The following is a 115,343-nucleotide window of genomic DNA, read 5'->3' as shown; positions in this document are numbered from 1 at the left end:
GCCATACTGCTGCATAATGGAGGCGTAGAGACCGCCGTTCGTCATATCCATAGCCGAGATCAGCGCCAGCACCGACAAACCTGCAAATAGCCCACTTTCTACGCCGCCAACAGGCAGCAATCTAGACGCAATGATCGCCACGACCCAAGCGACCGCGATTTTAGTCAATACGAGCGTTCCTGATTTACGCAATACGGTGCCTGTCGCTCGCACATCTATGGAAGCACCCATACAAAAAAACCACACTGCCAAAATGGACACCGTACCGGTCATCAATCCCTTGGTAAAAGATCCAAAATAGTCGCCTGCCCATGGAGTAAATGTATGAAAAAGTGCGCCGATAAACAGCGGCACCAGCATAATGCCCCCTGGAATTTTATCGATGTTTTGTTTGATTTTCATAACTTCATTCAACCCTTTCGTTTTTGCCAATGCAAAAACAAGGCCGTTTTACTTGCGGCTTAAGCCGAGCTCAGGAATCAGTTTTGCGAAAGTATCATGACTATCCTTCAGTAGACGCGCGAATGCCTCTGCATCCTGGACACGCAATCCCAATCCATGTTTTCGCATTTCCTCCCTAAATTCCTCGTCTTTCGTCCCCTTGATCAGTGCATCCGCCAACGTTTGAGCCACCTCATTCGGTGTATCCTTAGGTACAGCCAGCCCTCTCCAAGTGCCTATAAAATGGACACGTAGCCCTGTCGCCTGCTGAAGTGTTGGCACTTTTGGAAACGCTTCCGAAATGATGTCTGCCTGGATCGCCAGTATGCGAAGTTTCCCATCGTCCACGTATTTCTTCACCTCTGCGGGACTGACAGGTACAGCGTCCACGAATCCGCTCATTAAAGCAGAAACTGCTGGGCCTGCTCCCTCATAAGGGATATGGGTGAAGCGGACTCCGCTTTTCTGCTCCAGCATCGCGGCAGCTAGGTGCCATATACTACCTGTGCCTGCGTTCCCCATTTTCAGCTTGCCTGGATGGGCCCTAGCATCCTCCAGAAATGCCTCCGCTGTCTTCCACGGCGCATCCGCCCGAACCGTAATGGCAGAAGGGTCCATATTGGTTTGAAGCAGCGGCTTAAAACGATCATAGGTGATGGGTAGCAGTCCCAAATGTGGTAATGTAGTCAGTTCAGCGACCAGATACGTTACGGTGTAACCGTCTGCCTGCGCCTCAGCTCCCTCCATCAGGCCGACAGAACCGCCGCCACCTGTTCGATTAACGACGATGATCGGCTGCCCGAGATGCTTTTCGGCGGCTTTTGCCAACGCTCTTGCGGTAATATCTGTACCGCCCCCCGCCGCATATGGAACGACAAGCGTTACTGGCTTCGCAGGAAATATACGACTGTGATCCTGCAGGGCGCGGTGATCCACATATTCACTGATACTCAAGGCAGAAAGCATAGCCACTCCTGCCGCAACCAGCACATATTTTTGCCATGGCTTTTTCTTCATTACGCTTCCTCTTCTCCACAAATAAACTGGGCCTATTACGCCCGCCGTCACCTCCAACGTTTTCGGTCATTTGTTCGCGCTTACATGAAGTCAATGTACCGCAACGTAGAGGCCCACATCTATCGTCTAATCTTCGTGTTTATCTTCTATTCCACCAAAGCGCCGATCTTTTGACCGATTTGCATATTCATTAGAAGATTTGTTGATTTGTCTGAATTTCCCTGGGGTCACTTGCTTATACTTGCGGAATACACGAATAAAACTGTTCTCGTTTCGGTACCCGACCTGCTCTGCAATTTCACCAATTTTCAAATGCGTTTCACACAGCAATATGCATGCCTTTTTGACACGTAATCCAGTCAAATAATCATATACGGTAGTCCCCGTTTCCTCTTTGAACATACTACTCACCGAGGACACGCTCATGTGAACATGATCCGCAATTTCCTGAAGCCCGATGTTCAAATGCAAGTGACGTTCCATATAGTCGATCATCTCTTGTACACGTACAAAATCTTTGGACTGTTGGCGTCCATGCCATTTCTCTTCTATATCAGTCAACATGATGGCCAGCAGCGCCTCAATGTCTTGAAGGTCTAGCGTCAGAATCTGATTCCAATGATAATCAGCGAGCAGATCTGGCGGAGTCACGCTTTGAGTGGTACACCATTTTAGCAAATCTTCCAGTAGTTCATGAACAAATAGGTAGACCTGGTTTGGAGATGTCCTAAAGAGTCGAAGTTCTTCTACCCACTGGCTGACTAGCTTTGCACTTGCACCAGGTTCCTGCGACTCCACAGCACGAATCAGATCCACACGCCGATGGTCCAGTAATCTTGCATCCTGAGCCTGATCCTGTGACTGCACATCCACTATGCAATCCCGTTTCACATTTGTGCTGCTGTTCATATTCATATGTGAACGTCCATATCCCTCATACAAACGTAAATTAAGCGCCTCTTTTCCTTTTATAAAAGACGCCCGTGCCTCTTGAATATCTGTGACCCTATGGCCAATCCCTACCGAAATCGTCAAAGGAAGATGCTCAGCAACAACCTGAATTAGCCTGTCAACGCTGTTGCGAAGCCATGCTCTCTCTTTAGCAGCCCCCTCCGCTTCAACTTCATATGTGCTTTCCCTAAACTGCAGCAGTACAACCAAACCACTCTCTTCCTCTGGCGCACTAACTGCTTTCCAATGAGGCTCAAGCATCTCCAGCAAAATATTGTTCAGCGCATATTTAAGTAGCATTTTATCCTCTTCCGGAAAGCTTGCGCTCCACGTAGAATACCGATCAATCGACACGATCATAACAACCAAAGAATTATGGTCCCAATCGGAAAAATACTGTTCCCATTTCGTACGCATTTCCTGTACACCCATTCTACGCTGGAAGACATCTTCTATATATTTGGAACGCAGCTCCGGCAAGCTTCGCTCTACCACCAATGATTTGCGGTGAAATTCTCCAACCAACTTGCTAATCACGGGTTCCAGATCATACAATCCTCCCTGACGCGTTCCCTTGTTGCCTGAATTCAAGAGACTATTAATTTTTTTCATAGGGCGAAAAGCGGCATAACTGTAATAGTATACCGCCGAGCACCCAGCCAGGATAGAGATCAAGGCCAGCCACAACATCATATTGCGCGCAAGTTTTACATTTTTCAGTAGCTTGTCCATCGGTACGAGGGAGACTAGACGCCAGCCTGTAACATCGGAGAAGGTCTGGTTCGCCATATATTCCATATCTCCAATTTCTACATAAGCATAAGGATTCACATCCAACTCTTTCAAAACCCTGCCCATATCATTTAAGGGTATGGACGATCTCAGTTTGGGATAGATCAGCTCGCCCTCCAGATCATAGACGTATTGCGAGTTGGATAAATGAATATACAGTTTGGAGAAAAAACGGTCGTAATCCAGATTGATTAACACCGCACCCCTGACCTGTCCATTCTCTACTATAGGTCTAGCCAGCGAGAGCAGCTCTATCGTGCCATGCTGTTGATCAGTACCATACCATCTCCGCTTAATCAATAGCGGCTTTTTTTGAATGTCCTGAATCCAGGGAACCCAGGTTGTATCCGGTGCTTGATTCCAATCGGGCAAATAACCATAATTGCTGGACACGAGAGCATGATTATCCAAAGAAATGACTTCAATCGAATAAATTTCTTCGTGTGAAGAAAGGGTTTTCAAATATTTCTGAAGTCGTTCGATAACGGAGGCTTTGTTGGATACCGATTTTCCATCCGCATAAATACGTATAAAAGACTCTACATCCGGATAATAAGCCGCATCCAGTGCCTTGTTATCCGACTCACGAAAAGCCCGATTAGTCACATCCAGATTGATTTGCAACAATTCTATATTAGGTGTATTCAGCTCGGTATCCAAACCTTCACGGTATCTTGAATACGATAGCAAGCCGATCACGCTGATCACGAGCGACACGCACAGCGTGAGCAGCAGAATCAGTCTTGTCTGCTTATTTTTCAGTATCAATCGAAGCTTAAGTCGCAACATTCCTGTAACTTCATCCTTCCGGACTACGTTGTCCATCTTCCTCTTACTCAATATTAGATGACATATTACCTTTACATCTATTTGACACATGAAGTGGAATTTCCTGCCTTTACAAATCAAACTTAACAGGAGTCATATCATTAATAATAAAAAAAGAAGAAGTCTCCCTGTACAAGGTAGAACTTCTTCTTACGTGCTGCTTGCATCCATTGTTCAGCAGCATAGATATTCGTATTACAGTGTTTGGCTCGTCTTTTCCACCTGAAAACGATTCAGTTCCCGCTGCATCTCCTCGCGAATCTGGCGAAGCTCCTTTACCTTCTCAGCCGATTCCTCGAAGGAACGCTTCTGCTCCACCGTGGAAGCCGTAATCTCTTCACTGCCTGCGGCGGACTGCTGAGTGATTGCGCTAATATTCTCAATAGCTTGCTGCACCTGTACACTCAGTTCTCGTGATACATTCATGTCTATGGATAATTTGCTGACTTGGCCGGCAATTTGCTGCACTTTGCCACTAATCTCTCTAAACGATTCTCCGGTGGAGGAGGTTGCCTTCTCCTGCTCGCGGAACAACTCCTGACTTTGCGCCACAGAAGTCTTCACCTTATCCATAGCCTGCGTGATCCCCTCAACAGCGGTATAAATTTTCTTTACAGCAGATTCAGATTGACTCGCCAGCTTTTTCACTTCATTGGCAACAACAGCAAAGCCTTTTCCCGCTTCACCCGCACGTGCAGCCTCAATCGAGGCATTCAAGGACAATAGCGACGTTTGGCTGGCAATTTCAGATACATAACCGGTCATAGTTGTGATCTCAGCTGCATTAGATTCCAGCTCTCTAACGGTTTGTTCCACTTCAGACATTGCCGAACGGTTCTCTGCAACAATTCGCATTTGATCACTCATGACACGCGCACCCTGCTCAATGACACGCAAAGCATCCTCACTATACGTGGTTGATTGCGTAGTCTCCAGCAAATTAGATTCAAACTTCTGCTGCATATCATCCACCACGCTAACTGTCGATGACAGGTCCTCAGCAATTTTCTGACTGCCTATCGCAAGTTCCTCTGTTGATGTGCTGACTTGTGTCACAATTTCCTTCATGGCCTCATTGTGCTGATCAATATCCCGAGCCATCAGATCGACACGATTACCCGCCTGATCAATGGAGAGTACAATGCTGCGCAAGTTCCCGATCATAACACGGAAAGATTCATTGAGCTCGTCCAGCTCGTCTCGGCCCTTTGTTTGAGGAAGTTGAACAGTTAAATTCCCCTCGGCAATTTGCTTCGCTGCATCCGTTAACTTGCGGGTTCTAAGGGCAAGCTGCCTGGAGGTATATGTATTATATAGCCCAACCGCCACCAGAAGTAGAACTGCACCTGCCAAGGCTAATTGCCAAGTAAAACGAATACTTTTGGTCAGGTCTTCTGTGTATTGGTCGTAGCGCGCCTTGGTCAGCAGATCCAGCATAAATACATCGTTCTGAATCCCCTGGGCACGCATGGCCTCTCGTTTGGATTCTGGGCTGTTCTGAGCACTCATCGCTTTTTCCGTTGCTACTTTCAATTGGCTGAATTTTATTTTAATCGAATCCAGTCGCTTTTGCTGTGCTTCGGTCTGCATCATGCCCTGTGAAAGCAAAGTAATCGTTTTTTCAGACTGAGTTAGCTGATTTTGCACATCGGCTTTGTTGCTCTCCGTCATGGAAGTAGAATAATTTTGCAGTGCCTGCCCCGACTGAATCAAATAGGCATTAAGCTGCTGTACATTCAACATAGCTGGAACAAGATTACTACTTTGAGCGTTAATACGTAACAATTCAAAAATGATATAAGCTACTAAAGCCAGGCAAGCGATCAGGGAAATCATCGCGTTAAGCACCAGTTTACCTTGCAGTTTCATCAGCATTCATCCTCCGTTTGCGAAAATTTATTGGGTGGGTACAGTAAGTGTGCCGGATTTGATTTTTTCCATTAAATCATCCATTACCTTTTGCTGATCCGGATTCAGTGTCACGACACGAATAGGCGCCAAACCTATACCTTCTTCCGCAAGTCCAAACACCATATCCTTCTCCGTAAATTTTCTTTGATGGTCTGCAAAGCCTTTGACTACTGTATAAATTGCACTGTCTACGTTTTTAATCATTGAGGTCACCACCGCTTTTTCTGCAATAAAAAACTGGTCGCTATCGACCCCGATGGCGAATTTGTGCTGCTTCTGCGCTTCCTGTAGCGCACCTACACCGGTTAGCCCTGCTGCTGCAAAAATGACATCAATCTGGTCCTGATTGATCATGTCATCCGCAATTTTCGTACCCAGCTCCGGTTTGCCAAAATCTCCTGCATACGTTGCCGTAACTTTGGCATTAGGCTTGACTGATTGCACCCCTGCACGATACCCAATTTCAAACTTTTTCAACAGAGGAGATTCCGCACCTCCGAGAAAACCCACCTGTTCCGTACGACTCGTCAAACCGGCAACAACCCCGGCCATAAAACTGCCCTCTTCTGCTTTGAAGGTAATGGAGGCCACATTCGGCAATTCTGATGTTTCATCCACGATTAAAAATTTACGGTCTGGATTCTTTTTGGCAACGGCCTCCAAACTGTCCTTCACCATGTAACCCAATCCAATGATTAAATCCGCTTTTTCTTGAACAAGCTGATTAAAAGCAGCATCATACGTCTTGGTCTCAGTTATTTCCCGGTATTCAAAAACAATCTTCCCCTCATCCCGTGCCTTGACCAAACCTCGAAAAGCCGCGTCGCTGTAAGATTGATCACCCAGACCAATATCTGACAGCACGATTCCCACCTTAATGGGTTCGGCCTTGGTTTGTACGTCTGATTGCCCACATGCACTTAGCAATAATGCAAAGATCGTGACAATGGGAATCCACCTAAAAGTTAATAATACAGCTCGTTTCTTCATGACATATCACCTCAACATAAAATGCAAATCCCCAACATCTTTATATCGGTTATAGAGGTGAATTTGTTCATAAATTTTTCTGTAAATTCATTGTAAATGGATAATGACAATGGGTTCATCTTCTTCTACATGTAATAAGCGTCTCTTTTCGTACTGCTTTTATTGTACGAACTGTCTAAAATTATTTATTTCGTTTATCCGGAAAGAATAAAGTGTAATTTTTATGGTAAACGTAGGAACCCCCTTCAACCATCACTCTATGTTGAAACTGAAAGGAGCTACATTTAGAATGACTTCAACAAATTCAATTCCCCAGCCTAAAACATACGGTCCCTTAGGAAATCTGCCCTTGATCGATACCCATGCCCCTGTCCAGTCGCTGGTTAAGCTTGCCAATGAGTACGGTCCCATATTTCGCATGGATCTGCCTGAAGGAACGAACATTTATATTTCGGGTCATAAGCTGGTGGCAGATGCTTGTGATGAAACTCGTTTCGATAAACAGGTATGGGCTCCCTTACAAAAAGTACGAGCTTTTGCCGGAGACGGACTATTCACAAGCTGGACTGAGGAACCGAACTGGCGCAAGGCCCATCAAATATTGCTGCCTAGCTTTAGTCAGCGGGCCATGAAGGGTTACCACAATATGATGCTTGATCTTGCTGTTCAGCTGGTGCAAAAATGGTCTCGGCTCAATCCAGATGAAAGTGTAGAGGTACCGGAGGATATGACCCGCCTGACTTTGGATACTATCGGGTTATGCGGCTTTAATTATCGTTTTAACAGCTTTTACCGCGACCAGCCCCATCCGTTCGTGACCAGTATGACACGCGCTCTGGATGAAGCAATGGGTCAGTTGCAACGTCTCAATTTGCAAAACAAGCTGATGTTATCGAAGAAAAAACAGTTTAAACACGACATCGAAACGATGTTCTCTCTGGTGGACAGCATTATTCAAGAACGCAAAACCACGGGCAACCAAGGTGAAGAGGATTTACTGGCACGTATGCTGGAAGGCAAGGACCCGGAAACAGGTGAAACGCTGGATGATGAAAATATCCGCTATCAGATCATTACCTTTCTCATCGCCGGTCATGAAACGACCAGTGGGCTTTTATCCTTTGCCATTTACTATTTGCTTAAAAATCCACGAACACTAACCAAAGCCTATGAAGAAGTAGATCGCGTGCTCACCGATTCGCTGCCTTCCTATACTCAGGTGCGTGAACTCAAGTACATAAGGATGATACTGAATGAAGCCCTGCGGCTATGGCCGACAGCGCCCGCCTTCTCTCTCTTCGCCAAAGAAGATACGCTGCTCAACGGAACCTATCCGCTTAAAAAAGGCGACAGTGTCAATGTACTCATCCCGAAATTGCACCGTGATACCGAGGCTTGGGGTGAAGATGTTGAGGAATTTAGACCCGAACGCTTTGAGGACCCATCCGCCATTCCGCAAGATGCCTACAAACCGTTTGGCAACGGTCAACGTGCTTGTATCGGACAACAGTTTGCCTTACAGGAGGCCACTCTTGTGCTGGGTATGGTACTGAAACATTTTGAGCTGATTGACCATACTCATTATGAGTTGAAAGTCAAAGAAACGCTCACGCTCAAGCCGGAAGGCTTCACCATTCAAGTACGGCCACGCAGTACACAGACTGCCGTCATGCTGCCAGGTGCCGCTCAAGAACTTCATGAAAAAGAGGAACAAAAAGTTGCAGCCCCCCATGCCGAAAAGCATGATACATCTTTGCTATCTTTGTACGGCTCGAATCTGGGTACAGCTGAGGGACTTGCAGGTGAACTAGCCGATTTAGGCCGGAATTGGGGTTTCAACAGTAGCATTGCAACTCTAAATGATCGTGTGGACCATTTGCCTAAAGAAGGCGTGGTACTTATTACGACCGCATCTTATAATGGGCATCCGCCAGATAATGCAGATGCCTTCGTAGAATGGTTGAAGCAGGTAGACGAGGGACAATTGGCAGGCATAAGGTATGCTGTCTTTGGTTGCGGTGACCGGAATTGGGCCAGCACGTATCAGCGCATTCCAAGGATGATTGATGAACTGATGGCTGCCAAAGGGGCAGAGCGACTGTATGATCGGGGTGAGGGCGACGCCAGTGGTGATTTCGAGAAGGATTGGGAAGTCTGGAACCACGGCTTATGGCCGGAATTGCTGAATGCTTTCGGGATAGAGCACAGTGATACAGAACCTCAGGACACCAGCAGTCTGAGCATAGAGTTTGTAAGCGACGTACTAAGCGCTCCGCTGGCGGCCAACTATGAGGCAGCTACTGCCATTGTTACCGCGAATCGTGAACTGCACGCTGCTGAAAGTGAACGCAGTACACGACATCTGGAGATCCAATTACCAACCGGATTGTCCTATCGCGAGGGTGATCATCTTGGTGTTTTGCCGCGTAATCCTGCTTCGCTGGTTAATAGGGTGATGCAACGCTTTAAGTTACAGGATCAGGACTACATCGTATTAAAAGGCAGTGACCGGGATGCGGCGCATCTCCCCTTGGATCGGCCTGTCAGCGTAGGAGATTTGCTCACTCTCAGTGTGGAACTGCAAGAATCGGCAACCAGAGCCCAGCTAAGGCAACTGGCATCCTTTACAGTGTGTCCACCGCATAAGAAAGAAATCGAAGCTTTGCTCGAGGATACTACTTTCGATCAAGAGATACGAAAGAAGCGCGTCACGATGCTGGATATTCTGGAGAAGTATCCAGCCTGCGAGCTGCCATTTGAAAACTTCATCTCGCTGTTACCACCACTCAAGCCTAGATACTACTCCATCTCCAGTTCTCCGCTTGAGTCGGAGAATTCAGCGAGTATAACCGTGAGCGTCGTGCGTGGACCAGCCCGTAGCGGAAAGGGCGAATATCTCGGTATCGCCTCCAATTATTTGGCACAGCTCCAACCAGATGATCCGGTTGTCATTTTTGTGCGAAAGCCTCAGTCTGGCTTCCGTTTGCCGGAAGACCCGACCGTGCCTGTGATCATGGTCGGTCCAGGGACTGGTATTGCTCCATTCCGCGGATTTCTCCAAACACGCCATGTGCTTAAGGAGAGAGGAGAACAGCTCGGCGAGGCGCATCTATACTATGGCTGCCGTGATCCAAAGCTCGATTATCTATACAATCAAGAGCTGGAGGCCTGGGAGCAGGAAGGAATCGTTACGGTTCATACAGCCTTTTCACGTCTGCCTGGTCAACCCAAAAGGTATGTACAGCTTGTCATGAATGAAGATGCAGACACTCTGATTCACTTGCTTGATGAAGGAGCGCATTTGTATGTATGCGGCGACGGTAGCCGGATGGCCCCCGACGTTGAAGACACGCTCTGTGCGGCCTATGCGGATGTACACCATACAAGTAAAGAAGAAGCGCAGCAATGGTTGGAGCAGCTCCAACAGGATAAACGCTATGCCAAGGATGTCTGGACAGGCATCTGATGATAACGGTATATAAAGATAGATCATGTTAAAAATATGAGGGACTGACTACCAGGCATCGATCTCGTCGGCTAGTAGTTCAGTCCCTTTTATGATTTGCTTTTGTTCCACCATTTAGAGGCAACCACGTCTGTTTTACTTTCTATAAGTTCCATGACCTCTTCACGACGTTTGGCTTTGAACAGGTCGATCATATCTATCAAATCATTGCGATCCAATAATTTAACCCCGTTGACAGCAGCAAGTGTTTTACAGGATTCCGTGTAACGTCCGGAGGTGATAACGATGGACTTGTCGGCCGCGTAATAACGCATAGAGGTGTAAATTTCCTGCACCGCGCCCAAGCCGACCGGATGTTGTATAGCATAACGCTTGGCCTGAATTACGACTCTGGCGCCTTCACGATCTGTAAATACCAGGTCGGCTCCAAAATCCCGGCTGCTGGTTGTTTTATAAATGTCCTTATAGCCAAGTGCGGATAACAACCGCTGCAAATAAAACTCAAATTCCGAGCCATCCTCCATACGATCTATATCCTGAATTCCGATTTTACGCGGGTCCAGATCACGTAAAATCCGATTCCGACGACCACGTATCATTCCCCTGATGATGAGCACAAGCAGTAATAGTAATACAATAAGTCCTATTCCTAATTCCTTATATGCCGATAATTGCTCCAGCAGCATTCCTCTTCCCCTTTTCTACAGCAGGCATGCAAGCGGTATATTCCTTAGTAGGGTTACCGTTACTACCTATCACACTGACACGGTTTTACACAAAAGCAACCCCGCCGAATTCGACGGGGCTGCCTTCATTTTATCTCAAAGTTGCCTACATTCTAAACTCCGCAATATTATTCACGATTCAGCAAAGATTCTCCGGCAATACCAGGCTGAGTCATTTGGTACGGGTCCAATATAATGTCCAATTCTTCCTCAGTCAGTACATTATATAACAGACACAGCTCACGTACCGATTTGCCAGTCGTAATTGCTTCGCGGGCAATGCGTGATACGACCTCATATCCGAGGTGCGGATTGAGCGCTGTAATAATACCTACACTGTTCTCCACATATTCACGGCACCGCTCCACATTTGCTTCAATTCCTTCCACACAATGAACACGGAAAACGTGGAAGCCCTGCTTCATAATTTCCAGCGATTGCAGCAAATTGTAGACAAGTACAGGCTCCATCACGTTCAGCTCCAGTTGGCCTGCCTCCGAAGCCAAGCAGATTGTATGATCATTTCCAATGACCTGAAAGGCAATTTGATTAATGACTTCACACATCACTGGATTTACCTTGCCCGGCATAATGGATGATCCTGGCTGACGAGCAGGCAGACTCAGTTCTCCCAGACCAGCGCGTGGTCCAGAAGCCATCAAACGGATGTCATTGGCCACCTTGGACATATTCATCATACAAATTTTCAAGGCAGCGGACACTTCGGTATAGGCATCCGTATTTTGTGTGGCATCTACGAGGTTTTCGTCTGCTTCCACAGGAAAGCCACTAACCTCAGCCAGTACCTCAGCGACACGCTGAATATAACGACGGTCTGCATTCAGGCCGGTACCCACTGCAGTTGCACCCATATTAATGGTTAGCAGGTGATCTTTGGTTGCACGAACGCGTCCGATATCACGGCCCAGCACACGAGCATAAGCCTGAAACTCCTGCCCTAATCGGATCGGCACTGCATCCTGCAAGTGGGTTCTACCCATTTTAATCACACTATCAAACTCAGTGGCCTTGCGGGAAAAAGCTTCCTGAAGCTCACTCATGGTGACTAACAGCTTATCAATCATACTTAATACAGCCAAATGTACGGCCGTAGGAAAAGCATCGTTCGTCGATTGCGCCATATTAACGTGATTATTAGGACTGATCTCCTGATAGTCTCCTCGCTGCTTACCGATCAGCTCCAGCGCCCTGTTTGCAATCACTTCATTTGTATTCATATTAATGGACGTGCCTGCGCCGCCCTGAATCGGATCGACGATAAAATGATCATGCAACTGTCCTTGAATAATCTCGTCAGCAGCCTGAATAATGGCCTCTGCTTTGGGGCGATGTAAACGGGTTAGTTCCATGTTTACCGTCGCTGCTCCCTTTTTTACGATCGCCATGGCTTTAATCAACTCAGGATGCAATCGTTGGCCTGTAATTGGAAAATTTTCTTTTGCTCTTAGAGTTTGTACACCGTAATAAGCATCTGACGGCACTTCCTTGGTTCCTAAAAAATCATGCTCCAGCCTCATATTCTTTGATTCCTCCGCTGTGTTTGCTACGTTCTTCAATTCAGTACAGTCAAATGACATAAAAAGACCTTTTCTGATTTCCTCTTCATTATACGTTCCGATTCCCGTGCTTTACCAGTCGAATAAACGCGGAAAAAGGTTATGTAATCCTATGACAAGTTATGATTTCCCGCAAATACCACGGTTATTCGGCAAATGCTCAGCTATGACTGGAATACGGATTTAATGGCTTATAATAATATCGAGTGGCGTGCAGCTGACCATCGGCTGATTGAGCGTAGTTCGGAATAACACCAGCTTCCACAAACCCGATCGACTCATATAATCTATTAGAAGGATCTCCCACCCGCGTATCCAGCACCAGTAGGGTTCTGTTCTGACGCACTGCCTCTTCTTCGGCTGCCTTCATTAACTGTCGTGCGATCCCAAGCCTGCGTCCGGACGGATGCACCATAAGCTTTGCAATTTCTGCACGATGTGTAGCGTTCGCTTTTTGAGCCAACTGAAGCTGAACCGTCCCAACAGGTATTCCGTCCTTCTCGGCAATCCACAGAACTACACCGTCCTCAAGCACACTGTTCCAATAAGCTGCTGCCTCCTGATACCTCAGTGGCGGTAAGAAACCTATAGATGCACCATCAGCAACCACGTCGATCAACAGTCGGCTTAGTGAATCTGACAATATTTCGCTGAGCACTTGAACAGAGTATATTCTCACTTCGTTAGACATTGTAATTCCTCCTGATGAGTTCAATCACATGCAAGAAAGAAAGTAAACTATCTTTTTAGGATAGATTACTTTCCATGATACTTCGTTTGCTTAATCATCCTTACTTCTATGACTGCTCTGCCATATAAAAGAACTCCCATAGATGACCATCCAAATCCTGAAAACTCCAGCCATACATAAAACCATGATCTTGAGGCTCATTGGAGGGTTTGCCGCCTGCTTTCAAAGCTTTGTGGACGATCTCATCCACCTTTTCTCGGCTCTCCACCGATAGGGCAACAATCGCTTCTGTGCTTTTCGTGGCATCTGAAATTTCCTTTGAAGTGAACGCTTTAAAACGTTCTTCAACCAACAGCATGACAAAAATATGTTCACTAACAACCATGCAGGTTGCATGTTCATCCGTGAACTGAGCGTTGAATCCAAATCCGATGGTAGTGAAAAAATCAATGGAGTGTTGCAGGTTTTTAACTGGTAAATTCACAAAAATTTGTTTAGCTGTTACTCCCACGACATTTCACCTCTTCATTCTACTTTATCATACTACTTCTCCACAAAAGATAACTTAACTATCTCACAAAGTCAATCAAGCTGACATTTATCTAGTTCTGTGATCGTTAAGTCAATTGGCTTTGATCACTCCCCATTTTCCTTATGATTACGCTTACAAACATGCCCTATATTTAAGATACCACAAATTAGCCAATTTAGTACCTGAATTATGTAAAAATGAATTCTTCTTGCCGTAGCAAAATCAGATCATATTATTGTAAACTTGTTCTAATACAGAAAAAGGTGGCATTACACACTATGGAGCATTTGCTTAACGATCAGGTTAAAAATATTCAAATCAGCGGCATCCGCAAAATCGCCAATAAAGTTGCCGCATTACCCGGAACTCTGTCATTAACGATTGGGCAGCCAGATTTCCCCACCCCTGCACATATTATGGAGGCTGCCCATCGGGCGATTGATGAAGGTCGGACCACGTATACACCTAATCCGGGACTACCGGAATTACGCGAAGCCACAGCAGCGTTTGTAGATCGCAAATACGGCCTGAATTACCGAGGACAGGATGAGGTTATCGTGACGAACGGAGCCAGTGAAGCGCTGGATATTACCCTGCGCACGATTTTGTCACCCGGAGACGAAGTCATTCTACCTGTGCCGATCTACCCAGGATATGAGCCATTGATCCGTTTGTCAGGTGGCATTCCAGTGTTGGCTGACACCCGCAACAGCGGCTTCAAGCTAACGGCCGAGGTACTAGAGCCTTATCTGACTGAGCGGACAAAAGCTGTCATTCTCGGGTATCCTTCGAATCCAACCGGACGAGTAATGAGCCGCGAAGAGCTGGAAGCCGTCGCAGATTTGCTCAAGGAACGCGATTTGTTTATCATCTCGGATGAAATATACAGTGAACTGATTTACGATACACCGCACGTATCTATTGCAGTTCTTCCAGGTATGCGGGAGCGTACCATCGTCATTAACGGTCTGTCCAAATCACATTCCATGACAGGATGGCGCATTGGTTTTACACTTGCACCTGCTAAAATCACACAGCACATGGTCAAAGTGCATCAATACAACGTGACCTGTGCTAGCTCAATTAGCCAATATGCAGCACTAGAAGCCCTGACCGCTGGGGTGGATGATGCACTTCCGATGCGCGATGAGTACCGCAAACGTCGTGACTATGTACACGGAAGACTGGCTGATATGGGAATTCCACTGGAGAAGCCCGAAGGAGCCTTCTATCTCTTCCCTTCCATCGCCCATTTTGGATTAAGCTCGATGGACTTCACCTTGAAGCTGCTGGAAGAGCAAGGAGTGGCTGTCGTGCCGGGAGATGCCTTTTCTTCCTATGGCGAAGGTTACATTCGCTTATCTTACGCCTACGGACAGGATGTACTGGAGCAAGGGTTGGATAAAATAGCGAAGTTTGTTAGAGGAATTGTGAGAGGTTAAGGTGGTTAGGGGCGCTACGCAGTCCATTTGATCTTCCGATCGCTGTTGCTGGGGGATTCTTTAATTGTATAAAACATTTAAAGGTAAGAATCCCTCAGCAAAGGCGAACGCTGCCGCTTCTCCAGATTCAATTGGCCCGCTTCGCTCGCTGCCCGCCTTAAAGTCCCACAATTTTCTAAGGTATGTGAAGTGGTAGGGTTAAAGACATTACTTACCGCTTCGCGCGGTGAGTACACAAAAAAGGCCCTTGAACCACCTACGTTGGTGGTTCAAGGGCCTTTTCACTCCTCCCCTACTCCCTCACCGTCGGCGTGGGGGATTCATAGGTACGTGGCTTTAAGTACGGCGTAACGGAGGGGGCGGAATGGTGCTGGACAAGCGAAGCGGTCGCCTTTAAATTCCGATTTTCACCTTTACATATTCAATCATAAAAATCGGAATTTAACAGCGATGGTAAGCACCATCCGCCTCCGCAGCGGCCTCTAAAGCACCATTCCCTGATCCACACGCCACTCCCCTACTTTAAATGCATTTTGAATTGCAGAAACAATTCATTATAGTGAGCGAGCATTCGCTTACCCAGATTGTTGTATACTTCCAGCTTATCTGTAATTTCAGATGGAGGATAGAAACGCTCATCGCCAGAAATATCCTCAGGCAGCAATTTCTTTGCATCCTTGTTTGGCGTGGAGTAACCTACAAACTCGGCATTTTGAGCGGCTACATCGGGCTGCATCATAAAATTGATAAATTTATGAGCCGCGTCCACATGGGTGGCCGTTTTTGGAATAACTATATTATCGAACCACAGGTTGGACCCTTCATCTGGCACGACGTAATCCAGCTTATCATTCTGATCCATGATTTCGGAAGCATCACCGGACCATACAACTCCAGCAGCAGCTTCCTCGTTGGCCAGCAGCATTTTAATCTCATCGCCAACCACTGCCTTGACATTGGGTGCTAGCTTCTCCAGCTTCGTCAAAGCTTGCTGCAAATGCGCCTGGTTCGTATCATTCAAGGAATAGTGGAGACTGTTCAGCGACATGCCCATAATCTCCCTAGCTCCATCAACTAGCAACAGATTATTACGCAGCTTCGGGTCCCATAGGCCATCCCAGCTATGAAAATCAATGCCCTTCGTTAGCTCCGGGTTAAAGACAATCCCGACTGTACCCCAAAAATACGGAACCGAATATTGGTTATTCGGATCAAACGAAAGGTTTAGATAATGAGCATCTACATGCTTCAAATTCGGCAGTTTGCTGTGGTCCAATGGGAGCAACAGATGCTCCTGCTTCATTTTAGCCAACGCATATTCCGAGGGAACCGCTACATCAAATGAAGTTCCCCCCTGCTCGATTTTCGTCAGCATCGCTTCATTGGAATCAAATGTTTGATAAATGACGGTAATGCCCGTCTCCTTCTGAAACCGTTCCAGCAGCTCAGGATCAATGTAGTCTCCCCAGTTGTACACCGTCAGTGTGTTACCACCGGAGTAGCCTTGGCTGGAGTTCAGCCAGGCTGCCACGCCCATCAGACCAAACGAGATAATGAAAATGGACAGAAACACGCGCACAAGCGACTTCATCTAGGCACCCCCATTTCCGCCGCAGGCTCTTTTTTACCATTACGATTCGCCTTGCGCATAATAAAGTAATAGCCCACCACCAGCAGCACAGTAAACAGGAATATGAGCGTGGACAGCGCATTGATGGACAAGGAAACCCCTTGACGGGCACGTGAGTATATTTCCACTGATAAGGTCGAATAGCCACTGCCAGTCACAAAAAAGGTCACCGCAAAATCATCCAGCGAGTACGTTAACGCCATAAAAAAGCCTGCATAAATTCCTGGCTTAATAAAGGGCAAAATCACCTTGGTTAGCACATCCAGCCGGCTGGCACCCAAATCACGCGCGGCATCGACCAGAGATGGACTCATTTCCTGAAGGCGTGGCAAAATCATAATGACCGCAATCGGCACACTAAACGCAATATGGGATAACAAAACAGAGTAAAAACCCAGCTTAATCCCAACCATCGTGAACAAAATGAGGAAGGAAGCGCCGATAATGACGTCCGGGTTCACGATTAATACATTGTTGAGCGACAGCAGCGTATTTTTGACTCGACGGTTCTGCATCTGATGAATAGCCAGTGCCCCCATGATCCCAATTATCGTAGCCAATGCAGACGACAACAAAGCAATCACCAAAGTGTTAATGACAATAATGATCAAACGAGTGTCTGCGAACACCTCTTTGTAATATTGAAGTGTAAAGCCTTCAAACTCGTGCATGGTCCCGCCGCTGTTGAAGGAATAGTACATCAAATACAAGATAGGTGCATACAACACGAGAAAAACAATCACCAAATAAATATTTCCGAATCGGTTTTTATTTGCCATGCCGCACCCTCCGTTTCGTTCGCGAGGTGAGCAGCATAATGATCGCCATCGCCAAAATCAGGAACACAGCAACTGTAGAGCCCATACCCCAGTCCTGAGTAACCAGAAAATGCTGCTCTATCGCCGTTCCCAGCGTAATCACACGGTTACCCGCAATCAGACGGGTAATCATAAACAGCGACAGCGCTGGAATAAACACAGCCATACAGCCGGATCGCACACCCGAAAGTGTTAACGGGAAAATAACCCTGCGAAACGCGGTCCATTTGGAGGCTCCCAAATCACGGGCTGCGTCCAGCAGTGAAGGATTCAAGCCTTCCAACGCGTTATAGATGGGCAAAATCATAAAAGGCACAAAAATATACACAGATACAAACACAAAGCTGGAGCTGGTAAACAATATTTGCTGACCACCCAACCCAACCATTCCTAGCACCGCATTCACCGGACCATAGGTTCCGAAAATCCCAATAAAGGCATACGTTTTGAGCAACAAGTTAATCCAAGTAGGCAAAATAATGAGCAACAGCCACAGCTGCTTATGCTTGGTGCGAGTAAGTAAATATGCCGCTGGATACGCCACGAGCAGTGAACATACCGTAATCAGAAATGCATACCAAAACGAGCTAAGCGTCATGCTTAAATAAACAGGTGTCAGAAACTGAGCGTAGTTGCTGAATGTGAGATGACCATCCACATCAAATAGTGAATAGTAAAATACTAAGACAACTGGCGCCGCCACGAACAGCACAATCCATAAATAGTAAGGCAGCAGATACGCTGCTCTTGTATTACCTGACATGCTGATCTACCTCTTCATAGGCTTCCAGACGCCGATCGAATTCTTCCTCTGTCTCCCCAAAGCGCATGACATGAATGGCTTCCGGGTCAAATTTCAGGCCGATTTCACTTCCCAGCTCCGCCTTTTTGGTAGAATGCACGAGCCATTCCTGTCCTGAATCATCATAGCAGCTTATTTCATAGTGAACCCCACGGAACAATTGAGTATCCACCTTTACCCGCAGCTTGCCTTCAGCAACACTCGTAATCTCCAAATCCTCGGGCCGGATCACAATTTCAATCGGTTCGTTCGGACGTAATCCTCCGTCAACACATTCAAACTGTCGACCGTTAAATTCCACTTGATAATCCGCGATCATACGTCCAGGAACAATATTCGATTCGCCAATAAAGTCAGCCACAAATCGATTAATCGGCTCATCATAGATATCATTTGGCGTGCCGCTCTGCTCAATCTTGCCTTTGTTCATGACAAAAATTTCGTCTGACATGGCCAGCGCTTCCTCCTGATCATGCGTAACGAATATAAAAGTGATTCCCAGGCGTTGCTGCATTTCACGCAAAATATACTGCATTTCTGTCCGCAACTTTAAATCCAGTGCCGACAAAGGTTCATCCAGTAAGAGAACATCAGGCTCATTGACGATAGCCCGTGCAATCGCTACACGCTGACGCTGCCCCCCGGACATCTCGGAAATTTCCCGTTCACCGTAGCCTTCCAGATTGACAAAGGACAACGCCTGTGTCACCTTTTCCTGAATGTCCTTTTTGTTCATCTTCTTGATTCGCAGACCAAAGGCTACATTTTCAAATACGTTCAGATGTGGAAATAGCGCATAATCCTGAAAAACCGTATTGACCTGCCGCTCATTGGCCGGAATACGATTAATGAGTTTATCATTCAAATAAATAGAGCCTTCTGTCGGCTCTGCAAACCCTGCAATCATACGCAGAATCGTCGTTTTACCACAGCCAGAAGGACCCAGCAGTGTATAGAATTTACCACGTTCAATCTCAAAGCTGACATCCGCCAGCACTGGGGGATCGTTGTCATATTGTTTGGTCACCCGCTCAAATCGGATGATGGTTTGCTCTCCCATAACACCCTCCTTCAAAAATTCGACTTCATTCCATTACATTCTCTTCATTAAACATAATTATTCAGACCGTATCATTCACCCTTGAGACTTCCATGTAAAATAGTCTGTCAGCACGCGGATGGCTACCTCAATGGCTTCCTCTGCAGGCTCCAGCTTGGCATGATGCAAGCCATAAGGCGTATCCACGCCAAGCCAGAACATCAGACCGGGTATTCGCTCCAGAAAATATCCGAAGTCCTCTCCCGTCATCGCTTCTCCGCATTCAACGAGCTGCACATCCTGCCGATTACTGACCCATTTCATGAATTCCTCAGTCACCTTGGCTTCATTGTACACTTGCAAATAATTGGAGCCATAATGAATCTCCGCTTGACATTCAAACCCAGCTTCCACACCGCGCACCAGCGCCTCAATCCGTGATTTAACCAGCGTCATCGTATCGGCAGACAGCGTACGGATTGTACCTTCCAAACGAGCGGTTTCCGCAATAATGTTCTGCTTCGTGCCTCCACTAACCTTGCCAACAGTAATGACTGCGGCATCCAGTGGGTTCACGTTACGGGCTACCACCGTCTGTAATTGCCCTACCAGCTGGCAAGCAGCTACTACCATATCATTCGCCTTGTGTGGATAAGCAGCATGTCCGCCCGTACCCTTGAGATCGATGAAAAGCTCTGACGTATTGGCAAACAGGATACCCGGGCGAGTAGCAATTGTGCCTACAGGATATTCTGGTGCAACATGCAATGCGACAATTTCATCCGGCATCCAGTCGGCCAGCTCCGTGCTGTCCCGCATAGGCAAGGCCCCACCAGGTCCTTCCTCCGCAGGTTGAAACAACACAACCAGATCATCCTTCATCGGATGGCTCGCAAAGTGAGTCACAATTCCCAATCCAATCGTCATATGTAAGTCGTGTCCACAAGCATGCATGTAGCCAGGATGGGTCGAACGGAAATCGTAACCCGTCTCTTCCTCAATCGGTAAACCATCCATATCACAACGATATCCATAGCGGCGCTTAGGAGCCGTTCCATGAATGAATACTAACACGCCCGTACGCCATGTACGAATCTCCAGCCGCTCCTGAGGGAGCGTTTCCAAGTAGTTCAGCAAGTATCGTTGTGTTTTATATTCCTCAAACCCCGGTTCAGGAATTTGATGCAGATCCCTTCGTATTTGAACAAAAGAACGATAATCGGCTGTGCTCATTTTGCTGCTACGCCTCCTCTTTATAGCTCATCAGCTCTTATCTGGCAAAAGAATAAAAGGACAAAAGCCCGGCGCAGCCGCCGAGCCTTGTCCGTTGTGCTTCGTCCCTATGTTATGCTGTCAGTGTATCATGCTCCTGACAAGGAATCGTTCACCTTTGGTACATAAAGAACTTTGCCTTCTTACAAAACGCGCAGTTCTTTCAAAATCTCAGTTTTGGATTTGGTCTTGTCATCGACTTGTTTGATTACACGTGCAGGTGTACCCGCTACTACAGAGTATGGAGGCACATCTTCAGTTACAACCGCTCCGGCTGCGACAACTGCACCTTTACCAATGCGTACGCCTTCCAGTACAACCGAGTTCGCACCGATCAATACTTCGTCTTCTACGATAACGGGCTGTGCGGAAGGTGGCTCAATGACACCTGCAAGGACAACGCCTGCACCGATGTGGCACATGTTGCCTACTTTAACACGACCGCCAAGTACAGCATTCATATCAATCATAGTGCCTTCACCAATCGTAACGCCAATGTTAATTACTGCACCCATCATAATGACTGCGTTGTTACCGATGCCTACCATATCACGGATATAGGCGCCTGGCTCAATGCGTGCATTAATGCCTTTCAAATCCAGCATAGGAACAGCGGAGTTACGGCGGTCATTTTCCACCACATAATCTTCTTCTTTAGCGTTTGCGCTATCCAGTACCGGCTTGATATCGGCCCAATCACCAAATACCACACCGCTGTCTCCAGAAATAAAAGCTTGAACGTTCTCGCCAAAAGATGCGGAAGCCAAAGCCCCTTTTACATATACTTTAACAGGCGTCTTTTTCTTGCTGTTTTTAATCACGTTGATGACTTCTTGTGTATTCATTTCGATGGACATATTAAATCTAACAACTCCTTCATCGCTTCATACGACTTCGCAAGCCGGAATGATCTTATTCTCTCATCCTTTATAGCACAAAAGTGCAGGTCTCGCAATTACAGATTAGACCCTCGAAGCGCTAACCTAGTACCTGAAACAACAAATTTCAGCAGTTTAACTGCCTTAAATTCATAATTATAAGCCAGCATCCATCTGACTTTACATCAGGATTATTTATTAGCTTGCAGGCTCTCCAGCGATGTATATATGAAGGATTCGAATCCTTCAGCAGGCTCCCCTTGTGGAATGTTCACTTTGACGCTGAAAGCGCCCGTAGTATTTTCTACAACAATATATTGTCGTGTAATCTTCGAATCGTTCGCTTGCAAGAACAGACGGCTGCTGGTCAGCGCTTTAGGCACGTCTGCTTTGTCCAGCTTTTGCACCTTGCCAATGGAAGTCAAGTCCTTCTCGCCTTCTTTTTGAAGCTCATCTAAATTAAAGTTGGAGGGCAACTTCGTAATTTCGGCATAGTAGTTATCATCCACCGCTAAGGCGACACGGTTTTGATCTGGGAACAGGGACATCGGATCAAACACATACAGCGAATATCCCTCTCCCTTTGCCAAGGTTGCTGTCTGCTTTTCCTTTTTCCCTTCAAGAGTAAGCTCAAAAGTTTGAGTTTTCGCGCGTTCCCCGCCTACTTGCTGACCAGAACTTCCGTTTTGATTACCATCTGTTGCAGCCTCTGTCTTTTGTATTTTCGTTAACGTCAGTTGCTTCGCTGTCGCGTCGCCCTCTACTGCTTGTTCGTTATATTCAAACGCTACTGGATCACCTTCTTTAAGCCCAGCTATTACGGTGTCTAGTCCTTCTCCTAGCTGGAAGGATTGGGCTTCGCCATTGGTTTCAATCTCTACCGTATGCGGGTCAGCAGCTCCGTTGTATACACCTGTGCCTTTTTTAACCTGCGGCTCAGCGACTGGCTCCCGAGTGGCTTGCGGCTGTTGCGTTTGCGGTTGGTCTGCCCCTTGAGGTGCATTGTTATTGGTTTGCGGTTTCGTACCACAAGCTGATAGAGCCAGCGCTGCTACGACAGTCAGTAGTATGATTGAAAATGTGTTATGTTTTTTCATAAAATCCACCTCCACGATGTTATACGAGCTTGTGCAGCAAAAGTTCTATGCAGCATCTCACTTAAAATCCTTCCTCTCGCTCCCGTTGATTATATTCTCAGGATTTTGCAAAATCCTAATACCATGGGGATGCCAGGTACGGTATAATAGGCTACATTAAACCTCATTTTCGAGATACCGTTAGAAGGAATTTAAACGTATTTATTTTCTTTCATACGGATGGAGCTGCCACATGAATCAAGCACACAAACCGTCGTTTTCCTTTGAATTATTGTACATCATAGGTATTATCGCTATTTCGTTCTCCTCAATCTTCGTTAGATGGTCTGAAGCCGAGGTGTCCGTCATCGCTATGTACCGTTTGTACCTGACCAATCTTTTGATGCTGCCATTGGTCTGGAAATACCGCACCGAGCTATTCAGCCTCACTCGTAAGCAGTGGATGCTGATCCTCTGGTCCGGTATCGCGCTAGGGCTGCATTTCTTGCTGTGGATGGGCTCGCTGCGACTGACCACCGTTGCAAGCTCTACTGTTATTATGACATTGGAACCGATCCTTGTCATGCTCGGTTCTCTTTTGTTTTTCCGGACAGGCACAAATCGCGCTATGCTCTTCGGAATGGGTATGGCCTTTGTCGGCTCACTGGCCATCGGCGCAGGGGATTTTCATGTCTCAGGACAAGCTCTGCTCGGAGATGCACTGTCCTTTTTGGGTATGGTCGCCGTGTCCATCCATATGCTGATGGGCAAGCATCTGCGCGAGCATTTGAGCGCTTTTGTCTATAACTTTTGGGTTTTTATCATCGCAGCCACATCGCTTGCGCTGTATAATGTGGTCAATGCTATACCTTTTACTGGATATGCGCCACGGGAATGGGGGCTGTTCCTGCTGCTTGCCATAGTGCCTACGCTGTTCGGACATTACCTGTTTAACTGGCTGCTCAAATACATTAACGCCACCGCGGTGTCGATGGCGGTACTCGGTGAGCCTGTTATTTCTTCCCTGCTGGCATGGGTGCTGCTCGGGGAAAGGCTGTCTACCTTACAATTTGGGGCAGGCTTTTTTATCCTGTTTGGAGTATGGGTTTTCATCCGATACGGAACGGATTTTAAAAAGCAAGTTGTCCACCAAAGTGAAATGCCTGACAATGAGCACCCCCTGAAGGTTAGCTCTTAGCTTATTACCCCATTTTCATAAACCATACTCAATGGATTAAATTTACTATTAAAAAAAGGAAGGCGGAATCCTCTATGAAATCCATCGTATCTAAGCGCTGGCTGTTGGCCCGATTGTATGAACCCGACATAATCATTGCCGACTGCCGTTCCGTGCTCGGACAAGCCGGGGCTGGACGGACCGAATTTAATGAAGACCACATTCCTGGGGCGATTCACTTCGATTTGGAAGAAGACCTTACCGCTCCTCTAGGCAAGCATGGTGGTCGCCATCCACTACCTGATGTAGATACACTTGCTGCACGTCTGAGCCGTGCCGGGATCAATGCAGGTTCACGCATCGTCGCTTATGATGACCAAGGGGGGATGATGGCCTCCCGCTTCTGGTGGCTGCTGCGCTACCTTGGTCATGAGCAGGTATACGTACTGGAAGAAAGCTACAGCGCTTGGAAGGAAGCAAAATTCCCCGTTACGGCAGACCAGCCGATTCGCATTCCCTCGACCTTTGTGGCAAATATTCAGCCACAAATGCTCACAAGTATGAAAGAAGTACAACGTATATCCGAAGCTTCTGTTCCTGTTGGCTCCTATATCGGTTTTTCACCTATATTGATCGACTCCAGAGAGCGGCCGCGCTACCTGGGACTGGAAGAGCCTATAGATCAAGCAGCGGGGCATATCCCCGGTGCGGTGAATTTCTTCTGGAAAGAGGTCTTGGACGAAAAGGGTGCATTTAAAAATGCAGAGCAGTTGAAACAGCATTTCTCTGATCTTGATCAGGACGCTGAGATCATCGTATATTGCGGATCAGGCGTATCCGCCTGCCCGAATGTTCTGGCCTTGAATGAGGCAGGATTTAGTAATGTGAGACTCTATCCAGGAAGCTGGAGCGATTGGATCAGCTATGAGGAAAATCCGGTGGCGACCGGGGAGGAATAATCCGTTTTTAACGGATATAGAGGGTTTTAAAGACAAAGCCCACTGCCTTAAGCGGTTAGGCTCATGGCAGTGGGTTTGCTTTATTTATGTAAAGGATCTCTAGGTTTTTTTCGGAATATAGTTATCATTAGCTTTGCATACTAATTAAAATATAGGGTTTAATTCCAACCACTTTTGAAGCAGTTTAATATCTTCATCTACATTTCTGATGACAGCAGAGTCTCCCCAAGTATTTGGAAGATAAGAAATGTATAGAGTGCCAATATTAAAAATTCTTCTGAAGGGAATAAAGAGGGTAATAGAATCTACTTCACTTTGGCTCATAGCTCTAACCTTGTTATATCCATTTAAGAATTGATATTTTCGTTCTTCTCTCTTTTTTAATTTCGTTTCGTCACATCCCATGCCAAATGGGAAAGCATACATAGATATGTCATATGCTCTCCATCCATTTCCACAGAAATCAAAATCAAAAAGGATAGGATTGCTGTTAGCGTCAACTCGGATATTCCCACTATATATGTCGCCGTGACATATACCATATTGCGGTCTTTCAACAGTTAAATACTCTAGTTTATCGCTCACATTCTTTGCAACTTCCTCTAAAAAATGCAGGTCAAAATCATGAATGGTTGAGAACTGTCTGATAGCATCCATAGAATTATCTATAAATGATGCAGCATCTAGATTCCATCGTTTTTTTCCAAGCTCATATTTGTCCCAAGCATTATGAATTGTAGCGATATAACTACCTAATCTCTCATTTAATTCAGCCGTTTCCTCAATTTGATTAAACTCATGTTTTCCAACAGACGTATATAGCACTCCATACCTTATCCCATTTGCAGTGTTGAACTGTGAAATAAATTTTCCATCATGTCTTGTAACTGGTGTAGTGATTTCAATGTCTGATAATTTTAGGTGATTGAGCAAATCTACCTCTGCTTGTATTTCTTCCATGCTTCTGATCCCTTGACGGTATACCTTAAAGAAATACTCTTTTTCGTCTGCATTAACTCTATATATGTCATGTATGCCTCTATAAAATAACCGGCATTTAAGTAAGCCATAAGAAAAATATTCTCTTGAAATGTACTCACGAAGTGCATCGGCAGATAGTACAGATATCTCCAACGGAAAAAAATCCAAATGAATATCTCCCTTCAATTGTATTTCTCATCGAATTTATCGATCATTTAATCCCTTTCCAGCGAGAATGTCCTGCATACATTTTTCAATCCTCGATTCCCGAGTTTTAGATTGTTTGGGCGCAGCAAAATGCATAATGTATGCTCTTTGTCGTCCCGGCGTCAATGCAGCAAAAGCAGTTTTCAAAGCAGGATTTTCATCTAATTTAGCTTGGAATTCTTCAGGAAAAATAAGTTCTGTATTCTTTTTAAAATCCACTTTTAAACCGGCTTTTTCCACTTCAACGGCTTCAATTATATAGGCTTTCAAGATGGTTTCCATCTCAACAATTTCTTCAACATTCGTGAACCGAATCTGGCGCCCCGCCTGCGTATCCTCCCCAGGTTTGATTAGAATACCATTGGGGTCTTTTAACAAAGCACCTTTGAAAAACATAAGCGCACAGTGTTCTTTAAAGCCTTGTATTATAGCTATGTTACTATTCTGAAACATGTAACAAGGTTTACCCCACTTCAGTTCTTCAGTGAGCTGGCAGTCAAGCATGATTGCTCTCAACTTCTCCATTTCCGCCTTCCATTTGTTCACTTTTCCTAAATACACATCAACCTTAGGATTCATTTCCTCTCTATTTGTCATGTTAGCTCCCCCCTTATGTTTTTGCTCATCATGTTTATGTATAAATATTTACAGAAAATCGATTTTCGATACGAATACAGAAGAGATCACGATATCAAGGGCAAAGCCGAAACGTATATTTTTATTATACGAATTCAGCCCATCGAAAAATAGCCGTCACATTGCTATATTTATAATATGTTCACCTCATCCCATCTATAAATTACATAACCCAAACTTCTTCGTTCACTTCTCTTGTCTTTATTTTCTCACTCCAACTCATTATTCTTGAGCTACCGCACCCAATACTCCCCATAGCAATGGAAAGACTAGAAATATGGCATTTACTAGGGACAATAATATACCCATCCTACATCATCCATTGTTCTTATTGATTTAAAACAAATGTGCACCACTAGTGTCAGACTAAATAATCTCAAGCCTATAATACTTACTATTGGTTTGTCTTGCATTCTCATTTTTTTATTCCCTTCGGTTCCAATTACATATAACGATCTGTATGCACGATGTCCTAGCGTTTAAGGACTAACAGTCCGGCTGCCACTTGCGGCAGTTAAGCGGTAAGGGTGTGTCTGTTGAATTACTTCCCCGAAATGGCTAATCAATATTTTGAACAACTATATATCTTAATTTATATTCTTGTTGTTTTTCTGCATGTGTCAGATATTCTTTTATGGAACCAGTTTCTAATATATTCAATTCATTAAAATGTTCAATTAAATTTTTTTCAGTAAAGAAGTGAGCATATTTCCCTTTCTTGTATTCATATGATCCTTCCTCAACTTTTCTACCCACGCCATTATTTAAATCGCGATCAGAAAAACACGTAAAATACATCACTCCCTGTTCCTCCAAATGCATCACACAATTCTGTATCAGTTTTTTTCGGTCTTCTAACAAAAATAAATGTAATAAATCATAACAATATATGCCGTCATACCTTTTGCTTGTACGAAACTCTAACACCGATTCTCGAATAAAATTCGTTTTTTAATCCCATTCTTTTGCTAGATCTATAGCTGAACTAGATATCTCAATTCCATCAACCTGAAAACAAGAAGAGAGCATCTTAGTATTTCTCCCATATCCAGCACCAGGAACCAATATATGATGTGCATTATTCTTTTTGAACAAATCTATAGCTTGCGTTACAGTTTGACTTGGTTCACAACCCCAAATCATTCCTTCTTCAGCAAACCTTTTGTTCCAATAATCTCTCATATTATTCACCTGCCTATATACTCACATAGCTCTTCTTTTAAGCTCATCAATCTGTCTTATATGATGTTGATCATGCCAGATAAAATCTCTTAGATAAGATATTACAGTAAACTTCCCGTCAGCATATTCTTTAGTAAACTTATCATCTTCCATACTCTCTATACTCTGCAATATCATGTTACGGTACTGAATAGTCATTTCAATTAATTCTTCCTTTGTTTTTGTTTTCCCATATTCAACAGCATCCTGATTAAATTGATTAAAATCAATATGTGTTAATGTCAAAGGCGTATTGTTTAATATCGGATGTATGGCTGCTTCATAAAAGTATTTATCCCACAGCAATATATGACTTACGATATCGTGAACTGACCATTTATCTTCAGCAATCTTTATTTGCCAATCCATTTCACGAATCTCAGAAACAAAACATATCCATTCCTTGAACTCCTCTAGTAACTGCGACTTTTCATTCATGGTTTCACGCCCCTCTTTTCAAATTTGCGTTAGTTAGAATAACGTATTTGTATTCATGAACCCCAAAAATGGGGTTTGCTAAAAATCTTTTTTATGAATTCTATAATGATTATATCTTTCAGCATCTATTTCTATCTCGCCTACAAACTTAAAATCACTTTTTTGAATAACTCTATTGGATGGTCCATTCTCAAGTAATACAATTGCATTTAACTCTTGTTGAAGTTGATATTAATATCCAGTTCACTATAAAGTAATAATTGTTATGATCTTTATTGAACCATCCATTAATGACTACCAAACAAAAAGGAATAATTATGGTTGTTCCCATTGCAGAAAAAAAAGTAACAATCCACAATTCTTCAAAAACATTTATCAACATCCAAATAGGAAACAAAGTTAGATGAAATATAACTATTGGCAATATGTTAATGGTAAAAAGGTTTCTTCGTATTATTGCAACTAGCTTTGTAATTTCTATATCCCTCTTTCTATTGTGTTTTGAGCTAAAGAATTTCTAATTTTTTATAATAGTTTGTAATTTATCTATAACTTCATTCCGATCTTCACCGTTTACTTCACATACTCGAGCCGCTAAAGTTGGTGCCATCCATTCCTCAAGGAATTTTGGATTCATTTCAGATAGCATTAAATACTCTCTTAGATACTCTCTATTAAAAAATTCACGATATTCTCTCTTAATTAGCCAACTGGGAGCATTAGACGGTAGTGCATGTGATTGAATCATCATCGAAGTTCTAGTAACATCTGCCGCTTGATTACCAACCACAACATTCATCCAATCAATAATTATAGGTCCCTTGGATGAAAGGATGATGTTGCCGGGATGAAAATCATAATGACAAAGTGCATTACCTCCAGGCAATGTATTAAGCACATTTATAACTATTTGCTTCGCATATTCTTTAATCACTTCAGCAGTATTAATTTTGTTGGTTAATTCAGTTTTTAGATTTGAGTTCATTTTGATCTCAATGTTATGCAATTCAAAATGAAGTTGCGCCATTAGCTTAGCATAATGAGAAATACTTAATTTCGTTGGATCTATTTGTTTTAGCATTGTTGGCCCATCAATTTTCTCATAAATAAGACACGACGTGCCCTTATACTCCAACAGGCCAGAATAATTAGGTGCTCTAAGATTTAAGTTATTTATAATCTCGGCATTTTTTGCTTCCTTTTTTGCCTCGTGCATTGAGTGGCTCTGATTATGAAAAATCTTTATTACTTCGGTTTTCCCCCATTCATAGACACTTGCAGTATTACCAATACCAAGTAATTCACCTATCATAATTTGCCCCTTTCTTCGAACAACAGGACGTTGCGTTTGCTTTCTCCAATTAACATTCCAACGCTTTGCTTGCTTCTGTTAGTTCATTATTGGCCTCTAAATATTTTAATATTTTTTCGATATCATCGTGGTCCATTGTCTTCGCTATAATTAGATGTTTAATATTAAATCCTGGTATTTTCATTTCTTTTTTAAAGTAATTCACTAATTTTTGAGGGGTTGTCACCAAACTCCATCGTTCACTTCCATCCGAAAAAGTATGGGTCACCTCCACCAAATCAAACTCCTTTGGATCATCATCAACTTCCATCTTTCTAAATAAGGCACTTCTATATCTCCTTCGATAAAATGAGCTTTTGATATCCAAACTGCTTTTCCATGGTTTCCAATAATTCTATACTTGTCCCTATCTTCTTTTTTTACGATGTATTTATTGCCCCTTGTAAGTGCATGAGCATAAACGCCTATACTCATACAAGTTATGATTGTTCCCTCCATCAATTCACTTCCATACCATATTTAATTTAATGAGGTTTCGCATAACGTTTTGTGGGTCAAAAGTTGCAAGGTTTGAAGTGTAAAAACGATGCTCTTGACTTTTTGAATCTAAAAGAGTTTATCTCCCTTATACCAATTAAATTTACTTATTAATTCTTTTGCAGCTTCATGTATTTCATCACCTCTTGAAAACCTTTGCGTAGAGTGTTCAGATTTCTCATTAGAGATACCATGCTCTTTTTTGAATTCCTCCATCACTCTCCATACGTACTCGTCACATGCATCAACTGAATTTCCTACATATAAATCAAAATCGGTTACTTTCAAATGATTCGGATTATAAGCTCCCTTAAATGTAGCCATATAGGCGTTTTTATCTCCAACTAATTTAATGGAAATTGATTTCTTTCCAGTTCCAGTCCGTGTATGAAGTGTAATAGAATATTCATTAGCTGTTCCTCCGACCCAAGTCGACCAGTTATAATCAACAGCTCTATCAACCAGCGTTGTTACCAGATTTTCAAATTCTATTTTTTTGAATTTCCTCCAATTATCCTTTCTAGATTTCGTAAATTTTCTCCAATTATCTTGTGTGATCGCTTCTGTCTCTTCAATGCCAAATATACTTGCTAATTCACCGAATCCTTGTTCATAGTTTGTTCTGAAGTCAGCAAACTTTCTATCTGATAAAAAAAGAGGAATGCTACAATCCCTATGATAGATGGGCAAAACAAATACTTTTCTAAGTTGCATTTGTTTTGCCCATGCAGCACCTAATTCACTTTTCACCCATTCTGAGCTTAGCGCTTCAGGTGATAAAACAATTCCAAGATATTCATTTTCACGAATTCCCTCTTCGATTCGCCATGTAATTGATTCCCCCATCTTTATTTCCCACTTATCAAACCAAACATTGACACCAATTCGTTTTAAATCCCTAGCTAATTTTTCAACAAATGGTTTATCAATACTAGTATGACTCAAAAAAATACTAGACAAATTAACCTTCCTCCTTTTAATAAATTCAATTTTCGTTCCTGTATCTATATATCCCAAGGATTTTTTTGGTAAAATCCCACCTCGAAATCCACCCACAGACCAAGGTATGATGTCTTTGCTTCTTCGAAGCAGTGTACATTATTGTTTTTCTAATATTCCAAAAGTATCATGAATGACTCTTTCATAGTTTGCCCATTCAAAATAAAAGGGACCTATATTTATTGGTTTGTTCTCATGCTCCAATTTGAAATCCTTCCATATTACAATTTCTTCTTCCCTGTCAATTTTCACTGAAATATAACCACACTCTTCATCTCCACACCAAGGACATACAAGTATTGGATATCTATAGTACATATCCTCATGTGGTTTCTTTAGTAAAAAGTATTGAATCATTTCTTTTTGTTGATCTTCGCTTCCCCATCCTAAGGATGGAACAAGATCGTGTTTCTTGAGCATTTGGTAAAGTGATCTTCCATCAATAATTAAATCTGCAAACTTTGTGTTTTTATTTCCATCTTGTTCTGGGTCAAATTCATCATATCGGCTGGAAAGTTTAGTTTGTAGAGTGTTTATCGTTGTCATTGGTTTCTCTCCTTGTTGATTATCTAGATTTCACATAACGTTCTTGTATTCACGAACCCTCACTGGCTTAAGGACCAAAGGACTGGCGTGATGCGCTTAATCAGTGCAGGATTGTTCGGATGCACTTTATCAAGGCCTCGACCGGACCAGGGAATTCATGGTGCCCAGCGATCCCGGGGTAGATAATACCAACGCACTTCTGCGAATTACTTACGAACATCCTTAAGCTCTTGAAACAATACAATCCAGTTGTCAGAGAGATAACCAATTAAGTACTCAAAAATATCTCTATCTATTGAATATATGTACAGTCCATCGGCCAATTCTTTAATTCTTTCAAGCAGCCTCTTATTAATGTCATGTCTCTCTTCAAATGGTGTAACTTGATATTGTTCCAATTTTATTTTTCCATTAAAATTAATACCTTCAATAAGACCCCTTATTCCCTCCATAATAGACGAATCTTCTTCCGCCCTAATTAGCTTTAAAGCAGCAATTGTTTCATTCAAGTACTTTCCAGTAGCATTTTCCAGAAATCCGAAAACTCCATTCATTGATAATTCTGTATCAAAATCTATTAACAAAATAATAGTCCGCAAAGATTCTGGTACCTCATAAATTATGTCTCGTATTGAGCTAGCCTCTTCTCCGTAGATAACACTACCCATGTGTTCCACAAGATCTGTAGCCGAAAAGTTATTATGGGGCGGAATTAATAGCTTTATAACATGATTTAGGGTGCTTATCATATTCACCTTGATTTCATAGTTTTGGTTTTACATGGTTCATGTAACGTTTCTGTATTCATGAACCCCAAAGGGGGCGTCTGCTGAAATCTCTCTTCGAAACCCAACTCGCAGACCTAGGCTCCATTGGAGACGCAGCTTGAATATTACATTTTAAATGTCACTTCCTTCATTGATTTCCTCAACGTTAATTTTTGTTCAACTCCTTTGTCAGTATTATTTCCAGAGGCTCGTTCTCAAGCATTAAACATCCAGCATCTCTATATCCAAGCTTCCTATATAAATGTTGAGCTCCTTCATTCGACTGTGTTGAGGTCATGACCATCTCAAATCCCTTTTGTTTCATTAATTCCTCCCAATACTGGACAACTTTTTTACCAATGCCTGTTCCTCTGTACTCCTCATCTATCCATATCATATTCATAAATGGTGTGTTGTCCCAAAAAAATCCGTATCTCATCCAACCTATTTCTTGATTGGATTCTCTAATTATTAGAATTTCATTTTCTTTTATTTTTGGTCTTATCAGTGTTTTATGTATGTGCTTGTCTCTTAACGAGATATACTCATAATCTGATTCAATTGCAAAATCAATCTTCATTGTAAATCCTCCCTTTCATGCTTTTCATTAAATATCTTCTTGGTAACACTTAGCACTGATGTCTCATAACGTTGTACATTACTTAAGTTTATAAAGTCTTTTCAAAAATGTATAAGTCACCTTCTTCTCTAACTTTGGTAAACCCACACTTTGAATAAAAATGATGATTCTTCACACTATGGGCCCAACGGTTCCGTTAATATTAAAATGCTTTGATTCATCCTCAAAACTGGCCTTTTGTATTTCAACAAGTTTTTGTGCATCATTTTTTCTAGCTTTTTCTAATGTCAGCACCCAACATACCTCCATTATTTTTTGTTTTTTATTTTTTTCTTGCACAGGTTTCGTCTAACCTTCCCATATTCATGGCCCCCAAAGGGGTTGTCTGCTGAAACCCTCCTCGAACTCTCCCAGCAGGTCAAAGCTCTGTGAGAATTCTTAAGCTTGAATATTATGTTATCAGAAGTTACCGAACTTCTTCATTATGTATTCAAAATCAATCTGCAATTTTTTGACTCCAAACTGAAATCAGTGCTTAACGTAAAGGATAAGGATGAAAATGGAATAACTTCGTCAAACACTAACTTTTAAGTCGAGCTTTTTTATTTTAAAACTTTTACATATTGGAATTATCTCAAGAATATAATCCTATCGATTAGAACAATCAAAAGAGTGTAATTATCGCATATATGATTAGATATAGAAATTTTTCCTTTGAAACAGTAGCCTTTCGGTAGCAAAAAATTTAGTCCATGGTCGATTTTTTGGCAGGAAATAAGTCATAAGGAGATGTAGAAATGGCTGTGATGCTTGAAGTAACATTAATCGGAATTTCTTATGGGCACAACTTGGATGGAGGGCCATTAGAAATATCCGGTGATCTTTATGTGAAAACAATAAATCAAAACCAGACGGAAAAAGAATCTTTTGTTATGTTTTCTACAAATACACCTGTGACAATAGGCGTTGGAGAGATGTATAGAATTGGTACAGCGGTGAGAATTGCTATTTCTCATGATCAACCCACAATATTTGCTAGGTATATAAGACTTGGTGGTTTCTTAAGCATCGGAAGTCCTAAGTATATAGATATAGACTATGTTTATTCTGCAGCTACTCAATATTATAGGGTTATTTTCCCTAATCAAGTTGTTAGTAAATCTGCTGTAGCTCAATATTCGATTAGATGGTTACATTATATTTGATACTATTTTCCTAATATTAGTATAAAATGAAAACCTTATTTTTTATTATCTTCATTATAGGTGTCAGTCTCAAACAAGCCTCTACATTAGAGGCTCATCTGGACGATGTTCGTTCGTGTCCCTCGACACCACAGTTCAGCAAATCCCAAAATTGTTCAACCATGACCGCTGCCGGATATGGCATTGAACGGGTAATCCACCATTCCAATACCCCCACTGCTGCTGAAATTAAAAATTGCACCGTAATGTCCCTGTTCATTTCCTGATCGAGGTTGATCGAATCCAGATGCGCGCTCAGACTTTGCCGAAACATTGTCTCCATTTGGTTCCGAAAAACCGTACTTCCCTTGTTCGTCAGCATTCTTGAATAGAATGAAGCATGCTGCTCCAAATATTCAAACGTGCGCAGTAGTGCGGTTTTGGAAGGGACATGAAAGAAATTATCTTCAGACATACAATTGCGTAGTAACTCGTTAATTTGAGCTTCCATACATTGATCGCGCAGATCGTACTTGTCAGTGAAATGCAAATAAACCGTTCCACGATTGACATTCGCTTCCTCCGCAATTTGATTGATCGTAATTCTCTCGAATTCCTTTTCTGACATCAGCCTCATAAAAGCATCAATAATGGCTTGCCTCGATTTTTGAATACGCTTGTCCATATCCTTCTCCCCTTTTTACCATCCGAAAAAATGAACATTTCGAAGTCCTCTGTTGAAAAATCAACACCCACGCTTGTTTTAACCATTGAACCCCATGTATCGCTCTGATACATTCACTTTATAAAATTTATGTTGATGATTCAACATATGTTCAATTTTAAAGAAGCCATAATCATGAAAGCTATTGATTTACAATCTTTAGAATGATTTAAATCACATTGAATTAGGAGGGTTTAAAAATTGAAACTTACAGGAAACACGATTTTTATTACAGGCGGTGGTTCAGGGATTGGACGTGCGTTAGCAATAGCTCTCCACAATCTTGGAAACAAAGTTATTATCTCCGGTCGACGTAAAGAGCGTCTGGAGGAGACGATCAAAGCGAATCCTGGCATGTCCGCAGTGGAATTGAATGTACAAGATCCTGCCAGCATAGAGGCGGCCGCCAAGCAGTTAATCGAAGAATACCCGGATTTGAACGTCTTAATTAACAACGCCGGCATCATACAGTCTGATAACGCGGCGGGCGTGATCGATGAGGATGTTTTGATTTCGACTGTCACTACAAACTTGCTAGGTCCCATTCGGTTGACTTCTGCATTCATTGAGCATTTGAAGTCCAAAGAAGAAGCGGTTGTCATCAACACGACTTCAATACTTGGATTTGTACCATTAGCGACAACTGCTGTATATTCCGCGACGAAGGCAGCACTTCACACCTATACGCTGTCCCAAAGGTACATGCTTAAAGACACATCGGTAAAAGTAATAGAAATTGTACCCCCATGGGTTCAAAGCAACAACGATGAACCACGGGCGATGCCGCTTGCTTCATTCATTGATGCAACAATAAAGATACTCGGCACGGATACAGACGAAATTTTGGTGGATGAAGCGAAAATGTTTCGAAATAACCCTGGCCCGAACGAAGGTGTTTTTGTGACCCAGCTTAACGATACGATGAATTCTGAACCTCCAAAGATTCATTGATCCACCTGTGATTCAATTTGCAAAAATTTAAGCGAACATGAAGTAGGCACTCAGCTCTATCTACTTCATGTTCATTTTATTGCAACTTGCTTGTGAAGTAAGAAAAAGCGCCAAGCAGTCACACCTATGTCTACCACTTAAATAATTTCGTTGATTTCACATAGCATTTAGGTATTCCTGAAGTTAAAACAGCCCTTTGTTAGGTAATATCGGAGTGCGTATGTGTCCGCCTGTCCCTCCCTGGCAATCCTCTTTGCCGGACCGAGGAACCGCCAGGCTCCGATGCGTGGATATGATGTTATCTGATGGATTGGCCATAAAAAAACAGTTCAACTTTCCCTCCATGACATAAGGCAAAGATGAACTGTCTTTAGTTCCTGTTAAAATCTCTATGCGCACAAGTAGCAACTTCTTCTCCCATCAAGCCAACAAAGCCTGAGCGATCTGATCCACAATGCCATTGATACCTGTGGGTCCATAACAGCCGATCCATGTCGCGGCATCGACCGAGTGTATGTGCTGGCGCTCAACGGTATCAAGCATTCCCCAGACACGTTGCTCTGTCGCGGATATTTCCTCCTGCATGAGTTCATGGCTAAGCAAGAAGTAATGGCTAGCATGTACAGCCGGTAGTCTATCAATTGAGATGTGATAGGCCGTGTCGGAGGTATCTGCCACAAATAATGGAACAGGCAGACCTAGATCATGGTACAGCACAGCCCCTGTACGATGAGAGGCAGAATGCACGCGAACCAGAGAATCCAGCGGACGGATCAGTGCCACGCTCTTGCCTGCCAGAACGGGAGCAAGTTCTTCGGACAGCAATGTGGTTCGTCGGTGATAATCCGCTATAATACGCTTTGCCTCTTCTCGTTTACCTGTCAGTTCACTGAACAGAGTCAGAATAATCTGCCAGTTTTCATTGCGCTTAAACATGAGAACTGGAGCGATCCGGCTTAACTGTTCATAGTGCGGCTCATGTACCTCGGTGCAAATAATTAGATCCGGAGACAGTCGTTCCACTGCAAGCAGGTCGGGGTACTCATATGTTCCGAGTAATTCAGTATTCTGAAGTCCTGCCCTGATCATTTGAGGGAAATGTAACACTGCACTTCCTAGTCCTACACTACCTGCTGGAGAGAGCCCCAGCGCAAGCAAATGATCGGCATATTGCACATCGAGTACAGCGATACGCTTCGGAGGTCCGATAACATGGTATTCCCCTCGCATATGGCATATCACCGAGCCTTGGGCCGACTCATATGAAGAAGCTGTGCGGTTCCGCTGCAAGGAATGAGCGTAGTCTGTATCTGTTTTTGAAGGGGCATCAAGCCTATAACGTAGCGGAGGGACGCCATAATATTTCTTAAACGCCCTGCTGAAATAATACATGTCGCGATAGCCCATTCTGTCAGCAATTTCTCCGATGGGAGCATCCGTGTGACGCAGCATCCGCGATGCACTCTCCATGCGCAACTGAATGACATACTCAATCAGTCCGAACTGCTTCTCTTGTTTGAATCGTCGCTGCAGCTGTCTTAAGCTGCATCCAGCAAGGGCTGCCAGCTCTTTAAGCTTCAGATTCTGGCGATAATGCGACGCTATATATGAAGCGACAACATCCACCATGTCAGACGCTTCTCCTCCATGACCACGTTCGTAATCCATGATCAGTTCGTAGATCATACCCTGAAGCAACGCATTGGCATGAAAACGTTCCATCCCTTCGCCACGACGCCATTTGGCAACGATTTTTTCTGCATTCTCAATCCATTCTGCTTGGGTTACCGAATTTTGCACAAATGAAGTGCGCAACGGGTGTTTGCGATATGAGGGCAAAACAAGAGAGGCTCCCTCCATGGAAGAAGCCTTGTACATGATCACGATATAATAAATGTCGTCTGATCTAGCCGTCAGCGTTAAGGATGTCCCCTTAACAACATGACCAACAAAAGAAGCTCCAATGTGGCAAACCTCACCATTCATTGCAAGCTCCCCTTCCCCTCCGTATGCCAGCAACAACACATTAGAAGTTAATTCCGTTTCGCGAAGAACACTGCCTGTCTGCAAAGTACCGCTATACTCGTCAAGCATCTTGATCGTTGTATCACTCCATAGACTTGTCTGTTCTTGTAGCGGCATTTCTCTCATCTCCTGACAATAGCATCCTTTGCTAGAGTGACTCGCATGACTGGGCTTAACCAATTAACTACAACCAGGCCTGTTAGCAAAAGTAAAATTGTTGCTGTTGTCATTTTAATTGAGATTTATTCTCATTGTCAATTTTCGGACATTTTCTGCAATATTCCCCTGACATCTGGTAATAAAAACAACAGGTGGTACGCTTGCTTTTCATGGCTGGAATGCTGTCCTTATTTTTTGTGAACCGAGTGAACGGATTTCTTTTTACACCGAACAAATGCCCGGGCGCTCCTTGCGTCAGATATGAAAAATCTGCCTGGATGTGCTGACTTTCTTGCTCAGCATTGTCTACTTCAGGAGTATATAATGGGACAATGCGTATCATGATATTCTCCCAAAGGATACTCATCGAAAGAGGAGCAATCGCAGCAAGCGTCTTTAACAGCGGTGCAAGGTGTAACGCAAACATCTCCTTTACCACCTTTTCCCGCCATACTTCCCTGTCTCCCGTTAGTGCTTCTGCCCGAAGCCCGTTTATAGCCAGAAAAGGAAAACGCGTCTCCCCCTCATTAGCTGTGAGCGTCGGATGATAGAGAAAGCTGTTGTCTAGCCGAAAAGAAACATACTGATGATGAACGCTCATCGCGGTCAGTAACGGAGCAATCCACAGGTAGCCGATTCGCTTAGCTAACATCGAAGCGGCTACCCTCATGTCAGGCGCACCAATATACTCTTGAAGCCAGCTTAAATACTCTCGGCATGCAGCTTCTTCATGTAGTTGACTCAAAGCAATAATACGGACATTATCTTCAGACGGCTCACCAAGCCGAATCGAGTGTTCATCCGCCGTTTGCTGCCATAAGTCAGTCGATAGATAATGGTCCATTTTAATTCGATCCCAACAGTGCTTCCGATGCCTGATCTACAATAATATTAATTGCAAGTGGGCCATAATAAGCGATCCAAAGTGTAGAATTAACATCATATGCACGGTTATTTTTGACTGCATCAAGGGATTTCCATACTGAGCTGCTATCCAAAGCCTCTGCCTCTGCCGCAAACAACTCATCAGACAGAAAAAAATAATGATCTGCTCCAATCTCAGGAACTTTCTCCATCGAGATTTCAACGGAGGTATCATCTTTGATCTTCTGGACTAATGCAGGCATTTTTAAGCCCAAATCCTCATACAGAATCCCGCCTGTACGATGCTCAAGACCATGAACACGAATGCCTTCTTTTCTCGGTCGAATAAGTGCTACCGTTTCCTCTCCCAACTTCTCCGACAGCTTCTCCTTCAGTCCTGCAATTTTGTCCTCATAAGCCTTACGCACAGTTTCTGCCTCTGCCTGCTTACCTGTGATCGCAGCCACCGTAGCTAACGTATCTCGCCAATCCTCGTAGAAGTCAAGTACGATTGTGGGTGCTATTTTGCTTACACGCTCATACTCTTTCTCTTGAAAATCAGTCATTAAAATAAGATCCGGGTCCAATGCTACAATCGCTTCCAGATTGGGCTTGTCCCGTGTACCTAAAACCAGTACGTCACCCGGCTTATCGCCTAAATATTCTGGAAATGTGGTATTGCCTTCAGCGATAACACTGCCTGCCGGTTGCTCGCCAATGGCTAGCAATTGATCCAGAAATTTGACATCAAGCACAGCAATTTTTTTGGGCTTCTCGTTAAGCGTATACTCACCCTTCTTATGCAAGATCGTAACCGGGAAGGCTCCGGCAGTCTGAGGCGCTTCATTCGAAGGCGTGTCCGTTGGAGTTGTAGCAGACTCATTGCCGCCATTTGTACCTGCTCCGGCACCGCAAGCCGTCAGTACAAGAACAAGGGCCAGCATCCAGCCCATTAAAAATCGTGATTTATGGTCAGCGTGTGCCATGCTTCTGGCAGCTTGCCTCTTTGTTCCTTTATTCATGGTGAATCCTCCTTATGTATGATAATGATTTTCATTATCGAAATATAAGGCGAGTATAATATATCTCCACATCGCGTTACCATATACTTTTGCGACATTTCAGCCGGACTAATGCGACATGTAAACCGCTATATCTTCATTTACAATTCTATCAGTTCTTTTACTAATTACTGCATAATCATCGTCTAATGTATCAAGCCAATAAAACCAAGAATCTCCCCTTTTTTCTTTTCATTGATTTCTACCTCTTGCGTCAATGTACATTCCATATCCATTTATGAGCTTGGGTCTACAGACAATTAGCTCACAATCAAATGAATCATAATAATATTTATATAATGACCCGCCATTTTTGAGTTTATAACTTTGTTCTGGATGATAGAAGTGATCAGAGATTGTGAGTGAAAATTCAATTATTCCAAGTGGAGTATGTATTTGTGGCTGTAAGAGATTGTTTTCTTTAATTAAGACTTGTTCTCCATGAAATAGCTTCATTATTTCCCTCCTCATAGTCTTTCTGATAACGTTCCTGTATGCATGAAACCCAAAGGGGTTGTCTGCTGAAATGCTTCTCCGAATTCCTTCCCGCAGACCCAGGCTCCAACGGAGACGCAGCTTGAATATTATGTTATATGATGTGGATGTCTTCTTTGAATTTCTTACAGTCTATTTTTAGTATTCTCCATTGTATTCAGTAAAACTGGTTTGTTTAAAGAGTCTAATATGATATGGGGTATAAACATACTTTGAATTCGGACTTAAGACTTCAATAAAACTAATTGCTGCATCTATATAGTCATCTGATGAGAAAACATCTTCATCTAGGAATCCACTTAAGAGTGCTGCATCTCCTTTATATTTCAAACAAAGATAGCCATACCCAGGGTCAACTATAACCAAATTTATTATGTCATCTTCTTCTTGTTCTTTGGAGCTATCGAAAAATCTAACTATTATGTCCTTATCTTTGTAATAAATCTCGGTGTCACAGGAGAATTTCTTATGGCTAAACTTCATTGTGCTATCTCTCCCTCTTTTGGATTTTATATCTGTTTTAAAACTAATTCTTGCTTCCCTTTCACATAACGTTCTTGTATCTAGGAATCCGAGAGGCTTAAGGCGCAAAGTGCCGGGGCCAACGGACTTAGGCCTCGCAGGGGTGTGAGTTGATCCCAGCTTCTCTACTTTCCACTTCTAGCGAACCAATGGCAACGCCCGCAGCGTAGATGCGATGTTATATGAGGTCAGTTCTTCTTCAAGTCAACTAATAATTATGCTTCCTTGCTAGTTCCCACTTCATAAATAAATTTATATCACTAATAGCATCTAATATTATTCCTTTATGTTCTATATTATTTTTTAATTCTTTCAAAATGATTGGTTTTACTAGTCTTTTAGCTAACTGTTTTTTAGTTCTTGCTATATGTGCTAACCCCAATACAGAATTCGCTCTTACAATTGGATTATCATGTTGCGCTGATATAAGACATATATCTTGAGCAAACTTCCAATTGTGATGATACATTCCAACTGAAAGTGGTAAATATATAAGTTCTTCTACTTCTTGACGAGTTAAAATATCTTTTATTTCCTGATCTGTGTATTCTTCGATATGCTTGTAAATTCGCTTCATAGTACTTGCTCCTAAATATAATCTTTTTATTCCTAGCTGATTTCACATAACGTTTCGTATATTCACGACGTCCGACGGAGTCGGATGTGTCCGGCTATTCCAACTCCCCTGCCAATTCTTCTGCCGGACCGAGGGCGAATGCCCGATGCTTGAATATGTTGTTATCCGATTCTGCTGGCTTCTTGAATGTTCTACCACATTCATTAATTCAGGTCGCCAAATATAGAATCAGTGAGAAATGCTAATTTAAGTTCAGCGTCCTCTATTTCGGCCTCAGTCATCCCATTTAATATTGCAAAGACTCTAGTCCCCTCATAAAAAGTCATCATTAACGTTTGACATTTAAATCCATCCACCTCACTGAATTGGTATATAAAAATATCAGGATTGCTCCCTTTTATTTCTGTTTTCCAATGTCTTTGTTCTGACTCTAAGAGAGCGGATGATCTTTTGTTAAATTCTGTTCCATTAGGATCATCCTCGTGATCAAATAATGTTGAGACAACAAAGCAGCTACCCTTAAAAACCTCATTATTTTCGTGGAAATATAAAGCTCGTGTAATAGCCTCGAATGAATGTCTTAACTTAATTGTATCAACAGTAATCCAAAGAACCGGAAATTCTTTGTTCTTCAGTTTTAATATTGCACTTTTATCAACCTTAATTATTTTAGGATTACGCATTCTACTACGGCTAACTTTCGTTGCTGTATGAACGTAAGCAACAAAATTATTACCAACTTTACCGCTTAAAGTGGCCATCAGATATTCATCTAAATTTGACTTATTTGTATTATGTTCATTACAAGAAGGGACAGTTATCAAATTATTTCTAAATGATTTTTTTAATACGTCTTTCACGTCCTTTTCTTCTGGAAAAAGGGATTTAGGTGGGACATGCTCCATTGAAGTAGCTTCCGTACCACACCAATAACATATTGCACTACTCATCTTTATCACTCCATTGCATTTTTATAAGTTTATGTATTTGTAGTGTTTTTTCAGCAGTTTCGGATAACGTTCTTGTATTCACGAACCCTCACTGGCTTAAGGAGCGAACGCGCCGGGTCCGACGGACTTAGCCAGTGCAGGGTTGTCCGGCTGCTTCCAATCCCCCAAAATGTCTCTGCCGGACCGAGGGCCGAATGGCCCGATGCGTAAATATTTTGTTATCTGATGCCAATGCCTTCTTGATTAACTTTCAAATGTTGCTTTGACTCGTTTTGAGTTTTTAAAATACAAAATCCATATTGATCCAAAAATAATTGTAGAGATTAAACTTGGGAGTTCATCTATTTTGTTAATTGTGAGAATGAAGTTTAAAAAACCAAATATTATAGTGATTATTTCAATTTGAATTATTATATTTGGTCCTTTCCTTTTCTTCTTCAATATAAGCACTAGAGAAACAATAATTAAGATTTCAGAAAATAAATATATTCCGACAGAAATAGTTCTAGCAAGATTCCAACCAATTGTTCCAACTAACATATAAATATAAAATTCGAAATAAAGACCTATTAAATTACTTATAAGTAGATAAAAAGAATAGATCACAAAGAAAAGCAGCCAGCCTTTAATTCCACTCATACTATTCTGAGATAATTGCATTAGTGGCTCCTTAATTTTTGTCTTTTATTTGCATTGAGCATTGGTTTCAGATAACGTTCCTGTGTTCACGACCCAGCGCATGCTGGGTGCCCGGCGAATGCCGGGCCAAGGACGAATGTCCGCAGCGTGAATATTATGTTATAGGATGTCAGCAGCTTCTTCGAAATCACTTCATTGATCGTATGGCAGGGTATACATCTTCTATTAATTTTCCTCTAATTTGTCCTATAGATGAGTATCTCTGATTTTTATCAGAGGATATTCCTTTTAAAATAAACTCCTTAACAACATCATTCTTTTCTTTATGAAAATTTGTTTGTTTACCCGTTAAAATAAAGTAAATAATTTTGATTAGAGCAAACGTTTCATGACGTACTTCATAGTTCTCAAATCCGACTACAGCAAGATCAGAATAATCGTTAATGGCTCCCTTTATCTCTGTTCCCTGCCGGGTAAGCTTACTATCAGGTCGTTTTACTAAGCCGAAATCTGATATCTTTATCATCGAGGAACTATCCTCGTAAATTTTCACAAGAATATTTTGGTAGCTAATATCCCTATGCAAGTATCCTTTTGAATGTATGTACTCAAAAGCATTCAACAATTGATTTATCAAAATCCTTCTCTTATGTAGAGTTAATTTATTATTGTTCTCATTCATATACTTTTCAAGCGTTTTATTTGCATACTCCATTGTGTACTCGTTTTTTTCTTTGTCATAGTAATAGGCCTTAATAATAAATGGAGAATCTAAGGCCTTTAAATCGTTATACTCATTTTGAAATCTTATTAATTCGTCTTCCCTTAAATCCTGCTTAGCTCTTTTAATTACAAAATCACAATCATAAGACGGATCTTTATATTTAAAGACTTTTGCATACGATCCTTCTCCTATCTGCTTTAAATCTATTGTAGCTGTTGCTTTTAATGTTTTTATTACTGTTGTATCAAGTAATATAAATACGGGTCTATCTTCGATTATCTTTACTCGCTTCAATTCATCTGGAATTGCACTACCTCCACTATCTGATAAAAACGTCTTACAAAAATCCATAATATCTTTATATTCTTGATCTATTTCGAAACTATAATTATCTTTAAGGGAAGCTTGAAGAACTCTTACATTATCAATTATTTCGATCAACGATCTACTTTCATGAGCATTATAATGCCCTCCTGATCCCGGTCTGTTTTTACTATTCATGAATGAAAACAAATCATTCAAGCTACTATGAAGTATCGAAAATATTTCTTTTAACTTCTCGTTAGATATGTTTTTATAAAACTCGTAAAATAGCACAATTTTTTCATTTTTATAAGATGAAAGTTGATTGATTTTCAAATTCAAGAACCCATCTATGTTCTGCATGTATTCACCTCATTAGGTATTTAACTTTTTCTGTACGCTGATTTCCTATAACGTTTCTTTATTCATGAACCCCAAAGGGGTTGTCTGCTGAAATACCTCCCCGAAATCCTTCTCGCAGACCAAGGCTCCAAAGGAGCCGCTGCTTGAATATTATGTTATACGATGGTATCACTTCTTCGATTAACCAACATTCATTCTTGATTCTAATCTGTCATTGTTCTGTTATATGTTCCAATAAATCTCCTGGCTGACAACCTAAAGCCGCACATAATTTATCAATCACTTCTAATGACACATATTCATTCGTATTGAGTTTCGCCATTGTAGCAGACGAAATACCTGTCATTTTCAATAAATCCTGCTTTTTAATCTCCCTGTCGATCAATAATTTTTGAAAAGGTTTATAACTAATCATCTGATATTCCTTTCACACATCAAGTGAATTTTTCTTTAATTATATGAAAGTATATTTTCTTTATCAAAAACATCTTCAACATATATTGACTTAATTATTTCACATGTTAAAATTATATTTAATAAATTAAACTTTTATTCATAAAATCAAATACATTGGATGGTGTTCAATTATGCATAATTCTCTAGAAATCTTACTCGATTCACTGATCCGTAATCGAATTGAATCTTTATATGGCGAGCTTATCAAAAACAACTCCAGCTACAACCAGTTCTCATCCGAACGGAATCTTTACTTCAAGCAGTTACATAAAGGAGTACCAGAGGATATACAAAAGACTCTATTCCTTTATGATGATGCAGACCTTTCTATCAAGCTATTTTAAAACGTGAAATCTACTTACAAGGTTTTAAGGACGCTCTTCACCTACATAACGAATTAAGTGTATCTTTCGACTGAGAGCCTGTTGGCTCTTTTTTTCATTTGATTCTGTCGTATAACGTTCCTGTATTCACGACCCAGCGTACGCTGGGTGTCCGGCGTATGCCGGATCAAGGACGAATGTCCGCCGCGTGAATATTATGTTATACGCTGCCTGCTTTCATCCCTTTAAATTTAGTAATTTAACTTTTCACCAGAATTATTTATATTATTTTCAATCAATATAGTTACCACTGTTCCTACCTATATTTCTCTCAATTAATACATATAAAATTAAATGAGAAGATGGGTGACAAATATGATGTTTTACACTTTATTTAATTGATATTTCAATTTTCATTAGCGATCCAATAATGAATTAACTATCTTTCGTAATTCTGAGTGATCTCCAAAAGGGTTATCTTCACAAACCATCTCGTACAGAAAAGCTGTCATGTTTCTATAGATTTCTTTTGATTCTTTAGTACAAGTTTCTAACTGTTTTATCAAATCTATGTTGTCCTTATTCTGCTCGAAATTTCGAATCAATTCCATTGATTGTAAGTTTAATTCAAACAAACTTGTATGAGTTGACGAAAAACCTTTCTCATACAGACTACCGTTCTTACAGTATGGCTTTGCACAAGGCAAGTAATCTAATTGTGAATATACCTTATACGCTCTTTCTATATTTTCTTTAATATTTTCTATAAGCGCTCCTGCAATTTCTAAATAATTGCTCCTTATTTTATTTGTTTGTTGCAGTAATGTGGTTAATAATTCAAAGGAAGTAGATAAGTCTAAAGAATAGCCATTTTTTATTCCTTTAAGAATGTCATCGGACGTTCTAGAAAGCTGACTAGCACGAATAATAATATATTTTTTAATATGTTTCACAAATTCTGTTGGTAGCTCATTTGAAGAAATATCTATAAGATCTTTGAAATAAATATAAAATGTAACTCTGTCTTGAGATTGAATCTCTTCGATTCTTTCACCTAACTGGGATAAAGGATTACACCAGTAACAATTCGAAGTATTATTATCTACGAGAAATAAAAAAGTAGTTTCATTTTGCATACTCCAAAAGTTCACAGTTGCAACTTCAATTTGTATTTTATATTTATCTGCCTCTCTTGCAATTTGTAACTCATGTGTCCCTTTACATTGAATATTAAAAAATAAATCCTGTGGGATAGTATTAAGTACTACCTGTGCTCTCATATCGATTCCTAAATCAATTGACTCATCGTGAAAATTCACTATACAAAATCTCTGAATAACACTTCTTAAAATGTCCGCAGCAACATTTCCTGTTTGTTTGTTTTTACCATACTTCGGTAATTTCATGTTTTATAATTCTCCTAGTCATTTATTTATTATTACTTCAATAAACTAATTCTCAAAATTTATACCTGTTACAAATTCACTAGAATGGGCCTATTTAAGGTTGCATATAACGTTCCCGTATCCACGACGTCCCACCGACTTAAGGCGACGAAGTCGCTGGGCGCGATGCGCTTAGTCGGTGCGGATGTGTCCGCTGAATCCACTTCACTGCCTACTGCTTCTTGCGGACCGAGGACCGTCAGGCCCGAAGCGTGGATATTATGTTATCTGATGTGCCTACTTCTTGGTTTACTTACAAAAGCTTAAAATATATCTAACAACACTGTTAACTAAATCTCTCGAAAATTTCGCTAAATTTTTTTCAGCATTAGAATCAAAGTGAGAGTCGCTGTTCCGATTACGATAATTAGATAAAGCATTTGTTGTCGTCGTAGTAATTAAATTTATTAATTGTTCTGGAACATTTTCATTATTGGATTTTAAACTTTGTAATATATATGTCTTAACTTCTTTTGCTAATGGATTTAGCTCATCTAATTTTTTTCACTTGGAATATTCAATCTAACGAAAGCTTTAAAAAATCCTTCAAGACATGTATAGCAAAGTGTAATCGCATAATTATAATTCGCTTCTGTTACAGCTTTATCAATTTTCTCAAGGTAATCTTGAAGTTTTTTAGAATTCCATATTTCTTCATTCACCGTAGGCGTAGGTACAGTTATATGTAAATCTGAACCAGTATCCATGAAATTCTCTAATTCTTTTACCTTAGGGTTGTTTGGATTAATCTCTTTGAACAATTCTACGATACATTCGTTCTAGTCACTTCATCGAAATCATTAAGAATATCTTTATAAAAATCTCTCCTTGTTGTACTCTTTCCCTTTCTTTGTCTATCTTTAATAAAATCGTTATAACTTAAGGGGTTATATGAAAACTCCCTGCAAACATTTAAAAATTGTGATCCGCTATAATAAGTTCCTGATTCCTTATCTTCTACTATTTCAAGTAATCTGTTATATGCATTAGTCCAATTAAAACACATAAGATTTCTCCTTTATATATTTGGGCATTTCAGATAACGTTCAGGCATTCACGAATCCTCACTGCCTTAAGCGACCAACGGGAGCGGCCGCGATGCGGTTAGGCAGTGCAGGGTTGTCCGCCTGTTAATCTTCCTTGAAAATCCTCGGGCGGACCAAGGGGTGCGACAGCGACCCGCAGCGTGAATGTTTTGTTATCGGATGTCAATACCTTCCTCGAACCTCTAAAAATCTTGGAGTCAGTTTCGCTTTTGTTTTTATATCTTATAGTTTTCTTGCCTTTATCACAAAAGTTACTGGAAGCATTTTTGCTCTCTTTGCCATATCGCTGTTATCATCCCGCAATTGCATAAACTCATAATCAGATTCCTCAATCATTAGCTCAATTACAAACCCAGCTTTTGCAAGCGCGTTTACATAAGTTGACAGCATACGGTCCGCTAACAATAACTCACCTTCATCAACTGCTACCGGATACCAACCTTCATTAAAGTAACTCTTATTAATTACAAACCTATCATTTTCTGTAGTAACCCATCTGTGTATAGGGTGAGACCAACTGAAAATAAATAGCCCGTCTTTTTGAAGGTAAGAAGATATTCGTCGAAAGGTACCCTCAAGATCGGTGGTCCAACCTATGGCATAAATTGAATAAACATAGTCAAAATAATCCGTCGGGATGCCGCATTCTTCTTCCATGGGAGAACATATCAATTTTGCTGCTATTCCACATGACTTCAAATGTTGCGCTGCCTTTTCAATTTGTCTTTTTGAAATATCCACAGCCCATAGTTCAGATGCGTTTCGTTCCCCTTGATATTGCAAGGATTGACCATTTCCGCAGCCGATCTCCAGCAGTTTTTTTCCTGAGATATCACCAAAGAGCTGGCACTTTTCTTCTGAGATAAATGCTCCATAATAAGGGAGCACGATTGCTTTTAAGAAGTCATTGCCTTTGGTATCCCAATATAGGCTGTTTGTTTTATGAACAACATTCTTTTTTAAGTCTTCCGAGCTGCCGACACCATTTTCCCCATCAACAATAATGCTTCTTCTATTTAATGAATTCTTGTCCATGAAGGCACCTTCTCTTAGTAGATATTTATATTTGAGCATTTCAGATTTGCATTAATTTCTGATAACGTTCTCGTATTCACGACTCGACGTATGTCGAGTGTTCGGCGAATGCCGGACCAAGGGCGTATGCCCGCAGCGTGAATATTATGTTATATGACGGAATCGCTTCTTCACTACTGGTTTTCTTCGGGTACATACTCAATTAAATCTGATAATTTGCAGTTAAATGTATCGCATAGCTTGAATAAAGTTTCCAGCTTTGTTGTTTCTATATTCGTTTCCCTATACAACTTGTTGATTGAATTCCGACTTAAGCCCGATTTCGCCATCAATTCTGTTATATCATCTATTCGATGTTCTGCCATGAGTTCTCGTATATTGCACTTGATTACGTTCATCTTTTCCCCTCCATAATTCTATCTTATCTCCCATACCAGCAATCATCAACGAAAAGCGAGATTTTAACTCTATAAAGTCAAATATTCACCTTGTAATTGACTTTATAAGGTTATATAATAACTCTATAGAGTTAATTAGAGGAGGAATAACATATGATTAATACATTAGAATCATTAACAGAACCACTTATAAGAATACGTTTAGAATTACTCTATACTGAGCTTCTGGAGTGTCATAAGGAGTACACTCAGCTTTCTTCGGAGACAGATCAATATTTTAAAACGCTTCGTGATGCTTTGCCCGATCAACTTCAACATACGGTTTTTCTTTACGAAGACGCCCAAATTTCTCTCCAATCCATCCTAGAAAGAAGTATCTACATACAAGGTTTCAAAGATGCTCTACAACTATTAAGTGAATTGCAAAATTCTAGTATTTAGAGGGTCATATGACCCTCTTTTTCTATTGTTCTTGATTCTGTCGTATAACTTTTCTGTGTTCATGAACCCCAAAGGGGTTGTCTGCTGAAACGCCTCTCCGAAATCCTTCCCGTAGACCAAGCTGCTTGAATATTATGTTATCGGACGGCCTTGTCTTCTTCGAATCTACTGTACACTGCTCTTTGTTCTCCCAATCATTCCTTCATCTTGATCGGTTTTTATGTGTTTTTGGAATCTCATTGTTCTTCGGTTTTTATGTCCTTTGACTTTCATTGGTCTTCGTTCTTCAATTTGTCCTTTGAACTTCAATGTCTTTTGATCTTTTAAATATTACTTGATCTTTATATTTCACTTTGATTTCTAAAAATCGTTTTCGTCCTTCAATGTTATTCGATCTCTTTTTTCATCTGTTTTTTGATCTTTCAATCCTTTTGTCTGATTTATTTAAGGTTTTTAACCCTATTGCAAGTCTGTTCCGATAACGTTTCTGTATTCATGAACCCCAAAGGGGTTGTCTGCTGAAATGCCTCTCCGAAATCCTTCTCACAGACCTAGGCTCCAACAGAGCCGCAGCTTGAATATTATGTTATGTGTAGTTATCACTCCATTGATTGACATTCTAATTTACGCCTTCCAACCCATCTCTTTATACAATCTTTTAATCTGTTTTATAAAACTATCATCTTCTCTTCCCTTATTTATAATCTCTTCATCTGTGGTTACAGCCCATCTAAAAATTTGTTCAATGCTCCCGTAGCTACGTTTAAATCCTTTGGCCAACTTCAGTATGTTTTCTTTAGTTGGTGCAAATGATAATACTACTCTTAACTCTTCATCTGTCCAAGGTCTCCCCTTATTTTCTGTACTATACGCTTGTTTTTTCTCATATTCAAAAATCAATAATTTCGTTTTGTGGATTACCTGGTCTGTTGTTAGTTCTTCAATTCCTTCATTAAGTAATTCAATTAATCTATCTTTATATTCTTTCTTTTTCATAGATTTCCCCTCCATGATCTTTTCAGTAATTACGCATAACGTTTTTTGGATTCACGACGTTCATTTTTCTTAGATAGCTCTTATCTAAGGAAAATGAACGTGTTGGTGAGTTACTTCTTCGCTATCTACTTCCAACCAAGGGCGAATGCCCGCAGCATGAATCTGTTGTTATCCGATGGAGTCGGCTTCTTTGTTTAAACTCTTAAAATCCATTACCATATACTTTACGTTAGTAACAATATTCTCAGTTATTACTACACATTCAATTTTAAATTCTTCTTTGATATTAGTAACTATTCTTTCAATTGAAGTATTTATTTTAATGAAAATACCTTTAAATTCGTTAATTGAGGAAACAACTTGATTTAATTTTATTAGGAAGAAGAACTTTATCTAAATAAATTGTTTTATCTGGATGGGAGGTTTTTTGTGTATAGAACGGTGAATTCAATGGATGATAGTGATGCGTAATTGCATTTCTTATTCTTCTGAGTGATCTAGTTTCTTGATCAATATTAATAAGACTTTCTTTAACAGAAGATAAATTTCTAGTCTCTAAATTCTTTATAATATTAGTAAGAGTTACGCTTTCTTTGCCTATCTTGTCTTTTATAAGTTCCAAATTCCAAACAGTATTAATAAGTTGTAATATTCTTTCAACCAATGAAAAAAATTTATTCAATGCACAATCAAAAAAGAAAAAATAGTCTATCGAGTCAAGCAATCCTACACAATCATTCTCTTTATTCTTTGGAGCATCCACATACATTAAGTAAATTAAACAACTCTGAATACAAGTAAGATCATATTCAATTATTTCTAACCAATATTTAATTTCTGTATATCTTACAAATTGTTCTGTATTCATATTAAGATTACCTATATCATCAGCTTGAACAATAAGTGATAACTCTTTTGTTAATCCCTCCATAAAAAAGGGGATTTGTTTCTTATACTTAGAATACTCTTCTAAGCCTAATACTCGCTTTATTATCTCCATTGAGCATCTCCTTTTTTAAAAAATATATGTGCTGATATAAGTTTTTGACTCTTTTGGATAACGTTCTGGTATTCATGAACCCCGAAGGGGTTTTAGTGAAATCCCTCATCGAAATGTCCCGCAGACCAAGCCTCCCTAGAAGCCGCTGCTTGAATATATTGTTATGTGTTATCGGCCACTTCTTTGAGTATCGGTCAACTGTTTTTGTGTAGATTTACAATTCTATTAAAGCAAGTATAAGAATTTTTATTTAAGTCAAATAAATAAACACTTCTTGGATATTGTTTATTGCTTGGATCATCTGATAAAACTAGTGTTGTAGCATTAAGTGAGTATAATACATAAAGATATCTTTCCTGTATATCCTTTGGTGTCGGAGATAAAACATAGTGCCACTCTCTCTTATTAATCCCTTGCAAATATAAACTAGATTTTAATAGAAAGTAAGATATGGTAAAAAAGAGAACTATGCAATTTACTAGGTTACCTAACCATGGTAAATTGTACGATTCTGTCTGTCCATTTACGAAATACATCTCGTGGAATACAAGCGAGAACATTAAAATGTTTAGAAAAAAGACTGAGAACAAAATATAATCAGCCACTTTTCCTGACAAAACAAACTTATAGCCGTTATTTCTATCTTTTATTTTCTTGTACAAATTGAGTATTCCTGTAATAATTAAACCCAAAAAATAAACAATGATCAATAAGTTTATTACTACGTTTACATACTTAATATCTTTTATTTTTTCAAAAATAAGTGCAAAGAAAACACCATAAGCTACGAAAATAATAAACACAAGGATAGCCAAAAAGGTATTATGTAGGTATTTTTGGTACTTAGGCATAAACAACTTATCAAAATTATTTGAAGTAAAAGTCTTGTAAACAAAGTGAATAGCATACATCAAAGTCGTACTTAACAATACTTTTATTAAAACATCCATGCATTGTCCCCCATTAAATTATTATGACTGTTATCACATAACGTCTTATTTACGAACTTCGTGAATCCCGTACTTTTTCTCCTTATTCCCGCACTTTCTGCGTTTCAATCCTCCTGCCCGCTCATCCGATCCAACGGACTTTGAATCCGCCCAATGTCCCGCCTGCTCACATGTGTTTACCGCTCCGTCGTTCGCACACTCTGATCCCTAGCAGTTCCTGAATATAGCGAAGATCAATCCCATTCTCCAGCAAGTGGGTCCCAAAGGAATGCCTTAGCGAATGGATACTCACCTGTTTGCGAATGTCCGCTTCAACCAGCGCTTTTTCAAACACTTTCTGCGCTGAACGTTCCGTCAGGTGGCGGCCTTCTCTCTGCCCTGGAAATAGTCAGTCTTCTAGTTGTCCAACCCTTATGTACTGCTCAGCCACCGCAAAGGCCACTTTGGAGAGCAGCGTTTGCCGAACCTTCCTGCTTCATCCCGATAGAGTAGGTTTATCTTCATCTCACTTGTCTCCTTAGTATATCAGCCGTTCAAAAATTTGGAAATCTAATTTTGCACAAAAAAAGGGCCTTAAGATGGAAATTTACCTTATTTCCTGATTCTTTCGGATCAAATTATTGATCCTTTAAGTTCAATTTTCATTATCATAATTACTTGGAATGAGACTCCGAAGACAAAAGAATAGTGTAATCGTTAATCTTTTGAATAAGGATATGCGGCTAAAAAGCGTAGTTCCTCGCCATTTTTTTCAGATAAACCGCTTGTATTACAATCATATATAAAGAACAACGAATTATATTTACCATCTACTTTACTTAAGTCATTTAATAGTGGAGATAAAAAAGAATCAACATAGGAAACATCTTTTATACCATCATCGGTCCCGTCAACCAGAAAGACTCCTTCAGCAAAATCTTCGTCAAAATCATCTATTTTATGGTCATTTAAAAACCCGCTAAAAACATCCTCATTCTCATCTTCCGGGTATTTGATCTCAACATATTCAAACAACTCATCTTCAGAGGCAAAGTGACCGTACCAGACGGACACCATATTTTTTTCAAAGCAATTCATATGTCCACCCCGCTAATATTTCAGTTAACACGTATGGCCTATCTGTATCCCCACAACAGCTATTGAAGCTAAAAAGCCCGCTAGACGCGGGCTTTGCTGTATATAAGTCAAAATCATGCCTAGTAGACTTGTTACTCAACCTTAAACTGTTTTAATTCGTCTTGCAGCTTAGTGGACAATTGGTTTAATTGTTTGGATAGTTCAGCAACCTGTTCGAAGCTCTCCAATTGTTCCTGCGTGCTGGCGCTGACCTCTTCGGTTGATGCGGAGTTCTCTTCGGTCGTGGAAGAGATGATCTCCAGCGCCTGCAAAATCTCATCTTTGTGCTTGTGGACTTTGGAGGTGTTGGTGCTGATCTGGATCATTCGTAATTTCAAATCTTCCAAATCCTTGTTAATGCTAAAGAACACTTGCTTCGTGTCCTCCACCGATCTGGCATTTTCTTCTGCAATTTTCAGACCGTGAACGGTATGCTCAACCGATACACTGGTTTTTTCTTCGATGACACGGACCTTCTTGTAGATTTCCTGTGTCGCCAGCGCCGTCTGCTCAGCCAGCTTGCGAACCTCTCCGGCAACCACAGCAAACCCTTTGCCCTGTTCTCCTGCACGTGCAGCTTCAATGGAAGCATTGAGCGCCAGCAGGTTGGTCTGTGTTGCAATTTGGTTAACCGTATCCACGATCCCCGAAATCTCATGACGGCTCAGATCGATATCCTGAATGATGGCCGACATCGCTTGTGTGGAGTTATGATTTTCTTCTGCCCATTTGGATAGCTGATCTACTACTGCAAGCCCTTGTCCGCTTTGTTCGGCCGAGGTTTGCACCATCGTTTCGATGGTTTTGGCATCATTGGCAATTTCGTCAATTTGGCCGGATAATGCTCCGGTTTTTTGTAAAATGTTATCCGTCTCGATGGATTGGTAGTTTGTCGCATTGGCAATTTCATTAATTGCTGTCGCAGTATCGTTCATCGTGATTGCGGTTCTGGAAGAAATGGATTGCAAATCATTTGAAGACTGATTCAAGACTTGAGCTGAGCCGCCTACCATTTGGAGCATGCCTTGAATTTTTTGAACCATATTATGAACCCCTTGAGAAATTTGCCCGATTTCGTTATGGGAATTCGTATCAAACGGAACGGTCAAATCTCCATTTTCAATCAGCTTGATTTTGGCAAGCAATTTCGGAATGGATCTCAACAGGTAACGGAGCGTTATATAACAGATTACCACGAGCAGAATGGTGGCTGCGGCAAAACCGCCAATCGTAATCCAGGTAAAGGTTCTTAATTCTGAGAGCGCCTCTTGTTCAGAAATGGTTAAGCCTACGGACCACCCCGTATCTTTACTGGTTGCATACCCAATGTAGCGACGTTCGCCATTATCATTAATGAGCTGTACTCCAGACTCGCCAGCAATCATTTTCTTACCGATCTCGCCAAGATCACCTGTGCTTTCGGTAATCTTTTCTTTCAGCACTTTATTTTGATCAGGGTGATACAAAATATCACCTGTTTTGGATGCAAGAATCGAATAGCCTGTGCTTCCAAGCGAATAGCTTTGCATAACGGCAGGGATGTCTTTGAAGGCAATATCCACAGCTGCAAAGCCGATTAATTGGTTGCTGCTATCTTTGATCGGATAGAAGATGCCCATGACCACATTCCCTGTATTGACGTCCTTATAGGGTTCTGAGTAGTACACACCGTCTGCTTCAACAGCTGGCTTGAAGTACGGACGCGAATGGATATCGAAATCCGGCTTGGAAGCAGCACCATCATTCTGAAGAAAGAAGCCCTTACCAGATATGCCTGCAATCCAGGCGTCAGCAAAAGATGGCTCTTCCTTGACAATCGCTGCCAGAGTCGCTTGGGTTGCCGCAGCATGTGGAGAAGTTTTCGCCATCTCTGCTGATTCTGTGGTTTCTATATATTGTCTAAACAAAGTGTTGGTTGACATTTGCTTGACTAGCGAGCCCTTTTCCTTAAATAACGCGTCAAATTGACTGACGGTGGCCTGCGTCTTGGTCTGGAGCATGGCCTCTTGCTGCTTGACAAGCATGCTTTGCGTGCTCGCATACATGAACGTCCCCAAGGTTGCAAAGACGACAACGATAATAACTAACAAGACCATGGCCAATGTGTTGGCGATGCTGGATGATCTGATTGCGCGCTTCTTCATATTTTGTGACATGCTGCCATCTCCCCGAGGAATATTGAGCGAAAAGCTCTTAGATAATATGTCGGAAGTTTGCAGCTGTTTGAATAGGTTTTTAGTATACACAATTTAAAGTTTTGCTATCTGATTCCTCATAGATTTCTTCCCAACCTGTTCGGTAACTCTAGCAAAAGATTAGAGCAGCACAAAGAGCCTCCGTCAGACGCAGGCTCTTTACTAAAAAAGCTATGAACACGCGAGGTTTTGCAGACTTAAAGCGTTCGAGCGATCCGTAAGCTCAACCTTTATTCTCTATCGTTAACCCAACTGCATCGTTGTGATGCATGTATCGTCTTTCTCATATGTAGAGAATTCCGTTTGGGCCGTTTTGCCTTCATGATTCACGCTAATGCGGTAGGTTTTATCCCTTGGCAGCCACAGATCAATAAAACCATTGGGTTGTGATTTCATGGCAGCATTCTCCATAATGACATTCCCTTCGGAGTCTTGAACGGTCACATTGAATTCTCCGTTTTTTATTTCGCCTTGGCAGCCGGTTAGACTATGAGTTGCACAAGGGTGGGTCTCTTCTACATATGGCGCTATCGAAACAAAAAACTCGTTGTCAGGCAAATCATAAGTTATGGGTTGTGTATGGTCTTCGTTAACAATTAACTGACTGGAATTAATGGAGGCGGATTGGGCTGTTGCCTTGCCTGCGCTGAAATCATGCACCAATTGCTTGATATCTGTTGTCCCGAGCTTGTCCGCTCCTTCTTTCTGAATATTTCCTGCAATCAGATACGTGCCCAATGCCGCAACAACCAACCCTGAAGCGACCAAAATTCCTTTTTTCATCTGGAGTTCATCTCCTTGTCCGTTTTAAATCATTATAAGGGAGAACGCCCCGTAACGGATAAAATACGGTACTGAAGTCACCAGATATTCACATCTTTGCTTGTTTATTCAGACATATCTGGGGCACAATTCTTTTTAACGATCCCGGTTCACAATATAATTCATCAGATGCTTCAAAAAAGAGATATTGCGTGGCACCTCTTTTAATGCTTCCATGGCAAGACAGTAGTGCTCCCACATCTCTTGACTGGCACCTTCGTAACCAAGGATGGACACAAAATTCGAATTGTTGTTATCCGAATCCTGACCCACAGGTTTTCCAAGTAAGAGCGTATCTCCTTCCACATCAAGCAAATCATCTTTGATCTGGAAAGCAATCCCCATATGATAGGCGAATTTCTGCAAAGCGGCAATCTCTGATTCCTCGGCCTGTGCGAGCATGGCTGGCATAACGAGACAAGCCTCGAACGCCACTCCTGTTTTGTAAAAGCACATCATATTCAGCTGCTCCAAGGTCAAAGCCTTTCCTTTGGAATCCAGATCCATCGCCTGACCCATACACATATCCTCTGCCTTACGGGCCGAGTATTGGATCAAGGCAAGTACAGTCTCAGTATTGAACTGGTTCAGTGATGCTTGTTCCCCGATGGCCTTCTGGATCAGATACAGACCGGTTAATTCCGCAGTAGCGCTATTGTGCACCTGATGTAATGTCTGACGTCCTCTACGGGTAGACGCGTTATCCTGGGAAGGCAAATCATCAAAAATCAGGGAGGCTGTATGCATATATTCCAATGATCTTAGAAGAGGCACGATTGCCAATGCGTCTAAGCCATATTCGTTCACACCCATGACCCAGGTCAATATAGGGCGTATCCTTTTCCCATCCCCCTCAAGACTATAATTGGCAGCCTCAATAAGCTGTTCTTTCATGGCCTCGATCCCAGAAGGCTTGGTAATTTTCAATTGGTTGTTAATCTGGTCCCGGACGGTTTTGACCGTATTCATAAAGTCTTCTTTTTCTCTTGAATCATTTTTCAGTTGAGTAATCATCTGATCCCGAAGCAGCTTATCGAAGAAATCTACATCCTCTGCTTTGCCCACCATCTTCTGGATGAGACGATTAAATTCAGGATTTCCGGATGCAAAAATCCCCATTATTTCATTGTACTTTTCTGCACCTACCCGTTCTTTATAACGTTTGAGTCCATTTATTGCACGATCCAGTATCACCTCGCGAGCCATAGCATCCGTGTCATACACGTTATGAATCAAGTGAGAGATGACCGCCCAGTATAGTTCGAAGGGATTGATCAAATCCGATCTCTGACGATGATATTTTAAATAATAGGTATAGGGTGTTACCGCACCGTCTCTCATATCGTCAGCCATATCTGCAAAATCATCAGCAAGCTGGTTATAGATACCATAATAGAATGTTCGTTGCTCAAACCCTTCATCCTCAGGAGCACTAATGACGGAACGGACAATCAAGCGGGAAGAAGCAGATTTTAAAATAACGGGTATATAAAGTTCTTCATTGGTGTAATTAGCTCGTGTTAGATCCTTATCCCGGTCGATATCTTGAGAATGAAAAAAAACATAGGACTGCTCGAAAAAGGTTTGCTGTGTGTCTGGCCGCTGATGTGCCTTAATATACTCAAAAGCATCCGAGAGCTCCGAATGGATATAGCGAATGAACTTCATATGATCGCCGGTCCAGTCGCCCAGTTCTGGCACAGATCCGGTAAGAAGCGCGGTACGTATCATATGGGAATATTGTTCTTTCTCTTGAACGGTCAACAGCTGAGAATCGAGCAGATCATCAATAAAAGGATAAGTCAACCCATAGGAATACCCAAGCCTAATCGCTTCATCCAGTCTGCGCGAACGTTCAACAGGTGACATGGCTTCGTCCATTTCTTCCATCACATGCAGAATAACCCCAATGATGATTTTAATCAGTTTGCGCTGGGCGTGCTCTGCATCCATTTCCTCGGGAATATGAGAAGATACAGAGTTAAGCTTGTTGATTAGCCAGATTACAGTGGCTTCGATCCCTTCCTTTTGAGACCACCGATACACCCCGGCTATATTCATAAACTCCGGTTGATTTCTTCTATTAGCACGGGTGGGTTGAAGCAAATATCTTTTCACGTCAGCAATAACGCGCTGAATCCGGGTCTGTGTGTTCGCAGAATCTAGAGCCTTGCCTAGATCCCTCATGTAAATATAAGAGACACTTCGCTTCAGATAATCATCCAATTTGCCTGTGTAACTCAGCCATTGAATGTATCTGTCATAATCCCGAGTATCCGGCTTTCTCTTATTCCGCGAAATGAAGGATAACCATGAAGAAGGACGGATATGATTCCTTTTCCATATATGGATATCTTCTGTAAGAGAAGTCACATAAGTCTTATCCTTGACCTGATTATAGAGTGATGCAAAATACTGAAGCGCCTTCTGCTCAGCCAGCTGGTATCCTGTATCGGCTCGAAATTTTTCATTCATATGATGCATTACCTCAACTTCTCATTTTGTTTAAACATGGTTGCATTTCTCCCTGAGGGAACGAATTTGGATCATGTTTTTATCTTTATACGGAAAAAAATCTGTGAAGTTACGAATAGATTATATCCTTCTATATATATGCTACAATTTCAGAGTAGAACAAAAATAATGATAGGGAGGCATAACGTTGAGTATTAGTCTAATTAAAGGGCAGAAGGTAGACCTAACCAAAAATAATCCACATTTATCCGTGCTCAAAGTAGGGCTTGGATGGGACCCTATGAGGGGCAGATCCATGGATATTGATGCATCAGCACTGCTTCTTAATGAGAACGGCAAGCTGACTCAGACGAAAAATCTAGTATATTTCGGAAACAAAAATAGCCCTTGCGGGGCCGTCGTACATAGTGGTGACAACTTGACAGGACATGGTGACGGTGATGATGAAGTCATTACTGTATCCCTTCAACAACTACCACCTGAAGTGCATAGAGTCGTATTTATTGTGAATATATTCCGTTTTTTCAGCTTTGGTAGACGTAAGGATTTCAGTATGGTGAACAATGCTTATATTCGAGTATTGGATGCGTCGCAAGATGAAGAGATTCTCCGATACAATTTGACAGAGGACTATAAAGGGATGTGTAGCATCCGTGTAGGTGAAGTATACCGCTATGGAGGGGAGTGGAAATTTGGTGCTATTGGGGAAGGCAGCACCATTACCTCCCTGAATGAGCTTGTCAAAACGTATGAATAAGTATTTTTGGTGTTAAGGAAAAACCCACGTCTGACGTGGGTTTTTATACTATCTCTTCAACAGCCGCCTGATACAGCAGAGAACCTTCACGGAGCAGCAGGCGGTCTTTTCTGAAATCCTGTTCATGCGGTTGAAGGAACTTTTGATCGTCATTTAAAAAGCGAATGTGTTGTCCTTTGCTCAAGTTGCCTGGCTTCACATTCTTTTTCAAGACATATTGTCCATTCTTGCCATACCCGCCGTCGAACAAAAAGTGATACCCATCTGTAGCCACCCCGGAGCAGCCGGAAATCCTCGGATTCACAAACGTAATATTCGTACGGTCGCTACCGGAAATATACCCTAATGAAAAGTCTGAATAGTAATAAAACCAGATTTCCTGTTCGCTGATCACGTTCAAAGCATAGCAATCATGAATATCTGCCGCTTGGTTCTCATATATTTTGTGTCCCTCTTTATTCCAGGCGACAAGGCCGGAGGACCCCACAGGCTCATTCCAACCATAATTCCCGAATATACCTTCATCAAAATAACTGGTCCAGATCGTACCTTCTTTTGTAACCTGAACACTCTGGATACCGTCTCCAAGCAGTAGTTCATTCACAGTACGACCTTCATAATCAATAATTTTACCATTTAGATCGTATTGATCAGGTCCGTAATAATGGCATCGTGCTCCGACGAGTAACAAATAATCTTGTAGAGGCTGTACATAATGATAGTTGAACTGCTGCCCCTCCAAACACACCTCTTGAATGTGATCGTCTAGAATGAGTACCTTGTAAGTACGTTTCTCTTTAAGAGAGGCAGGCGTGAACATCCCCCGCACTCGTTCTGGGACTTTATCAATGAGCAAAATATACACGCGTCCATCAGGACCAAATTGGGTCGAAACGATCTCAAACCCTTCTATATTATTGGAAATATCGACAAATGAATGAAGCTGTTTATCTAGATGTAACAATGTAGTTCCTCCTCTAAAAGATCAGTAAAGTGAAGTTTTATTTGTATTGGATTTCATTTTGTCATAACGACAAGTAACTGAGGAGGGTGGAAGTATGGCGATATGGGTAGTAATCCCAAGAGATGAGTCATCGGCAAAATATAGCGAACAAAAAAAGCTGGGATCTGCTTCATAAGAAAAGCAACCCAGCTTGATAGATGTTCCCCTTAGAGTGTCTGGCCCTTGTCGGCCTTCTGCCATAAAGCCTCAGTCAGCTCATCAATCGTCTCTTTCATTGCCAGCTTCTCGCGCCAGTGACTCGGGATACTGCTTAGCCCATAATAAGCCCCTGCAATCTGGCCGTACACTGCTCCGGTCGTATCTGCGTCATCTCCCAGATTTACGGCCAGCAGTGCCCCCTCTTCAAATGAAGCCGAATGGTGAAATGCCCACAGCGCAGCCTCAAGGGAACGAATAACATAACCGCTTCCTTGGATTTCAGGCGGCTCCTTATGCTTGTAAGATCCCTGAATGATTTCTTCAATGGCTGCCGAATAAGCTGACTGTTCCTGCCGCCGCCACCTATAGCAGACGTCGGGTGATAACATGGATTCTTTGTCCGCTCCCCGCAGACCTGCCACAAGGATTGAAGCAAGCACGGCACAGGCCTCCACACTTTCGACTGCTCCATGGGTGGTGCGCGAGCTCAGCTCAGCGTACATTACAGCTTCTTCCGGGCGGTTCGCATAGGCCATGGCGACAGGTGCAAGCCTCATAATCGAACCATTACCAGCAGTCATGGGGTCAACGGACCCGCTATATGGATCTCCAGTGGCTTCGAAGCGATGCAGTGCTGCTCTCGTCGCACCACCGATATCAAAGCACGTTCCCGTGCTGCTCATATATCCTAGGTGATACCAATTGGTGTAGCGACGCATTTGGTCTGCTGGATCAAAGCTATCCTTTTGCACCATACTCTGCGCCAAACATAACGCCATAGACGTATCGTCCGTCCACTGTCCTGCCTTCAGCCCAAATACACCACCGCCTACAATATCCGTTACAGGTTCGAATGTGCCTGGACTGCTAAATTCTACTGTGGTTCCCAAAGCATCACCTACGGCCAGTCCAGCGAGACATCCCAAAAAACGATCCTTGTTAAGTGCCATTTTGATGTACACTCCTTTGTAATTGTTATAGCTAATGCATATATTTCCATATCACTAGGAAGGAGAAATATCCGGTACGCCATTTATTCGTCGTAGCTCAAGGCTGTACAACCGCTATCTGGATTTAATTCAATGAAAATTCCTGCCTCTTGATGGTAAATGAGTGGAAATCGCTCCGTATCTATATATTCGCGCACACCGCTTGAAAGCCGCCATACCTGAAGCGGGACTTCTTTTCCCCATAAGAATAATCGGTCGCCGCAAGCGGTCATATCCGCTTGGGGATATGGGTAAATCCCGTATTCATCAGGCTTGCAGTTTAGAGGCGGGATCGCAGAAAGCACACGTCGGTACCCTGGCTGAGTCATATCGAATAGGACAACCGCCGGTTCCACGCCTTCCTCTCCCCAATCTTCCTCCTCCAGTAAATCGGCATCCATCTGTCCCCATACCGCCAATGTATCGGGTCCTGTCCAGCACACTGGCCCATCCCAATCTATGGTTTGCCAAAGATGGCGAACTGACGGACCATTTTCCGATTCCCATGGGTTCAGCAGCCAATCAGATAATGACCAAGTTCGAACCACTCCTAATGGAGCCCATACCCATCCTGTATCCGCCATCCATTTTCCCTCTGGAGAAGCCAGCAGTCTCCCATGAAAGTAATCTAGATAATGCTCATCTTTGCTTTCGTTGTTATAAACAGGGCTAGGTCTTGCTGTCAAAAGCCTGCCTGTTTCTATATCCGTCAGATCCAGCCGGTTCCATTCCGTTCCATGAACAAGGATACACATACCGTCTTGATGTACAAATGCCAGGGGGAACATACTTTTATCATAGTGGTATTCGTCCCGAGATAATTGCATTTTTTCTTGAGCATAGACTAAATCATACACTGCCGCATGCCGGCCAAAACGATTGGATATGGCTACGTACTTGCCGTCAGGACTGGTCACCATTTGGACAGGTTGCATGGGATTAAAATCAGGAATACAAATACATATGCATAATTCTGCACTACCAGAGCGAAGTTCTAGTCTCCACAGTTCTGCTTGTGTGTTTAGTGCTAGCAGGGTTATGCTGCCCTGAGAGCCACCTTTTACAGGATGAATGGCCGTAAGGCGTCCGATAGACGATGGTAAATCAGGTAAAGAAACGTGAGAGAACGGCATTATTTAACCCCTTTTACTCTGGATAAATCATAAGGTATACCCGCATTTGCGAAGATAGTATTATCGACAAAAAATCCGAGTTCAAGCAATGCAGTCAATACTTTCATAAAAACTCCCGGTTTTTTCTTGCAGAATAATTTAAAATATGTAATTTCGCTAGGATTACTTTTGAGAACAAAATAGGAGTAATTCATCAAGATCAAATGGGAGATGAACTGCTCTGTTGGAGATTGATGCTCATTGATACAGTCGATCAGCACCTCTAATGCCCTATTTTTATTAGAGTTATAGGCTTGTATAAATATCTTTGCTTCTGCAAACGACTTGTTGAAATCATCATACGGAAAATCATATACATCATGACTGCCCAAGATGAAGTTGACCAACTGGCCTTGCAAATTTTTTATTTTTCTCAGCGTTGCTCGGGTATCCATATCCATCTTATTTTTGTTAATATGCTCATGCAAAATATCAATTAGAATGTGCAAATCATACTGCTGTCCGTCTTCCATGCTGTACAGTAACTTATTATTCTCAATCGTTAGACGATCATAAATGTCATCACCTAAACCCAGTTCAAATAAAAGCTGGTGAAGGAAAAATAGCCTGTCCTGAGCAAACGTGAATTCATTGCCTCTTTCTGCTAGGTGTGAAACCTGATACTGATAATAGAAACAACATAAGTTTTTTCGGCTATAAGCAACATCTTTATGTATATCAAACATGTTAAAAATAAGCGCAAGCAATCGAATCAGACGTTCAGCATCCGTTACGCTTAGAATGGGATGATCCATTTTGGTAAATAGCGACCTGTCAAATAAATCATGCCATCGCACTAAAGAAATATGATCCTGCTCATTTATATTCAGAGTTAATATTCTTAAATTTTGCTCTTGATCAGGATAGGAATAAAATAGATCTTCATGATTCAAATCAGAAATACGCTCATTAAAATAGGCTTTTAATTTGTAATCGTATATTTTAGAAAATGACATTTCTCTCCTCCTTGCACCTTATTTTCGAACTCCTATATTGTAAAATTAATCAGGATCAACTGGCAAGGCGGCATAAATACAGAAACATATGTTCTTCTTTTCTATATTATGATATCTTTATACTAGAAATGAAACGTTATGTCAGAGACCATAGCCTACGATTAGAAAGGAATACACACCTATGAAACAGTTAAATGAAGCGCTTACCCGGTTTGTACACCAGCAAAACTTGTATAATGAAGCCTACGGGCTGTTCCAAGACCACGATATCCAGCCCCGTTCAGAGAGTATAACAGATTGCTGGGACAGTCGGATTCCTCTATCTCCTGAGCTTGCGTACATGTATAGCCACTATGAAATGATCGATGCCAAGGCAGCGGGAACACACAAATTAAAAAACGCGGCAGTTGAAGTTGGGGATGCCGCAGTTCTCTTTTTTGTCGCACCAGAACATTTATATCGCCAACAGCTAGGCTATCGCTTCATTACGTCTGGTGAGCTTGTCCAAGAGTCTTCTTCTTGGCCCTACCATCATGTTGTAATTGCCACGTTTAATGACGATCCACTCATTGTCGATACTAGCGCACCCGATTCTCCTGTATATGCTGCAATTGAAGGTGGCGCAGCGCAGCAGATTGCTGACTCTCTAGCTAACTTCTTTACTGCTCTTTCCATCCTGATCGAAGGTGCCTGTACCTTTAAGGGAGAATTGGTAGATGAAGATACATACGAAACCAAAGCAGCATATATCGAGCACGTAAAACCATTGCTGCATCACTTACTGGGCGAGAACCAAACCACGTATTTGCTGAAATACCTATCCTTCTGTTAGAAATCCTATTTGTTAAAGAGAGGTGGGGCTTTTTATGATCTATATCGCATTACTGCGGGGCATCAATGTCGGCGGCAACAACAAGATTGAGATGAAGAAGCTCAAGCAAACGTTTGAACATGCAGGTATGGGGCATGTGACGACTTACATCAATTCTGGAAATATCATATTTTCCAGTCAGGAGCGGTCCAACCAGGAGCTATCGCTCGTATTGGAACAGGCGATTCTGGAGGATTTTAGCTTACCCATCCGTGTCATCGTCCGTAATATGAAGGAGATTCAGAGCATTATGGAGGCACTACCGAATGAATGGGCTAATGATACACAGATGAAAAGTGATGTAATGTTTCTGTGGGATGAAATTAACGATATTACCGTTCTGGACAAGCTTCCTTTGAAACCGGGAATCGGGCATGTCATATATACGCCCGGGGCCGTACTGTTTTCTGTCAGCAAGGAACAAGTCACCAAAAGCGGGTTAACGAAATTAGTCGGCACCAAGCTGTATCAGCAAATGACGGTGCGGAATGTGAACACAACCCGGCAGATTTATAAGCTGATGCAAATGGCTGAACAGGAAGAGTTACGAAATACGAGCTCTTGACGGTAGTCGTGATTAAATAGGGATAGGCAAGATAAAAAACATATAGTGATAATACAGCCAACATCTTATTACAAAGGTGCTGGCTGTATAAATAAAAAAACTCATCAAAAATATTGTTCGATGAAATTATCAATCTTAGTTAGATCATCCTTTATCATTTGTTCAACTGAAGAAGTGTTAAGCAATGGAGCTAACTTTTCTGGGTGTGCTATGCAATATTCATAATCAATTGCACATTCTGTCTCGTACTTATTTGTGGCGATCTTTTGGAATAAATCATAAGACAAATCAGAAGTCACTTCATTAAACTCTACTTCCAACATTTCTAAAAACCTAAGTAAAGTCCAATTTTTAATTGTACTCGTTACTTCTTGGTTATCGTTCATCTCTTGAAGTGTGTAGATGGAAGATAAACCAAATGTCAATAGTTCTGTACCATTCAGTTCCTTCATGTGATCAGTAAATGATTGAATGCTTTCCAAAAAAAAATTTTTACTTTCATCCGCAAAAAACTCAACAAGAATACAAAATACGTTATAAATATAAGTATGAAATTCGGACTCGTTTATAATCCAGTCAATCAAGCTCAAAATTTTGACTTTATTATATGAATGATCATTAATATTCTTACATAATAGATAGACCTGAATCTCAGAGGCTATAAAATACAACCATCCATTATTATGCCCCAAGTAGCTGCTCTCTTTGATCAAGTTCCAGTCTTCATTTGATATATTGAGCCAATGTTTCAAATTATCCCGATTAAAGTACATTTCATTATGTTCCTGCGCTGCAACTGCAATCTTGGTAAGAATTTCATATTCAGAACAATCAATTGAACTAAACATGTTGTCAAAGAAATTGCGAATCTGATTCTCTATTCTATTACCTCGTTTATATTCATCAACAATTTTCGCGAGAAAAAGCGGATCATTAGAATAATATGTTCCTTTCCATTTAGATTTTCCCATGAACAAATCTTCTTGAACTCGATCCATGATAGTAATTTCAGAGCCTACTATTCCAGCTAAATTAATTAAAGAATCCCAACTATCTTGATCATCCCAATGTATATAGGGAAGCAACTCCTCCATAAAATCCCTTTCACTTGTTTCTTCCACAAAGATATCATCTCTATGAAATTCGACTTTATTTTTATTAGGATTATGATTTGTAATTTTTTCAAAGTTAGAATGAATTCTATTCCACTTTACTGAATATCCGTCCCAATTTAGAGTTTTCTCCAATATTCTCATGGCCTTAAGGGATTCTTTTTTAACCTGTACGTTATATAATTCGATCGCTTCAGGAGCGTCTCCGAATAACAAATTCTCGATCTCAATTTCCAAATCATCGGATGCATAAAAGTCATAATCATCCCCAATAAGCCAAATAATTTTATCAGAAATTTCATTGTAGTTTTCTTGAAGATAGCAGTCAAAGTCTTGACCATATATATCTCTGAATTCATAAAAGACGATGTAAAATTTCAAAAAATTAATTTTAGAACGATAGCCATCTAATAACTCTTTCATAGCAGGAATTTCGAACCCTTGCTTTAATAACTTATTGACAATCTTAGGAACACCATATTTCTCTTCATCAGAAAGTGCATAACGGTCATCTTTTAACAAACTATTAATAAAAAAAACCTTTAATTTTTCTATTACATCCCTTAATTTTTGAGAGTTATATTGCTCATTCAAATCTAATATTTGTCTTAATTTAAGATTGTAACTGTCAGTATAATCTGAAGAGAAATAAAAGTCTGTAAATCTATCATCATCTGTACAGTATTCCTCTAGTCCATTGGAGTAGATAAAATCTAAACGTTCGTAATCTTTAGCGATTCTATCAATAATTCCTGGAATAATTGTCTGCTCAAACTCCATATTATTATGTTCATCAATTAAATTTAGTAAAAGTAAATTGTGAGCGAAAAACAAAATAGGATTCATTAAATTAATACTCTTAATAAGATTTAGCCCATACAGTGACAAATTTTTTGATATTAAATGCCTCCAAAATTCCATCATGCTATGATTGTTAAATCCTACAATTGTTTTTTTTACTTCAAAGTCAGTCAATACCTGTCAATGTTCTGATAAAATTCATATCTCTAACGAAACAAAAAGAGGCGGACAATTGACCCAAAGCCTCATCAAAACTTTGCCACTCTTGCCAAGGAAGACTTTCTTGTAAGTCCCCATAGCATTTTCTTAAAATATTTAATTCAACCGGATATCCAAAGATCGCCATACATATTCCAAGATAAACTGCACTTTTTGAAGTCTCATGAAGGTGATTATACATTCTCTCATAAATTTCATTGGGATTCTTCAATGTTTCCAACAGTATTTTTCCCGGATACATACCATCATGTTTTATTTTAGAAAGAAGATGGATCGCATCATTAATAAATCGGGGATTATAATTATCGTGATTAATAATTTTGTCAGAAACTATTACAATGCTGTGCAAAAGACTATACTGCAAGTTTGACTTTTTTAGAATACTCCAACATATCCTCATCTTGTCTGAGTTTTCTAAGCTAGTTGAAGATAACTCAACACTCATATTTTGAATTATTACCTTTAACTCTTGTAATAATTTCATACCTTCAAAAAGAATATTTTTTCTCGAAATCAATACAATTTTATGATTATTTCCACTAATAATGCTCTTAAGCATTCGATAAATTTTAGATTCACCATTTTTGATCTGATTATTGACGTAATTTACACCTAAAAAGTCATCTACTACAAATAATTGCTTTTTATCTGAGCGATAAAATTTATACACATCTTCAATGGTATCTGTAAAAAAAAGATCAAGCTCCTCATTTTGCATCAAATAATGGAACGCTATATTAAAACCTAGCATCGTTTTCCCAATTCCCGGTTCACCATATACCAATAAACAATTATGTGAATCCATAATATCAAGTGATTCATGATAAGCTTTCGTTTTTATGTAGTACTCAACGTTATTTTTCATTTCATTTAAGTGAAATTGATTAAAATTATTAGGTCCACGCAAAATAATATTTTCTAAAATATGTTCAAAAACTACTGTACTAGGCGTCCATAAATTATTGTATTTTATTTGAATAAAAGAAAACTTAGGGTCAGTAAGATACTCATTTAGTTCTATTCTACCAATTATATCTTTATCAGAATGAATATAGCCTTTAAATAAATCCATTATTTCCCTTTGTTGTTCTTTATTCAATCCAACTGATGTTACTAAAATATATCGACTCGGCTTCAAATTACGCAACTTTAATACTTCTTTTTTCAAATTTCCTTTCAAAATGTTAAAATCATTTTTATAGCATTTTGCTTGAATAATAGTATTATCACTGTACCTATATCCATCAATGCCTCCATCCCTACCTTTAGGATATCTGCGAAATACATTGGGTTCTAAATTTTCTCGAACTCGAACAATATCTATTGCCAACGCCTCAAATTCAACGTCATCTAATAATGCGTGAAAATCATAATTGTTTTTCATAATCTCCCATCTTTCTAAGACTGATATATTCATCTTTGAATCCTATGAATGTGTTATACTTCATGCTTTTAATTTAATACAGTAATCTGTGATCATTCTCAGTTGCTGTGAATAATTCCTTCATTTTATCTGCTAACAATTTATTTGGAGGATAATTGCAACACACTTTTTCAAGATCCTCCATACTAAGAGGAGGAATTATGTTTCTTCCATTTACAAACTGATGCTCAATTTCTTTTAATGAAATCTGCGTATAACCTGCCATACTAAAAACAATACATGTTTTAATCCCTTTAGAATCCATTACAGGAACCAAATTTCTAACATCTGAAACCTTAATTTTTTCCTTTCTATTTTTACATTCAACAGAGATTAGAGCCCCTAAATTCCAAAGAAACGGATCAAGAGACACGTTACAAAAATAAAGATCAACTTCCTCTCTCTCTTCCTTAATGCGGTGACCCATAAGTTTCAAGCCATACACACTACGTAGAAAATAACTTGCCACCTCTTCAAATAGTAACCCTTTCTCATAACCACTCTTTAAATTTTTAGCTTCATCTAGTAAATCACCAAACTCTTTCATACTAAATTCTAATTTTTCAAACCGTTCATTAACTTCTTTCCAAAAAAATGATTCTAAAAAGTTATAAATGACCGGCAAAAAAGCATATCTATTTTTCATAAGGAAGATAATATTTTTGGAGATTCCTTCTTCTTCGCTACCAGTTAGATAAGATCTTAACTGATCTATTCCTTTCTGCACTACTTTCAAGAATTCAGTTTTATCTGGTAAAATCACTTCAGCTTTATAAAAGTAACATATGTTTTGTTTTACTCTCTCCATAAAACTTTCGTACACTATCTCTAGTTTTTGTATAGGATACTTTTTAATCGGTAATGTTGCCAATCCGTATAATAAAACATACTGCCAATCATAGAATAATTCTGCTGGTTCAAACTGTACTCCATAAGCATATACAGGATTTTTAAGAATCATTTCTACATCTTTAACCGTCCATTGGTTAATATATTGGCTATCTATATAAGATAGGCTCTTGTAGCCATCTTCATTAAGAGGGATAAGTAGTCCTCCTTCGACTAGAAGACTTACATGATCAGATTCTGGATTTCCAATCATCGTTGTTATCCTTCTTCCTTTAATACTTTCTCCCAAGACAAATGAACGGGTAAAACATTGATAGCCTTTTAAAAAGGGCTTTTCTTTTACTATCCATAAATTAATTATGTCATTTACAAAGTCGAATTCATAATTTTCGTATCCCTCAATCCCATAAAAAAATGAAATTAATAAATCGTCTTCTTCTAATTCTTTTATTCCTCCGTAAGGGGCCTTTAAAGCCTCACTGTTAAAAAGCTCATTAACATAAAGGAGAAAGAAGAGATTCTGAGATATCACATTATGCGGCTCCTTTATTTCCCTATCAAGTGAATCTAAGAAGTTCTCGTTTTCTGTAGCTTCTTGAAAAATTTTTTTTATTTTTCTTTTCCATACTTCATTATATAATTCCACTTCTTCTCTGTGCCCAACATTCAGAAATATTGTTGGACCAGGCTCCTTATCCCTCCATTCTTTTGTAGTATTTAATACCCTATCCTTAAAATCAGAAAATGGATGTTTTAAACTATCTGTTATTTCAATCTCATAGCCTAATCCTTCCTCTTCATCCTCAAAAATAATGTAACTCTTTATAACTACCGACAATACACTTACCTCTTCAAAATTAGTTGCCATGCTGTAACTCCTTTTCATTATTATTAACTATGAATAAAAAACTATAAAATTTTATGAACAAATCAGGTTGCAATCTTAGTAAACTCAAAAGGGAGCCTTCTTACCGCTCCCAACTGTTTTTCTTCGTCTTTCATTTAAATACCCATCACCGTATGGTCCTCGTTAAATTTTAAAGCCTGCGACCAGCTCATTCAGTCGAGCTGCACTTTCCTTCACCTGATCAGACTGGTGTGCCACTTCACGAGATTTTTCCGTTGATGACACCATATTCTCAGCAATGTGCTGAGTAGATATAGCAGACTGCTCGCTGGCGGTTGCAATCTCATGGATCGCTCTCACCATGGTTTGGATGGTTTCATTTACCTGCTTAGAGGTGGCGTTCAAATCATTGACTGTGTTCGTATGCTCAACAGCATCAGTGTAATATTGTCCCGCTGTGTCCTCAAGCAGCTGATAATCCTTGCCCACCTGGGTTTGCAGGAAGTGCAGTAATTCTTCGGCATTGGTAGTCAGATTTTCTACAGACTGCACAACCTCTTGAGTAACACTCTGAATTTGGTCTACCGCGTGTTTGGAGCCGTCTGCCAACTTACGAATCTCATTAGCTACAACCGCAAACCCTCGACCTGACTCACCGGCACGAGCCGCTTCAATAGATGCATTTAGGGCCAGCAAATTGGTTTGTGCCGTAATTTCCAAGATAGACTGAGAAAGTATACGAATTTGATCTACTGCCTTGGCTCGTTCTAATGCTTCTGTCATCTTTGCATTAGCCTTCTGGTAAATTTCCTTGGCCGCTTTATTGGATTGACTAGCCGCCTGCTTCAACGTTTCGGCCTTTACACTTGTATCATAGGCAGACTGAGCTCTTTCTTGAGTTTTGACCGAGATGTACTCTGCTGCCCGCTGCATTTCATCCGCAGAATGATTCATATTTTCGGTGTATGCTGAAGTCTCCTCCATAGCTGCTGACAGCTGTTCGACCGTGGCGGATACATCGCGAATCCGTTCATTGAGATCTGTCATATTCAGATTCGTCTGATCGCTAAGCTGGTTAATTTGACGCGACTCATTGATCACTCCCGTAATGACCATTGAGGTTGAATCTGTCATTTGCTGAATAGCACGAGCAATGACAGCGATCTCATTATTTCCTTTGAGCAAGGCAGGATCAAGTGCTGCCGTTAAATTGCCTTGGGTAATTTCTTCACAGTATTTCGTAATGGTGCTCATCCGAGAACGAATGTTTTGAATGGCCACAAAGGAGATTGTGATCAGAACAACCAGCACAAGAGCCAGAACCGTGATCAACACAATTGTGCGCATTTTAATCTCATTTTGTGTATTTTGATATAGGTTGGCGGATTGCTCATTGTTATAATCTGAAATGGTAGTCAGCATCGTAACTATGGCCGTACTAGATTTATTAATCCGACCTCTCTCTTCTGTGTCATAAGTTCCAGTATTTTTTTTGACGGCCATGATCTGTTCAATATCCTGAAAATACGTGTCTATACTGCCTCTTAGTTCCTCATACAATTTCTGTTCCTTTGCATCCAATGTCCTTTGTGAAAATTCATTTAGCCCGGTTGTAACACTATCCTTTCCTTTCTGTACCTGCTTATATTGTTTATCTGTATACTCTTTATTGTCGAGTATTTTTGTATAATTGGCCCGCATATTGTAGAAATCACTTTTGACTTCAAGAATATTGGTTTGGTGTTGAAAGCGATCCACATACAAAATACCTTGACCCTCTTTAGCTTGATACATACCGATAACCCCTACCAACGATACAATGAGCAAACCCACCAAGCTGATCACAATCATGGAGATCATCGTTGTTGTGACCTTTAAATCTCTAAGCCCTTTTCCTTTTTTCGTCCTGTCCGATAGCTTGTTACTCATCCAAACCCCTCCAGCTCGTCTATGGATAATAGTTCACGCTGCTCTCAACTTTCACGAGTACTCCGATCCCCCCTTGATGCTGCCCTCCAAACAACAATATGAAGTAGATTACAAAACGTGATGCTATATATATCGGTAGAAAGCGCTTAAATTTATAAGTCAAATTACAGTACTGCAAAAATAATGAATATTATAACAGGAAAATTTATACATGGACTTGCTACGTAAATCCACAATTTTAGTACTTATAAGCATGGGGAGTTTGGTAAACTAGAGGGGAATGCCTGCATGAAGTGAGGCACATATGCAAATTAAGTTCTAAACACTGGATGATGGGAGAGAACGTATTGTGACAAACATACAAAATCAAAAGCAAGTATATATAATCCATGGATACACCGCTTCGCCAGCAGATCATTGGTTTCCTTGGTTACAAGACAAATTACAGGAAGATGGGGTTTCGGTAGATATACTAGAAATGCCCAACTCGCAAGCGCCCAAGCTTAATGAGTGGATTGAGTATCTATTGCAAAATATTAAAGTTCTACATAAAGACACCTATTTTATTGGTCATAGCTTGGGATGTGTATCCATATTAAGGTACCTGCAGCAAGTAAATATCTCGGAACCGCTGGGAGGCGCCGTGTTCGTTTCCGGTTTTACTGACCCAGTGCCAAGCCTACCATCATTAGATGAGTTTACAATTGACCATTTGGATGATCAGCAAATTATGGATTCACTAAAGGCACGTGCAGCTATAGCTTCAAAGGACGATACGATTGTCCCCTTTGCACTTAGTAAGAAACTAGCGGAAGATATGCAGGCTGATTTTCACGAAGTAGATCATGGGGGGCACTTTTTGCAAAGTGACGGTTTTACCACCTTACCGGTGGTATATCAAGTGTTACTTGAGATGATGAATGCAAATGAATAGCATGTCAGGAGAGCCTTGTGTCAAAAAAGCAACGCGGATTGAATCCGTAAACCTAGCTACTATTTACTTTTAGCAAACGATAACAAGCCCCGATGATAAGCTATTCCATCGGGGCTTGTTAATTTGCTATGGCCTTCTTTACTTTATTGTTAGGTCTTCAATTTAAAACCCAGTGTGATAATTTCATGCGGCTTTACAGACTGAAGCAACTCATTAGAAGAATCCACTACGATGTCTTCTCCTGGTTCTTCGAGGATATTACTTTTATAAAAATCGCACTGGTGCGGCCCGGGCTTGATAATTAATTCGGCTATACTATTGCTCATGTTGTACCAGCGTAGCAGCACATCCCCCGACAGCTCATTCATTTTCATAGAGGAAAAGGCAAGCTCCGTGCTTTGCCAATCAAACGGCGCATAATCTGAAGCAACTGTACCCGCATGAATCCCCGTTTGTTTTACAATCCAAGGAATTTGGTATTGATAGGCTTCTGTATACGCGCCGGACTGAATACCGTCGCCATCATGTGGAATGATTTCCAGACGAGCGGTGTGCTCACCTAGGCACTGCGCTTCCGGCGTCGGGAACCATCCCCAATCCCCCAGCTCGCCAACTGAGCGAAGCAGCGTTATTGCAATCGTGTTACGTCCATCACGCATGATTTCATATTCATTCAACCCGAGATTGGCTACGGTTAGACCCGCCTGTTCCCCGCTTACATCCACAAACGCCTGCTGATGCTGTGTGTTGCTTGGGTTTTCCCACTCAGGTGCGGTTTCATTGTCCCGGATTGCAATTTCAAACATCGAGTCCACCCGATGCTCACCAGAAACTATATCTGTCGGAAACAGAGCGCGAAGACGGTGATCCTTGGCCTGGTTGTTAAAGGTGGTTTCCATGGAAACCCCCCTGCTGTTCCTAGATAAAGAAATGACGGTCCGTATCGTCAGCGGAACGGTCTGCCAGGAGCGCTGAGCCTTGCGGTACGGATAATAAACCAGTTCTCGCTGCTCCTGCTCCAGCGTTTCATCAGCGGAAGCCGGTATTTCCCAATGATGGATAATCTCGATGGATGCCAGAAAAGGTGTATCTTCAAGCATGCGAATATCAGCGATCAAGTCTTTGGTAGTCAGTGCCTGCTCTCCCTCGGGCTGTCTGAACATATACTCGTTGCCGATATCACCCACATTTTCATATACGCCAAGGTCTTTGTAGCTGCGGGCTGTACGCTTATCTGTCAGGGTAAAAGAGCCGTTATCCGCAATTTCGACGTGAAGTAAATCATTTTCCATACTGCGACTGCCATGAAAAAGGGAAGAGGAGTCCGTATCGATACTACTTCTCAGCCAAGCATAGGTTTTTAAGCCTAGCAGGGGCACACGTTCAACCTCAAAGGTAAGGCGAACCCGACGAGACATGTAAGGCTGGCGGAATCGGTCATCCGGCAAATCATAACCGAACTGTAGCCCGAGGTCCTCCATCTTGCATGCCACCGGACTCCCTTCACTGTCCACCAGTATGCGCCCGGAAAGATCCACGTTCTTCGCTTGATGAGCAGCCTCCTCAAGCGTGTATCCTTCGCGGAAGTACAGACGCACCACTTCTAGTTCTGCCGACACTACACCACTGCGTTCCCAGCCTGACGTATTAAAAATCACGAGTGGCAACGCATCTGCTCCAAAGCGATTGAAGTCCGTCGTATCCACGGTTTGCGCAATGACCTCAATGCTTTCATCCACAATGCTCTCGGCTACATGACGGCTCTTATCGAACCGGGTCACCATCTCACGGTGCACCTCGTCCACACTACAACCGCAAATACTGTCATGCGGATGGTTCTGCATCAGTGTTTTCCAGGCATAGGTGAACAAATGGTGAGGATAAGCCTGCCCCAGCAGATGCGCGACGGTCGCAAGCGGCTCTGCCACTTTTTCCAGCATCACTTGTCCCAACTGGTTCATCTGTTTCAAATACACCCGAGCAGAAGCCGTATTCACCAGCGTTCCCCAGCCGTCCGTGCGCTGACTGCGAAGCTCTCCCTTCACTGACGAGAGTTGCCTTTGGGAAGTCCGTTTCAGAGAAGTCAGATAATCGTTGAAATTGGAATGAACAAACTCGATATTTGGATAAAGCTTCTGTGCCGTACGGATTGCTTCCGGTAAATCAAGCTGTAAAGGCTGATGATCGCAACCGTTCATGAACAGCAGTTCACCAGTTGAAGCATATTTTTGCGCATCATCCAGTTTACGCTTCCAATAAATCTTGGCTTCCGCCTCATCTATAGGAACCTCATTGCCGTTGGAATACCAGTTGGCGAATAAAATACCGAGTACCTCTGATCCGTCTGGCCCCGTCCATAACAGTTCCGAAAAGGAAGACTCGTAGCCTCTATCCGACACCGTATTGTTAAACCCTGTCGGCTTTACGCCCCTTCCGAAGAAAACATTCGTTATCCCCGACTGTTGCATGAACTGCGGAGTCTGCCCAACCAGGCCAAACGTATCGGGGAAGTATCCGATCTTGGACGGACTGCCGTAACGTTCGGCATCGCGGTGACCAATCTGCATATTGCGTATATTAGCTTCACCGCTGGTCAGAAAAGCATCCTGCAAAATGTACCAGGGTCCGATAAAAATACGACCATTGCGAACATGCTGCTCCAGCCGTTTCTTATGCTCGGGCCGAACCTGTAGATAATCCTCCAGAATGATCGTCTGCCCGTCCAGATAAAAGCTTTTATAATCCGGGTCCTGCTCCAGCTTATCCAGCAGAGAATCTATCAGGCTAATCAGGCGCATATGGTGCTTCTCATAAGGCAAATACCACTCCCGATCCCAGTGGGTATGCGAAATAATATGTGCTGTCGTCTTGCTGCCCGTGTATGTGTCTACTTCCCTGCTTATCGCTTGATTGTTGATTGATTCATCCCTTTGCTCGCTCATCGCATATCTCCTCACCGTATGTCTTGACCTGCCATTGTTCACTGTATCACTTCAATCGTCACGTCCTCGGGACGATATACTGCTAGCAACTGACCTTCTCGACCCACAGCAAACAAGATAGAGCGGCTCCTTGGCAACAGAAAAGCGTAGGATAATCCAGTCTCCTTATCCCGAACACGCACTTGGGTATCCCGGGAAAACTCCGATACGAAAATATATAGGCCCCCATTCTTGAAATTCAGCTTACGTCCATATAGTCCCGGCTGATCGCCACCGTCTATCCATTCCAGCTCTCGCTCCACCCCGGCAGCAGTGAGGGCGTAGCGATATAGCTCAGCAATCGGCTCATCCCTACCATTCAACTCCAGTGGAAGCGGACTCCAGATCAAGCGCCCCTTGCCAAGCGGCAGGTTCACAACTTCATCCCCCATCCTTCCATCTGCTGTTGGTGATAGTAGTTCCTCTTTAGCGACCTCAGCAATTCGCCGCTGTCCAAATGAGACAGGAAAGGTTTGACCCTCCAGACTCAGTGCTTCCTCCCGTTGGACGTTCCCCAGTGTACGCTGCCCAGTAATGGCATCAACCCGTTCGGTCATTTTCCAGTAAGGATCAAGCCCCAGTGGTCCGGTGACTAGTAGCGTCACACCGAAGGCTCGCACCATGTCCAGAAGATGCTCCAGCGATGTACTATCGAAATTGTGCGCGCTGGGGATCATAATCAGTTTCGGTAACTGCCGCTTGAGCGAGTCCAGATGATACTCGGAGACGGCACGGAACGGCTGCTTAAGATTATAGGACATCACCCGGGTAAGCCGTGTCGTGGCATCAAAGGCAAGTGACCGGTTGGAGAAATCATTGGAATACGGGAATACAACAGCCGTTTCCTCCAGCTTCCGGTCTGTAAACAGATCGCGAATATCACTCATAAAACGCCCAAAATCGTAAGATACCTCTGCTTCTGGCTTCTCGGTCCCATCCGCACGTAACGCACCGATGTGCGATTCATTGGCATTATCCATATAAAAGTTCGTATTCCAGATCCAATGAATCGCACCCGCTCCGCCAGTCGAAAAGGCATACGCATACTTGCGCTCCAGCATGTCGCGCAGCTCCTCCTCCGAACGCTTGGCTCGACCATCCGGTGTCTCAACATACATGATCCCGGTTTCCTGCACGAGATTCGGTTTGTCTGGTGTTTTGGCAAAAATACCGTCCCACACCAAATGATCATTCAGCCACCATGAATGCACCGTCGTATAATCCACCACAGCCTCATAAAAAAACGGAGATGGCCGTTGCGCGCCCAGTGCCTCGTCCTGACCTACAGTTACCAAATGTCCGGGACAAAGCTCCCGAATCGTAGTCGCCAATTGCTCGGCCCACAGATTGTGCATTTCCATCGAAAATAGACAGTAATCCAGCCATTTGGCTCCCTTTTTGGCCTGATGCATATCCTGAACGTCGAAGTTGATCTCCTCCGGCTCGGGGATTGTGGCAGAAGCAAAACAGGAAAGCTGCTGTGGCGTCATATTCCAGGCTTCCTGCAAAGCTTCGATGCTGCCATGGCGTTGCTCCAGCCATGTGCTGAACGCCGCCTGTTCCCATGAGTCCCTCGCAGAACGTGGACCGTCTGCGAAAATACGCGACGGATCAAACATCGAAGGCTCGTTAATTAGATCCCAATCCACATGGGTTGTAGCCGTGTGCCGACTGACAATACTGCGAATGAATCGCTTTTGTGCTTCCACGCTTTGCGGATCAAGATAAGGGTTAACCCCTTCCCACGTTTCCGGCGTAAAAGAAAAGAACGTGAACGTCACCTGCAAGCCATGCCTTTTGGCTGTCAGCAAAAAAGCATCAATCGCACGAAGCACCTCTTCCGAAGCGTGTCCGTCTATCTGCATCATATTGCGATAAGCTGTCCATACCCCTGTGCGAATCCAGTTGATGCCTGCTTTGGCCATCTGGGCCATATCCCGATCCCAAATTGCTGCATTGGGCAAAAACAAAAATTTCCGTGCCACATCTGAGGTCATATAGGTCATACCAACAACAGGCAACGGACGCCCGTCTTTTATAAAATAATCCCGACTGCGCATGATGACGTGTCCTTCAGCCAGCAGTTCGGCATCCTGCCCCCAAAAGCCCTGTCGCAATATACGCACTTCACCATCCGATGATTCAGCTCGGCAAATGACCCGATATAAACCGCTTAGAATGGAAAAACCAAGGGGAATACGTACAAAGTTCTGTTCTTTGCTAACCTCAATCTGCAAGCGATTGCTCCATACCTGCTGTTTGTACTCATCCAATATTTGCTCCACCGTCAGGTCAAAGCTCCATATCTCGTGATTTCTGGGCGTGGCTCCTTCTCGCTGCAATCTCTGGGTTTGAAGTGTCAGTATGGCTCGTTCCCCGGACTCATAAGCAGCATAGTTCGGCTTGATAGATAGCTCCGTCATCCCCTTGGCGCAAAAACGTGCCCATTGGGCAAGCAGCTGCTCACCATCCTGTTCCCAAAAGGAAGCTCTCAACGGCACATGGATAAACATCCAGCGTGCGCCGGCAAACAGACCCCGGGCATGTTCCCACAGCACGACCGGGGCAGCAATATCCCGACCGTCCTTACTTACTCCCTTAAGCAAAGGATAAATTTGCGTATTCATCGGCCCGGCAGAGCCCATCTGGTGTGGCAGATCGCTGCTTTTGGTCGTATGTGGAACGAGATTACACGTATCTGTCACCTCAAACAGCGACTCCTGACCATACAGTACAGGAATATCCTCTGATGCGACCTGTGAAGCTACCTTCGACGCATCCACTCGCAGCACCTCATGAATATGCAGCTCCTGATGATACGCAGTCTGTTCAGTCTCAATTATCCAGTCTCCATGCTCATCAGCAGGATTGCGTACCGGATGCTTAAAGGGTGCTCCCCCGACGTTAAGCAGCCCTCCTCCCCTATGGAGAAATGCCACGATTTCAGTCCAAGCGGATTTGGGGAAGTACGGTGCATGCAGATTGACAAAGCAACCGTTGTCCATATGCTTTAGCGTTTCAGCCAATTCATCCGCTCGTACGACTACCACGTCTGCAACTCCCTGAAATGCCTCATCTGGCAACAGGCTCCCTATAGTGGGAAAGCCTTGCTCACTGAAAACAACGATGGATGGGTTTACTATGATTCCATTCATAACAAGCCATCCTTCATAGCCTTATACACAAGCTGTGCAAACAGACTGTTAGACCAAGCGAACCATTTTCGCGTAAAAACCGTAGGATCATCGGCATGAAAGCCTTCATGCATGTAGCCAGTGTCCCCATCTGTTGCTTCCAGCATCTGGATCTTCTCCAGCTTTTCTTCTGCGGTCCGGGCCGTTAATCCTTGCATAGACAGGGCCATATGCCAGATGTAACCTGGCAGCGTGTGCGGACTTCCGATGCCTTTAGCCGCCTTGCCCTCAAAGTAAAACGGATTCTCCTGACTTAAAGCGAAGCGCCTCGTATTTTGATAGATAGGATCGTCCGCCGTCGTATAGCCCAAATACGGAATGGACATCAATCCCGGTGTACCTGCGTCGTCCATCAGGCAGTAGTTGCCAAATCCGTCCGTTTCATAAGCATATATAGGCCCAAATACCGGATGGCGGTAAATGCCGTACAAGCGGATACCGTGCTCCACCTCAGCCTCCAGCTCCTTCAGCTCGTTCAGAAAGTCCATATCACGGAATACCCACTCCGCAAACTCCTGCATCTGCCGCAAAGCAACCACTGCAAACATATTGCCGGGTATATTGTAGTGAAAATCGCAAGCATCATCACTGGAACGGAAGCCCGACCAAATCATCCCTGTATAATTTACAGGCATACCGAGTCCCTGATTGCGCAAGGAATCTGTGGGAATGCCGTTATTACGCGTAAAACGATACGCAGATTGCTCTTGGTGACGCTGCTCCGTTTTGAACACATCCACTATTTTGCGCAGAGCCGACTTGAATTTTGAATCAAAAATATCGGTAAGCTCCGTTTCCTTCCAGTACATATAAGCTAGCCGAATGACAAAGCACAGCGAGTCGATTTCAAATTTTCTTTCCCACACCCATGGTGACATCTCCGTCTCATCAGTCGCATTCCAGTGCCAGTCATTCGCTGTCTCATTGAACGCATTCGCATACGGGTCTATGAGGACATAATGAATATGGCGCTTGATCAGCCCCCCAATGATGCGCTGTAAATCAGCATCCTCCCTGGCTAACGGCACATAATGAATGACCTGCTCTACAGAATCCCGCAACCAAAGAGCTGGAATATCCCCTGTAATGAGAAACGTTGTCCCATCATCCATTAGCTTGGTCGTCGTCTCGAGTGAATTTGGAAAACAGTTTTTAAACAGCTTCAGCAGCTTCGGCCTGTGAGCCAGTGCTTGCTCCGCTTCCTTGAGTACGTCCTGAACAGCCTGCGGCATGTCAAGTTCGGGCATCGGTATTTGGGGAAGTCTGAATTGTTCCAATAGCTTTTTCGCTCCTTAATCTGACGGGAAACACCCGTGCGGTTATAGTCATTCCAATCCTGCATATCTATTGCAAACGTATCGTTTTAATTTCATAAGGTGTAAAAGATAATGTGAGACAGCTACCTTCCAGCTCAAGCAGCTGCACAGGTTCCTCCAGCGCATTCGACACGTAGGCTGCGTTGAACGTGTAAGGCCAGGTCAGCTTGATCGTTTCCCGTCCCCCGGAAGATTCGTACAAACGAAGAATCGACCCCAGTCCATCTTCGGCCGGCTTGATCGTATCCAGCACAACGTGACGGCTATCAAAGTTAATGAACGATCCACTGCTCGGCAGCACTCCGCTATTGTGCTTTTGCTGCTGCACAACAGGCATATCTTGATTCAGCTCAGCCGCATGACGCAAAGTATGAGCGCTGCGCCAATCTCCAACATGTGGATAAAGCGAATACGTAAAATCGTGCTCGCCCAGATCGGCATCTTTATCCGGCCATTTGGGTGCTCGTAGCAGAGACAGACGGATGGTACTGTCTTGAATGTCGTAGCCATATTTGCAATCATTGAGCAGACTCACGCCATACCCGTGCTCGGAAATATCCGCAAATCGGTGTCCACATACTTCGTACTGCGCCTGCTCCCAGCTCGTATTCCGATGGGTCGGCCGTTCCAAGGCACCGAACGGAATTTCATAAGTCGCCTTGTCCGTAACCACATCTATAGGAAAGCCTACCTTTAGCAGCTTGTGCGCTTCATTCCAGCTCACATGCGTCTTGAAATCAATTCGCCGCTCATGATGATAAAAGATTACATCCTGTGTCATTTCAGATTGATGAATTCGCCATCGGAAGCGCAGCACATCCTTCGTTTTTCCCTGAAGCACTACTTGTTTTTCCAGCAACTCGGCTTCTCCTGCTACCTGTTCCTCATAGCGGTCATCCAAATCCCAGGCATCCCACAGCGTCGGACGGTCATGGAAAAAATAAAAACGGTTTGCCCGTTCTCCTTGCTTCAAAATTTCACGGTTTGCCGCTTTATCCAGCAGGCGAATCATTTCGCCCCGCTCGTTAAATTGCACCTTATAAAATGCCGTCTCCCAGATGTCCCCCAGCGGTCCGGATATCATAGCGATCCCGGGCTTCTCACCTGCTTGGGCCTGTTCTCGCTCCAACCAAATCGTTTTGTAGCCCAGTGCAGGAACATCCGGAATACGCACCGAAATGCCGCCTTCCTCCACATCGGTGTCCAGCCGCTCGGCTTCATCATTAGCGTAGTGGTAGGCATACCATCCCTGTGCCGATTCCGTAGCAATATGAATCACAGCATTACGGCTCCAGCCCAGGCTGTTAAACACCAGATACGGTGTTCCTGCTCTCGATCCTTCCGTGTTCACTTGAGCCGCCAGCGTCGTAATCCCCTGTTGAAGCCCGACATGTCCCCATTCGAAAATTTGCTGATACTCCTTATCCGAAGTGCCGTACACCTCGGTAATCGCCGAGCCAGGGATAATATCGTGGAACTGATTCAACAAAATCAGCTTCCAGCCCTCATGCAATGCCGAACAGATATCCTCCACCTGCTCCGGCTCCAGCTGTGGTAATGCCAGCGTGCTCCACAGTTCTGCCTCGCGGTAGACTCCCTCCGCTTTCCGGTTATTGCGTTTGTTGCGGGCGTGGGTCGTGTAGGTTCCTCGGTGCAACTCAAGGTACAAATCACCATGCCATTTGGGAAGCTTCGGATGTGCCTGATCTATGCCTGCGAAAAACTGTCCCGCCGTGCTGAACCGACTCGCAGGCAATCCCACCATTAGCGAAGAACGCTCTATATATTCCAGCATTTCACGCGTAACTCCGCCCCCGCCGTCTCCATGCCCGTAAAGCAACATGTGCTCAGGATGCGCTGATTTTTCACGATAAGACTGCCAATGGTCATGAATGTCCTGGGGCCGTGTATTTTCATTCACGCCATGATTGAGGTAGGACAACATCGAAGTCCCATCGATGCCCACCCAGTGGAACAAATCGTAAGGAAACACATTCGTATCATTCCAGCCAAGCTTGGTCGTCATAAAATAGTCTATCTTCCCATGCTTTAAAATCTGCGGCAGGGACGCACAGTAGCCAAACGTATCCGGCAGCCATTCGATATGAGAGGTTTGGCCAAATTCCTGTTGGTAAAAACGCTGACCATACAGCATTTGGCGGATGAGTGATTCGCCACTGGGCAGGTTCAAATCAGGCTCTACCCACATCCCCCCGACCAGTTCCCACCGTCCTTCACCGACTCTCGCTTTGACTCGTTCATACAGCTCTGGATCATTTTCCTTTACAAAAGAGAACAGCAGCGGCTGGCTCTGTGCATATTGATAGGCCGGGTATTCATCCATCAGCGCATCCACCGTTGAGAAGGTTCGGCTTGTTTTCCGTACGGTCTCGCGCATCGGCCACAGCCAAGCAATGTCGATGTGCGACTGTCCTACCATGTGTTCCAAAGCTTGCGCATTTCCGCCGATCTCCTGAACCTGACGAATCAGCTCCTTTTCTGTGGCTGAGATCGCTCCTCCTGCTCGAATGGCGTCTTCCTCCAAATTCGCAAAGCAATCCATCACCTCATACAGGGCTTTCAGCAAGCGTATGCTACGGATGTCGCCCTCAGGCAGCAGTAGAGCAGCTTCGCTAACAACGGTAACGGTATACATCAGGCTTTGCACAGGCTTATTGGGCCGTACAAGATAGCTTGTAATAGAAGAAATCGGAGGTTGAATGACAGCCTGCCGATTGAGCGGATCTACGGGCTCAGGTACCGGATCAAACAGCTCAATCTCCAGCTCAGGGGAAGACCCGATGAGCTCTGGATTTAGCGTGACATAGGTATGATTGCGATCAAGCCCGTGATAGGAAGCACCATTGACTCGCAGCAAACCTTCTCCCCCGGACTCAAACACCAATCCAAAAGGCTCTCTCAACCACGCTGTTGGTACATTCAGCCGCATTCGAAAAAAATAAGTCGTCCCCTGACTGCTGGGGAATCGCTTGAGGTCCAGTCCTTCCGTTAAAGGCTCGGCGCCTTCGTATTGACCTGGTGCCAGGTAAGTGGAGCGTGTAATGTTCCAGCTCCGCAAATCCAGCTTCTCCAGCCATTGGCATTCCGACAATTCCCGAATCAGGCGTTTGATACGCTCCATTATTCATCCTCCCGTACGATCAGCTCGGCACACAGGGTATCTTTGGAGTGCCTGCCTACTTGAATAGAAAATCGCCCAGTCTCAACGATTGGCTGTAGATCATGCCCTATATATTGCAGCTTGTCGGAGCCTACTACAAACACCACCGTCCGTGTTTCTCCCGGCTGTAATACAAGCTTGCAAAAGCCCTTGAGTTCCCTGATTGGACGGGTCACCGAACTCACCACGTCCGAAATATATAACTGAACTACTTCAGCCCCTTCCCGGTCGCCCGTGTTGGTTACATCGACTGTAACCGTAACGGATTCGCCCGCTCGGATCGAATTGGCGCTTAGTGTAAGCCTTTCATAGCTAAACGTCGTGTAGCTAAGGCCGTAGCCAAACGGATAGCGCGGCTCGGCATCGTCTTCCAGATACCGCTTGCCCCGGGAACGCTTGCCGTTGTAATATACCGGCAACTGCCCCACATGTTTAGGGATGGAAAGAGTCAAACGTCCCGAAGGGTTCACATCCCCAAATAAAATATCCGCGATTGCATGCCCTCCCTCCTGACCGGGATACCATGCTTCCACAATGGCATGTGCGTGCTCCTCCACCCATGGCTCAGCAATCGGTCGCCCGTTCATATAAACGACGACAAGCTCCTTCCCCAGCCTGTAGACTTCCTGCATGAGTTGAAGCTGTACGCCTGCAAGCCCCAACGTCATCCGGTCAATGCCTTCGCCGCATTCCATGTCGTTCCAATCGTGATCCGATACCTTCGAGGCGCCGGTTTTCAGGTCAATCGTCCCTTCCCCGAAATCGCGGGCGCTGGACCCTCCAACCACCATCACCACGGTATCGGCCTCAGCCGCACATGCCAGTGCATTATCAAAGCCTTCCCGTGACTCTCCCTTAATCCGGCAGCCAGGTGCATACAGAACGCCTGAATGATCCTTGCCCAGTTTGTCACGGATACCATCAAGCACAGTGACCACACGGGATCTCTGCTGCGGTGATGTATAATCGCCCAGTTGGTTGTAGATCTGATCTGCATTCGGGCCGATGACCGCAATACGCTTGGAGGTTTTCGGCAGGGGAAGCGTGCTATTGACGTTTTTAAGTAGCACGATCCCTTCGGTCCCAAGCTGACGAGCCAACCGAATATGCTCCGCCTGACCAATTACCTGCTCCGCTCGTTCTGCATTCACATACGGTTTGTCAAACAGACCGAGCCTGAATTTTAACGTGAGCACCCTGCGAACCGCCCGATCCAGCACGCTCGTCTCCAGCTTGCCAGCCTGAACCGCCTCGACCAGATGACTGCCGAACATTTCCCCGGACATTTCCATATCAATTCCTGCGCGAATTGCCTGCACAGCGGCATCCAATCCATTTTCGGCCACATCATGTCCGCTCGCTAACATTTCAATCGCGCCACAATCTGTGATGATCAGACCGTCAAATCCCCACGCCTGACGAAGAGTATCGTCCAATAGCTCAGTATTCACTGTACACGGGACCCCGTCGATTTCGTTATAGGCTGGCATAACAGATTGCGCCCCTGCTTCCACCGCTTTTTGGAATGGATACAGATCGACCTCCAAAAGCTCGCGCCAGCCCATATGCACAGGTCCGGCATTACGTCCGCCTTCCGAGCTGCCATAGCCTGCAAAATGCTTTAATGTGGTAGCTACGCTATGTTCGCTGAATAAGCTTTCCCCCTGAAGCCCCTCCACTGCGGCAACAGCAAATTCGCCGATGAGATAAGGGTCTTCGCCAAAGCATTCCTCCGTGCGTCCCCAGCGCGGATCACGCACAACATCAAGCACGGGCGAATACGTGACCGCCCCGCCCTGAGCGCGGGTTTCACTCGCAACCGCACGGCACATATCGCGGTACAAATCAACATTCCATGTGCTGCCGATGGACAGCGGAACCGGAAACACAGTGCCGTCAATCGCCATATGCCCATGAGAGCATTCCTCACCGATCAGTATCGGGATACCCAGCCGGGAATGCTCTATCGCATAACGTTGGATCATATTCACAGCCTCCGCCCCTTGTTTGGCAGATAAGCCATTCTCCAAGGTCACTCCGGTCCACGGATCAGCGCGAAGTACCCCGTATAAGGAGCCGACTCCTCCATTTTGTACCTGCTGCTTGAAATCATGATGTAGGGACAATTCCCCGTCTATGTGCTCATACACTTGCCAGCCAAAGGGCTGCACAAGCTGCCCCACCTTTTCTTCTAACGTCATCAAACCGATTAAGTGCTTAACCCGTTCTTCGATCGGTTTGCTTTTGTCTTTATAAATCAACATGTTCATGTCTCTCCTTCCCTGTTATTCCTTCACAGCCCCAACCGTAAGTCCCTGCACAAAGTAACGCTGGAAAAAAGGATAAGCGAATATAATAGGCAGCGTCGCCAGCACCACCATCGCCATCCGCGAGGTATCCTGCGGAATGGATTGAAGTGCAGCCAGACTCATAGAGCTGTTTTGCGAATTTTGCTGGATGAACTGAATGCTGGATTCAATCCGCATCAACATAGACTGAAGCGGCACCAGATTGGGATTGTCAATATACAACAGGGCATTAAACCAGTCATTCCAGTAACCAAGCGTGCTGAATAAGCCAATGGTAGCAAGTCCAGGCAGAGAGAGTGGAAGCACGATTTTTAAAAAGGTGTAAAACTCGCCTGCCCCATCTATTTTGGCTGATTCGACAATGGCATCAGGCACACTGGTGCTATAAAATGTGCGCAGGATCATAATATAAAAGGCATTCATGGCAAGCGGCAAAATCAAAGCCCAAATCGTATCCTTAAGCCCGAGCAATTGGGAAACGACCATATAGGTCGGGATCATTCCACCATTAAAGAGCATGGTTAAAATCGCAAAAATGGAAAAGAATCTCCGGTAGCGGAAGCTCTTTCGTGAAATGGCGTACGCATATAACGAAATAAGAATGAGACTGATCACCGTACCGATGACCGTTACGGCAATCGTCACCCCATAGGAGCGCAGTAGCGTATCACTGGTACGAAATATGAAGCGGTAGGCTTCCAGACTCCATTGAGCCGGGAGCAAACGATATCCGTCCCGCGCCAGCGTTTTCTCATCGGTTAGGGAAATAATGACGACAAACAAAAACGGAAACACACATAGGAACGCGAACATCCCTGCTATCCCATTCAGAACAACATTCCAGCCCCGTGAAATATGATGGAAATCTCGTTTTTTTCTTTTTTTTCCAGAAGCCATAGTCCACACCCCTCTCCTCTCTTTTAGAACAAAGCGCTGTCTTTATCTATTTTTCGCACAACATAATTGGATAGGATGACGAGAACGAAGCCAACCACCGACTGATACAAACCTGCCGCCGTGCTCATCCCGATTTCGCCTGTCGTTTTCAAACCGCGATATACATAAGTGTCGATAACGTTCGTTACTGAATATAAGGTGCCCGAATCCCTCGGAACCTGATAGAACAAACCAAAATCCGCATAAAAAATCCGTCCGACTGCAAGCAGCGTCATAATGATAATGATCGGCGAGAGCAAAGGGATCGTCACATTACGAATTTGCTGCCACTTGCTGGCTCCATCTATCATGGCTGCTTCATACAAGGATTTATCGATCCCCAAAATTGAAGCCAGATAAACGACACTGTTATAACCGATCGCCTTCCATAGACTGACTAGAATCAAGATATAAGGCCAATAGGCGGCCTCTGAATACCACTGAATCGGCTCGATGCCAAACCCTGCGAGAATTTGATTCAGCATTCCCCGATCCATGCTCAGAAAGCTGAAGGCAAAGTAGCCCACGATGACCCACGATAGAAAATATGGGAGAAACATGCCTGTCTGGTACAGCTTCGCCAACCGTTTATTAATCAGCTCGGAGAGCAGAATAGCCATAACGACTGAAAACACAAGTCCAAGAATAATAAAGACCAGGTTATACAAAAGGGTATTTCGCGTGATGACATAGGCATCATTGTTATTGAACAGAAACTTGAAGTTATCCCAGCCCACCCATTTGCTCGTATAAATACTGGCCCAGAATCCTTCCCTGTTAAAACGATATTGCTTGAAGGCAGCCACAGTACCAACCAACGGCAGATATGAAAAGAAAAAGAACCAGATAGCGCCAGGCAGCACCATGAACAGCATAACTTTGTTTCGAATCACATTTCTGAAAAATGCGGCCATAGGTATCCCCTCCCAATCTGTAATGAGAAAATCAGCTAAAATAGCTATTGGAAAAAGACCGGGCGTAACTTACACCCGCCCGATCTCGCTTTTATTTCACAACCTAAAGGATTATTTGCTGTTTTGTGCCTTCCAAGCATCAAGCTGGGATTGCGCTTCCGCCATCACCTTATCCAGCCCAGCCTGCTTGAATTTCTCAATTACTTTCGGGAGATTCGTTTCCGGTTCTAGCGTGCCTGTCATCAGCGAAGCCCAAAATTGCTCTTTGACGTTCTGCACCGCTGCCATCTCCGTGGATACTTTACTGCTGTCAAAGTTGAAGCTCAGGATGGGAGAGTTTTTTCCTTCCGAGTTGAACTTCTTGAATTGCTCCCATTTGTCAGCAGGATCATTCGGATTCAGATACAGCAGCATATTGTTACCGAGTGAATACGAAGGCATATCATAGTTTTTGGAATCAGCCAGATTTTCGATATATTGGCCATCTGTTTTTTTGTAATGCACTCCTTCAATACCAGAGTCAACCATATTACGTAATACTGGATCTGTATTCAGCAGGTTCAGGAACTGCATCGCCTTTTCAGGGTTTGCCGAGTTAGCCGAAATTGCCATAATGGAGCCCTGAACAGACGTATTGGTCACAATTGGATCACTGGCAGGGGTCGATATCACCGGATAGCCGTAGCTGGCAGACCATAGATTATCGGCTAGTGGTTGAGTTTGCGCACGATCCAGAAACCAGTTTCCGGACGTAGTTAAATCATTAGTCGAGCCTGTAGTTGCAGCTTCCGGTGATACATATCCGGCCTTGTAATACTTATGCATCGTCGTCAGCGCCTGCTTCATTTCAGGTGTTTCCAAGATGTTTACGATTTTATAGTCCGTAGTATCCAGTTTGACAGCCATCGGCAGGTTTTGAATGATATAGTCATATGGAACATAGGGAACATAGTTTTTGTCCATACCGAATGCCGTTACGCCGGGCTCGTTTTCTTTAATCGTTTTGAGCAGTGGCTCCAGGCTATCCAGCGAGCGGACATTGGAAAGGTCCAGCTTGTATTGGGTTAGCAATTTTTTATTGAACCGCCATACCTCTTGCTGTGGAAGCTCCTTGTTGGCAGGAATGCCATAATGATGACCATCCACCTTGGAGCCTTCCAGAAACGCAGGATTAATCGTCTTTTTAAGATCCTGACCGTACTTGTCAAGCAAGTCGTCCAGCTCCATGAATGCGCCCTTTCTGGCATTTTGTACATAATCAAAACCACCGGAAGCCGTAAATACAATATCCATGGGCTCTCCCGAAGCCACATTCACCTGCATTTTTTGCGGGTAGTCGCCCCAATCGACCATTTTCATTTTGATCGTGGCGTTGATTTTCTTTTGGGTGTACTTGCTAACCTCTTCCATCACCCGATCTACATCTTTTTGAGGTGTACCAATGGTATACCAGATCAGCTCTACCGGCTTTTCCGCTCCCTCATTCGTCGTTTCCCCGCCACCGCTGCTTCCTCCACATGCACTGAGAATGAGCGTCAAAACCATACACATCACTAGAACAAACGAGTAGCTTCTTTTGCTTTTACCCATGTATGATCCTCCCTTATGAAATGGAATCTGACCCTGTCGTTTCATTCATTTCTGTTTCAGGATTTTTGCGAAATCCTCATTGATGAAGCAACTACGTTAACCTTAACTAATGTAAGCACTTTCATAAAGAAGATAAACTTAATAAACCAAGGTACAAATTAAAGAAATCCATGTACACCTGGTATTTATCCCAATCCTTTATAGTCTGTCGGGGAAATGCCCACATATTTTCTGAACTGCTTATAAAAATATCCCGTTTCCCAATACCCTACGTTCCGCGCAATTTCGTTTACCTTGAGATTTGTGCTTTTAAGCTGCTCCTTGGCTTTTTTAATCCGGTATTGATTGATATATTCAGCAAAGGTTTCGCCCGTTTCCTTATGAAATAACTGACCGAGATAAACGGGATGAAGGTTGTACTGGTATCCTAATATTTTTAACGATAGCTCCTTGGCATAATGAACATGGATATAGGACAGCACCTGACTTACAATAGGGTTTTTCATATCTTGCAGTAGTGAATTCACCGTCTCTGTCGCCACATGCTGAAGCGCGCTCACCAGCTCTGCCCATGTCGTACAGCATTTTATCTGGTGCAACCCCTGCTGAAACCGCTCCGACTCATTGGAATGCTTGATGCTCTCCAGTTCCATCTTGAACCGGATCACCAGTTCCAGCGCCATATTCCGCAATTCATCCGGGGTAACCCTTTCAAGATGCTGGATTTGCTCAAAATCACTCTGAATCCGTGCGGTAAGCGCATCTAGGTCTCTTGCTATAATCAGCTTCTCATAATCCTTCCATTCGATGGAACAAGTCTCGCCAGCATTTCCCCCGCCCTCCTCTAGCAACGTATAGTCAATGATCCGGCGGTCATCATATAGCATAAAATATTCCAGTGATTTTTTAGCTTCATTATAGCTGCGTGGAGCAGCAACAAGCGAACCGGCGCTGCCTATCCCGATATAAACTGTTTCTTTCCCGTCCGTCGACCACTGAACAGAAAAATCCTCCAACAGCATAATCAAGTCCTGTCTGCCCTCATCATAATTTGGTAGTGCGGCAATGATTACACTATCCGCATCAACATCGAGAAACAATGTTAAGTTGGGCTGATGCTGAATGTACTGCCTTAACTGTTGATGCATTCCTACCGAATCCCCCTCCGTCCGTAACACGGCTACCGCCATAAAGGGGATATTTAACGAAAAACCTATCAATTCAGCACGTTCCTGAAATTCTGTAGGCGCAATCTGCCCTGTCAACCAACGGTACAACGTATTTTCCTTAAGCACCTGCACCCCGAACGTCTCATGTCGTTGATCCATCTGGAACCTGTCCAGCTTCTCCTTTGTATTGCATAAAGTGGATTCCAGTTCATCCACATTAATCGGCTTCAGAAGATAATTTTCGATGCCCAGCTTCATGCCTTCCTTCAAGTAATCAAATTCATTAAATCCACTCAAAATAATCACCTTCAAGTCAGCATGCAGCTTTCTCGCCTCACGAATCAGCCTGAGACCATTCATCGTTGGCATGGAAATGTCCGTAATAAGTATGTCCACGGGCCTGGAGGCCAGCGCTTCCAGCGCCAAAGAGCCATTTTCCGCATGTCCGACAATTTCTAGCCCAAAAGAGGTCCAATCCACAATATCGTATAATCCTTCAATGATAAAAGGCTCATCGTCTACAATAAATACTTTATACATATATGGCATCCATCCCTTCCCTGTTGGGGCATCGTACCCGAATCGTCGTTCCCTCACCGCTGCGGCTCTCCAGTTCAATCCCGTAATCGGCTCCGTGTAGAAACCGAAGTCGGGTGTGCACACTGCGTAGTCCAAACATTTGTCCGTTTTCCTCCTGGCGTTCCAGTTCCTCCAAAATCTCTTTCAAACGCTTCTCTTTAATGCCCTTCCCATTGTCACGGATCTCAACCAGCAGAACCTCCCCCGTTTCCCGCACATCAATGGTCAGCACATTATCATTCCGGTCGCTTTGGATACCATGAACAATATAATTCTCAATGATGGGTTGAAGCATCAGCTTCATGACAGAGCGGGTATACAACTCGGGGTCGACCGTAATCGTGTAATTGAACCTTTCCTTGTAGCGTATTCTGAACAACTCAAGATATAATCTGCAAGCCTCCAATTCATCTTTAAGCGTGTATATTTTTTTCTGCTGAACCAGGCTTTTGAACAACACCGATAAGCTATAGATCATTTCTCCTACATCCTTGGCTCCCTGGGAAATCGCCCTCATACGTATCACTTCAAGCGTGTTATACAAAAAATGTGGATGAATACGTGCCTGCAACGCCACAAGCTCCGTTTGCTTTTGTTTGATCTCTGCTTTATACACCCGTTCAATATATAGATTAAGTTCGTCCAGCATATCGTTGAAGCTTCGAGAGATTTGTCCCAACTCGTCCTCTCGGAGGTCCTGAATGCGAGCTGTGAGGTCACCATTTTTTACTTGACGAGTGAATTTAATAATCCGATTCGTTCGTTTAGCAAAGTTAATGACGAAGAATGCAGGGAACAACACAGCAAACAGAATACAGATGACACTGATGGTCAAAATCGTATTACGAATGCCCCGGTACGATTGAGCCATTTCCTCATGGGGGACTGCCCCAATCACGACATATCCTTCGTCCGGAGAAATCAGCTTGTTAATATACATATTTTTCTTCGTCTGAATGATCCCGGCATCGGAATCCACATCGTCATATAATGATCGGGTCACTTCGACATAAGGGTACGTTTTTCCGTAATAGTTATTCCTTGAATCGAACAGAACGGTTCCATTGCTGGACAGAACGATAATTTCTCCCTTCAGGTTGTTCCCGTAGCTGGCAAGTGCATTGGAGATACTTTTGGAATTTAGAAATACTAGAAGCTGACCGGTATTTTTGAGTGTTTGCTTATTGTTAATGGGGACTTGTAACGAATATAACGAGGGGCTCCACTGATCAACCGCCTTCCGAATCCAGTAATTCGGAGTAGAGACGCTTTTGCTTTCTGCAGCCATCACATCCGGTACAAAGGAACGCGCCGCATGCACCGGGAATTGCTTGAATTGCTTGTTCTCATTGAAAGTAGACAGATATTGCTGGTCGGCACTGTACAAAATCAAATTGCTGATATCGCTATTTTCATCCAACCAATTTTTAAAATAGGTGAGTACATCTGTTGAGTAATCATGACTCTCCATGTACATTTCGTCCATGCGGTGCTGTACATATTCGGAATACGCGTGGTCCATAAAAAAGGAAACATTCATTGAGAGAACCTCATTCCGGTACATATCTCGCACCATGTTCTGGACGGATTCATGCCGGAGATGGATATAACGGTCAACACTTTCCATAGCTGCTTTCTGGGTATCCAGTTCCCGCCGAACAATGGATTGCGAAATGGAAACATACGTGACATATGCAATTGTAATGATGGACAAAATCGCAATACAGGAGAACAACACTAGTATCCTCAGGAACATGTTGTTTTTAAAATAAGCAGTGTATCTAGTACCCCTTTTCATGGTATAAGCCCTCCAGAATCGTGATGCGTAAATAAAGTATACCATGTCCTTCGCAGGAGATAAGTAAGCGCATTCATTAAAAACGCGATTTTCTTTAATTTAAACGCTATATCTTTAATTTATCCTCTATGTAAAAACCGTTTTATTGATTATCTTTAGGGAGATAAATACTCGTTAGGGGGATGAGCTATGAAACGTAACAAGGTTCACAAGTTCGCTTTAAAATGGACTGCTCTGGTTTTGACTTCTGTCCTGTTCAGTCAAACCCTCTCTCCATCCGTGTATGCAGGCGATACCCTCCCGTATAAAGGAGAAAGCGCCAAAGGGCCGAATCAGCCTTATCAGCATGGATACGCCAGCTCACATATTTTGGACTGGACTCCTACCCAAGATGTCTATGGAGATATGCTTCGAGCCCGTGTCCCACTGCAACAACGAAACAGCCCCTTTGCAGCCACACAGGCTCAGCCTGCTTTAAGCCCTGACACGCAAATGTTTACACTCAGCGGGGATTATGGTAACGCTTTCTTCGATAGCTATCCCTATACCAATAAATTCAGCCAATATTTGTTCAATTACTGGCAGTATACCGACTATTACGGCTACTGGCATGGCATGCCTACCGCCCATGTCCCTGAAGAGCTATACGATCCCCAAAAGGATTGGACGGAAAAGTGGTTTGAGTTCGGCATTCTGAACATTCCAAATCCGGGTTATACGAATGCGGCGCACAAAAACGGCGTTCTCTCCATCGCCTGTATCTTTTTCTCGGATAATGACCGTGGACCGCAAACGTATAAGCAAATGCTCGTACAGGATGCTCAGGGAGAATTTCCGGTAGCCAAAAAATTGATCGAAATGGCGAAATATTATGGCTATGACGGCTACTTCATCAACCAGGAGGAAGCTTCAAAAGGCGTAGCTACAGAGGATATCCCCCGGTACAAACAGTTTATGAAATACTTACGGGATCAGGGTATGTATGTGCAATGGTACGACTCCACCGTAAACGCAACCGGGAAAATTGCTTATCAAAATGAGTTTAATGCCGTGAACAGCCCGTTTGTCAAAGACAAGCAATATGGACAGGTGTCCGATTCTATTTTTCTGAATTATTGGTGGGACAAAGCGAAGCTGAAAAGCTCCCGCGACCATGCCAAGCAATTGGGTCTGAACCCTCTTAAAACTGTTTTTGCCGGGATTGAGGGCGGGAATGGTGACTTTGGCAGATGGAAGCAAAAATACGACCTTCGTCTGAACATTGGTGATAACGGGCAGCCGATGAACAGTATCGCAACGTTGGGAGCCGATTTCACACATAATGCGCTGGATGAAGAGCTTGGCGGGCAGGACACCAATCGCAGAGCTGACAATGCCTATCAATGGATGACCTTTATCCGCGACCGTGTCTGGTGGTCCGGTCCGAATCAGAATCCCGTTCGTGCACAAAGAAACCCAAGTGTAGATTTGTCTGATGTAAAAGCTTCAGGTGCAAACTGGGACGGTATCGCGGCATATATCGCCGAACGTTCTGTCATCCGTGGCTCCCATTTTAACACCAGCTTCAATACCGGCCATGGCTTGCAGTATGTAGTGAATGGAGTTGTTTCCAATCCGAAGGAATGGTCCAACATTAATATTCAGGATATCCCGGTGACCTGGCAATGGTGGCTCGATACCAAAGGTAAACCGCTCTCGGTTGACTACGACTATGGCCCGAATTATACCAAAGGTACTCGGTTTACCTATCAGCCTGTGGGCGCTTATCAGGGCGGCAGTTCCCTCGTCGTGAACGGAGAGCTGAATTCAGATAACTTTTTACGACTGTATAAAACGGATCTGTCGGTTAATCAGAATTCAAACTTGTCCATCACGTACAATAAGCCTTCCTCTGATGACAGCTCAGTACTGAGCATCGGACTTATGTTCAAGGATAACCCCGGCCAAGTCGTAAAAGTCAGCATCCCTAACTCTGGTAAACAAACCACGGGCTGGGTTAGCCGCAATTTGGACTTGAGCCCCTATCAAGGAAAAACGATTGCAGCTTTCGGTTTATCTTTTGATAATACGAATAAAACAATCAAAAACTATCAGATGAATATCGGCCAAATCAAGATAACAGACGGTTCTGCCCGGAAACCAGCCGCGCCGACAGGATTTAAAATCACCAAGGCCCTGACCGATACGAACGAAATGCTCGTAGCCTGGGACATTGAGGATTACTCCAAAGTTAAACAATACAATCTGTATGAGAACGGCTCCTATATCGGCGGAATTTATGACTCAACCTATTATATTAAATCCCTAAACCATAAATCCGGTGAATTAATGCTTACCGCAGTTGGGGCTGATGGAACGGAAAGCGAACCGGCTCGATTAAGCTACGATCTGAATGCTGCCGTCAGTCATATTAAGGTGGAGACGAAAGAAAACGGGGGGGCTACAGTAACGTGGAAAAATCCCTCTAAAGCGGACGGAACGGTTAAATTGACCTTAATCACCGACTATACGGACACCGTATTCCAGAAAACCATTACGGCGGACAATGGCGCTGAAACGGCTACGTTTACCGATCTGCCCACAAATGGTGATCGCTACACCCTACGTATCGCCATCGGCAATCATGAACCTGTAGCCTATACCGGGCAGCTCGCAGACACGATGATAGAGCCTTATGCAAAAGAGAATGTGACAGTCACCGGATCAACCTATACGCTTGCTCTACCCACCTTGAAGGACTGGCATTATTTATATGTATACGAAAACGATGTACCCAAACTATTTGGTGTAACTTATGTATCAAAAAAGTTTCCTTACATTGTCCGGGGAAGAACAAAATTAAGTGAACTCACTTTTACCCCTACTTCTCGTACCAGCTCGCTAAAGATCGTGCTTGAAGATTACGCTGGCAATCAGGCCACCACATATGTAAGATAGCTTGGTGCAAGAATTCCGAGACCGTCGATTCGTTGTTCAAACAACTAGCTCAAATTCAGCTATAGGGACATACCCATACGGCACAATAGCGAGAAGTCCCCAATTCAATAGACTTCTCGCTATTGCTATATATTGGGCAGGATCATGCACCTATCAATATAATGCCCATTTTTCCGTACACAGCTCTATAAATGAATGGGCAACCTGTTCACATTCGTCATACCCCAAGCTACCAGAATGAGCAAAAAGAATGGGGTATTCGTTGTTTCTTTTTTCCTCTCTCATATCAAACATATAGTGGTTTCCACTGCCATCCATCGCAAACGACACGGCACCGGGCATATACTCTGGCAGCTCGTAGGCGAGGTTCATTTCTCTCAAATCCTCGGTATTGAAAAATTGAAAATAACGTTCTCCATTTTGAAATTCCCCGCCATTAGAGTATTTCAGCAATTCTATGTAACTATCAGGAAATTGTTCTTGGGGCAGATGCCAGCCCACAGGATCTAGCGGTTTATATTGATCATAAAATGGAGACGATTTCGGGAAAGGGTTCACTTGTCTTTGTTGGATTTCGTGAATCTCCTGCTCCGATAGCTTGATGTTCCATGTGCTCAAAAAATCCGTGATTTGTTCACCAGTTGCTTCCGGGCATTTTACAAACTGTTGCTCAAAATGAATACTCCACATAATAACCAACCTCCCTGCCTTGACGTCTCTAAAAGTTGTTGTTGCTACCTTTTTCAACCTTCTCCATCTTTTTCAACCCATTCAGCCACACTTTCATGAGGTTGAAGGTTCTCACGTTTATAGTAAAAAACGATCTTGAGCTCGTAATCCAAGCTTTCAGCAGCAATGAAAAATCGGGTACCAAACGTTTGATCCTCCATACAAATCACAGGCCCCTCATGAAATCCGTAAGAGACGGTTTTTAACATTTCCAATTCCTTGTCATTAGCCAGTCTAAAGCATTCAATTGAAAATACACCGCCCGGACAGGAAAGAAACGAGACCTCGTAAAATGTAATCTCTATGTTGTGATAATAGCTAAAGTCAAAGCTCCCTGCTAGTACCAGCTTGGGGCGACTTGTATAATCATAAATGTAGTAATGATCAATGTTATTTTGAGAAAGTATTTCATTCAGCTGCACCAGTTTGGATTGAATGGAATGATTCATGATCTTATGTCCCCCTCCCCACTCGCGGCTATTCCCGATCCGTCACCGCCTGCCACGCTTCTGTTATGGCTATAGGTGATTTGTGGCTGGTCTCTCCGCCACCTTCCTGAGTCCATAGCGGCGGATAATAAGCAAATACCTCTCCTGGCTGAAGTTGCTCCATATCCGACTGCCAACCATTCCAACGGAATGTCTGGTAGAACAAGCCCAAATCTCCCTCAGCCAACCAGCTCAAGAAACCGGAATAAGCCAGCTCAGTGGATTCCCACTCCAATGCATCCGGTGCAAAATAGTAGATGTGGCCGCTACGTCCAAACTTCCCTGTATCCAATCCAAAGAAGCCACCTGCTGCATCATAGGCCACAATCAGCATTCCCCCAAGTGCAGGGACGCTTGCTGGCTCTTGCAGCCCGTTCCACGAAGCCAAACTACCGTAAATATCAGGCCCACCTGCACCCAGTAAGGTGATCCATCCGTGGTCAAATATGATCCCTCCTGTTTCATAGGCAACCGTTCCCAAGTACGATTTTGTGCTCACTTGCAAACGGTAGAGCGAATCTCCCCTAGCAGATTCCGATTCTGCCGGTACAATGCGAAATGGATTATTCCCTTCTTGCAGAATGTTTCTGACCTCTTCCCATGCATGGTTGTCCTGATCCAACAGCTCATCAACCGTTAACGTATGCATATCCATTCTCCTTCCTGTATTCCGATATCTATCTTTCAACCTGTGAACTGATTTTCGAAAACCTGCGTTTGCTCTAAAATCACCCACTGATTCAGCTCGTCGTAGCCTTGGACAATCGCCGTGATCTCATGCCTCGGATACATCCACTCAGATGGGGTCTTTTCCGCATATGAATGGGTGTCTGCCAATCCGACTGCATTGTGCTGGAAAATATGAATAAGTGTTCCGTGTGGAAAAAATGCTTCAATATATCCGCTTACCTTAATCCCAACCGGCAGTACGGTTTTGACTTGATGCCATTCCTTGTTAAAGGTGTGAAGATTGCTAGACCAGATTTCTTCAAACTCTTTTTTTGTAATTTTCGTATAATAGGGCTCTGTATCATCAATTGCTTTCTCGGCTAACAAGAAATGATATTGCTCGTGCTTACGATTAGAAGCAATAAAAGTACCGTCATCTTGGATCACAATTTGCCGATAGGCTACGCCGTCTGAGTCTATTTCAAAATACCAGGTTCCCATGCCTGGTTCCGGACAATCTTTAAGATATTTCATTGGCCCCTCCTAAAAGGATGTATAACCGTTATAGACTCTTGTCAAGTATGCGAGATATTCCGAACGCGTCAGGCCTCCCGTTTGGCGGTTGAACTCATCGTACGAAATGTCTTCCGGGAATCCGAATTCGGCCAGTGCTTTTCGACGCTCCTCCCGATACAACGGATTATCCAGCGTTTTGTGCCACTCCCGCTCTTCCCAAGGACCAAAATAGTCCGTAATAATACCTGAATACACACCGTTATTTAAAAATTCCCGCGAAGACTTGAACACTGTCTCCCCTTCCGGTTTGGAAATCGTGCCCGTACCCCAGGACAGCCTATATATTCTTTCTTTACTGCTATCCGTGCTAATGCCGTAACCCATCGGAAACACAATATCCTCTTCTACCAATGCTTTATGCCCTACCCACTCGTAGGACCCTCGCATAAAGGAATCATCCATAACAATCCAGGTTGTATCCGATAACGGGGCGGCTGTGATGGATTCTAAAGTTATTGAACGGTCACGACTTGTACACAAATACGGACGTACGAATAAAGGCATCGTCATGACACTGTTCCATATGCTCTCCTTTGCAAACAACTGATCCTTTTGCATTTGGCGCAAATCACCGACGACCAATACATACCCATCTGTAAAAAGGTCTATTTCCACACGAAAGATGTCTCCCGGGATGGTTTTATAACGCTGGTTTTTCATATGCTTTAATCGATCCAGCTTTCGATCATAATCGTTAGGCACAAGTGACGGGTAACGTTGAAGCCAATCCATGATCTCTTCTTTACTATGTAAATGCTCACATCCAGTGATGGGCAATCTCACGCCAGTTTTGCTATTCACAGCAGTAACATAACTAATAGGACGATCTCTTCGAATGCCTGCTGAAAAGGACACACCTTCTGCTGAGATGCTCGAAACACTTGTATAGTTCAGTTTTTTCTCTTTGCCACGAGCCGTTTTAGGCAGAACAAATGCCCGATCACGGGTAAAAATCTCTACATCAGCTTCTCCATAAGCATCCTCTTTAGAAGAAATTCGCTTGCGAATAACATCTCCATCCATACAAATAAAATATCCTTCTTTAATTTCTACCACGTCCCAATGTTCTTCCAGCGTCTCCAGCCCAAAATAGGGTCGTAACGCGTTCGTTAACCAACTATTCATCTGCTCCTCCTGTTCCGAGTTTAATTCAATAGACTTCATTTCTGTTATTCCAGAAATTATAACATAACACGGCATGTAGCTCGTTTATTCATACATTGTTCCAGCTTGGGCCAACTCCTCCTGAATCCAGCTACTGCTGGTAGACAGTTGGAGCAAGTCGGCTGTGATCTGTTTGGCCTGTTCTTGCAATACGTGTGGCTGATCTGTTCCTTCCAGAAAGCGACTCACAAAATGAAGAAATACGTCTACCTTCCTAAGCAGCATCAACACAGGCAAAGCGTCGATCTCGGGTTGGCTTAAACGGATCTGGCGGCTGAAGCCCTGACAAAAATCACGAACAGCCGTTGTCTCCTCCGGTTGCCCCAAAAATCCTGATAAGATGACCGCCGGTTCCATCACCCGAACGTCTAACGTGCAAAATTCAAAATCAAGCAGTGCAGCCACCTGGCTATGATCAGAATCTTTTACTAATAAATTAGAAGCGTTCAAATCTCCATGTACAAGCTGATGCGGCAACTCTTCCAATGCTTGAAGTGAATCTGTAATCTCTTCATATACTTTTCCTATCAGGCGCAGCTCTTCATGAAAATTCTTGAGAGGCTCCGGCGGGTTTAAACAAAAGCCTTGGATTACTTCCGGGCTACATAATGGATAGGATTGCTGCAAAGCATAATACGGCCGATAGACTGGGGTCATATCAAGATTAAGTGTTGCAAGCACGGCAGACAATTCACCAGCTGCCTCGCCAAAAGAATGGGCAAAGCTAGGGTCCTGCTCCAAGGGTGATATACCTTCTATGTATTCGAATAGACACACATATTTGCCACTATCCTTCTCAACCTGTGCAAGTGTCTCTCCTGTAATCGTTCGAATTGGCATTGGAACCCTGAAGGATAGAGATTGCTTGCTCAGCGCCTGCAAAACCGCATGCTCAAATTCAATTTTGTCCCGATCCCTGTGTGTATCGTAGACGCGCAGCACCCCGCTTCGCCCACCGCTCTTAACAAAATACGTCGTATTATTCCAGCCCCCGGTTCGTCTTTGCAATGTTCCATTCCACTCTGGCCAGTTCCGTCTTAGTACCGCTTCCAAGGATATCCCCCTTTACTTACTAGCTTATGAATTTGCCGATATTATAACATATAGACGCCCAATTCAAATTGGACGTCCTTGTGTATTCTTCATTTTCTCATTTGTTTGTTTCGGATATTTTGCGGGGTGGCACCATACGCGGTCTTAAATTTTTTATAGAAAAAACTCATGCTGTTATATCCAACCTGCTTAAATATCATTTCAAACGGCAGGTTGGTATTCACAACCAAAGAATAGGCGGCATTAAGCTTAATGTTGGCAATGAGCTGAGTGTAAGTAAGACCCGTTACTTTTTTTAACTTGTTACTTAAATACGTGCTATTGTAATTAAAATGGTTAGATAATTGCTGAAGGCTTAAATGCTGATAATGCTCTTCCATATAATTCAGAATAGAGGTAATATGATTTTCCTGTTGGTTTACATGAATATTATGCTCGCTTTCCAATACACGAACCAATTCTCCAAATACAATTGGCAAATAAGCCTTGACCAACTCCATAGAGTCCTCTTGCCTGGAAAAATATTCGATTAAGATTCTACGCAATATATACTGAAGGTTCTCATTATGCTGCGACTCAAAAATAATAAAGTGATTATGATGCTGATGCTGGAGGACAGAGTTGGCGAGAAACTCGCCGATCAAACTTTTTTTCTTGGATAGCCGCTGTAGAAAGAGGGACGAGATCGTTTCTCTTTGCAGCAGGATATTAATCAGTATATCGTTTTCTCCCAAAGGAGAGATGCTGTGCGGCACATCCTTATCCAGAACACACACTTGACCTTCACAAAGCTGAATCTCTTTGCCTGCTATAATTTGGTTGCATTTACCTGAGTAAACATAGTTTAATTCAATAAATTCATGCATGTGCTCTAGCATCGGAGCAAACCTGTTGTGCTTGCTAATATAAATATCATGTTCTCCGAAAAAGAATAAAGCGGGCATTCGATACATATTCAGATTCATATCAAAAAATCGCTCATTCTCCGATTCTTTGGAGAGATCATTAATCACCTGATTGCTTTGTTGTTGCAGAAGCTCAATTTCAGTTTTACTTCTCAGCAACTGATCCAGCTCATGAAGGTTCATAAACACAGACTCCTCCTTCAGACTCCCATTAACTGTGAACTGCCGTCTGTGTTTTGCTTCCCTTTCCTCTAATAGCGATTCCCAGACAGAGGAGCGCAGCAATCATAAATACAATCGCAGAGACGAGAAAGGAAAATGAGGCAGTTTCATTCCCAGACAACACCCCAACTAACTTGATAACATAAGGCGAAGCAAACGCTCCCAAATTGGAGCCTACCATTGCAATCGAAATAGATATCGTCTCACTGCCTTTAGGTACGATTTTAGTTAGTATCGTAAAAATATAAGGAATAAACAGCGCAAAGCTAAAGCCAATGATCAGCATGGCAACCGTAACCATGGTCACATTCTGAGCAAACCACAGCAGGACAAAACCTGTCGCTGTTAATAAACTGGAGATAAAAGGTGCGTAATTTCTGAACCATTTATATATTCTACCGAACAAGAAGCCTGCAATCATGGTTGATAAGGAGAACAGCGTTAAAGCGGTCCCTAAAAATCCTGCATTAGGCATACTCTTCTCAGCAATCATAATGCCTGTTTTGGTATACACAATCATAATAAAAGTCATAAACAGAAAAAGTGCAGCTCCTAAGCCAAGTACAGGTAGGGATACTCCCCTACTCTTGTTACCCGTTCCTGTCGTGCACACTGTAGGCTCCCCACGCTCTGGTTCAGGGATGATAAAAAAGAATAACAGTGCGATCGGAATCGTGATCGCATAGCACAAAAAGGCAAACGGCCAGTCGATTAGGGCAAGCTGTCCTGCCACAAAGGTAGCCAAGCTGCTTCCGAGCCCTTGTACAGCGCTTTGAAAGCCTACCAATTGAGCACGTTCGTCCCCTTCAAAAAAATCACTAATTAAACTGACAGCCAGTGAATTGAACATCCCCAGACCTGCTCCTAGCACCAAACGCAACGCGAGAATCCATGTAATATTCGTAGTGAGCATAGGAAGTATTCCGCCGATGACCACGAGCAAAAGTCCTAGCAGGACTGTATTTTTTTTACCCATGCGGGAAGAGATCGGGCCACTCAACAATACAAACAGCATCATCGAGAAAGACGGGATCGTAACTACGCTTTCAATCAGCGAACTGGAGACTCCCGGGAATTGGTTCAGCATCATCGGGATGACAGCTGAAATAGCACTCGCTGATGTCAGGACTAAGGAAATAGACAGCAACGCCGTTTTAAACCATATTTTGTTTTTGATATTCATCAAGCTTCTCACCTCTAGTCTATGTTATTTAGCCCTGGTTGTATTTGTACTGGAACGTATACTGTCCAGATCCGACGATAAACGTCAATTCATGATCTCCGTTCTTTTGAAAAACCGCCTGTTCCCCGGTAGAACCTAATTCCCCGGCCAGCTCTTGTGGCACATTACCAGGCGGATACTGAATGGACGGGTATTGTGTGGTAATGGTCTGTTGTAGCGTATCCAGCTCCATAACGCCTGGAAGCGTAATCTCAGCCGTCGTATTATGTGGTACGTGAACCGTCATCTGCATTTCCTCATTCACGATTTCCCAATGGACAGCAAGCGCACCATATGGTGTCTCCAGCTTGCCATGGGCCGAAGTAAGATTAATAGGCGGTTTGGGTGCTAAACGAGATTTTTTATAGCCCGCTTCAAGCACATCGATTCCGGCAATATTTTGGTACATAAAGTCTCCAACTGAACCGTACGAATAGTGATTGAACGAATTCATATCAGTGCTCCAGAACGAGCCGTCCACTTTGATGCTGTCCCAATGCTCCCACATGGTCGTGGCCCCACGTTCAACCTGATAGAGCCAGGAAGGATAATCTTTCTGGAATAAAATTTTATAAGCTACATCTGTATAGCCGTTGTCGGATAAAACTAGGCATAGATAGGGCGTGCCCACAAAGCCGGTATCCAGATGCATATCATTTTTTTCTATCAGCTGTACGAGCTCCTGGATCACTTGCTTTTTATAGCTTTCTGGTACCAATCCGAAGTGCAAAGCCACAACCTGTGCAGTTTGGGTATTCGAAGTCAGCTTGCCAGCGTCATCAAAATAACGGTTCGCAAAAGCGGCTTTAATCCCTTCATGCAGGCTTTGATAGGTGTTGTAATCGGTATAGCGATTCAGCAGTTTGGCCGTCTGCGCCAAAATATGAGTCGAATACGCAAAGTATGCAGTCGCTACCAGCGTTCCATCGGTCGCTCCAAAATAGCTTCCTTCCTCGCTGTCCAGCGCCAACCAATCTCCCAGTTGCAAACCACTATCCCACAGATGCTCCTCAGTCCCCTGGGCACGGATATAATCGACCCATGCTTTCATACTGTCATACTGCTGAGCCAAAATCTGCTTATCCCCATAACATTGATAGATAGTCCACGGACATATAACCGCCGCGTCCCCCCATGCTGCCGTCGTTTTGTCCATATTATCTGCAAAGGTTCCTTTGAGGACGTCCGGCACGACAAAAGGCACAGCCCCATTCTCCAGCTGGTTGTAAGCCAAATCTTTCAGCCACTTTCGGAAGAAGGAAGCACTATTCATATTGAAGCTGGCCGTTCTGGCAAAAATCTGTGCATCGCCGGTCCAGCCTAATCGCTCATCACGCTGCGGGCAATCGGTCGGCACATCCAGGAAGTTCCCCTTTTGCCCCCATACAATATTGTGCTGGAGTTGATTGAGCTTTGGATCGGATGTCTCGAACAAGCCAATTGTCTCCATATCTGAATGCAAAACAACGCCCGTAAAATCTTCAATGTCTACGCCAGCCGGAAAGCCCTCAAGTTTCACATATTGGAAGCCTTGAAAAGTGAAATGCGGCCTAAATATCTCCGTCCCCTTGCCGCTGCAAATGTACGTAATCTGCTGCGCTGCATCCCGAATGTTATCTCGGTAAAAGTTCCCTTGCTGATCCAGCACTTCACCATGTATCAAATTCAGAACCGTACCCTCAGGAGCTTCAACTTTAAATTCCAGCCAGCCTACCATATTTTGACCCAAGTTAAGAACCAGTTCGCCTTTAGGCGTTTGAATCAGCTCAACAGGCTTTAATCGGTTCATTACACGGACAGGCTCGTTCTCCTGAGCAACCAGATGACTTAACGGAAACGGGACGACCTGCATCTTTTTCCGTTCATTCAAGGAGCGATGCTCGCCTGCCTGCTGCTCCAATCGGGCATCATAGATTTCGCCGTTATAAATATCCGACATCAAAATGGCACAGCTCGTTTCCTCCCAGGAGGAATCTGAGCAAATGAGTTCTGAACGGCCATCTTCATAGCTAATCTTCATTTGAAATAACAAAGCATTCGTGTTCCCATAGGTATCCTTGCGCTTTTGCCAGCCTAGATAGCCGCTGTACCAGCCTTCTCCTACCGTGGCTGTGATGCGATTATGTTGTTCTCGAATGGTAGAAGTCACATCATAGGCTTGCACCTGGACACGATCGTTATAATCTGTCCATCCCGGGGTAAAATAGGCATCGCCTACTCTTTGTCCATTTAGCTCCAACTCATACAAACCAAGGCTTGTGGCATAAATGACTGCTTTTTTCACTTTTCCCTCAACTGAAAAACACCTGGAAGCGGCAAAAGGGGCTCTCGTCTGAAACTGTTCATGGAGGCTTCGCTCCTTCACTGTAATCCATTCTGCCTTCCAGTCCTGCTCAGAAAGCAGCCCCATTTCCCAAAAGCCAAACTCACTCCATTCCGATTCCTCCGGTTCGGTGTCACCTGCTCCCTGAGCCCATACTTTTACCCGGTAATAATATCGTTGTCCGGATTCCAGTGGAGGACCTCCATAGGGAAACAAAATAGATTGCTCCGAATAGGAAAAATGATTCCAAATCAGCGGTTCAAAAGTAGGATGTATGGATACTTGCAATTGGAAGCGTTTTTGGAAAACGTATATGTTGTCAGATTCAATTTGCCAGCTTAGTCGCGGCTTTAGGCAGCCCAGTCCAATCGGATTGTTTAAATGTTCACATCTAAGCGCTTTCACTTTTAGCATTCGTATGTCCTCCCTGAGGTCTTCTTTTGTGTTTCTATACTCAAATTAAAACGCTTCCAATAGTTGTGCGCAATGTTGTATCCCTGCATGTTGTATGCTTGATTTACAGGTGTTGAATGTCCACCCCTTATATTGAATCTTAAAATGGGTTTATTAGAAAAATATGTACGTGTATACAGCGCTGCTACACTAAGCGATCCCGTCTCAAAAGGAAATCGCTTGTTTTATATACATATGGATTGTAGTATTAAGCCGATCAAGAAAGGAGAATCACAGTATTGGAAACGAACTACAAAAGGCTGCTGGATCAGATGATGGCACCCTATGATGAAATGCTGCAGAGTCTAATAAGTGATCACGCCGATTTTTCGAAGGTTGACTATTTGGAGCAACACAATGAGGAATATGGAAAAAGTGATGCCAATTATACCAATCGCTTGAAGGTGCTTTTGGCTATGTATAATCGTGAGGATCGAGATGACCCGCATTACGAACCGATTGTGAGAAGGCTGCTCGTGAATGAGATTATAGACAGGGAAACGAACAGTTTTCAAGGGATTGGAGATGCTCTGTATTATGCCGTTTTTTTACTGCAAAAGTATGAGCGTGAGCAGGACCAAATTTTGTTCCAGCAGGCCAAGAAGGCCAATTTCGATACATATGCCGGGTTTGACCCTGAGTTGATTTTGGAAACATATTTGTTCAGCAAAGATACAGCTGATCTTGAGGATTGCATCAATATCGCGAGTGAGCTCGGAGAAGATATGTATCTATCATTATTTATCGATTTGTGGATCAGAGAGCAGACGGATTGGAACAAAGAAAATTTACAGGCACTCGTTTATCATGAGAGATGGCGCAACCATCCAGAAGGTGAAATTGAAGCCCTTAAAAAGCTGGCCGAAATGGAAAAAACAGAAGGAAATCATCATAATTACTGTTCTACTGCATCTAACTTGGCAGAGAAGTTCATTGAAACAGGTCGATTGGATGAAGCGTGGGAAACGATGGTCACCATTATTCCGCTTATTACGAAGGAAAAAGAATGGTTCCTGTACGGACTTGGTCGCAATATTATTACCTCCTGTATCCATATCATCTTGCATTTTGGGGCAGAAAGCCTGCAGGCCTCTTCATTATGGCAAACAATAAAAGGGATTCTTCAACCTGCCGCTAACAATATGGGCACCAATCAATATCAGCTTGCTGTATCTGCCAGCAAATTTATGGCAGATACCGAATTGGAGCAAACGTTAATCAGAAACCAAAAGCACCGTTAATAATCCAGTTGCAACAAGGAGACTGTCGCGTGTACTGCAAAGAACCAGGCACTCGACTCAGTGGCTCGCCGTCCGGTCGCCCCTCGAAGCGAGGGGCAGCAAAAATACGGATTGCAGTGCATGGCCTTCTCTACAGATTTCCGGTCACGATAATACCATCTGCTTGCTTCAGATGCGCTCTGACCCATGCTGTAAAGGAATCGATAAATAGGCGTAATTCTGACTCCTTGGTAGGCCAAGTATCCAATTGTGTTAATATTTCATGCCATACCGACGCCTGAATCGGATTATCCCAGCAGGGGTCAAAAGCCTCATACGTTTCTCCCGTATCAGGATCGACAAGTGGATATTTGGACTTTAACGCAGACAGCACGATATCAAAGTCATCTGCGTAGATGAATATCATCTCCTCCAGCTTCGGTTCATCAGCATCCCCATAACGCAACGGTTCAAAAGTATATCCAATATTGGCTCGTGGACCGCTATAGCGATAGATTAGTGTCTGAATCTCTTTTTTGTCCTTCTTACTCAATCTCACCCACTCCTTTCTTCGGCTATAACTCGAACCAATCCGCAGCGCATTTCTCTTCTTCCAGCACCCTGCACATTCCTTCCCTCAACCTCATCGCATCTCCGCCGCCGATATGAAATAGACAATAGATATAAGGTTCATCATCTTCTAAATATTCAATATTTCTTGCCTCTTCCAATGAAATCTGGAGCGCTTCAGGCCAATCAGAATTATTCTGAAGCAGGACAAAACCATCCTCATCCCTTTGCATCCGATATCCGTCAATCCTAGGCAATGCTTCAGCTAAGCGTTCCATTAGCGCTTTAATATCCTTAACATTTGCGACCTTAATTCCATACTCCCAACCCATCTGCATTCCTCCAACACGTTTTCAAAAAACCTGACTTAAAGACCTGAGTGCGTACAAGCTATATTTTTTGTTTAATGCCGCCCATTTTGGCCGGATTTCCATAAGCTCTTCACTCCCTTCTGATTTTCCTGAAATTTCTTATAACTTATTATAATAGATATAGGCTTCCGGTGAGTATACTCCGGAAGCCTATGGATTCATCTAACCACTCTTTTATTTATCATGCCTTGTCAGGCACAGGCTTACTATTCCCGTCTCCCTTTTTTACCCCCAGCATAACGATAGCCATACAAGCAACCAGAACCGCTATAAGAATAAAGGGAATATGTTTGTCTACTCGATATAAAGTGGTCGTCAAAATAGGAGCAATGATCGCGGAAATTCCCTGTATCGCAGCTACCAGCCCTGCTGCTCCCCCTTGCTGTTCTTGACTGACCGAAAGCGAAGCACCTGCCATAAATCCGGGCATCAGTAAGCCCGTGCCTATGCCAAACATAAAGAACGCTGCATAGTAAAGGGCCAAGCTGGCTGAAATCAGAAAAAATGCCATTCCAGCAATCAGGAATAGAGAACCGAGCAAAATCATCGGCTTAGGCTGCCATTTAAGCCATTTCATTTGGATGATCTGCACGATCAGCATCGCTGCTCCGGAGAACATAAGTCCAAAGGAAACAACTCTTGCTGTTTCTTCGGATGTAAGACCTAACTGATCTTGAAAATAAAAACCACCTATAACCTGAATAGTCACAATACTAATCATCGTAACCAAGCCTGCAAACAAATACATTCTTAGACCTGGCTGGAGGGGATTAATTCGAGCAGGTTTTTGCTGAATAACAGGCTGGGCGGCCGGAATCGCCAGTAGAGACACCACGAATGCAACAGCGGCAATGACAATTCCAAAGTATAAGGGCCATAACAGTCCTATTAAAGTAAAGGCACCTGCAATCGCGGGGCCAAATACCAGCCCAAGCCCATTCGCCGCACTAATAATAGCCATACCACTTCCACGCTCTTCACCCTTCGTTACATCCCCCATATAAGCTTGGGAAGATGACAACACCGCCGGGATAAAGCCGCCAATTAAGCCGCGTGTAACAATCAGCAGGACTAACAGCAGTCCCCCACTGAGCCAACCCTTTAATCCTGCAAAAAGAGTAAGCGTAAACAACAGACAGCTTACACACATCCCTATAAACCCAAGCAAAATCACAGGCTTGCGGCCCTTTGCATCACTCAGATTTCCCCATACTGGAGCCATTAAGGCCATCGTTATAGAACCAAGCGATATAATTATTCCGGAATGGCTTTCTCTTAAGCCTAATTCACGAATAAGGGGCGGCATAATTGGAGCAATGAGCATGAGCCCTAGCATAGCCACAAAAACACTGAAAAAGATGCTCCCTTTTATTCTATTCATCCTCGCACACTCCTCTGTTATAGATTCTCTCTATGCAGAAGTATACGAAGCATACCAAAAAGCTACTGCCTATAGACGGATAAATTTGCGGTTAAACGGATTTAATTTAGCCTATAAAACAGCAGCCAGGCTGAAAGGGCTTAATTTCCTGACGAGTTTTTACGATATATGATGTACAGTCTTTTTACCTTTAGTAACAAAACGCAGTTGTGGGTTGAGTCTGTATATCGATCTCTAAGGGGGAAATCACAGTGAAAACAAAGATAGGATCAATCATGAAGGTGAGATCGTTAAGGGCGAAGTTAACCATAATGTGCTTGATTATTTTAATTGTACCTACTTTTGTGATTGGAAGCAGTTCTTATGTTGTTTCTAAGAATGAAATGAATGAATCAGGCAAAGTGGCACTTAAGAATAGTGTGCAAATGGTAATTGGTATGATTAGTTTCCTCAATGGGCAAGTCGAAGCCGGTAATTTAACATTGGAGGAAGCACAGGAAAAACTGCGCATCGAACTGCTCGGTGTAAAAGATGCTAATAACAAAAGACCGGTAAAGATTAAATATACTGTAGGTAAAACAGGTTATCCGTGGGCAGTCAACCAAGATGCGGTTTCAGTGATGAACCCTTCAAATGAAGGCCAGGATTTAATAAATGCCGTATCCGAAGACGGTGTGCATGTGGGAAAAGAGTTTGTAGAAGCCGGCACAAACGGCGGGGGATTCGTCACTTATAAATGGGCTTTACCTGGTACAGATCAAGTAGAGACGAAAATCTCGTACGTTGAAAAGGATCCTTATTGGGGGTGGATCATCGGTTCTGGAGCATATTTTAACGAATTTAACAGCGGAGCGACCAAAGTCCTTTATATTGTCCTGATTATTACGGCTGTTGCGGTTATTCTGGGAGCAGTTATCGTAAGCTTTGTTTCGGGACGTTTTACGAAACCTATTATCACGATTGCAAAGCGGCTTAACTCAGTTGCGGACGGTGATTTAACAGTCCAAGAAGTCAAAATGAATTCAAAAGATGAGATCGGTGAGCTTGCACAGGACTTCAATCATATGATTAAAAATATTCGATTTCTGATCGGTGAGGTAAACCTGTCCACCAAGCAGGTCGCTGCTTCCTCAAAAGAATTGACCCTTGGAGCAGAGCACACTGGACAGGCAACCGAGCATATCACCATTGCGATTCAGGAATCGGCGGCCGGTGCGAAGGAGCAGCAACTGATGCTTCAGAAGACAACCAGCTCGCTTGAGGAAATTTCAATAGGTATGCAACGGATCACGGATAGCTCCTTGACTATTGCTGAATCGTCTGCAGACGCAATGGAAATGGCGAGCCTTGGCGGTACTGCTGTACAACATACAGTGAAGCAAATGGGCTTGATTAACCATTCCGTCAATGAAACCGATGCGGTTATGAGAATGTTGGATGAACGCACTCAACAGATCGACACGATGCTACATGCCATTACGGATATCGCACAGCAGACCAATCTGCTTGCCTTAAATGCTTCGATTGAGGCTGCCCGTGCAGGCGAAGAAGGCCGCGGTTTCTCCGTAGTTGCTTCAGAGGTAAGAAAGCTGGCCGAACAATCGAACCAGTCTTCCGGGCAGATTTCTGAGTTGATTCAGAATATGCGCAAAGATATGGAGCATTCGCTTCAGACCATGGAACGCGTAAAACAGAATGTCGACTCCGGCATTAAAATTGCCAATGAGACGGAGCAGCAGTTTAATAAAATTGTGACGTCCACCAATCATATCGCACAGCAAACGGAAGAGCTTGCAAGCATCACGGAGCAAATAACCGCAAGTGTCCAGGAAATTTCAGCAAGTGGAGAAAACGTATCGAGTCTGGCGCTCCAAGCGGCGGACAACTCGCAGAATATTGCAGCGTCTGCAGAAGAACAGCTAGCTTCGATGCAGCAGATCACCAGCCTGGCAACGACCTTGTCGGATATGTCACAGAAATTACAGGATCTAACGGTCAAATTTAAATACTGACGGAATAAGTCTTTCCAAAATATCACGCTAAACTGTCATTCATATTATGAGGTCAACCATTTCTTTCTGGTTGACCCTTTTTGCATTTGCTCTGAGAAATTACGGAAAAGGCTCGCAAATCGTGATCCCCTTCTAGCCATGTGAATTGGGCACGGTTTTTATCGATTTGGTTCAGAATTGGTTCAGAGGCATTTAGTATAGTAAATCAGTAGTGTAAGAAAGAAAATTATATTAGTAGGTTAGTCATCATGGAGGATCTTAGTAAGTTCATCGTGACACCGGAATTTTATGGAGGAAATTTATGCGTAAAATCAAGTCTTTTTGTTTATCTTATCTTGCTGTTATCGTTTTATTTGGAACCTGGACATGGAGTTTTTCCGAGAGTGCAGTGTATGCAACCTCCCCACCAGCACCTAGTGTAACGGATGCTGTGTATGCTACTGAAACCACGGTAACGAGTTGGACAAACCCTTCTAAACAAGGCCAATCCGTAACGTTTAGCATCAAAACCATCTCAACTCCACAAATTACGAAGGATTTAACCGGCACGGTGGTCCTTATGGATGGTACGGATATATTAGATACGCTGACGATGAGGCCAAATGGCATTGCGAATGGATATGCCACTGCCACTTACACCACAAGTAATTTAAGTGTGGGAAGTCACCCGATTACGGCTATATATAGTGGGGATGCTCGTTTTATTCCCAGTACATCTGAGCCATACATTCAGGTCGTAAATGCATCTGCACCTGCGCCTACACCTTCACTGAGACCTACAGTAACTACAGTATTGAGTTCGACGAATCCGTCTAGTCAAGGTCAAGAAGTAAGGTTTAGCGTGAGGACAACTTCAAACCCACAAACGTCGGGCGATTTAACTGGAACGGTCATTCTTATGGACGGCACGAATGTATTAGATACGCTGACGATGGAGCCGGTGGGCATTTCGAACGGCTATGCCAATGGGTACTACACTACAAGAGACTTAAGTGTGGGAAGCCACGCGATCACTGCTATATACAGCGGGGATGCTCGATTTGCCCCGAGTACATCTGAAGCGTATATACAGGTTGTAAATGGAAATGCAAGCACTGGTGGTACTGAAAACACTGGCGGAACTGGTGATACTAGCAATAACGACAGCAGCAGTAGCAATAAAAAAGATAAGAAGGATAACACGGATAGCAGTGATTCATCTTCTTCCAGTGAAACAACCACACCTTCATCACCATCGGTTTCTTCAACGGTTTTACCGACTCCAGAAATCATGCCAGTAGAGCAATCCGAGGTTGCGCATGAAAAATATATAACGGGTTATCAGGATGGTACTTTCCGACCGGACCAGTCGATTACACGGGCTGAAACCGCTGCAATGATGGCTAGGATTATGAAGTTGGAGACAAAAGAAGGCTCAACGACATACAAAGATGTACCTAGCACGTATTGGGCAAAGGATTCGATTATAGCACTTACGACACAGCACCTCATGAATGGGTATGCAGATGGAACATTTCGACCAGAGCAACCCATTACCCGTGCAGAAATGGCAGCAATACTCGCATCCTGGAAGCAGCTTAAAGGAACACAAACCGCAGCTTCTCCTTATACCGATATCGAAAAACATTGGGCAAGAGATTCCATTGTAGCGTTAGCTAATGCAGGATGGATTACCGGCTATAATGATGGAAGCTTCCAACCCAATAAATATATAACACGCGTAGAAACCGTTACAATTTTGAACACAATCTTAAAACGAGGACCCCTGGAAGGAACCATTCAGGCTACATGGAAGGATGTACCAACAGATTACTGGGCATTCAAAAATATTGAAGAAGCGTCTCGTACCCATACTTCAACCATCGATACAGATGGCATTGAAACTTTCGTGAAATAAGCACCAAATAAAAAGGCTGGAATCCTATCTATACGGGTTCCAGCTTTTTGTTTACTTAATATTTTTTAACATGGTCAAAACAGAATTTTTAAAATACTTTCTTTAAAGATGATGGCTTCACTCCGTATTCCCGGAAAAATTGCTCTGAAAATGCACTCACATTACTGTATCCTACAGCCATCGCAGCTTCTGTTACATTGCTTTCCTGGCTTCGAAGCAGCTTCATCGCATATTCAAGACGAATTTGGCGTAAATGTTCAAATACAGTTGTTCCAAAACATGCTTTGAATCCTTTTTTTAATTTAAAATCATTTAATCCAACCTTTTTTGATAATGCGATCAGTGAAGGAGGATCAATCATGCTGGATTCAAGGATTTGCCGAGCCATATGCAACTTTCTGACATCTTCTTTAGATAGGCCTTCGGGCATGGGAGTTAAATCAAATAATTGAATCATAAACCTATTCAAAATCTCTAGTGCCGCTGCTTCCATTAATAAAGGCGATCTATGCACACTTTTCAAGTCTTTGATCAAATGTTCAATCATCACTATACTTCTGTGATCCAGTTCAAAACTAAGATGATGGAACGCAGCACCCTTCAGAATTTGATTAAATTCAATAGCTACCTGTCGACGAGCTGCCAACTGTGAAGCTGCATAATTAAACAACGAGACAGGAATGCCAAGCGCAAAGGATTGGTATTGTTCGTTAACAGGAGGATGGAAATATGCTTTGAAATCCTGTAAAAAAATAAGAGCACCCCGCCCTATCGGGAGCGTGTAGTCCAGACCAGCTATATTTACATGACGTTGACCCGAAAGTGCAAATTGAAGTTCAATCATTTGTCCTCTGGAGGCAAAGTTCGTCGGATAAGGCTCGTGATATTGAATATGCGAATACACAATCTCGATTCCGCTGTAAGTCGTAACTCGGTAAATATGTCCGTCGCCCGCTTCCGGTAACATCATATACGTATGCTCGTTTTGTTTTCTAAACGGAGTTTTTTCTAAATAATGCTGATATATTAATGATAACGAATTTGAATTCACTAGCGTCCACCTCAAAGGTTTTCATTCATTCTGATACCACAAATGAGAATCGTTATCATTAATATTAGCT

General features: G+C 43.0%; 96 protein-coding genes and 2 pseudogenes (1 of these 98 only partly in view). 16 read left to right on the top strand and 82 right to left on the bottom strand.

The features are described 5' to 3' along the window. The 5 genes from kdgT to MMB75_RS01740 form a co-directional block, all read right to left on the bottom strand. Nucleotides 1-402 carry the start of a 2-keto-3-deoxygluconate transporter gene (kdgT, locus tag MMB75_RS01760; protein WP_193189802.1) on the bottom strand. Its footprint begins 600 nt before the window's first position, so 402 of the gene's 1,002 nt are visible here — the first part of the coding sequence; the start codon lies at nucleotides 400-402; the stop codon falls past the left edge of the window. 48 nt (nucleotides 403-450) lie between these two features. Further along, nucleotides 451-1,458 carry a tripartite tricarboxylate transporter substrate binding protein gene (locus tag MMB75_RS01755; RefSeq protein WP_153794767.1) on the bottom strand — a complete coding sequence of 336 codons (1,008 nt, stop codon included), beginning with the start codon at nucleotides 1,456-1,458 and terminating at the stop codon, nucleotides 451-453. 126 nt (nucleotides 1,459-1,584) lie between these two features. Then, a complete protein-coding gene (locus MMB75_RS01750) occupies nucleotides 1,585-4,026 on the bottom strand; it encodes an AraC family transcriptional regulator (protein WP_151256074.1) in 2,442 nt (813 codons plus the stop codon). A 198-nt stretch (nucleotides 4,027-4,224) separates the two neighbouring features. Next, entirely contained in the window at nucleotides 4,225-5,898 is a 1,674-nt protein-coding gene (locus MMB75_RS01745) for a methyl-accepting chemotaxis protein (RefSeq protein WP_016821682.1), read from the bottom strand. Nucleotides 5,899-5,925: 27 nt separating this feature from the next. Then, nucleotides 5,926-6,930, bottom strand: coding sequence for a BMP family lipoprotein (locus MMB75_RS01740; RefSeq protein ID WP_025365418.1), 1,005 nt, complete (start codon nucleotides 6,928-6,930; stop codon nucleotides 5,926-5,928). A 289-nt stretch (nucleotides 6,931-7,219) separates the two neighbouring features. Between MMB75_RS01740 and MMB75_RS01735 the strand changes: the two genes are divergently transcribed. Next, a complete protein-coding gene (locus MMB75_RS01735) occupies nucleotides 7,220-10,396 on the top strand; it encodes a bifunctional cytochrome P450/NADPH--P450 reductase (protein WP_025365419.1) in 3,177 nt (1,058 codons plus the stop codon). Between the two features lie 89 nt (nucleotides 10,397-10,485). On the opposite strand, the gene MMB75_RS01730 is transcribed toward MMB75_RS01735, so the two are convergent. From MMB75_RS01730 to MMB75_RS01715, 4 genes are all read right to left on the bottom strand, one after another. Continuing rightward, entirely contained in the window at nucleotides 10,486-11,082 is a 597-nt protein-coding gene (locus MMB75_RS01730) for a restriction endonuclease (protein ID WP_025365420.1), read from the bottom strand. Nucleotides 11,083-11,249: 167 nt separating this feature from the next. Beyond that, complete coding sequence (gene aspA / locus MMB75_RS01725) at nucleotides 11,250-12,659, bottom strand: aspartate ammonia-lyase (RefSeq protein WP_016821686.1); 1,410 nt, start codon at nucleotides 12,657-12,659, stop codon at nucleotides 11,250-11,252. A gap of 199 nt (nucleotides 12,660-12,858) precedes the next feature. After that, nucleotides 12,859-13,389 carry a GNAT family N-acetyltransferase gene (locus MMB75_RS01720; protein WP_025365421.1) on the bottom strand — a complete coding sequence of 177 codons (531 nt, stop codon included), beginning with the start codon at nucleotides 13,387-13,389 and terminating at the stop codon, nucleotides 12,859-12,861. Between the two features lie 106 nt (nucleotides 13,390-13,495). Next, a complete protein-coding gene (locus MMB75_RS01715) occupies nucleotides 13,496-13,900 on the bottom strand; it encodes a VOC family protein (protein ID WP_025365422.1) in 405 nt (134 codons plus the stop codon). A gap of 299 nt (nucleotides 13,901-14,199) precedes the next feature. Between MMB75_RS01715 and MMB75_RS01710 the strand changes: the two genes are divergently transcribed. Then, nucleotides 14,200-15,363, top strand: a complete 1,164-nt coding sequence (locus MMB75_RS01710; protein WP_277506830.1) for an aminotransferase A — start codon at nucleotides 14,200-14,202, stop codon at nucleotides 15,361-15,363. 517 nt (nucleotides 15,364-15,880) lie between these two features. Here the strand turns inward: MMB75_RS01710 and MMB75_RS01705 are convergent. The 7 genes from MMB75_RS01705 to MMB75_RS01675 form a co-directional block, all read right to left on the bottom strand. Next, on the bottom strand, nucleotides 15,881-16,954 hold the full coding sequence (locus MMB75_RS01705) for an ABC transporter substrate-binding protein (protein ID WP_016821690.1): 1,074 nt from the start codon (nucleotides 16,952-16,954) through the stop codon (nucleotides 15,881-15,883). Beyond that, nucleotides 16,951-17,772, bottom strand: a complete 822-nt coding sequence (locus tag MMB75_RS01700) for an ABC transporter permease (protein WP_016821691.1) — start codon at nucleotides 17,770-17,772, stop codon at nucleotides 16,951-16,953. The genes MMB75_RS01705 and MMB75_RS01700 overlap by 4 nt, the downstream gene beginning before the upstream one ends. Next, nucleotides 17,762-18,574, bottom strand: coding sequence for an ABC transporter permease (locus MMB75_RS01695; RefSeq protein ID WP_016821692.1), 813 nt, complete (start codon nucleotides 18,572-18,574; stop codon nucleotides 17,762-17,764). Before MMB75_RS01695 ends, MMB75_RS01700 begins: the two co-directional genes overlap by 11 nt. Further along, on the bottom strand, nucleotides 18,564-19,673 hold the full coding sequence (locus MMB75_RS01690) for an ABC transporter ATP-binding protein (RefSeq protein WP_025365424.1): 1,110 nt from the start codon (nucleotides 19,671-19,673) through the stop codon (nucleotides 18,564-18,566). The genes MMB75_RS01695 and MMB75_RS01690 overlap by 11 nt, the downstream gene beginning before the upstream one ends. A 75-nt stretch (nucleotides 19,674-19,748) precedes the next feature. After that, nucleotides 19,749-20,885 (bottom strand): N-acetyldiaminopimelate deacetylase, encoded by a 1,137-nt coding sequence (locus MMB75_RS01685; protein WP_025365425.1) that lies wholly within the window; start codon nucleotides 20,883-20,885, stop codon nucleotides 19,749-19,751. 182 nt (nucleotides 20,886-21,067) lie between these two features. Next, nucleotides 21,068-21,781, bottom strand: a complete 714-nt coding sequence (gene dapD / locus MMB75_RS01680) for a 2,3,4,5-tetrahydropyridine-2,6-dicarboxylate N-acetyltransferase (protein WP_013372273.1) — start codon at nucleotides 21,779-21,781, stop codon at nucleotides 21,068-21,070. 212 nt (nucleotides 21,782-21,993) lie between these two features. Continuing rightward, nucleotides 21,994-22,899, bottom strand: coding sequence for a hypothetical protein (locus MMB75_RS01675; RefSeq protein WP_045244357.1), 906 nt, complete (start codon nucleotides 22,897-22,899; stop codon nucleotides 21,994-21,996). A 232-nt stretch (nucleotides 22,900-23,131) separates the two neighbouring features. Here MMB75_RS01675 and MMB75_RS01670 point away from each other — a divergent pair, with 232 nt between their 5' ends. Together MMB75_RS01670 and MMB75_RS01665 are read left to right on the top strand one after the other, a co-directional pair. Next, complete coding sequence (locus MMB75_RS01670; protein WP_045244356.1) at nucleotides 23,132-24,076, top strand: DMT family transporter; 945 nt, start codon at nucleotides 23,132-23,134, stop codon at nucleotides 24,074-24,076. A 74-nt stretch (nucleotides 24,077-24,150) separates the two neighbouring features. Beyond that, complete coding sequence (locus tag MMB75_RS01665) at nucleotides 24,151-25,014, top strand: sulfurtransferase (RefSeq protein ID WP_045244355.1); 864 nt, start codon at nucleotides 24,151-24,153, stop codon at nucleotides 25,012-25,014. 144 nt (nucleotides 25,015-25,158) lie between these two features. Here the strand turns inward: MMB75_RS01665 and MMB75_RS01660 are convergent, their stop codons facing one another. From MMB75_RS01660 to MMB75_RS26175, 12 genes and pseudogenes are all read right to left on the bottom strand, one after another. Continuing rightward, entirely contained in the window at nucleotides 25,159-26,163 is a 1,005-nt protein-coding gene (locus tag MMB75_RS01660) for a phosphotransferase enzyme family protein (protein WP_045244354.1), read from the bottom strand. Between the two features lie 36 nt (nucleotides 26,164-26,199). After that, the gene (locus tag MMB75_RS01655) at nucleotides 26,200-26,799 is read right to left on the bottom strand and encodes a YdeI/OmpD-associated family protein (RefSeq protein WP_044788059.1); all 600 of its coding nucleotides are present in this window, start codon (nucleotides 26,797-26,799) and stop codon (nucleotides 26,200-26,202) included. A 597-nt stretch (nucleotides 26,800-27,396) separates the two neighbouring features. Then, a pseudogene (locus MMB75_RS26180) lies at nucleotides 27,397-28,020 on the bottom strand (class I SAM-dependent methyltransferase). 21 nt (nucleotides 28,021-28,041) lie between these two features. Beyond that, a complete protein-coding gene (locus tag MMB75_RS01640; protein ID WP_031461874.1) occupies nucleotides 28,042-28,497 on the bottom strand; it encodes a DinB family protein in 456 nt (151 codons plus the stop codon). A gap of 517 nt (nucleotides 28,498-29,014) precedes the next feature. Then, nucleotides 29,015-29,809 (bottom strand): phosphotransferase, encoded by a 795-nt coding sequence (locus MMB75_RS01635; RefSeq protein ID WP_016821702.1) that lies wholly within the window; start codon nucleotides 29,807-29,809, stop codon nucleotides 29,015-29,017. Nucleotides 29,810-29,858: 49 nt separating this feature from the next. Then, a complete protein-coding gene (locus MMB75_RS01630) occupies nucleotides 29,859-30,083 on the bottom strand; it encodes a hypothetical protein (RefSeq protein WP_045244353.1) in 225 nt (74 codons plus the stop codon). After that, nucleotides 30,074-30,307: a hypothetical protein gene (locus MMB75_RS01625; RefSeq protein WP_045244352.1), complete on the bottom strand. Its 234-nt coding sequence runs from the start codon at nucleotides 30,305-30,307 to the stop codon at nucleotides 30,074-30,076. The genes MMB75_RS01630 and MMB75_RS01625 overlap by 10 nt, the downstream gene beginning before the upstream one ends. Nucleotides 30,308-30,415: 108 nt before the next feature. Continuing rightward, nucleotides 30,416-31,306 (bottom strand): toll/interleukin-1 receptor domain-containing protein, encoded by an 891-nt coding sequence (locus tag MMB75_RS01620; protein WP_052679216.1) that lies wholly within the window; start codon nucleotides 31,304-31,306, stop codon nucleotides 30,416-30,418. A gap of 138 nt (nucleotides 31,307-31,444) precedes the next feature. Further along, nucleotides 31,445-31,891, bottom strand: a complete 447-nt coding sequence (locus tag MMB75_RS01615; protein WP_017428262.1) for a hypothetical protein — start codon at nucleotides 31,889-31,891, stop codon at nucleotides 31,445-31,447. Nucleotides 31,892-32,097: 206 nt separating this feature from the next. Further along, on the bottom strand, nucleotides 32,098-32,559 hold the full coding sequence (locus tag MMB75_RS01610) for a DMP19 family protein (RefSeq protein ID WP_230681870.1): 462 nt from the start codon (nucleotides 32,557-32,559) through the stop codon (nucleotides 32,098-32,100). A gap of 265 nt (nucleotides 32,560-32,824) precedes the next feature. Then, nucleotides 32,825-33,238 carry a GNAT family N-acetyltransferase gene (locus tag MMB75_RS01605; protein WP_045244350.1) on the bottom strand — a complete coding sequence of 138 codons (414 nt, stop codon included), beginning with the start codon at nucleotides 33,236-33,238 and terminating at the stop codon, nucleotides 32,825-32,827. A gap of 171 nt (nucleotides 33,239-33,409) precedes the next feature. After that, complete coding sequence (locus MMB75_RS26175) at nucleotides 33,410-33,532, bottom strand: hypothetical protein (protein WP_260846320.1); 123 nt, start codon at nucleotides 33,530-33,532, stop codon at nucleotides 33,410-33,412. A gap of 503 nt (nucleotides 33,533-34,035) precedes the next feature. Here MMB75_RS26175 and MMB75_RS01595 point away from each other — a divergent pair. After that, nucleotides 34,036-34,443, top strand: a complete 408-nt coding sequence (locus MMB75_RS01595; protein ID WP_045244349.1) for a hypothetical protein — start codon at nucleotides 34,036-34,038, stop codon at nucleotides 34,441-34,443. 94 nt (nucleotides 34,444-34,537) lie between these two features. Here the strand turns inward: MMB75_RS01595 and MMB75_RS01590 are convergent, their stop codons facing one another. Continuing rightward, entirely contained in the window at nucleotides 34,538-35,107 is a 570-nt protein-coding gene (locus MMB75_RS01590; protein WP_045244348.1) for a TetR/AcrR family transcriptional regulator, read from the bottom strand. Between the two features lie 240 nt (nucleotides 35,108-35,347). Here MMB75_RS01590 and MMB75_RS01585 point away from each other — a divergent pair, with 240 nt between their 5' ends. Next, on the top strand, nucleotides 35,348-36,097 hold the full coding sequence (locus MMB75_RS01585; protein WP_019688139.1) for an SDR family oxidoreductase: 750 nt from the start codon (nucleotides 35,348-35,350) through the stop codon (nucleotides 36,095-36,097). Between the two features lie 420 nt (nucleotides 36,098-36,517). On the opposite strand, the gene MMB75_RS01580 is transcribed toward MMB75_RS01585, so the two are convergent. From MMB75_RS01580 to MMB75_RS01535, 10 genes are all read right to left on the bottom strand, one after another. Beyond that, nucleotides 36,518-38,239, bottom strand: coding sequence for a helix-turn-helix domain-containing protein (locus tag MMB75_RS01580; RefSeq protein ID WP_277506812.1), 1,722 nt, complete (start codon nucleotides 38,237-38,239; stop codon nucleotides 36,518-36,520). 109 nt (nucleotides 38,240-38,348) lie between these two features. Continuing rightward, nucleotides 38,349-39,125 (bottom strand): (2Fe-2S)-binding protein, encoded by a 777-nt coding sequence (locus MMB75_RS01575; protein WP_277506811.1) that lies wholly within the window; start codon nucleotides 39,123-39,125, stop codon nucleotides 38,349-38,351. 1 nt (nucleotide 39,126) lies between these two features. Then, nucleotides 39,127-40,167 carry an ABC transporter substrate-binding protein gene (locus MMB75_RS01570; RefSeq protein WP_277506808.1) on the bottom strand — a complete coding sequence of 347 codons (1,041 nt, stop codon included), beginning with the start codon at nucleotides 40,165-40,167 and terminating at the stop codon, nucleotides 39,127-39,129. A gap of 231 nt (nucleotides 40,168-40,398) precedes the next feature. Next, the gene (locus MMB75_RS01565) at nucleotides 40,399-40,662 is read right to left on the bottom strand and encodes a hypothetical protein (RefSeq protein ID WP_277506807.1); all 264 of its coding nucleotides are present in this window, start codon (nucleotides 40,660-40,662) and stop codon (nucleotides 40,399-40,401) included. Nucleotides 40,663-40,839: 177 nt separating this feature from the next. After that, nucleotides 40,840-41,184 carry a hypothetical protein gene (locus tag MMB75_RS01560; RefSeq protein ID WP_164964536.1) on the bottom strand — a complete coding sequence of 115 codons (345 nt, stop codon included), beginning with the start codon at nucleotides 41,182-41,184 and terminating at the stop codon, nucleotides 40,840-40,842. A 247-nt stretch (nucleotides 41,185-41,431) separates the two neighbouring features. Further along, the gene (locus MMB75_RS01555) at nucleotides 41,432-41,800 is read right to left on the bottom strand and encodes a hypothetical protein (RefSeq protein ID WP_164964537.1); all 369 of its coding nucleotides are present in this window, start codon (nucleotides 41,798-41,800) and stop codon (nucleotides 41,432-41,434) included. A gap of 203 nt (nucleotides 41,801-42,003) precedes the next feature. Then, the gene (locus tag MMB75_RS01550) at nucleotides 42,004-42,750 is read right to left on the bottom strand and encodes a hypothetical protein (protein WP_164964538.1); all 747 of its coding nucleotides are present in this window, start codon (nucleotides 42,748-42,750) and stop codon (nucleotides 42,004-42,006) included. Between the two features lie 243 nt (nucleotides 42,751-42,993). Then, nucleotides 42,994-43,410 carry a DUF2569 family protein gene (locus tag MMB75_RS01545; protein WP_277506804.1) on the bottom strand — a complete coding sequence of 139 codons (417 nt, stop codon included), beginning with the start codon at nucleotides 43,408-43,410 and terminating at the stop codon, nucleotides 42,994-42,996. A gap of 166 nt (nucleotides 43,411-43,576) precedes the next feature. Beyond that, nucleotides 43,577-44,779: a protein kinase family protein gene (locus MMB75_RS01540; RefSeq protein WP_277506802.1), complete on the bottom strand. Its 1,203-nt coding sequence runs from the start codon at nucleotides 44,777-44,779 to the stop codon at nucleotides 43,577-43,579. 211 nt (nucleotides 44,780-44,990) lie between these two features. Continuing rightward, the gene (locus MMB75_RS01535; RefSeq protein WP_045244330.1) at nucleotides 44,991-45,194 is read right to left on the bottom strand and encodes a helix-turn-helix domain-containing protein; all 204 of its coding nucleotides are present in this window, start codon (nucleotides 45,192-45,194) and stop codon (nucleotides 44,991-44,993) included. 172 nt (nucleotides 45,195-45,366) lie between these two features. Between MMB75_RS01535 and MMB75_RS01530 the strand changes: the two are divergent. Beyond that, nucleotides 45,367-45,653 (top strand): annotated as a pseudogene (locus MMB75_RS01530) (hypothetical protein). Nucleotides 45,654-45,974: 321 nt separating this feature from the next. On the opposite strand, the gene MMB75_RS01525 reads toward MMB75_RS01530, so the two are convergent. The 4 genes from MMB75_RS01525 to MMB75_RS01510 form a co-directional block, all read right to left on the bottom strand. Continuing rightward, on the bottom strand, nucleotides 45,975-46,964 hold the full coding sequence (locus tag MMB75_RS01525) for a DUF4365 domain-containing protein (RefSeq protein ID WP_277506800.1): 990 nt from the start codon (nucleotides 46,962-46,964) through the stop codon (nucleotides 45,975-45,977). Nucleotides 46,965-47,497: 533 nt separating this feature from the next. Further along, nucleotides 47,498-47,764 carry a hypothetical protein gene (locus tag MMB75_RS01520; protein ID WP_277506798.1) on the bottom strand — a complete coding sequence of 89 codons (267 nt, stop codon included), beginning with the start codon at nucleotides 47,762-47,764 and terminating at the stop codon, nucleotides 47,498-47,500. 507 nt (nucleotides 47,765-48,271) lie between these two features. After that, complete coding sequence (locus tag MMB75_RS01515; protein ID WP_277506796.1) at nucleotides 48,272-49,084, bottom strand: class I SAM-dependent methyltransferase; 813 nt, start codon at nucleotides 49,082-49,084, stop codon at nucleotides 48,272-48,274. 173 nt (nucleotides 49,085-49,257) lie between these two features. Next, nucleotides 49,258-49,482, bottom strand: a complete 225-nt coding sequence (locus MMB75_RS01510; RefSeq protein WP_010345209.1) for a helix-turn-helix domain-containing protein — start codon at nucleotides 49,480-49,482, stop codon at nucleotides 49,258-49,260. A 153-nt stretch (nucleotides 49,483-49,635) separates the two neighbouring features. Between MMB75_RS01510 and MMB75_RS01505 the strand changes: the two genes are divergently transcribed. Continuing rightward, complete coding sequence (locus MMB75_RS01505; RefSeq protein WP_094154364.1) at nucleotides 49,636-49,923, top strand: DUF6809 family protein; 288 nt, start codon at nucleotides 49,636-49,638, stop codon at nucleotides 49,921-49,923. Between the two features lie 624 nt (nucleotides 49,924-50,547). On the opposite strand, the gene MMB75_RS01500 is transcribed toward MMB75_RS01505, so the two are convergent. The 8 genes from MMB75_RS01500 to MMB75_RS01465 all read right to left on the bottom strand — a co-directional run bounded on the left by MMB75_RS01500 (nucleotide 50,548) and on the right by MMB75_RS01465 (nucleotide 59,486). Continuing rightward, nucleotides 50,548-50,919: a hypothetical protein gene (locus MMB75_RS01500; RefSeq protein ID WP_277506795.1), complete on the bottom strand. Its 372-nt coding sequence runs from the start codon at nucleotides 50,917-50,919 to the stop codon at nucleotides 50,548-50,550. A 343-nt stretch (nucleotides 50,920-51,262) separates the two neighbouring features. Further along, nucleotides 51,263-51,919, bottom strand: coding sequence for a Cthe_2314 family HEPN domain-containing protein (locus tag MMB75_RS01495; RefSeq protein ID WP_277506791.1), 657 nt, complete (start codon nucleotides 51,917-51,919; stop codon nucleotides 51,263-51,265). A 194-nt stretch (nucleotides 51,920-52,113) separates the two neighbouring features. After that, nucleotides 52,114-52,869: a hypothetical protein gene (locus MMB75_RS01490; protein ID WP_277506790.1), complete on the bottom strand. Its 756-nt coding sequence runs from the start codon at nucleotides 52,867-52,869 to the stop codon at nucleotides 52,114-52,116. Nucleotides 52,870-53,035: 166 nt separating this feature from the next. Next, nucleotides 53,036-53,203 carry a tyrosine-type recombinase/integrase gene (locus tag MMB75_RS01485; RefSeq protein ID WP_277506788.1) on the bottom strand — a complete coding sequence of 56 codons (168 nt, stop codon included), beginning with the start codon at nucleotides 53,201-53,203 and terminating at the stop codon, nucleotides 53,036-53,038. Between the two features lie 362 nt (nucleotides 53,204-53,565). Next, the gene (locus tag MMB75_RS01480) at nucleotides 53,566-53,946 is read right to left on the bottom strand and encodes an immunity 22 family protein (RefSeq protein WP_277506786.1); all 381 of its coding nucleotides are present in this window, start codon (nucleotides 53,944-53,946) and stop codon (nucleotides 53,566-53,568) included. A gap of 131 nt (nucleotides 53,947-54,077) precedes the next feature. Next, nucleotides 54,078-56,141: a methyl-accepting chemotaxis protein gene (locus MMB75_RS01475; protein WP_277506785.1), complete on the bottom strand. Its 2,064-nt coding sequence runs from the start codon at nucleotides 56,139-56,141 to the stop codon at nucleotides 54,078-54,080. A gap of 282 nt (nucleotides 56,142-56,423) precedes the next feature. Beyond that, nucleotides 56,424-56,963: a CueP family metal-binding protein gene (locus tag MMB75_RS01470; RefSeq protein ID WP_277506784.1), complete on the bottom strand. Its 540-nt coding sequence runs from the start codon at nucleotides 56,961-56,963 to the stop codon at nucleotides 56,424-56,426. Between the two features lie 135 nt (nucleotides 56,964-57,098). Continuing rightward, nucleotides 57,099-59,486 (bottom strand): polyprenyl synthetase family protein, encoded by a 2,388-nt coding sequence (locus MMB75_RS01465; RefSeq protein ID WP_257126130.1) that lies wholly within the window; start codon nucleotides 59,484-59,486, stop codon nucleotides 57,099-57,101. Between the two features lie 178 nt (nucleotides 59,487-59,664). Here MMB75_RS01465 and MMB75_RS01460 point away from each other — a divergent pair, with 178 nt between their 5' ends. After that, nucleotides 59,665-60,234, top strand: coding sequence for a TerD family protein (locus MMB75_RS01460; protein ID WP_025365467.1), 570 nt, complete (start codon nucleotides 59,665-59,667; stop codon nucleotides 60,232-60,234). Between the two features lie 43 nt (nucleotides 60,235-60,277). Here MMB75_RS01460 and MMB75_RS01455 read toward each other — a convergent pair whose 3' ends face one another. The 4 genes from MMB75_RS01455 to MMB75_RS01440 form a co-directional block, all read right to left on the bottom strand. Further along, complete coding sequence (locus tag MMB75_RS01455; protein WP_257126131.1) at nucleotides 60,278-61,198, bottom strand: hypothetical protein; 921 nt, start codon at nucleotides 61,196-61,198, stop codon at nucleotides 60,278-60,280. Between the two features lie 206 nt (nucleotides 61,199-61,404). Further along, nucleotides 61,405-62,346, bottom strand: a complete 942-nt coding sequence (locus tag MMB75_RS01450; protein ID WP_257126132.1) for an ADP-ribosylglycohydrolase family protein — start codon at nucleotides 62,344-62,346, stop codon at nucleotides 61,405-61,407. Nucleotides 62,347-62,429: 83 nt separating this feature from the next. Further along, nucleotides 62,430-63,518 (bottom strand): hypothetical protein, encoded by a 1,089-nt coding sequence (locus MMB75_RS01445; protein ID WP_257126133.1) that lies wholly within the window; start codon nucleotides 63,516-63,518, stop codon nucleotides 62,430-62,432. Then, complete coding sequence (locus MMB75_RS01440) at nucleotides 63,518-64,513, bottom strand: hypothetical protein (protein WP_257126134.1); 996 nt, start codon at nucleotides 64,511-64,513, stop codon at nucleotides 63,518-63,520. Before MMB75_RS01440 ends, MMB75_RS01445 begins: the two co-directional genes overlap by 1 nt. Before the next feature lie 181 nt (nucleotides 64,514-64,694). On the opposite strand from MMB75_RS01440, the gene MMB75_RS01435 reads away from it, so the two are divergent. Both MMB75_RS01435 and MMB75_RS01430 read left to right on the top strand, forming a co-directional pair. Further along, nucleotides 64,695-65,345, top strand: a complete 651-nt coding sequence (locus MMB75_RS01435) for a hypothetical protein (RefSeq protein WP_257126135.1) — start codon at nucleotides 64,695-64,697, stop codon at nucleotides 65,343-65,345. A 34-nt stretch (nucleotides 65,346-65,379) separates the two neighbouring features. Then, a complete protein-coding gene (locus MMB75_RS01430) occupies nucleotides 65,380-65,949 on the top strand; it encodes a DUF1697 domain-containing protein (RefSeq protein WP_257126136.1) in 570 nt (189 codons plus the stop codon). A 104-nt stretch (nucleotides 65,950-66,053) separates the two neighbouring features. Here MMB75_RS01430 and MMB75_RS01425 read toward each other — a convergent pair whose 3' ends face one another. The 4 genes from MMB75_RS01425 to MMB75_RS01410 all read right to left on the bottom strand — a co-directional run bounded on the left by MMB75_RS01425 (nucleotide 66,054) and on the right by MMB75_RS01410 (nucleotide 73,129). After that, nucleotides 66,054-67,907 carry a hypothetical protein gene (locus MMB75_RS01425; RefSeq protein WP_126665890.1) on the bottom strand — a complete coding sequence of 618 codons (1,854 nt, stop codon included), beginning with the start codon at nucleotides 67,905-67,907 and terminating at the stop codon, nucleotides 66,054-66,056. 121 nt (nucleotides 67,908-68,028) lie between these two features. Continuing rightward, entirely contained in the window at nucleotides 68,029-69,465 is a 1,437-nt protein-coding gene (locus MMB75_RS01420; protein ID WP_277506782.1) for an nSTAND3 domain-containing NTPase, read from the bottom strand. 73 nt (nucleotides 69,466-69,538) lie between these two features. Beyond that, nucleotides 69,539-71,221, bottom strand: coding sequence for a hypothetical protein (locus MMB75_RS01415; protein WP_045244319.1), 1,683 nt, complete (start codon nucleotides 71,219-71,221; stop codon nucleotides 69,539-69,541). Nucleotides 71,222-71,383: 162 nt separating this feature from the next. Beyond that, nucleotides 71,384-73,129: a methyl-accepting chemotaxis protein gene (locus MMB75_RS01410; protein ID WP_045244318.1), complete on the bottom strand. Its 1,746-nt coding sequence runs from the start codon at nucleotides 73,127-73,129 to the stop codon at nucleotides 71,384-71,386. A 349-nt stretch (nucleotides 73,130-73,478) separates the two neighbouring features. On the opposite strand from MMB75_RS01410, the gene MMB75_RS01405 reads away from it, so the two are divergent. After that, nucleotides 73,479-74,063: an RBBP9/YdeN family alpha/beta hydrolase gene (locus MMB75_RS01405; protein WP_045244317.1), complete on the top strand. Its 585-nt coding sequence runs from the start codon at nucleotides 73,479-73,481 to the stop codon at nucleotides 74,061-74,063. A gap of 149 nt (nucleotides 74,064-74,212) precedes the next feature. Here MMB75_RS01405 and MMB75_RS01400 read toward each other — a convergent pair whose 3' ends face one another. The 10 genes from MMB75_RS01400 to MMB75_RS01355 form a co-directional block, all read right to left on the bottom strand. Then, the gene (locus MMB75_RS01400) at nucleotides 74,213-77,005 is read right to left on the bottom strand and encodes an alpha-mannosidase (protein ID WP_080942669.1); all 2,793 of its coding nucleotides are present in this window, start codon (nucleotides 77,003-77,005) and stop codon (nucleotides 74,213-74,215) included. Between the two features lie 38 nt (nucleotides 77,006-77,043). Further along, nucleotides 77,044-80,199, bottom strand: a complete 3,156-nt coding sequence (locus MMB75_RS01395; protein WP_045244316.1) for a beta-galactosidase — start codon at nucleotides 80,197-80,199, stop codon at nucleotides 77,044-77,046. Then, entirely contained in the window at nucleotides 80,196-81,515 is a 1,320-nt protein-coding gene (locus MMB75_RS01390) for a glycoside hydrolase family 125 protein (RefSeq protein WP_045244315.1), read from the bottom strand. The genes MMB75_RS01395 and MMB75_RS01390 overlap by 4 nt, the downstream gene beginning before the upstream one ends. Before the next feature lie 67 nt (nucleotides 81,516-81,582). Next, entirely contained in the window at nucleotides 81,583-84,696 is a 3,114-nt protein-coding gene (locus MMB75_RS01385; RefSeq protein WP_045244314.1) for an alpha-mannosidase, read from the bottom strand. Next, nucleotides 84,696-86,999 (bottom strand): glycoside hydrolase family 3 N-terminal domain-containing protein, encoded by a 2,304-nt coding sequence (locus MMB75_RS01380; protein ID WP_025365479.1) that lies wholly within the window; start codon nucleotides 86,997-86,999, stop codon nucleotides 84,696-84,698. Before MMB75_RS01380 ends, MMB75_RS01385 begins: the two co-directional genes overlap by 1 nt. 21 nt (nucleotides 87,000-87,020) lie before the next feature. Further along, entirely contained in the window at nucleotides 87,021-87,941 is a 921-nt protein-coding gene (locus tag MMB75_RS01375) for a carbohydrate ABC transporter permease (RefSeq protein WP_016821751.1), read from the bottom strand. A gap of 23 nt (nucleotides 87,942-87,964) precedes the next feature. Then, nucleotides 87,965-88,894: an ABC transporter permease gene (locus MMB75_RS01370; protein WP_025365480.1), complete on the bottom strand. Its 930-nt coding sequence runs from the start codon at nucleotides 88,892-88,894 to the stop codon at nucleotides 87,965-87,967. 111 nt (nucleotides 88,895-89,005) lie between these two features. After that, nucleotides 89,006-90,484: an ABC transporter substrate-binding protein gene (locus tag MMB75_RS01365; RefSeq protein WP_025365481.1), complete on the bottom strand. Its 1,479-nt coding sequence runs from the start codon at nucleotides 90,482-90,484 to the stop codon at nucleotides 89,006-89,008. Nucleotides 90,485-90,669: 185 nt separating this feature from the next. Beyond that, the gene (locus MMB75_RS01360) at nucleotides 90,670-92,193 is read right to left on the bottom strand and encodes a response regulator transcription factor (protein WP_025365482.1); all 1,524 of its coding nucleotides are present in this window, start codon (nucleotides 92,191-92,193) and stop codon (nucleotides 90,670-90,672) included. Continuing rightward, nucleotides 92,186-94,030, bottom strand: a complete 1,845-nt coding sequence (locus MMB75_RS01355; RefSeq protein WP_107733197.1) for a sensor histidine kinase — start codon at nucleotides 94,028-94,030, stop codon at nucleotides 92,186-92,188. The genes MMB75_RS01360 and MMB75_RS01355 overlap by 8 nt, the downstream gene beginning before the upstream one ends. 189 nt (nucleotides 94,031-94,219) lie before the next feature. Here MMB75_RS01355 and MMB75_RS01350 point away from each other — a divergent pair, with 189 nt between their 5' ends. Next, nucleotides 94,220-96,967: an endo-beta-N-acetylglucosaminidase gene (locus MMB75_RS01350; protein ID WP_257126143.1), complete on the top strand. Its 2,748-nt coding sequence runs from the start codon at nucleotides 94,220-94,222 to the stop codon at nucleotides 96,965-96,967. Nucleotides 96,968-97,120: 153 nt separating this feature from the next. Here the strand turns inward: MMB75_RS01350 and MMB75_RS01345 are convergent, their stop codons facing one another. The 9 genes from MMB75_RS01345 to MMB75_RS01305 all read right to left on the bottom strand — a co-directional run bounded on the left by MMB75_RS01345 (nucleotide 97,121) and on the right by MMB75_RS01305 (nucleotide 106,732). Then, nucleotides 97,121-97,657, bottom strand: a complete 537-nt coding sequence (locus tag MMB75_RS01345; RefSeq protein WP_257126144.1) for an SMI1/KNR4 family protein — start codon at nucleotides 97,655-97,657, stop codon at nucleotides 97,121-97,123. Between the two features lie 53 nt (nucleotides 97,658-97,710). Next, complete coding sequence (locus MMB75_RS01340) at nucleotides 97,711-98,145, bottom strand: hypothetical protein (RefSeq protein ID WP_257126145.1); 435 nt, start codon at nucleotides 98,143-98,145, stop codon at nucleotides 97,711-97,713. A 28-nt stretch (nucleotides 98,146-98,173) separates the two neighbouring features. Beyond that, the gene (locus MMB75_RS01335) at nucleotides 98,174-98,833 is read right to left on the bottom strand and encodes a DUF2625 domain-containing protein (protein ID WP_257126146.1); all 660 of its coding nucleotides are present in this window, start codon (nucleotides 98,831-98,833) and stop codon (nucleotides 98,174-98,176) included. A 35-nt stretch (nucleotides 98,834-98,868) separates the two neighbouring features. Then, nucleotides 98,869-99,387 carry a hypothetical protein gene (locus tag MMB75_RS01330; protein ID WP_123797476.1) on the bottom strand — a complete coding sequence of 173 codons (519 nt, stop codon included), beginning with the start codon at nucleotides 99,385-99,387 and terminating at the stop codon, nucleotides 98,869-98,871. Nucleotides 99,388-99,396: 9 nt separating this feature from the next. Next, complete coding sequence (locus MMB75_RS01325; RefSeq protein WP_257126147.1) at nucleotides 99,397-100,554, bottom strand: immunity 26/phosphotriesterase HocA family protein; 1,158 nt, start codon at nucleotides 100,552-100,554, stop codon at nucleotides 99,397-99,399. Nucleotides 100,555-100,638: 84 nt separating this feature from the next. Beyond that, complete coding sequence (locus MMB75_RS01320) at nucleotides 100,639-101,646, bottom strand: phosphotransferase (protein WP_257126148.1); 1,008 nt, start codon at nucleotides 101,644-101,646, stop codon at nucleotides 100,639-100,641. A gap of 89 nt (nucleotides 101,647-101,735) precedes the next feature. Next, the gene (locus tag MMB75_RS01315; protein ID WP_019688173.1) at nucleotides 101,736-102,734 is read right to left on the bottom strand and encodes an AraC family transcriptional regulator; all 999 of its coding nucleotides are present in this window, start codon (nucleotides 102,732-102,734) and stop codon (nucleotides 101,736-101,738) included. A gap of 28 nt (nucleotides 102,735-102,762) precedes the next feature. After that, on the bottom strand, nucleotides 102,763-103,956 hold the full coding sequence (locus MMB75_RS01310; protein ID WP_025365485.1) for an MFS transporter: 1,194 nt from the start codon (nucleotides 103,954-103,956) through the stop codon (nucleotides 102,763-102,765). 28 nt (nucleotides 103,957-103,984) lie between these two features. Continuing rightward, nucleotides 103,985-106,732, bottom strand: coding sequence for an alpha-L-rhamnosidase (locus MMB75_RS01305; protein ID WP_045244313.1), 2,748 nt, complete (start codon nucleotides 106,730-106,732; stop codon nucleotides 103,985-103,987). A 278-nt stretch (nucleotides 106,733-107,010) separates the two neighbouring features. Between MMB75_RS01305 and MMB75_RS01300 the strand changes: the two genes are divergently transcribed. Further along, nucleotides 107,011-108,012 carry a hypothetical protein gene (locus tag MMB75_RS01300; protein ID WP_045244312.1) on the top strand — a complete coding sequence of 334 codons (1,002 nt, stop codon included), beginning with the start codon at nucleotides 107,011-107,013 and terminating at the stop codon, nucleotides 108,010-108,012. Nucleotides 108,013-108,142: 130 nt separating this feature from the next. Here the strand turns inward: MMB75_RS01300 and MMB75_RS01295 are convergent, their stop codons facing one another. The 3 genes from MMB75_RS01295 to MMB75_RS01285 all read right to left on the bottom strand — a co-directional run bounded on the left by MMB75_RS01295 (nucleotide 108,143) and on the right by MMB75_RS01285 (nucleotide 110,313). After that, nucleotides 108,143-108,550, bottom strand: a complete 408-nt coding sequence (locus tag MMB75_RS01295; RefSeq protein WP_230681867.1) for a hypothetical protein — start codon at nucleotides 108,548-108,550, stop codon at nucleotides 108,143-108,145. A gap of 16 nt (nucleotides 108,551-108,566) precedes the next feature. Beyond that, nucleotides 108,567-108,893 carry a hypothetical protein gene (locus tag MMB75_RS01290; RefSeq protein ID WP_017428313.1) on the bottom strand — a complete coding sequence of 109 codons (327 nt, stop codon included), beginning with the start codon at nucleotides 108,891-108,893 and terminating at the stop codon, nucleotides 108,567-108,569. A 220-nt stretch (nucleotides 108,894-109,113) separates the two neighbouring features. Further along, nucleotides 109,114-110,313: an MFS transporter gene (locus tag MMB75_RS01285; RefSeq protein WP_045244311.1), complete on the bottom strand. Its 1,200-nt coding sequence runs from the start codon at nucleotides 110,311-110,313 to the stop codon at nucleotides 109,114-109,116. A gap of 251 nt (nucleotides 110,314-110,564) precedes the next feature. Here MMB75_RS01285 and MMB75_RS01280 point away from each other — a divergent pair, with 251 nt between their 5' ends. Together MMB75_RS01280 and MMB75_RS01275 are read left to right on the top strand one after the other, a co-directional pair. After that, the gene (locus MMB75_RS01280) at nucleotides 110,565-112,325 is read left to right on the top strand and encodes a methyl-accepting chemotaxis protein (protein WP_080942668.1); all 1,761 of its coding nucleotides are present in this window, start codon (nucleotides 110,565-110,567) and stop codon (nucleotides 112,323-112,325) included. A 301-nt stretch (nucleotides 112,326-112,626) separates the two neighbouring features. Continuing rightward, nucleotides 112,627-114,222 (top strand): S-layer homology domain-containing protein, encoded by a 1,596-nt coding sequence (locus MMB75_RS01275; RefSeq protein WP_045244310.1) that lies wholly within the window; start codon nucleotides 112,627-112,629, stop codon nucleotides 114,220-114,222. An 88-nt stretch (nucleotides 114,223-114,310) separates the two neighbouring features. Here the strand turns inward: MMB75_RS01275 and MMB75_RS01270 are convergent, their stop codons facing one another. Then, nucleotides 114,311-115,273, bottom strand: coding sequence for a helix-turn-helix domain-containing protein (locus tag MMB75_RS01270; RefSeq protein WP_045244309.1), 963 nt, complete (start codon nucleotides 115,271-115,273; stop codon nucleotides 114,311-114,313). Nucleotides 115,274-115,343 lie beyond the last annotated feature (70 nt).

Source organism: Paenibacillus sp. P2(2022), assembly GCF_029522175.1.
Taxonomy (GTDB): Bacteria; Bacillota; Bacilli; order Paenibacillales; family Paenibacillaceae; genus Paenibacillus; species Paenibacillus polymyxa.
This window is presented reverse-complemented; position numbering and strand designations above follow the sequence as displayed.

What these genes read in the sequence shown, in the direction of transcription:
- MMB75_RS01750 (WP_151256074.1), bottom strand. Translation starts at nt 4,026, where the DNA reads ATGGACAACGTAGTCCGGAAGGATGAAGTTACAGGAATGTTGCGACTT.
- MMB75_RS01700 (WP_016821691.1), bottom strand. Translation starts at nt 17,772, where the DNA reads ATGGCAAATAAAAACCGATTCGGAAATATTTATTTGGTGATTGTTTTT.
- MMB75_RS01595 (WP_045244349.1), top strand. Translation starts at nt 34,036, where the DNA reads ATGGCTGTGATGCTTGAAGTAACATTAATCGGAATTTCTTATGGGCAC.
- MMB75_RS01285 (WP_045244311.1), bottom strand. Translation starts at nt 110,313, where the DNA reads ATGAATAGAATAAAAGGGAGCATCTTTTTCAGTGTTTTTGTGGCTATG.
- MMB75_RS01315 (WP_019688173.1), bottom strand. Translation starts at nt 102,734, where the DNA reads ATGAACCTTCATGAGCTGGATCAGTTGCTGAGAAGTAAAACTGAAATT.
- MMB75_RS01345 (WP_257126144.1), bottom strand. Translation starts at nt 97,657, where the DNA reads ATGTGGAGTATTCATTTTGAGCAACAGTTTGTAAAATGCCCGGAAGCA.
- MMB75_RS01580 (WP_277506812.1), bottom strand. Translation starts at nt 38,239, where the DNA reads ATGCCGCTACAAGAACAGACAAGTCTATGGAGTGATACAACGATCAAG.
- MMB75_RS01705 (WP_016821690.1), bottom strand. Translation starts at nt 16,954, where the DNA reads ATGAAGTCGCTTGTGCGCGTGTTTCTGTCCATTTTCATTATCTCGTTT.
- MMB75_RS01425 (WP_126665890.1), bottom strand. Translation starts at nt 67,907, where the DNA reads ATGAATCCTATTTTGTTTTTCGCTCACAATTTACTTTTACTAAATTTA.
- MMB75_RS01635 (WP_016821702.1), bottom strand. Translation starts at nt 29,809, where the DNA reads ATGATAGGTGAATTACTTGGTATTGGTAATACTGCAAGTGTCTATGAA.
- MMB75_RS01745 (WP_016821682.1), bottom strand. Translation starts at nt 5,898, where the DNA reads ATGAAACTGCAAGGTAAACTGGTGCTTAACGCGATGATTTCCCTGATC.
- MMB75_RS01340 (WP_257126145.1), bottom strand. Translation starts at nt 98,145, where the DNA reads ATGAATCATTCCATTCAATCCAAACTGGTGCAGCTGAATGAAATACTT.
- MMB75_RS01305 (WP_045244313.1), bottom strand. Translation starts at nt 106,732, where the DNA reads ATGCTAAAAGTGAAAGCGCTTAGATGTGAACATTTAAACAATCCGATT.
- MMB75_RS01710 (WP_277506830.1), top strand. Translation starts at nt 14,200, where the DNA reads ATGGAGCATTTGCTTAACGATCAGGTTAAAAATATTCAAATCAGCGGC.
- MMB75_RS01490 (WP_277506790.1), bottom strand. Translation starts at nt 52,869, where the DNA reads ATGGATGTTTTAATAAAAGTATTGTTAAGTACGACTTTGATGTATGCT.
- MMB75_RS01525 (WP_277506800.1), bottom strand. Translation starts at nt 46,964, where the DNA reads ATGAAATTACCGAAGTATGGTAAAAACAAACAAACAGGAAATGTTGCT.
- MMB75_RS01430 (WP_257126136.1), top strand. Translation starts at nt 65,380, where the DNA reads ATGATCTATATCGCATTACTGCGGGGCATCAATGTCGGCGGCAACAAC.
- MMB75_RS01550 (WP_164964538.1), bottom strand. Translation starts at nt 42,750, where the DNA reads ATGAGTAGTGCAATATGTTATTGGTGTGGTACGGAAGCTACTTCAATG.
- MMB75_RS01670 (WP_045244356.1), top strand. Translation starts at nt 23,132, where the DNA reads ATGAATCAAGCACACAAACCGTCGTTTTCCTTTGAATTATTGTACATC.
- MMB75_RS01470 (WP_277506784.1), bottom strand. Translation starts at nt 56,963, where the DNA reads ATGAAAAAAGGAATTTTGGTCGCTTCAGGGTTGGTTGTTGCGGCATTG.
- MMB75_RS01735 (WP_025365419.1), top strand. Translation starts at nt 7,220, where the DNA reads ATGACTTCAACAAATTCAATTCCCCAGCCTAAAACATACGGTCCCTTA.
- MMB75_RS01540 (WP_277506802.1), bottom strand. Translation starts at nt 44,779, where the DNA reads ATGCAGAACATAGATGGGTTCTTGAATTTGAAAATCAATCAACTTTCA.
- MMB75_RS01515 (WP_277506796.1), bottom strand. Translation starts at nt 49,084, where the DNA reads ATGGACAAGAATTCATTAAATAGAAGAAGCATTATTGTTGATGGGGAA.
- aspA (WP_016821686.1), bottom strand. Translation starts at nt 12,659, where the DNA reads ATGAGGCTGGAGCATGATTTTTTAGGAACCAAGGAAGTGCCGTCAGAT.
- MMB75_RS01615 (WP_017428262.1), bottom strand. Translation starts at nt 31,891, where the DNA reads ATGACAACGATAAACACTCTACAAACTAAACTTTCCAGCCGATATGAT.
- MMB75_RS01690 (WP_025365424.1), bottom strand. Translation starts at nt 19,673, where the DNA reads ATGGGAGAGCAAACCATCATCCGATTTGAGCGGGTGACCAAACAATAT.
- MMB75_RS01385 (WP_045244314.1), bottom strand. Translation starts at nt 84,696, where the DNA reads ATGGAGCGTATCAAACGCCTGATTCGGGAATTGTCGGAATGCCAATGG.
- MMB75_RS01325 (WP_257126147.1), bottom strand. Translation starts at nt 100,554, where the DNA reads ATGAATAGTTGGTTAACGAACGCGTTACGACCCTATTTTGGGCTGGAG.
- MMB75_RS01510 (WP_010345209.1), bottom strand. Translation starts at nt 49,482, where the DNA reads ATGAACGTAATCAAGTGCAATATACGAGAACTCATGGCAGAACATCGA.
- MMB75_RS01365 (WP_025365481.1), bottom strand. Translation starts at nt 90,484, where the DNA reads ATGGGTAAAAGCAAAAGAAGCTACTCGTTTGTTCTAGTGATGTGTATG.
- MMB75_RS01505 (WP_094154364.1), top strand. Translation starts at nt 49,636, where the DNA reads ATGATTAATACATTAGAATCATTAACAGAACCACTTATAAGAATACGT.
- MMB75_RS01495 (WP_277506791.1), bottom strand. Translation starts at nt 51,919, where the DNA reads ATGGAGATAATAAAGCGAGTATTAGGCTTAGAAGAGTATTCTAAGTAT.
- MMB75_RS01395 (WP_045244316.1), bottom strand. Translation starts at nt 80,199, where the DNA reads ATGAATGGAATCATAGTAAACCCATCCATCGTTGTTTTCAGTGAGCAA.
- MMB75_RS01720 (WP_025365421.1), bottom strand. Translation starts at nt 13,389, where the DNA reads ATGTCTAACGAAGTGAGAATATACTCTGTTCAAGTGCTCAGCGAAATA.
- MMB75_RS01730 (WP_025365420.1), bottom strand. Translation starts at nt 11,082, where the DNA reads ATGCTGCTGGAGCAATTATCGGCATATAAGGAATTAGGAATAGGACTT.
- MMB75_RS01565 (WP_277506807.1), bottom strand. Translation starts at nt 40,662, where the DNA reads ATGAAGCTATTTCATGGAGAACAAGTCTTAATTAAAGAAAACAATCTC.
- MMB75_RS01350 (WP_257126143.1), top strand. Translation starts at nt 94,220, where the DNA reads ATGAAACGTAACAAGGTTCACAAGTTCGCTTTAAAATGGACTGCTCTG.
- MMB75_RS01375 (WP_016821751.1), bottom strand. Translation starts at nt 87,941, where the DNA reads ATGGCTTCTGGAAAAAAAAGAAAAAAACGAGATTTCCATCATATTTCA.
- MMB75_RS01500 (WP_277506795.1), bottom strand. Translation starts at nt 50,919, where the DNA reads ATGAAAAAGAAAGAATATAAAGATAGATTAATTGAATTACTTAATGAA.
- MMB75_RS01625 (WP_045244352.1), bottom strand. Translation starts at nt 30,307, where the DNA reads ATGGAGGGAACAATCATAACTTGTATGAGTATAGGCGTTTATGCTCAT.
- MMB75_RS01370 (WP_025365480.1), bottom strand. Translation starts at nt 88,894, where the DNA reads ATGGCCGCATTTTTCAGAAATGTGATTCGAAACAAAGTTATGCTGTTC.
- MMB75_RS01575 (WP_277506811.1), bottom strand. Translation starts at nt 39,125, where the DNA reads ATGGACCATTATCTATCGACTGACTTATGGCAGCAAACGGCGGATGAA.
- MMB75_RS01740 (WP_025365418.1), bottom strand. Translation starts at nt 6,930, where the DNA reads ATGAAGAAACGAGCTGTATTATTAACTTTTAGGTGGATTCCCATTGTC.
- MMB75_RS01440 (WP_257126134.1), bottom strand. Translation starts at nt 64,513, where the DNA reads ATGTCATTTTCTAAAATATACGATTACAAATTAAAAGCCTATTTTAAT.
- MMB75_RS01675 (WP_045244357.1), bottom strand. Translation starts at nt 22,899, where the DNA reads ATGAAAAAACATAACACATTTTCAATCATACTACTGACTGTCGTAGCA.
- MMB75_RS01570 (WP_277506808.1), bottom strand. Translation starts at nt 40,167, where the DNA reads ATGAATAAAGGAACAAAGAGGCAAGCTGCCAGAAGCATGGCACACGCT.
- MMB75_RS01475 (WP_277506785.1), bottom strand. Translation starts at nt 56,141, where the DNA reads ATGTCACAAAATATGAAGAAGCGCGCAATCAGATCATCCAGCATCGCC.
- MMB75_RS01655 (WP_044788059.1), bottom strand. Translation starts at nt 26,799, where the DNA reads ATGACAAATAGAGAGGAAATGAATCCTAAGGTTGATGTGTATTTAGGA.
- MMB75_RS01685 (WP_025365425.1), bottom strand. Translation starts at nt 20,885, where the DNA reads ATGAGCACAGCCGATTATCGTTCTTTTGTTCAAATACGAAGGGATCTG.
- dapD (WP_013372273.1), bottom strand. Translation starts at nt 21,781, where the DNA reads ATGTCCATCGAAATGAATACACAAGAAGTCATCAACGTGATTAAAAAC.
- MMB75_RS01640 (WP_031461874.1), bottom strand. Translation starts at nt 28,497, where the DNA reads ATGAATGAAAAGTCGCAGTTACTAGAGGAGTTCAAGGAATGGATATGT.
- MMB75_RS01535 (WP_045244330.1), bottom strand. Translation starts at nt 45,194, where the DNA reads ATGATTAGTTATAAACCTTTTCAAAAATTATTGATCGACAGGGAGATT.
- MMB75_RS01545 (WP_277506804.1), bottom strand. Translation starts at nt 43,410, where the DNA reads ATGCAATTATCTCAGAATAGTATGAGTGGAATTAAAGGCTGGCTGCTT.
- MMB75_RS01310 (WP_025365485.1), bottom strand. Translation starts at nt 103,956, where the DNA reads ATGAATATCAAAAACAAAATATGGTTTAAAACGGCGTTGCTGTCTATT.
- MMB75_RS01610 (WP_230681870.1), bottom strand. Translation starts at nt 32,559, where the DNA reads ATGGGTAGTGTTATCTACGGAGAAGAGGCTAGCTCAATACGAGACATA.
- MMB75_RS01420 (WP_277506782.1), bottom strand. Translation starts at nt 69,465, where the DNA reads ATGAAAAACAATTATGATTTTCACGCATTATTAGATGACGTTGAATTT.
- MMB75_RS01290 (WP_017428313.1), bottom strand. Translation starts at nt 108,893, where the DNA reads ATGGGTTGGGAGTATGGAATTAAGGTCGCAAATGTTAAGGATATTAAA.
- MMB75_RS01480 (WP_277506786.1), bottom strand. Translation starts at nt 53,946, where the DNA reads ATGAATTGCTTTGAAAAAAATATGGTGTCCGTCTGGTACGGTCACTTT.
- MMB75_RS01275 (WP_045244310.1), top strand. Translation starts at nt 112,627, where the DNA reads ATGCGTAAAATCAAGTCTTTTTGTTTATCTTATCTTGCTGTTATCGTT.
- MMB75_RS01465 (WP_257126130.1), bottom strand. Translation starts at nt 59,486, where the DNA reads ATGCATCATATGAATGAAAAATTTCGAGCCGATACAGGATACCAGCTG.
- MMB75_RS01415 (WP_045244319.1), bottom strand. Translation starts at nt 71,221, where the DNA reads ATGGCAACTAATTTTGAAGAGGTAAGTGTATTGTCGGTAGTTATAAAG.
- MMB75_RS01665 (WP_045244355.1), top strand. Translation starts at nt 24,151, where the DNA reads ATGAAATCCATCGTATCTAAGCGCTGGCTGTTGGCCCGATTGTATGAA.
- MMB75_RS01605 (WP_045244350.1), bottom strand. Translation starts at nt 33,238, where the DNA reads ATGAAGATTGATTTTGCAATTGAATCAGATTATGAGTATATCTCGTTA.
- MMB75_RS01695 (WP_016821692.1), bottom strand. Translation starts at nt 18,574, where the DNA reads ATGTCAGGTAATACAAGAGCAGCGTATCTGCTGCCTTACTATTTATGG.
- MMB75_RS01380 (WP_025365479.1), bottom strand. Translation starts at nt 86,999, where the DNA reads ATGTTGATTTATAAAGACAAAAGCAAACCGATCGAAGAACGGGTTAAG.
- MMB75_RS01560 (WP_164964536.1), bottom strand. Translation starts at nt 41,184, where the DNA reads ATGAAGTTTAGCCATAAGAAATTCTCCTGTGACACCGAGATTTATTAC.
- MMB75_RS01410 (WP_045244318.1), bottom strand. Translation starts at nt 73,129, where the DNA reads ATGAGTAACAAGCTATCGGACAGGACGAAAAAAGGAAAAGGGCTTAGA.
- MMB75_RS01755 (WP_153794767.1), bottom strand. Translation starts at nt 1,458, where the DNA reads ATGAAGAAAAAGCCATGGCAAAAATATGTGCTGGTTGCGGCAGGAGTG.
- MMB75_RS01590 (WP_045244348.1), bottom strand. Translation starts at nt 35,107, where the DNA reads ATGGACAAGCGTATTCAAAAATCGAGGCAAGCCATTATTGATGCTTTT.
- MMB75_RS01330 (WP_123797476.1), bottom strand. Translation starts at nt 99,387, where the DNA reads ATGAAATATCTTAAAGATTGTCCGGAACCAGGCATGGGAACCTGGTAT.
- MMB75_RS01555 (WP_164964537.1), bottom strand. Translation starts at nt 41,800, where the DNA reads ATGAAGCGAATTTACAAGCATATCGAAGAATACACAGATCAGGAAATA.
- MMB75_RS01355 (WP_107733197.1), bottom strand. Translation starts at nt 94,030, where the DNA reads ATGAAAAGGGGTACTAGATACACTGCTTATTTTAAAAACAACATGTTC.
- MMB75_RS01400 (WP_080942669.1), bottom strand. Translation starts at nt 77,005, where the DNA reads ATGAGCGAGCAAAGGGATGAATCAATCAACAATCAAGCGATAAGCAGG.
- MMB75_RS01335 (WP_257126146.1), bottom strand. Translation starts at nt 98,833, where the DNA reads ATGCATACGTTAACGGTTGATGAGCTGTTGGATCAGGACAACCATGCA.
- MMB75_RS01435 (WP_257126135.1), top strand. Translation starts at nt 64,695, where the DNA reads ATGAAACAGTTAAATGAAGCGCTTACCCGGTTTGTACACCAGCAAAAC.
- MMB75_RS01445 (WP_257126133.1), bottom strand. Translation starts at nt 63,518, where the DNA reads ATGCCGTTCTCTCACGTTTCTTTACCTGATTTACCATCGTCTATCGGA.
- MMB75_RS01360 (WP_025365482.1), bottom strand. Translation starts at nt 92,193, where the DNA reads ATGTATAAAGTATTTATTGTAGACGATGAGCCTTTTATCATTGAAGGA.
- MMB75_RS01450 (WP_257126132.1), bottom strand. Translation starts at nt 62,346, where the DNA reads ATGGCACTTAACAAGGATCGTTTTTTGGGATGTCTCGCTGGACTGGCC.